79 protein-coding genes and 1 pseudogene (1 of these 80 cut by a window edge) are annotated in these 90,923 nt (G+C 75.5%); 55 read left to right on the forward strand and 25 right to left on the reverse strand.

The window, feature by feature from the left end:
* Positions 1–365, forward strand: partial view of a ChaB family protein gene (locus tag FHN55_RS09780; protein WP_139712104.1) — the 3' portion only. It extends 79 nt beyond the left edge of the window; only the last 365 of its 444 coding nucleotides appear in the window; the start codon falls outside the window, past its left edge; it ends in the stop codon at positions 363–365.
* A gap of 45 nt (positions 366–410) precedes the next feature.
* Here the strand turns inward: FHN55_RS09780 and FHN55_RS23710 are convergent, their stop codons facing one another.
* Entirely contained in the window at positions 411–536 is a 126-nt protein-coding gene (locus tag FHN55_RS23710) for a hypothetical protein (protein WP_255472122.1), read from the reverse strand.
* Between the two features lie 54 nt (positions 537–590).
* On the reverse strand, positions 591–1,568 hold the full coding sequence (locus FHN55_RS24120; RefSeq protein WP_139712105.1) for a hypothetical protein: 978 nt from the start codon (positions 1,566–1,568) through the stop codon (positions 591–593).
* Positions 1,569–1,772: 204 nt separating this feature from the next.
* Between FHN55_RS24120 and FHN55_RS09790 the strand changes: the two genes are divergently transcribed.
* The 6 genes from FHN55_RS09790 to holA all read left to right on the forward strand — a co-directional run bounded on the left by FHN55_RS09790 (position 1,773) and on the right by holA (position 10,522).
* On the forward strand, positions 1,773–2,705 hold the full coding sequence (locus FHN55_RS09790; protein ID WP_139712106.1) for a GGDEF domain-containing protein: 933 nt from the start codon (positions 1,773–1,775) through the stop codon (positions 2,703–2,705).
* 147 nt (positions 2,706–2,852) lie between these two features.
* On the forward strand, positions 2,853–3,728 hold the full coding sequence (locus FHN55_RS09795) for a UbiA family prenyltransferase (protein ID WP_139712107.1): 876 nt from the start codon (positions 2,853–2,855) through the stop codon (positions 3,726–3,728).
* Positions 3,729–3,826: 98 nt separating this feature from the next.
* Positions 3,827–6,748: a leucine--tRNA ligase gene (gene leuS, locus FHN55_RS09800; protein WP_218974516.1), complete on the forward strand. Its 2,922-nt coding sequence runs from the start codon at positions 3,827–3,829 to the stop codon at positions 6,746–6,748.
* Positions 6,749–6,885: 137 nt separating this feature from the next.
* Positions 6,886–7,764 carry a helix-hairpin-helix domain-containing protein gene (locus FHN55_RS22625; RefSeq protein WP_257570838.1) on the forward strand — a complete coding sequence of 293 codons (879 nt, stop codon included), beginning with the start codon at positions 6,886–6,888 and terminating at the stop codon, positions 7,762–7,764.
* 5 nt (positions 7,765–7,769) lie between these two features.
* Positions 7,770–9,422, forward strand: coding sequence for a ComEC/Rec2 family competence protein (locus FHN55_RS09805; protein ID WP_180357737.1), 1,653 nt, complete (start codon positions 7,770–7,772; stop codon positions 9,420–9,422).
* A gap of 32 nt (positions 9,423–9,454) precedes the next feature.
* Entirely contained in the window at positions 9,455–10,522 is a 1,068-nt protein-coding gene (gene holA / locus FHN55_RS09810) for a DNA polymerase III subunit delta (RefSeq protein ID WP_139712109.1), read from the forward strand.
* Between the two features lie 341 nt (positions 10,523–10,863).
* On the opposite strand, the gene rpsT is transcribed toward holA, so the two are convergent.
* Complete coding sequence (gene rpsT, locus FHN55_RS09815; RefSeq protein ID WP_139712110.1) at positions 10,864–11,127, reverse strand: 30S ribosomal protein S20; 264 nt, start codon at positions 11,125–11,127, stop codon at positions 10,864–10,866.
* Between the two features lie 365 nt (positions 11,128–11,492).
* Between rpsT and FHN55_RS09820 the strand changes: the two genes are divergently transcribed.
* From FHN55_RS09820 to FHN55_RS09830, 3 genes are read left to right on the forward strand one after another with little or no spacing between them, the layout of a single operon-like run.
* On the forward strand, positions 11,493–13,058 hold the full coding sequence (locus FHN55_RS09820) for a circularly permuted type 2 ATP-grasp protein (protein WP_139712196.1): 1,566 nt from the start codon (positions 11,493–11,495) through the stop codon (positions 13,056–13,058).
* Complete coding sequence (locus FHN55_RS09825) at positions 13,052–13,999, forward strand: alpha-E domain-containing protein (RefSeq protein ID WP_139712111.1); 948 nt, start codon at positions 13,052–13,054, stop codon at positions 13,997–13,999. The genes FHN55_RS09820 and FHN55_RS09825 overlap by 7 nt, the downstream gene beginning before the upstream one ends.
* Complete coding sequence (locus tag FHN55_RS09830) at positions 13,996–14,841, forward strand: transglutaminase family protein (RefSeq protein ID WP_139712112.1); 846 nt, start codon at positions 13,996–13,998, stop codon at positions 14,839–14,841. The genes FHN55_RS09825 and FHN55_RS09830 overlap by 4 nt, the downstream gene beginning before the upstream one ends.
* 63 nt (positions 14,842–14,904) lie before the next feature.
* Here FHN55_RS09830 and FHN55_RS09835 read toward each other — a convergent pair whose 3' ends face one another.
* Positions 14,905–16,719 (reverse strand): amidase family protein, encoded by a 1,815-nt coding sequence (locus FHN55_RS09835; RefSeq protein ID WP_257570839.1) that lies wholly within the window; start codon positions 16,717–16,719, stop codon positions 14,905–14,907.
* A gap of 188 nt (positions 16,720–16,907) precedes the next feature.
* On the opposite strand from FHN55_RS09835, the gene lepA reads away from it, so the two are divergent.
* Positions 16,908–18,803, forward strand: coding sequence for a translation elongation factor 4 (gene lepA / locus FHN55_RS09845; protein ID WP_373995717.1), 1,896 nt, complete (start codon positions 16,908–16,910; stop codon positions 18,801–18,803).
* A 1-nt stretch (position 18,804) separates the two neighbouring features.
* Here the strand turns inward: lepA and FHN55_RS09850 are convergent, their stop codons facing one another.
* Positions 18,805–19,353 (reverse strand): GNAT family N-acetyltransferase, encoded by a 549-nt coding sequence (locus tag FHN55_RS09850; protein WP_180357739.1) that lies wholly within the window; start codon positions 19,351–19,353, stop codon positions 18,805–18,807.
* Between the two features lie 67 nt (positions 19,354–19,420).
* On the opposite strand from FHN55_RS09850, the gene FHN55_RS09855 reads away from it, so the two are divergent.
* Entirely contained in the window at positions 19,421–20,068 is a 648-nt protein-coding gene (locus FHN55_RS09855; protein ID WP_139712114.1) for an MOSC domain-containing protein, read from the forward strand.
* 3 nt (positions 20,069–20,071) lie between these two features.
* On the opposite strand, the gene FHN55_RS24125 is transcribed toward FHN55_RS09855, so the two are convergent.
* Positions 20,072–20,638 carry a GNAT family N-acetyltransferase gene (locus FHN55_RS24125; protein WP_139712115.1) on the reverse strand — a complete coding sequence of 189 codons (567 nt, stop codon included), beginning with the start codon at positions 20,636–20,638 and terminating at the stop codon, positions 20,072–20,074.
* A gap of 132 nt (positions 20,639–20,770) precedes the next feature.
* Here FHN55_RS24125 and hemW point away from each other — a divergent pair, with 132 nt between their 5' ends.
* The gene (gene hemW / locus FHN55_RS09865; RefSeq protein ID WP_139712116.1) at positions 20,771–22,087 is read left to right on the forward strand and encodes a radical SAM family heme chaperone HemW; all 1,317 of its coding nucleotides are present in this window, start codon (positions 20,771–20,773) and stop codon (positions 22,085–22,087) included.
* On the opposite strand, the gene FHN55_RS09870 is transcribed toward hemW, so the two are convergent.
* Both FHN55_RS09870 and FHN55_RS09875 read right to left on the reverse strand, forming a co-directional pair.
* The gene (locus FHN55_RS09870) at positions 22,065–22,706 is read right to left on the reverse strand and encodes a DUF4870 domain-containing protein (RefSeq protein ID WP_139712117.1); all 642 of its coding nucleotides are present in this window, start codon (positions 22,704–22,706) and stop codon (positions 22,065–22,067) included. The genes hemW and FHN55_RS09870 overlap by 23 nt on opposite strands.
* 130 nt (positions 22,707–22,836) lie before the next feature.
* Positions 22,837–23,661, reverse strand: coding sequence for a DUF3097 domain-containing protein (locus FHN55_RS09875; protein ID WP_257570853.1), 825 nt, complete (start codon positions 23,659–23,661; stop codon positions 22,837–22,839).
* A gap of 311 nt (positions 23,662–23,972) precedes the next feature.
* On the opposite strand from FHN55_RS09875, the gene hrcA reads away from it, so the two are divergent.
* Positions 23,973–25,022, forward strand: a complete 1,050-nt coding sequence (gene hrcA / locus FHN55_RS09880) for a heat-inducible transcriptional repressor HrcA (protein WP_139712118.1) — start codon at positions 23,973–23,975, stop codon at positions 25,020–25,022.
* A gap of 74 nt (positions 25,023–25,096) precedes the next feature.
* Entirely contained in the window at positions 25,097–26,227 is a 1,131-nt protein-coding gene (gene dnaJ, locus FHN55_RS09885) for a molecular chaperone DnaJ (RefSeq protein ID WP_139712119.1), read from the forward strand.
* 91 nt (positions 26,228–26,318) lie between these two features.
* Here dnaJ and FHN55_RS09890 read toward each other — a convergent pair whose 3' ends face one another.
* Positions 26,319–26,915, reverse strand: a complete 597-nt coding sequence (locus FHN55_RS09890) for a Gmad2 immunoglobulin-like domain-containing protein (protein WP_139712120.1) — start codon at positions 26,913–26,915, stop codon at positions 26,319–26,321.
* Positions 26,916–27,016: 101 nt separating this feature from the next.
* Between FHN55_RS09890 and FHN55_RS09895 the strand changes: the two genes are divergently transcribed.
* Positions 27,017–27,364, forward strand: a complete 348-nt coding sequence (locus FHN55_RS09895; protein WP_139712121.1) for an HIT domain-containing protein — start codon at positions 27,017–27,019, stop codon at positions 27,362–27,364.
* 2 nt (positions 27,365–27,366) lie between these two features.
* Here FHN55_RS09895 and FHN55_RS09900 read toward each other — a convergent pair whose 3' ends face one another.
* Positions 27,367–29,436 carry a glycoside hydrolase family 15 protein gene (locus FHN55_RS09900; protein WP_218974518.1) on the reverse strand — a complete coding sequence of 690 codons (2,070 nt, stop codon included), beginning with the start codon at positions 29,434–29,436 and terminating at the stop codon, positions 27,367–27,369.
* A gap of 204 nt (positions 29,437–29,640) precedes the next feature.
* Here FHN55_RS09900 and FHN55_RS09905 point away from each other — a divergent pair, with 204 nt between their 5' ends.
* The 6 genes from FHN55_RS09905 to FHN55_RS09930 all read left to right on the forward strand — a co-directional run bounded on the left by FHN55_RS09905 (position 29,641) and on the right by FHN55_RS09930 (position 37,199).
* Positions 29,641–30,615 carry a PhoH family protein gene (locus FHN55_RS09905; RefSeq protein ID WP_257570854.1) on the forward strand — a complete coding sequence of 325 codons (975 nt, stop codon included), beginning with the start codon at positions 29,641–29,643 and terminating at the stop codon, positions 30,613–30,615.
* A gap of 7 nt (positions 30,616–30,622) precedes the next feature.
* Positions 30,623–31,114 (forward strand): rRNA maturation RNase YbeY, encoded by a 492-nt coding sequence (gene ybeY, locus FHN55_RS09910; protein WP_139712123.1) that lies wholly within the window; start codon positions 30,623–30,625, stop codon positions 31,112–31,114.
* Positions 31,115–31,121: 7 nt separating this feature from the next.
* Positions 31,122–32,585, forward strand: coding sequence for a hemolysin family protein (locus FHN55_RS09915; RefSeq protein ID WP_180357740.1), 1,464 nt, complete (start codon positions 31,122–31,124; stop codon positions 32,583–32,585).
* Positions 32,575–33,546 (forward strand): GTPase Era, encoded by a 972-nt coding sequence (era, locus tag FHN55_RS09920; protein ID WP_139712124.1) that lies wholly within the window; start codon positions 32,575–32,577, stop codon positions 33,544–33,546. Before FHN55_RS09915 ends, era begins: the two co-directional genes overlap by 11 nt.
* A 169-nt stretch (positions 33,547–33,715) precedes the next feature.
* Positions 33,716–35,479, forward strand: a complete 1,764-nt coding sequence (gene leuA, locus FHN55_RS09925; RefSeq protein WP_139712125.1) for a 2-isopropylmalate synthase — start codon at positions 33,716–33,718, stop codon at positions 35,477–35,479.
* 112 nt (positions 35,480–35,591) lie between these two features.
* A complete protein-coding gene (locus FHN55_RS09930) occupies positions 35,592–37,199 on the forward strand; it encodes a diguanylate cyclase (protein WP_139712126.1) in 1,608 nt (535 codons plus the stop codon).
* Positions 37,200–37,208: 9 nt separating this feature from the next.
* Here FHN55_RS09930 and FHN55_RS09935 read toward each other — a convergent pair whose 3' ends face one another.
* Positions 37,209–38,057, reverse strand: coding sequence for a tryptophan-rich sensory protein (locus FHN55_RS09935; protein ID WP_139712127.1), 849 nt, complete (start codon positions 38,055–38,057; stop codon positions 37,209–37,211).
* A 44-nt stretch (positions 38,058–38,101) separates the two neighbouring features.
* Here FHN55_RS09935 and recO point away from each other — a divergent pair, with 44 nt between their 5' ends.
* Positions 38,102–38,845, forward strand: coding sequence for a DNA repair protein RecO (recO, locus tag FHN55_RS09940; RefSeq protein WP_139712128.1), 744 nt, complete (start codon positions 38,102–38,104; stop codon positions 38,843–38,845).
* Between the two features lie 102 nt (positions 38,846–38,947).
* The gene (locus tag FHN55_RS09945) at positions 38,948–39,775 is read left to right on the forward strand and encodes an isoprenyl transferase (RefSeq protein WP_139712201.1); all 828 of its coding nucleotides are present in this window, start codon (positions 38,948–38,950) and stop codon (positions 39,773–39,775) included.
* A 77-nt stretch (positions 39,776–39,852) separates the two neighbouring features.
* Here the strand turns inward: FHN55_RS09945 and FHN55_RS09950 are convergent, their stop codons facing one another.
* Positions 39,853–41,685, reverse strand: coding sequence for a phosphoenolpyruvate carboxykinase (GTP) (locus FHN55_RS09950; protein ID WP_139712129.1), 1,833 nt, complete (start codon positions 41,683–41,685; stop codon positions 39,853–39,855).
* A 119-nt stretch (positions 41,686–41,804) separates the two neighbouring features.
* Here FHN55_RS09950 and FHN55_RS09955 point away from each other — a divergent pair, with 119 nt between their 5' ends.
* Entirely contained in the window at positions 41,805–43,253 is a 1,449-nt protein-coding gene (locus tag FHN55_RS09955) for a helix-turn-helix transcriptional regulator (RefSeq protein WP_257570841.1), read from the forward strand.
* Positions 43,254–43,304: 51 nt separating this feature from the next.
* On the forward strand, positions 43,305–44,117 hold the full coding sequence (locus FHN55_RS09960; protein ID WP_139712131.1) for an alpha/beta fold hydrolase: 813 nt from the start codon (positions 43,305–43,307) through the stop codon (positions 44,115–44,117).
* A gap of 19 nt (positions 44,118–44,136) precedes the next feature.
* On the opposite strand, the gene FHN55_RS23260 is transcribed toward FHN55_RS09960, so the two are convergent.
* A complete protein-coding gene (locus FHN55_RS23260) occupies positions 44,137–45,918 on the reverse strand; it encodes a type III PLP-dependent enzyme (RefSeq protein WP_218974519.1) in 1,782 nt (593 codons plus the stop codon).
* A gap of 191 nt (positions 45,919–46,109) precedes the next feature.
* Between FHN55_RS23260 and FHN55_RS09970 the strand changes: the two genes are divergently transcribed.
* Positions 46,110–47,540 (forward strand): glycine--tRNA ligase, encoded by a 1,431-nt coding sequence (locus tag FHN55_RS09970; RefSeq protein WP_139712132.1) that lies wholly within the window; start codon positions 46,110–46,112, stop codon positions 47,538–47,540.
* Positions 47,541–47,657: 117 nt separating this feature from the next.
* A complete protein-coding gene (locus FHN55_RS09975) occupies positions 47,658–48,311 on the forward strand; it encodes a PilZ domain-containing protein (protein WP_139712133.1) in 654 nt (217 codons plus the stop codon).
* Between the two features lie 159 nt (positions 48,312–48,470).
* On the opposite strand, the gene FHN55_RS09980 is transcribed toward FHN55_RS09975, so the two are convergent.
* Positions 48,471–49,424, reverse strand: a complete 954-nt coding sequence (locus FHN55_RS09980) for a hypothetical protein (RefSeq protein WP_139712134.1) — start codon at positions 49,422–49,424, stop codon at positions 48,471–48,473.
* Between the two features lie 303 nt (positions 49,425–49,727).
* Positions 49,728–51,170, reverse strand: coding sequence for a cation:dicarboxylate symporter family transporter (locus FHN55_RS09985; protein ID WP_139712135.1), 1,443 nt, complete (start codon positions 51,168–51,170; stop codon positions 49,728–49,730).
* Between the two features lie 163 nt (positions 51,171–51,333).
* Here FHN55_RS09985 and FHN55_RS09990 point away from each other — a divergent pair, with 163 nt between their 5' ends.
* The 5 genes from FHN55_RS09990 (at position 51,334) to FHN55_RS10010 (ending at position 56,908) form a co-directional block, all read left to right on the forward strand.
* Positions 51,334–53,028, forward strand: coding sequence for a sensor histidine kinase (locus tag FHN55_RS09990; RefSeq protein WP_180357741.1), 1,695 nt, complete (start codon positions 51,334–51,336; stop codon positions 53,026–53,028).
* Entirely contained in the window at positions 53,025–53,765 is a 741-nt protein-coding gene (locus FHN55_RS09995; RefSeq protein ID WP_139712137.1) for a response regulator, read from the forward strand. Before FHN55_RS09990 ends, FHN55_RS09995 begins: the two co-directional genes overlap by 4 nt.
* A gap of 66 nt (positions 53,766–53,831) precedes the next feature.
* A complete protein-coding gene (locus FHN55_RS10000; protein WP_218974521.1) occupies positions 53,832–55,304 on the forward strand; it encodes an MDR family MFS transporter in 1,473 nt (490 codons plus the stop codon).
* Positions 55,305–55,356: 52 nt separating this feature from the next.
* The gene (gene lepB / locus FHN55_RS10005; protein ID WP_139712138.1) at positions 55,357–56,148 is read left to right on the forward strand and encodes a signal peptidase I; all 792 of its coding nucleotides are present in this window, start codon (positions 55,357–55,359) and stop codon (positions 56,146–56,148) included.
* A gap of 19 nt (positions 56,149–56,167) precedes the next feature.
* Positions 56,168–56,908, forward strand: a complete 741-nt coding sequence (locus FHN55_RS10010) for a hypothetical protein (RefSeq protein WP_139712139.1) — start codon at positions 56,168–56,170, stop codon at positions 56,906–56,908.
* Here the strand turns inward: FHN55_RS10010 and FHN55_RS10015 are convergent.
* Positions 56,842–57,516, reverse strand: a complete 675-nt coding sequence (locus FHN55_RS10015) for an SDR family NAD(P)-dependent oxidoreductase (protein WP_257570842.1) — start codon at positions 57,514–57,516, stop codon at positions 56,842–56,844. The two genes, FHN55_RS10010 and FHN55_RS10015, sit on opposite strands and share 67 nt — an antisense overlap.
* Before the next feature lie 139 nt (positions 57,517–57,655).
* Here FHN55_RS10015 and FHN55_RS10020 point away from each other — a divergent pair, with 139 nt between their 5' ends.
* Genes FHN55_RS10020 through FHN55_RS10030 form a run of 3 tightly spaced genes read left to right on the forward strand, consistent with a single transcriptional unit; the run spans position 57,656 to position 60,653 of the window.
* Positions 57,656–58,045 (forward strand): STAS domain-containing protein, encoded by a 390-nt coding sequence (locus FHN55_RS10020; RefSeq protein ID WP_139712140.1) that lies wholly within the window; start codon positions 57,656–57,658, stop codon positions 58,043–58,045.
* Positions 58,046–58,092: 47 nt separating this feature from the next.
* The gene (dusB, locus tag FHN55_RS10025; protein ID WP_373995718.1) at positions 58,093–59,304 is read left to right on the forward strand and encodes a tRNA dihydrouridine synthase DusB; all 1,212 of its coding nucleotides are present in this window, start codon (positions 58,093–58,095) and stop codon (positions 59,302–59,304) included.
* 2 nt (positions 59,305–59,306) lie between these two features.
* Positions 59,307–60,653 (forward strand): deoxyguanosinetriphosphate triphosphohydrolase, encoded by a 1,347-nt coding sequence (locus FHN55_RS10030; protein ID WP_257570843.1) that lies wholly within the window; start codon positions 59,307–59,309, stop codon positions 60,651–60,653.
* Between the two features lie 291 nt (positions 60,654–60,944).
* On the opposite strand, the gene cls is transcribed toward FHN55_RS10030, so the two are convergent.
* Positions 60,945–62,489 (reverse strand): cardiolipin synthase, encoded by a 1,545-nt coding sequence (gene cls, locus FHN55_RS10035; protein ID WP_218974522.1) that lies wholly within the window; start codon positions 62,487–62,489, stop codon positions 60,945–60,947.
* Positions 62,490–62,585: 96 nt separating this feature from the next.
* On the opposite strand from cls, the gene dnaG reads away from it, so the two are divergent.
* The 4 genes from dnaG (at position 62,586) to FHN55_RS10055 (ending at position 65,916) form a co-directional block, all read left to right on the forward strand.
* Positions 62,586–64,496, forward strand: coding sequence for a DNA primase (dnaG, locus tag FHN55_RS10040; RefSeq protein ID WP_139712141.1), 1,911 nt, complete (start codon positions 62,586–62,588; stop codon positions 64,494–64,496).
* A gap of 162 nt (positions 64,497–64,658) precedes the next feature.
* On the forward strand, positions 64,659–64,997 hold the full coding sequence (locus FHN55_RS10045) for a hypothetical protein (RefSeq protein WP_139712142.1): 339 nt from the start codon (positions 64,659–64,661) through the stop codon (positions 64,995–64,997).
* Positions 64,998–65,057: 60 nt separating this feature from the next.
* On the forward strand, positions 65,058–65,333 hold the full coding sequence (locus tag FHN55_RS10050) for a hypothetical protein (RefSeq protein WP_139712143.1): 276 nt from the start codon (positions 65,058–65,060) through the stop codon (positions 65,331–65,333).
* A 55-nt stretch (positions 65,334–65,388) separates the two neighbouring features.
* Positions 65,389–65,916 carry a mycothiol transferase gene (locus FHN55_RS10055; protein ID WP_139712144.1) on the forward strand — a complete coding sequence of 176 codons (528 nt, stop codon included), beginning with the start codon at positions 65,389–65,391 and terminating at the stop codon, positions 65,914–65,916.
* A 122-nt stretch (positions 65,917–66,038) separates the two neighbouring features.
* Here FHN55_RS10055 and FHN55_RS10060 read toward each other — a convergent pair whose 3' ends face one another.
* The 3 genes from FHN55_RS10060 to FHN55_RS10070 are packed head-to-tail and all read right to left on the reverse strand — an operon-like array spanning position 66,039 to position 69,467.
* Positions 66,039–66,242: a hypothetical protein gene (locus FHN55_RS10060; protein WP_139712145.1), complete on the reverse strand. Its 204-nt coding sequence runs from the start codon at positions 66,240–66,242 to the stop codon at positions 66,039–66,041.
* A gap of 36 nt (positions 66,243–66,278) precedes the next feature.
* Positions 66,279–68,291, reverse strand: coding sequence for a primary-amine oxidase (locus FHN55_RS10065; protein WP_139712146.1), 2,013 nt, complete (start codon positions 68,289–68,291; stop codon positions 66,279–66,281).
* 9 nt (positions 68,292–68,300) lie between these two features.
* A complete protein-coding gene (locus FHN55_RS10070) occupies positions 68,301–69,467 on the reverse strand; it encodes a hypothetical protein (RefSeq protein ID WP_139712147.1) in 1,167 nt (388 codons plus the stop codon).
* Positions 69,468–69,618: 151 nt separating this feature from the next.
* Between FHN55_RS10070 and FHN55_RS10075 the strand changes: the two genes are divergently transcribed.
* Positions 69,619–70,284 (forward strand): restriction endonuclease, encoded by a 666-nt coding sequence (locus FHN55_RS10075; protein ID WP_139712148.1) that lies wholly within the window; start codon positions 69,619–69,621, stop codon positions 70,282–70,284.
* An 11-nt stretch (positions 70,285–70,295) separates the two neighbouring features.
* Positions 70,296–70,424: pseudogene (locus tag FHN55_RS24255) on the forward strand (hypothetical protein); the annotation flags it as partial.
* Positions 70,425–70,656: 232 nt separating this feature from the next.
* Here FHN55_RS24255 and FHN55_RS10085 read toward each other — a convergent pair.
* The gene (locus FHN55_RS10085; RefSeq protein ID WP_139712149.1) at positions 70,657–71,292 is read right to left on the reverse strand and encodes a bifunctional 2-polyprenyl-6-hydroxyphenol methylase/3-demethylubiquinol 3-O-methyltransferase UbiG; all 636 of its coding nucleotides are present in this window, start codon (positions 71,290–71,292) and stop codon (positions 70,657–70,659) included.
* Positions 71,289–71,729: a hypothetical protein gene (locus FHN55_RS10090; protein ID WP_139712150.1), complete on the reverse strand. Its 441-nt coding sequence runs from the start codon at positions 71,727–71,729 to the stop codon at positions 71,289–71,291. The genes FHN55_RS10085 and FHN55_RS10090 overlap by 4 nt, the downstream gene beginning before the upstream one ends.
* A gap of 75 nt (positions 71,730–71,804) precedes the next feature.
* Between FHN55_RS10090 and FHN55_RS10095 the strand changes: the two genes are divergently transcribed.
* Positions 71,805–72,017: a hypothetical protein gene (locus tag FHN55_RS10095; RefSeq protein ID WP_139712151.1), complete on the forward strand. Its 213-nt coding sequence runs from the start codon at positions 71,805–71,807 to the stop codon at positions 72,015–72,017.
* 291 nt (positions 72,018–72,308) lie between these two features.
* Entirely contained in the window at positions 72,309–73,649 is a 1,341-nt protein-coding gene (locus FHN55_RS10100; RefSeq protein WP_180357743.1) for an ANTAR domain-containing protein, read from the forward strand.
* A gap of 10 nt (positions 73,650–73,659) precedes the next feature.
* On the opposite strand, the gene FHN55_RS10105 is transcribed toward FHN55_RS10100, so the two are convergent.
* From FHN55_RS10105 to folE, 3 genes are all read right to left on the reverse strand, one after another.
* Positions 73,660–74,004: a hypothetical protein gene (locus tag FHN55_RS10105; protein WP_139712153.1), complete on the reverse strand. Its 345-nt coding sequence runs from the start codon at positions 74,002–74,004 to the stop codon at positions 73,660–73,662.
* A 150-nt stretch (positions 74,005–74,154) separates the two neighbouring features.
* Complete coding sequence (locus tag FHN55_RS10110; protein WP_257570845.1) at positions 74,155–74,820, reverse strand: GntR family transcriptional regulator; 666 nt, start codon at positions 74,818–74,820, stop codon at positions 74,155–74,157.
* An 86-nt stretch (positions 74,821–74,906) separates the two neighbouring features.
* The gene (gene folE, locus FHN55_RS10115; protein ID WP_139712154.1) at positions 74,907–75,533 is read right to left on the reverse strand and encodes a GTP cyclohydrolase I FolE; all 627 of its coding nucleotides are present in this window, start codon (positions 75,531–75,533) and stop codon (positions 74,907–74,909) included.
* Between the two features lie 185 nt (positions 75,534–75,718).
* Between folE and FHN55_RS10120 the strand changes: the two genes are divergently transcribed.
* The 11 genes from FHN55_RS10120 (at position 75,719) to FHN55_RS10170 (ending at position 90,879) form a co-directional block, all read left to right on the forward strand.
* Positions 75,719–77,038: a sarcosine oxidase subunit beta family protein gene (locus tag FHN55_RS10120; RefSeq protein WP_139712155.1), complete on the forward strand. Its 1,320-nt coding sequence runs from the start codon at positions 75,719–75,721 to the stop codon at positions 77,036–77,038.
* A gap of 59 nt (positions 77,039–77,097) precedes the next feature.
* Positions 77,098–77,370 (forward strand): sarcosine oxidase subunit delta, encoded by a 273-nt coding sequence (locus FHN55_RS10125; protein WP_257570855.1) that lies wholly within the window; start codon positions 77,098–77,100, stop codon positions 77,368–77,370.
* Positions 77,367–80,324 carry a glycine cleavage T C-terminal barrel domain-containing protein gene (locus FHN55_RS10130; protein WP_139712157.1) on the forward strand — a complete coding sequence of 986 codons (2,958 nt, stop codon included), beginning with the start codon at positions 77,367–77,369 and terminating at the stop codon, positions 80,322–80,324. The genes FHN55_RS10125 and FHN55_RS10130 overlap by 4 nt, the downstream gene beginning before the upstream one ends.
* Positions 80,317–80,940, forward strand: coding sequence for a sarcosine oxidase subunit gamma (locus FHN55_RS10135; RefSeq protein ID WP_218974523.1), 624 nt, complete (start codon positions 80,317–80,319; stop codon positions 80,938–80,940). Before FHN55_RS10130 ends, FHN55_RS10135 begins: the two co-directional genes overlap by 8 nt.
* Positions 80,941–81,009: 69 nt before the next feature.
* The gene (locus FHN55_RS10140; protein WP_139712158.1) at positions 81,010–83,490 is read left to right on the forward strand and encodes an FAD-dependent oxidoreductase; all 2,481 of its coding nucleotides are present in this window, start codon (positions 81,010–81,012) and stop codon (positions 83,488–83,490) included.
* Complete coding sequence (locus FHN55_RS10145) at positions 83,487–84,875, forward strand: L-serine ammonia-lyase (RefSeq protein WP_139712159.1); 1,389 nt, start codon at positions 83,487–83,489, stop codon at positions 84,873–84,875. Before FHN55_RS10140 ends, FHN55_RS10145 begins: the two co-directional genes overlap by 4 nt.
* A gap of 11 nt (positions 84,876–84,886) precedes the next feature.
* The gene (purU, locus tag FHN55_RS10150; protein ID WP_139712160.1) at positions 84,887–85,795 is read left to right on the forward strand and encodes a formyltetrahydrofolate deformylase; all 909 of its coding nucleotides are present in this window, start codon (positions 84,887–84,889) and stop codon (positions 85,793–85,795) included.
* 267 nt (positions 85,796–86,062) lie between these two features.
* On the forward strand, positions 86,063–86,794 hold the full coding sequence (locus tag FHN55_RS10155; protein ID WP_139712161.1) for a cache domain-containing protein: 732 nt from the start codon (positions 86,063–86,065) through the stop codon (positions 86,792–86,794).
* The gene (locus FHN55_RS10160; RefSeq protein ID WP_139712162.1) at positions 86,791–87,573 is read left to right on the forward strand and encodes a FadR/GntR family transcriptional regulator; all 783 of its coding nucleotides are present in this window, start codon (positions 86,791–86,793) and stop codon (positions 87,571–87,573) included. The genes FHN55_RS10155 and FHN55_RS10160 overlap by 4 nt, the downstream gene beginning before the upstream one ends.
* A gap of 102 nt (positions 87,574–87,675) precedes the next feature.
* Positions 87,676–89,406: a choline dehydrogenase gene (gene betA / locus FHN55_RS10165; RefSeq protein WP_139712163.1), complete on the forward strand. Its 1,731-nt coding sequence runs from the start codon at positions 87,676–87,678 to the stop codon at positions 89,404–89,406.
* A 3-nt stretch (positions 89,407–89,409) separates the two neighbouring features.
* A complete protein-coding gene (locus FHN55_RS10170; protein WP_139712164.1) occupies positions 89,410–90,879 on the forward strand; it encodes an aldehyde dehydrogenase family protein in 1,470 nt (489 codons plus the stop codon).
* The last annotated feature ends 44 nt before the right edge of the window (positions 90,880–90,923 follow it).

Genomic DNA, 90,923 nt, shown 5'->3' on the forward strand with positions numbered 1-90,923 from the left:
AGGCGACGTTCGCGAAGGCGCACGACTCCGCGGAGGAGACCTACGCGGACGCGCCGAACACGGAGGAGCGGGCGCGGCGCACGGCCTTCTCGGCGCTGAAGCACACCCACGAGAAGGTCGGCGACCACTGGGAGCCCAAGGAGGGCGGCCGCAAGGGCCCCTCCGACGCCCAGGCCGCCGGCGGTGCGGACACCGACCGGCCCACCGCCGGCGGCGTGGACGCGAACGCCACCAAGGAGCACCTGCTCGACCTGGCGCGTCGCCTCGACGTGCCCGGCCGGTCGTCGATGACCAAGGACGAGCTCGTCGCAGCTCTGCAGAAGGCCAACGACAGGAAGACCGCCAGGGCCCGCGAGGGCTCCTGACGGTCTTCGTGTCGCTGCCCGGGGGCAGCGCGGCTCAGCGAGCCGTCACTGGCACGCCTCGCAGTCCTCGCCGTTCTCGATGGAGCAGGCGGTGGCCCCGGTGAGCCAGTCGTCGTCCTCGGCGGCGGCCTGCGGCTCGGCGGGGGCGGTGGTGGCGGTGGTCTGCGTCATGGGGTCCTCCAGGTGATCGGCTGGTCTTCGGCGCGGGCGGGGCCTGCAGCAGGGTCAACGCCCGACGGGCGCCGGGTCGTCCAGGGTAGACGCGCGGGCAGCCCGCCGGCCGGTCAGGCACGCCAGCGCGGCGAGGCCCACGGCGACGCCGTCCTCCACCAGCGCCGCCTGCCAGTCCGGCACCCGCGCCGACGCCCAGCGCCGCCAGGCCAGACCGCCCCACGCCCCACCGGCGGCACCGGCGGCGGCGGCCACGGAGGGCACCACGGCGTTGGCGTGCTCGCGCGCCGCCAGCGCCGCCGCCCCACCGGTCGCGGAGACGAACCGGGCAGGCAGGCCCTGCGCTGACGTGCGGGCCGGGGTCCCGGGGGCCTTGTCCGCCACGAGCTCGCCGACCACCGGCAGCACCGCCAGCGCCTTGGCGCCCGCGGACGCCGACGAGGTCAGGGCCGGGGCCAGCAGGCCCAGGCTGCTGCGGCTGCCGGCGGCCACCCCGAGCAGCGCCGACCGCAGCACCAGGCCGGCTGGGGCGCGGCGCCGCTGCGGGCCGGTCGGCTCGAGGGCGCGCAGCGTGGCGTGCGCGGCCACCCCGAACGCCAGGTGGGGCACCGCGTCGGCCACCCAGTCCTGCCGGGACCAGGTCCGCGGGTCGGAGACCCCGAGCGCACCCATGGGCAGGTCGGTGGCGGCCATGGCCACCGCGCCGGTCACCGCGGCCCCCACGGGACCGGAGAAGCGCAGGCCGGCCGCCCGGGCAGCGCTCACCAGCACGCCCGTCGCCAGGCCGGCGGCGGTGCCCGACAGCGCACCGAGCGCGGTGAGGCGGTTGCCGCGCTCGCTGCCGGAGCCCGGCACGTCCCTGCCGGCCGCGCGGACCGCAGCCTCCACGGTGTCCTCGGGTGCGGTGCTGGCGGGCCGGCCGCGCCAGGCCATGTCGGCGTACGTCACGGCGTTGAGCACCGTGGTCCCGACGGCTCCGGCCGCCAGGCCGCGGGCGAGGGCTGAACCGCGCGGGCGTGAGGTGGTTGCCATGCCGGCCACCGTCCGGTGGCCGGGCGCGGTCGGCAACTCGGGGGTGCCTGCCGACCGGAGGACGCGGCCCCTGCGGGTACGGGCGGTTCGGGCGTTTCGTGTGGCACTCTCGTCCCGTGCGGAGCTGCACCGGTGCTCACCCTCACGGGTGGTCGTCGCTGCTGCGCGCTCACCCCGGGCGCCCTCCGCGCCGAGGGGACGTGTGTGGAGGTGGCTGAGACGGCGCAGCGGCGCACGAGCACGCGGGTGACCGCGGGGTTCGTGGTGGGCACGTGGGGAGGTTCGGCGGCTGCCGCCGGGACCGGCCTCGCGGTCTGCGCTGCCACCGGGTCCCCGTGGCCGGCGGCCGTGCTGCCCGTGCTGGGCGGTGCCCTGGCCGTCGTCCCGCTGAGCGGGGTCGCCACGGCCGTGGCCGCCGCCCCGCTCGCCGCCGCGACGATCGCCGTGGCCCTGGCCGCGGTCGGGCGCGGAGACCTGGAGTCCGCCGCGGGCCTGGGCGTCGCCCTGGTGGTCGGTGCGCTCGTCGCGCTCGCCGTCCTGGTCACCCGGCGCCGGGCCGCCGGTGAGCTGGAGGCTGCGCTGCAGCTGGCCGACGCGGTGTCCGTGGTGGACGAGTCCACCGGCTGCTACAACGCCAACGGCCTGGACCTGCTCGCCCGCCACGTGCTGGGCGCGGCCCGCCGCACCAGCGGGGCCATGCACGCCTCGCTCGTCCAGCTCGGAGACCTCGAGCCGGTGCGCGAGCTGGGCGGTCCCGAGGCGGTCGCGGAGGTGGTCGGCGGGGTCGCCGACGCGCTGCGCTCCAGCACGCGCGGCGCCGACGTGGTGGGCCGCTGGGGCGAGGACCTCTTCGTGGTGCTCGGCCCGGGCACCGGCACCACCCCCGCCGAGCTGGAGCGCCGCCTGCGCGTGCGCCTGCTCGGCAGCCCCGACGCACCCCTGGTCCGCTGGGCCTGCTCGCTGACGGTGGGCTCCGGGCTGCTCGAGCCGTGGGACTCCGGCGGTCTGGCCGAGCTGGTCGGCCGCGCCGAGCAGGACCTCGCGCTGCGCCGCGCCCTGCGCGCCCCCAGCGCCGCGGAGCCGGCGCGCTCGCGGCCCTCGCGCCGGTCCGAGGACCAGCCCGGCTCCATCGGCTGACGCCCCTCCCGCCTCCTCGCTGACGGCCACGGGGGCGCCCTGCGCCAGGGGGCGTGGCGCGGACCCCCCGTGGCTCCGGACGTCGCTCAGGACGACGGCGCCAGCGGCGGGGGGCGCCCGTGACGCCCGGCCCCTAGCCTCGACCGGGTGGGACGCGGCGTGCAGCAGGGGCCCGTGCGCGCCGTCGCCGTCGTCGTCGACCTGGTCCGCGCCTGCCACCCCGCGCCGACCGCTGCCGTCACCTCCTTCGCCGCCGCCCTGGCGGCCGCCGCCGCCGCGCCGGGGCACCGCGCCACCACCGCCGGGCGCGTCGCCGCCGCCGTGGGGCTGGGCCAGGTGGCGGTCGGCTGGGCCAACGACGCCCTGGACGCCCCGCTCGACGCCGCCGCCGGCCGCACCGAGAAGCCCGTGGCCGCCGGCCGCCTGCCGCGCGCGGGCCTGGGGGCCGGTGCCGTCCTGGCCGCCGCGGCGGCGGTGCCGGCCTCGCTGGCCCTGGACAGCGGCCTCAGGGGTACGGGCCGCCTGCACCTGGTGGGGCTGGCCGGCGCCCTGGGCTACGACCTCGGCCTCAAGGGCACCGCCGTCAGCCCGCTGCCCTACCTGCTGTTCTTCGGGTCCTTGCCGGCCGTGGCCGCCGGCGCCGCCGGTCGCCGCGCACCACGCCTCCTGTGCGCCGCCGCCGGCCTGCTCGGACTCGCGGCGCACCTGGCCAACACGGTGCCCGACGCCGAGGCGGACGCCGCCACCGGCGTCCGCGGCCTGCCGCAGCGGCTCGGGCCGCGCACCAGCCGCACCGGCGCCGCGCTCGGGGTGGCGGCCGCGGACGCGGTGCTGCTGGTCCGCCGCCGCCGGGAGCTCGGTCCCGCCGCGGTGGCGCTGCTGCTGTGCGCGGGAGCGGCGGGAGCGGTCGGCGCGGCCGCCGACGGGCGCACCGGGTTCCGCGCCGTGATGGGCGCGGCGGCGCTGAGCGTGGCCGGGGTGCTGGCCGACGTCGCGGGCGGCCGGGGCGCGCTCCTGCGCTGAGGCGGCGGCGCCGGGACGCCGGAAAGGGGGTGCGTCCCGCGACTACCCTGGTGGGGCCGCCCGGGACGACCGCCCGGGCACCGAGAGGAGCTCCCAGCGTGACCACCACGGACCAGCCGGCACCCGCGCACAGCGACGCACCGCCCCAGCGGTACACCGCTCAGCTCGCGGCGGAGCTGGAGCTCGCGTGGCAGCAGCGCTGGGCCGACGAGGGCACCTTCGAGGCGCCCAACCCCAGCGGCCCCTGGGGTGACGCCGAGGCGGTGGCCGGCCGCGAGCCGCTGTTCGTCATGGACATGTTCCCGTACCCCTCGGGCGCTGGGCTGCACGTCGGGCACCCGCTGGGCTACATCGCCACCGACGTGTGGGCCCGCTACCAGCGCATGAGCGGCCGCAACGTGCTGCACACGCTGGGCTACGACGCGTTCGGCCTGCCCGCCGAGCAGTACGCCGTGCAGACCGGCCAGCACCCGCGGGTCACCACCGAGGCGAACATCGCCACGATGCGCCGCCAGCTGCGCCGCCTGGGCCTGGCCCACGACGCGCGCCGCTCCGTCTCCACCATCGACCCGGACTACTACCGCTGGACCCAGTGGATCTTCCGCGAGGTCTTCGAGAGCTGGTACGACCCGCACGCCGTCCGCCCCGACGGCGGCCGCGGCGCGGCCCGCCCGATCAGCGAGCTGCGCGAGGCGTACGAGTCCGGCCGACGCCAGCCCGAGGACGGCTCGTCCTGGGCCGACCTCGACGACGTCGCCCGCCGGCGACTGGTGGACGACCAGCGCCTGGCGTACGTCTCCGAGGCGCCGGTGAACTGGTGCCCCGGCCTGGGCACGGTGCTGGCCAACGAGGAGGTCACCGCCGACGGGCGCAGCGAGCGCGGCAACTTCCCCGTGGTGAAGCGCCCGCTGCGGCAGTGGATGATGCGGATCACCGCCTACGCCGACCGCCTCGTCGACGACCTGGACCGCCTGGACTGGCCCGAGGCGGTCAAGGCGATGCAGCGGCACTGGATCGGCAGGTCCACCGGAGCGCAGGTCAGCTTCGCCCTGGCCGGCGACGGCGTCGAGGGCGGTCGGCTGGAGGTCTTCACCACGCGCCCGGACACGCTGTTCGGCGTCACCTTCATGGTGGTCGCGCCCGAGCACGCCGCCCTGGACGACCTGCCCGCCGCCTGGCCCGCCAGCACGCCCGAGAGCTGGACCGGTGGCGCGGCCACCCCGGCGCAGGCCGTGGAGGCCTACCGGACGCAGGCCGCCGCCCGCACCGAGGCCGAGCGCACCGACGAGGGCCGCACCAAGACCGGCGTCTTCACCGGCCTGCACGCGGTCAACCCCGTCACCGGCACGGCCGTGCCCGTCTTCACCGCGGACTACGTGCTGGCCGGCTACGGCACCGGAGCGATCATGGCGGTCCCCGGGCAGGACGAGCGCGACTTCGCCTTCGCCGAGCGCTTCGAGCTGCCGGTCGTCCGCACGGTCCAGCCGCCGGAGGGCTTCGAGGGCGGCGCGTACACCGGCGCCGGCCCGGCGATCAACTCCTCCAACGACGACGTCGACCTGGACGGCCTCGAGGTCGCCGAGGCCAAGGAGCGCATCACCGCGCACCTCGAGCGCACCGGCGCAGGCCGCCCCGTCACCACCTACCGCCTGCGCGACTGGCTGTTCAGCCGCCAGCGCTACTGGGGCGAGCCGTTCCCGGTGGTCTACGACGAGCACGGCCTGCCCGTCGCCGTCCCCGCCGACCAGCTGCCCGTGCTGCTGCCCGACGTGCCCGACTACTCCCCGCGCACCTTCGAGCCGGACGACGTCACCAGCGAGCCCTCCCCGCCGCTGTCGCGCGTGCCCGAGTGGGTCGACGTCACCCTGGACCTGGGCGACGGGCCGAAGCAGTACCGCCGCGAGACCAACACCATGCCCAACTGGGCGGGCTCGTGCTGGTACGAGCTGCGCTACCTGGACCCGCAGAACTCGCAAGCCCTGGTCGACCCGGAGGTCGAGGCGTACTGGATGGGGCCGCGCGCCGACCGTGCCGCGGGGGTCCCCGGCACCCGCGACACCGGCGGGGTGGACCTGTACGTCGGCGGCGTGGAGCACGCCGTGCTGCACCTGCTGTACGCCCGGTTCTGGCACAAGGTGCTCTTCGACCTGGGCCACGTCTCCTCCGAGGAGCCCTTCCGCCGCCTGTTCAACCAGGGCTACATCCAGGCCGACGCGTTCACCGACGTCCGCGGCAGCTACGTGCCCGCCGCCGAGGTCGTGGAGACGACGTCCGCCACCGGGGCGCGCGAGTTCACCTGGCACGACGAGCCCGTGACCCGCGAGTACGGGAAGATGGGCAAGTCGCTGAAGAACGTCGTCACGCCCGACGACATGTACGAGGCGTACGGCGCCGACACCTTCCGCGTGTACGAGATGTCGATGGGCCCGCTGGACGACTCCCGACCCTGGGAGACCCGCGCGGTGGTGGGCTCGCAGCGGTTCCTGCAGCGGCTGTGGCGCAACGTCGTCGACGAGGCGACCGGTGGGCTGACGGTGGTGGACACCCCCGCGGACCCCGCCACCCGCGCGCTGGTGCACCGCACCGCGGCGGGCGTCGCCGCGGACTACGAGGGCCTGCGCTTCAACACCGCCGTCTCCAAGCTCATCGAGCTGAACAACGAGCTGACCAAGCTGTCCTCCGTCCCGCGCGAGGCCGCGGAGGCGGTGGTGCTCATGGTGGCGCCGCTGGCGCCGCACATCGCCGAGGAGCTGTGGTCGCGGCTGGGTCACGAGGGCTCGCTGGCCTTCGAGACCTTCCCCCAGGCCGACCCGGCGCTGCTCGTGCAGCAGACGGTGACGTGCGTGGTGCAGGTGCAGGGCAAGGTGCGCGACCGCCTCGAGGTGCCGGCCGACATCACCGAGGACGCCCTGCGCGAGCAGGCGCTGGCGTCCCCGGCGCTGCAGCGGGCGCTGGACGGCCGCGGGGTGCGCACGGTCATCGTGCGCGCGCCGAAGCTCGTCAACGTGGTGCCCGCCTGACCCCGCGCTGACGACCGCCGCCGCACGGGGCCCGTCGTCCGCCCACAGGGCGGGCGGCGGGCCCCGCCCGTGGGGCTGCGTCCACAGGGCCCGGTGACGGCCGCCCCGCCGGTGGGGGCGCGGGGCAGCCTGGTGGGGTGCTGGAGGGGGCGCCCGGCTCGGGCTGGCAGGAGGACGCCGACGGCGGCCTCCCCGCGCGCAGCGCCGCTGCGCCGGGCCCCGGTCCCGTCCTGCGCGACCGGGCGTCCCTTCGCTCAGCCGCGCGCCGGGACGCTCGCGAGACCGAGCAGCTGTGGCGGCCCTCGCTGGCGGAGCGGCTGCGGGAGGCCCGCTGGTCCCTGGCACCGCCGGCGGCGGTGGGGGCCCTGCTGGTCGTGGCCGCGGTGGTGGTGCTGCTGGTGCTGTCGGCCGCCGCTCCGGGCGGGGCCTCGGTGCCCACGCCGACGCCCGGTGTGGCGGTGCCGGCGCGCACGCCGGCGGCGCTCGCGTCGTCCTCGTCGGCGAGCGAGAGCCCGCTCCCCGGCCCCTCCACCTCGGGGACCGGGGAGGTGGTGGTCGACGTGGTCGGCCAGGTGGAGGTGCCCGGCCTCGTCCGCCTGCCGGCCGGGTCGCGCGCCGACGACGCGGTCCGCGCGGCCGGAGGGGCGCGCCCGGGCGCGGACCTGCGGCGCGTGAACCTGGCCAGGCCGCTCGTGGACGGCGAGCAGCTGGTGGTCCCCGCACCGGGGGAGCAGCTGCCGAGCGCTCCGCCGGCTCCCCCGGCGGCGCGCTCCACCTCCACCGCGGGCGGCGCTGCCGCGGGCGGCGGGGCGGCGGCTGCCACCGGGCCGGTGGACCTCAACAGCGCCACCCTCGCCGAGCTCGACGCCCTGCCGGGAGTCGGTCCGGTGCTCGCCCAGCGGATCCTCGACTGGCGCGACGAGCACGGGCGCTTCACGTCCGTGGAGGAGCTCGGCGAGGTGCCCGGCTTCGGACCGGCGGCCCTGGGCCGGCTGACCCCGCTGCTGGTCGTGTGACGCCGGTGGACAGGCACCCCGCGCTGCGCCTGCTGCTGCCCGCGGCCCACGACCCGGCGCAGGGCGCGGACGGGCCGGCCGGTGCCCGGCCGCTGGACGCGCGCCTCGTCCCCGCCGCCGCGGTCGCCTGGGCGTGGGCCGCGGTCGCGCTCGTCCTCCCGGTCGGCGTGCTGGCAGCGGTGGCCCTGGCCGCCGTCGCGGCGGCCGCCGGGTGCGCGGTGCGACGCCGCGCCGGCGGTGCGGCCCTGGCGGCGGTCCTGGTCGCGGGGGTCGCGGTGTCGGTGGGGGCCGGGCAGGTGGAGCGGTCCTCCGGCCTCCTGCAGCCGCTCGCGGCCCAGCAGGCCACCGCGGCCGTGGACGGCGTGGCCACCTCGGACGCCGTGCGCGTCAGGGCCGACCCCGTCCGCTCCTGGGCGTCGGCCAGCCCCCGCTGGGTGGTCCGGCTCGACGCGCGCTCGGTCAGCGGCCGCGGCAGCACGTCGGCGGCGCACGCCGAGGTGCTCGTGGTCGGGGGAGCGGGCTGGGACGCCGTGCGGCGCGGCGACCGCGTGCACGCCGTCGGGCGCCTGCAGCCGACGGACCGCGCCGACCCGGCCGCCGCCGTCCTGCTCGCGGTCCGCGCGCCGCTGGCCCGGCCGGCGACCGGACTGCTCGCGGCCGCCGGACAGCGGCTGCGCGCGGGGCTGGTGGACGTCTGCGCACCGCTGCCCGCCGATGCCCGCGGCCTGCTGCCGGGCCTCGTGGTGGGTGACACCACCGCCGTCCCGGAGGACCTGTCGGCGGCCATGCGCAGCACGGGCCTGACGCACCTGACGTCGGTCTCCGGGGGCAACACGGCGCTCGTGGCGGGAGGGGCGCTCGTGCTGCTGACGGCCGTCGGGGTCCGCCGGCGGGTCCGCTTCGTGCTCGCCGGGCTCGCCCTGCTCGCCTACGCCGCACTGGCCGGTGGGGAGCCCAGCGTGCTGAGGGCTGCCGCCATGGGGCTGGTGGTGCTGCTCGGCAGCCTCCTGGCGCGCGGCGGTGGCGGCCTGCCGGCCCTGTGCCTGGCCGTGGTGGTGCTCGTGGTGGCCGACCCCTGGCTGGCGCGCCAGGCCGGCTTCGCCCTGTCGGTGCTGGCCACCGGTGCGCTCCTGCTCCTCGCCCCGGCGTGGGCGGCAGCGCTGGCGCGCCCGCTGCTGCGGGGGAGGGTCCCGGGGCGCCGCCCGGCGCCCGTGCGCGACGCGCTGGTCACCGCGACGGCCGCGACCGTGGCCGTACCGCTCGCGGCCCAGGTGGTGTGCGCCCCGGTGGTGCTGCTGCTCGCGCCCGGCGTGCCGCTGCTGGCGGTCCCCGCCAACGCCCTGGCCGGACCTGCGGTGGCACCGGCCACGCTGCTCGGGCTGCTCGCCGCCCTGCTGGAGCCCCTGGGGCCGGTGGGGAGCGCGGTGGCCGAGCTCGCGGCCCGCGGCGGTGGGCTGGCGGCCCAGTGGGTCGCGCAGGTGGCGCGGGCCGGGGCCGCCTCGCCCGTCGCCGTCCTCGCGTGGCCGCAGGGACCCGGACCCGCGGCGGCTCTCGCCGTGGTGTCCGCTGCGGTGCTCACCGCCGTGGAGCAGCTGGCCCGGGCGGCGGTGCGGGCCCGGGGACGCGCGGGAGGAACGAGCGCGCGGCGGCGTGCGTGATCACCGTCCCAGGGGCGTGGCAGGGTGTGGCCGTGCCAGCAGCCCGTCCCTCCGCCCGCGCCCGCACGACCGGGGCCCGCGGCCAGGGCGGGGCGCACGCGCTGCCCTGGCACCAGGCGGAGCCGGGACCCGTCGTGCTGGTCACCGGGCCCGAGCAGCTGCTCGCCGAGCGCGCCGTCGAGCGGGTGCGCGACGCCTGCCGCGAGCGCTCCCCGGACCTGGAGGTGGTGACCGTCGACGCCTCGGTCTACCGCTCGGGGGAGCTGTCGCAGTGGACCAGCCCCTCGCTGTTCGAGGAGGCCCGGCTGGTGGTGGTGTCGGGGCTGGAGTCCGCCGCTGACGCGCTCGTCACGGACGTGGGCGCCGCCCTGGGCACCCTCCCCGACGACGTCGTCCTGGTGCTGCGCCACGCCGGCGGCGCCCGCGCTGGCGCGCTGCTCAAGGCGGCCCGGGAGGTGCCGGGCGCGGTGCTCGTCGAGTGCCCGGCGGTGAAGACCCCGGCCGAGCAGCGCGCCTTCGCCCAGACCGAGCTGCGCTCGCACGGGCGCACCATCGACGACGACGCCCTCGACGCCCTGCTGCTGGCCATCGGCTCGGACCTGCGCTCGCTGGCGGCGGCGTGCTCGCAGCTGGCGGTGGACGTGCCCCGCGGCGCCGGGCAGGGCGGCCGGTCGGCGCGCCTCACCGCTGACGACGTGGAGCGCTACTACGGCGGGCGCGCCGAGGTGACGGGCTTCAAGGTGGCCGACGCCGCGGTGGCGGGCCAGCGCGCCGAGGCGCTGCGGCTGCTGCGGCAGGCCCTCGACTCCGGGCTCGACCCGGTGCCCCTCGTCGCCGCGCTCGCCCTCAAGCTGCGGGGCATGGCGAAGGTCGCCTCCGCCGGCCGCGGCTCTCCCGACGCCCTGGCCAAGGGCCTGGGCATGGCGCCCTGGCAGGTCCGCACCACCCGGGACGCGCTGCGCGGCTGGACCCCGGACGGCATCGCCGCGGGCATCACGGCGCTGGCCGAGGCGGACGAGGCGGTCAAGGGCGGTGGCCGCGACCCGCGCTACGCGGTGGAGCGGGCCGTCATCGCCATCACCGCCGCCCGCGCCGGCTGACTCCAGCCGACTCGCGACCACCCGCGGCCCCCCCCCCGCGACCCCGCCCCCGACCCGGGGCTCGGCCTCCCGCTCAGCCGTGCTTCCGTCCCGCACTCGCGCACCCGAGTGCTGCTTCGAGGGGCCCTGATGGCGGACTCGCGCACCCGAGTGCTGGTTCGAGGGGCCCTGATGGCGGACTCGCGCACCCGAGTGCTGCTGCGAGGAGTGTCGAAGGCGGACTCGCGTGCGCGAGTGCGCGCCTGGTGGGCGCACCGCGCGGGCGGGGACGACGGAGGGCGGGGACGGACCTGGTCCGTCCCCGCCCTCCGGGGTGCTGCGGTGCTGGTCGAGCCGTTGCCTCAGGAGGCGGCGGACACGGCCTTCGCCAGGGCCGACTTGCGGTTGGCGGCCTGGTTGGAGTGGATGACGCCCTTGGAGACGGCCTTGTCGAGCTTGCGGCCGGCCACGCGCAGCGCGGTGGTGGCCTTCTCGGCGTCACCGGCGGCGACGGCCTCGCGGACGTGGCGCACCGCGGTGCGCAGCTCGGACTTCACGGCCTTGTTGCGCAGGCGCGCAGCCTCGTTGGTGCGGATGCGCTTGATCTGGGACTTGATGTTGGCCACGGGCCGGTCTCTCCGTCGCGTCTGGGGTGTCTGATCGGTGCTGGTGGCGGGCGGTGGCAGCTGGTGCCCCGACCGCCGAAGCCTTCGTGCGGCCCCGTCCGCAGGTGGGCGGTGCGCGCGCAGCCACCCAGGTTACCAGCGCCCGGAAGCCTCCTGCGACGGCGCTGCCGCAGCGAGCGGCGCGCCCCGCGGCGCGACCACCGACTTCGCGGTCGGCGCGCCCGCGGAGCCCTCGCCTCGATACGGTCGCGACCATGGACCTGGGGTCGTCGGCCAGCAGCGCTGGTGGTGGTGTGGACGAGCTCTCCGGGGGCCTCTTCGACGGGTACGGAGCGGCCTCGACGGCGAGCGGTGCGTGGGACGAGATGTTCACCGCGGACGGCGCGGTGCGCGAGGCCAGCGCGCCCGTCCACGCCGCCCTGGCGAGCACGGCGGTGCGCGACCTGCGCGGCCGCGCCGACGCCCTGGCCACCTCCTACACCGACAAGGGCATCACCTTCGCCGTGGGCGGCGAGGAGCGCCCGTTCCCCCTCGACGTCGTCCCCCGCGTGGTCAGCGCGCAGGAGTGGGCGGTGGTGGAGGCCGGGGTCGCCCAGCGCGTCCGGGCCCTGGAGGCCTTCCTCGCCGACGCCTACGGCCCGATGCGGGCTGTGGAGGACGGCGTGGTGCCCCGCGGCGTCATCACCTCCTCCTCGCACTTCCACCGCGTGGTCGCCGGGATCGAGCCGCCCAACGGCGTGCGGGTGCACGTGGCGGGGGTGGACCTCGTCCGCGACGCCGAGGGCGTCTTCCGGGTCCTGGAGGACAACGTCCGCGTGCCCTCCGGCGTCAGCTACGTGCTCACCAACCGCACCGCCATGGCCGGGGCGATGCCCGAGGCGTTCAGCGACCAGCGGATCCGGCCGGTGTCCGCCTACCCCCGGCGCCTGCTGGCCGCGCTGCGCGCCGCGGCGCCGGTGGGCATCGAGGACCCGACCGTCGTCGTCCTGACCCCGGGGGTCTACAACAGCGCCTACTTCGAGCACGCCCTGCTCGCCCGCAGCATGGGCATCGAGCTGGTGGAGGGCCGCGACCTCGTCTGCCGCGGCGGCCGGCTGCACATGCGCACCACCGGCGGCCTGCGGCCGGTGCACGTGGTCTACCGGCGCGTGGACGACGAGTACCTCGACCCGGTGCACTTCCGCTCCGACTCGATGCTCGGCTGCCCCGGGCTGCTCAACGCCGCCCGCGCCGGCAACGTCACCATCGCCAACGGCATCGGCAACGGCGTCGCCGACGACAAGCTGCTCTACACCTACGTGCCCGACCTGGTCCGCTACTACCTCGACGAGGAGCCGAAGCTCCCCAACGTCCCCACGTGGCGCCTGGAGGAGCCCGAGGCCCGCGAGGAGGTCTTCGACAGGCTCGCCGAGCTCGTGGTGAAGCCGGTCGACGGCTCCGGGGGCAAGGGCATCGTCATCGGCCCGGCCGCCAGCCCTGCCGAGCTCGACCGGCTGAGGGCCCGCGTCAGCGCCGACCCGCGCGGGTGGATCGCCCAGCCGGTGGTGCGGCTGTCCACCGTGCCGACCCTGGTGGGGGACCGGGTGGCACCGCGCCACGTGGACCTGCGTCCCTTCGCCGTCAACGACGGCTCGAACGTCTGGGTGCTGCCCGGCGGCCTGACCCGCGTGGCGCTTCCCGAGGGCGAGCTGGTGGTCAACTCCTCCCAGGGCGGCGGCAGCAAGGACACCTGGGTGCTGGCCGACGACCGCCCCGAGGAGGCCGCCCCCTCCCGCTCCCGCTCGACGACCGTCCCGACGCTGCCCGGGGCTCCGCCGGACCGCGGCCCGGGCGTCGCCGGAGCGGCCGACGTCCGCGACCAGCAGCAGCAGCAGCAGCAGCAGGCGCGCGAGGCCCTGGTGGAGCGGACGGAGGGGGGACGGTCGTGCTGAGCCGCATCGCCGAGGCGCTGTTCTGGATCGGCCGCTACGTGGAGCGCGCCGAGGACACCGCCCGCCTGCTCGACGTGCAGCTGCAGCTGCTCGTGGAGGACCCCTGGCTGGACGAGCCCACCGCCTGCGCCAACCTCCTCGCGGTGATGGGAGCGCCGATGGAGGTCGCCGAGGACGGGAGCGCGCCCGCGGCGGACCGCCGCACCGTGCTCGACAGGCTCGGGTACGACCCGTTCTCGTCCGCCTCGATCGTCGCCTCCATCGGCGGGGCGCGGGAGAACGCCCGGCGCGCCCGCGAGACGGTCTCCACCGAGATGTGGGAGGTGCTGAACACCGCCTACAACGCCGTGCCCTCCGGGCGCTGGCGCGCGGTCAGCCCCCACACGTTCTTCGCGTGGGTGCGCGACCGCACCTCCACCGTGACCGGCATCGCCGACTCCACCATGAGCCGGGACGACGGCTGGCTGTTCCTCGTGCTCGGGCGGAGCATCGAGCGCGCCGACATGACCGCCCGGCTCATCACCTCCACCGCCAGCCTGGGCGGCCCGGCGAGCCGCTGGCCGTCGCTGCTGCGGGCGTGCGGTGCGCACGAGACCTTCCTGCGCACCTACCGGGGCCTGGAGGACGAGACCGAGGCCGCGGAGTTCCTCCTCCTCGACCGGCTCTTCCCGCGCTCGATCGTCCACGCCCTGGCGCAGGCCGAGCGGTGCCTGGCCGAGCTCGAGTCGAGCGGGCAGCGCGCCGGGGTCTTCGACGAGGCGCAGCGGCGCCTCGGACGGGCGCGCGCGGAGCTGGAGTACCGCCCGCTCACCGACGTCCTGGCGCACCTACCCGACGAGATGGAGCGGGTGCAGCGCACCTGCTCCGCCGCCTCCGACGCGGTGGCCCGTCGGTACTTCTCCAGCGCCGAGGCGCTGACCTGGGTGGGAGGGACGTCATGAGCGCGAGGCTGCGCATCGCGCACCACACCGGCTACCGGTACGGCGCGCCGGTCACCAGCTCCTACAACGAGGTGCGGGTCACGCCGATGACCACGCCGGAGCAGACGGCGCTGCGGACGAGGCTTGAGGTGCGCCCGGCCCCCTGGCAGCACGTCTACCACGACTACTGGGGGTCCCAGGTGACCGTCTTCGAGGTGCACGAGCCGCACTCGGAGCTGGCCGTCACCGCCACCTCCACGGTGGAGGTGGACCGTCCTGGGACGGCCGCTCCCGGCGGGGGCTGGGACGTGCTGCGCGACCCTCGCGCCGCCGACGAGATGGTCGAGCTGCTCGCCACCTCCCCGGCGACCGCGCCGCCGGCCGAGCTGAGCGAGCGGGTCCGCTCCCTGGCCGCCTCCGGCGCCAGCCCCGACGACCTCGCGGCCGAGGTCTGCTCGCTGCTGCACCGGGAGGTCCGCTACGTGCCCGGGGCCACGGGCGTGCACTCCCACGCCGCCGACGCCTGGGGCGAGCGCGCCGGCGTCTGCCAGGACATGGCCCACCTCGCCCTCGGCGCGCTGCGCACGGCGGGCATCCCCGCCCGGTACGTCTCCGGCTACCTGCACCCCGACCCCTCGGCGCCCGTGGGCACCACGGTGACGGGCGAGTCGCACGCCTGGGTGGAGTGGTGGACCGGCGAGTGGTTCGGCTGGGACCCCACCAACGACGTCCCCCCGGGCGACCGGCACGTCATCGTCACCCGCGGCCGTGAGTACTCCGACGTGCCGCCGCTCAAGGGCGTCTACGCGGGCAGCGCGCCCTCGGAGATGGTCGTGAAGGTGGACATCACCCGCCTCGCCTGACGGTCCCGGCGCCGTCGTCGTCCTCCCCGGTGCACCGAGGAGGACGACGACGGCGGAGCGCGGTCAGCCGGCGGTGGGGAGCAGGCGCGGAGCCCTCCGGGCGTCGACGGCGGCCTCGAAGGCGGCGGCGTAGCCGAGGACCTCGACGTCGTCCCACTGCGCGCCCGTGAAGGTGATGCCCACCGGCAGCACGTCGGCGGGGCCGGCGAAGCCCGCCGGCACGGTGACCGCCGGGTACCCGGCGACGGCGGCCGGGGTCGAGCTGGCGTAGACGAACGCCGGCGGCTCGCCGTCGGTGTTCTGGTAGCTGATCAGGTCCGGCGGCGTGCCCGTCAGCGAGACGACCGCCGCGAGGTCGTCGTCGTCCCCCGGACCCTGGGCGAGGGTGGTGTCGATGGAGGCGCGCGCCAGCCGCCGCGCGTCCGCACGGGCCGTGGCGATCTGGGGGGAGCCGGCGGCCGGCCCGGAGGCGGCGTCGGTGAAGGTCTCCTGGCCGAACAGCGACAGCTCGACGGGGTCCGCGGCGTTGAACGCGATGAGGTCGTCGAGGGTCTTCGGCAGCCCCGGGGCGAGCCCGCCGAGGTAGGCGTTGACGTCGCGCTCGAACTCTGGCCCCAGCGCCAGGCCCTCGCCGGCGCCGACGGCGTCCTGGTCGGGCAGCTGCACCGGCACGAGCACGGCGCCCGCCGCCTGCATCGCGGCCACGGCGGAGGCGTAGACGGCCTCGGTGCGGTCGTCGACGGCGGCGGACTGCTCCGCCGTGAGGGTCCAGTAGCCGAACCGGGCACCCGCCAGCGACGGGCCGTTGCCCTCCGCCACGCGGCCGAAGGAGGTGTCGACGTCGGCGGGGCGCTCCAGGGTGGCGGGGTCGGCAGCGTCCGTGCTGTCCAGGGCCTCCATGGCCAGCGCTGCGTCGACGGCGTGCCGCGCCAGCGGGCCTGCGGTGTCCTGCTCGAGCGAGAGCGGCACCACCCCGGTGCGGCTGACCATGCCCAGGGTCGGCTTGACGCCCACCACGCCGTTGGTGGCGGCCGGGCAGACGATCGACCCGTCCGTCTCGGTGCCGATGGCCAGCTGCGCCAGCGAGGCCGCCACCCCGGCTCCCGAGCCCGAGGAGGAGCCGCACGGGTCCCGGTCGAGCGCGTACGGGTTGCGGGTCTGCCCGCCGACGCCGCTCCACCCGCTGGTGGACGACGTCGAGCGGAAGTTGGCCCACTCCGACAGGTTCGCCTTGCCGATCACCACGGCGCCCGCCGCGCGCAGCTGCGCGACCAGCGAGGCGTCCGGGGCGAGGTTGCCGGCCAGCGCGCGCGAGCCCGCCGTCGTCGGGAGCCCCGCGGAGCCGATGTTGTCCTTGAGGAGCACCGGGACGCCCTCGAGCGGGCCGCGCGCGCCGTGCGCCGCGCGGTGGGCGTCGCTGGCCCTGGCCTGCTCCAGCGCCGTCGGGTCGAGGGCGAGGACGGCACCGACCTCCGGGTCGACGTCGCGGATGCGCTGCAGGTAGGCCGCCGTGAGGCCCTCGGCGGTGAGGTCACCGGCCTCGATGCGGTGCTGCAGCTCGGGGACGGTCAGCGGGTCGAGGTCGACGTCCGAGACCACCAGGCCCGCGGCCTGCGCCGCGGCGAGCAGCTCCCCGGCGCGCGCGGGCGCGGCGGCGCCGGTCTTCGCGGGCTCGGACGCCGTGGGGCCGCCCGCCGCGTCGGCCGCCCCGGCGCCGGGGGGACCGGCGGCCTCGACGTCGGCGGCGGGCGGGGCGGTCGGGTCGAGGTCGGCGGCGGAGGCGGACAGCGCCCCCGCGGGCAGGACCAGCGCGGCGGCGAGGACGGACGCGGCGGCGCGCGGCGACCGGCGCGGAGGACGGCGGGCAGGACGTGTCACGGGAGCCTCCCGGGGTGCTGTGCGCCGGCTCGTCGACGGATGGACCGGCTGGGCGTTCGGGTGGTTGGTCACCGTACGGGTGTTTCGTCCCGGTGGCGTCCCCGCACCCCCGGCTGCTGCCGCGCGCCGGCGGCCCGGGCGCCGGGCGTCGAGCCCGGCGGGGCTCCACTGCATGGGAGCATGGGCCGGTGCCAGCGTCCCCCACGTCGTCGTCCGCCGGGCTGGCGGGCATCCAGCCCGCGTCCACGGCGCCGGAGCGCCTCCGCAACTTCTGCATCATCGCCCACATCGACCACGGCAAGTCGACCCTGGCCGACCGCATGCTGCAGATCACCGGCATCGTCGACGACCGCGCGATGCGCGCCCAGTACCTCGACCGCATGGACATCGAGCGCGAGCGCGGCATCACCATCAAGAGCCAGGCCGTGCGCATGCCGTGGGCGCCCCGCACGGGCGCGCTCGAGGGGCAGGCCCACGCGCTCAACATGATCGACACCCCGGGCCACGTGGACTTCACCTACGAGGTGTCCCGCTCCCTGGCCGCCTGCGAGGGCGCGGTGCTGCTGGTCGACGCCGCCCAGGGGATCGAGGCCCAGACCCTGGCCAACCTCTACCTGGCGATGGAGAACGACCTCGCCATCGTCCCGGTCCTCAACAAGATCGACCTGCCCGCTGCGCAGCCCGAGCGCTACGCGGAGGAGCTGGCAGGTCTCGTGGGCGGCGACCCCGCCGACGTCCTGCGGGTCTCCGGCAAGACCGGCGTGGGCGTGGAGGCGCTGCTCGACAGGATCGTCGACGTCGTCCCCGCCCCCGTGGGGGACCCGGACGCCCCGGCCCGCGCGATGATCTTCGACTCCGTCTACGACACCTACCGCGGCGTGGTCACCTACGTGCGCGTGGTGGACGGGGTGCTGCGCCCCCGCGAGCGGATCGCCATGATGTCGACCCGCGCCCAGCACGACCTGCTCGAGATCGGCGTCTCCAGCCCCGAGCCGACCCCGTCCGAGGGCCTCGGCGTGGGCGAGGTGGGCTACCTCATCACCGGCGTGAAGGACGTGCGCCAGAGCCGCGTCGGTGACACCGTCACCTCCGCCGCCCGCCAGGCCGCCGAGCCGGTGGGCGCCTACGAGGACCCCAAGCCCATGGTGTTCTCGGGCCTGTTCCCCATCGACGGGTCCGACTACCCCCTGCTGCGCGACGCGCTCGACAAGCTCAAGCTCAACGACGCCGCCCTGGCGTACGAGCCGGAGACGTCGGTGGCGCTCGGGTTCGGGTTCCGCTGCGGCTTCCTCGGGCTGCTGCACCTGGAGATCACCCGCGACCGCCTGGAGCGGGAGTTCGGGCTGGACCTCATCTCCACCGCGCCGTCGGTGGTCTACGAGGTCACCCTCGACGACGGCCGCGAGGTCACCGTCACCAACCCCAGCGAGTACCCCGCGGGCAAGGTCTCCGGGGTCCGCGAGCCCGTGGTCAAGGCCACCGTGCTGACGCCGTCCGACTACATCGGCACGGTCATGGAGCTGTGCCAGCAGCGCCGCGGCGAGCTGCAGGGCATGGACTACCTCTCCGAGGACCGCGTGGAGATGCGCTACCGCCTGCCCATGGCGGAGATCGTCTTCGACTTCTTCGACGCCCTGAAGTCGCGCACCCGCGGCTACGCGTCCTTCGACTACGACGTCGACGGCGACCAGGCCGCCGACCTCGTCAAGGTCGACATCCTCTTGCAGGGCGAGCAGGTCGACGCCTTCAGCGCCATCGTCCACAAGGACAAGGCCTACTCCTACGGCGTGATGATGGCGAGCAAGCTGCGCGAGCTCATCCCGCGCCAGCAGTTCGAGGTGCCCGTGCAGGCCGCGATCGGCGCCCGGGTCATCGCCCGCGAGACCGTGCGCGCCATCCGCAAGGACGTCCTCGCCAAGTGCTACGGCGGTGACATCACCCGCAAGCGCAAGCTGCTGGAGAAGCAGAAGGAGGGCAAGAAGCGCATGAAGATGGTCGGCCGCGTGGAGGTCCCCCAGGAGGCGTTCATCGCCGCGCTCTCCACCGACGCGCCCACCGGCAAGGACGCCGCCGCCAAGAAGTGAGTCAGCGGGTGGCCGGACCGCAGCGGGCCGTCATCGCGCGCTGCGGTCCGGCGTCGCCCCCGAGGTACCGCCCGACGTCGGCGAACCCCGCTCGCCCGTAGGCCCGCAGGCCCGGGGCGTTCCGCTCGTTGACCGTCAGGACGACGACGCGCGCCGCCGGCGCGACCACCGGTGCGAGCGCCACCGCCGCGCGGGCGGCCGCGGTGCCGTGGCCCCGGCCCTGGTGGTCGGCGCCGACGACGAAGGAGCGCAGCAGCACCGCGGTGGCCGGGTCCTCGCCGGAGGCCGCGAGCAGCTCGGCCAGCTCGGGGTCCTGGTCGGAGGCTGCCGCGCCGGCGTGCAGGACGCCGGCGCCGACCACCCCGCCGTCGTCGTCGTCCTCGCCGCTGAGGACGACGAACGGCGTGCGCGCGGGGTCGGCGAGGGCGAGCGGGAAGGACTCCGCGGGAGCCTTGGCGAAGCGCTGCTGCTCCTCGCCGGTCCGCAGCTGCAGCGCCGCGGCGAGCAGCGCGTCGTCGTCGGGCCCGACCACGACGAGGCGCACCACCACGCCGCCATCCTGCTCGGTCCCGACGGGGCGTGCCCCGGGAGCCGTCGCCCCGGCATGATCGGGCGCCGTGGGAACCCTGATCGCCGTCTGCCGCGTCCACCAGCTGCTGCCCGACGCCGGGACGGTCGGCACCACGGCCATCGACAAGCGACCCGTCGAGGGGCCGGTGAGGGTGCGGGCGCTCGGTGCCTACGGCGACGTCCAGGCGGACCGGTACGACCACGGCGGCCGCGACAAGGCGCTGTACGCGTACGCGCAGGAGGCCGCCGACCGGTGGGTGGCCGAGCTGGAGCGCGAGGTCCCGCCGGGGCTGTTCGGGGAGAACCTGCGCACGGCCGGCGTCGACGTGGACGGCGCGGAGGTCGGGGAGCGCTGGCGCATCGGCACCGGTGACGACGCCCTCGAGGTGGAGGTCACGATGCCCCGCACGCCGTGCGCGACCTTCGCCCGGCGGATGGGGGAGGAGCGCTGGGTGAGGCGCTTCACCCGGTCCGGCGCACCGGGCGCCTACCTGCGGGTGCTGCGGCCGGGGACGGTCAGCGCCGGGGACCCCGTGGAGGTCCTGTCGCGGCCGGGACACGGCGTGGGGGTCGGGCGGTGGCTGGTGCACGCCGACCCCGTCGACGCGCGGACGCTGCTCGCGTGCGCCGTCGACGGCGGCGTGGACCTGGCACCCGACATGCGCGAGGTGGTGGAGGCGGTCGCCCGCCGCTGAGGCTCAGCGGGGCTGCAGCGCCGCCACCATGACCACCTGCGGGTCGGCGGCCTGCGCCATCCACCGCGCGCCGCTGTCGGCGAAGCCCGCCCGGGCGTACGCCGTCCGCGCGGCGGTGTTCGACTCGTGCACGCACAGCACCAGCAGCTGCGCCTCCGGCTCCAGCGCGTGGGCCAGCGCCCTCGCGCGGCGCGCAGCCGCCGTGCCGTAGCCGCGGCCCTGGTGGGGACGTCCGACGTAGAAGGCGCGCAGCAGCAGACCGCGCGCGGGCTCGTCGAGGAGGTGCTCGAGCTGCCCGTGCCGGTCGAGCGTGCCGAACCCGACCACCCGCTCACCCCCGCTGGCTCCCTCGGGGCCGTCGAGCGCGGCCATCACGGCGAACGGCACCCGCAGCGGGTCGGCGCTGGCCGGCGGGTACGTCATCGACGCCGGCAGGCAGTAGCGGTCCTGCCCGTGCCCGGGCTTGAGGGCGAGCACGGAGGCGAGCAGCCGCGGGTCGCTGGCCTCGGACAGGACCTCGAGCCGCACGGCAGGCAGGGGCCGCCTCGCGCCCGCAGCTGCTGCACCCACGCCCCCATCCCAGCACCCGCCCGCCGCGCGCACTCAGGCACCCGAGTGCGACACCGGGGGCTCCGGAGCAGCACTGGGGCGCCCGAGTGCGACGGGAGGAGCTGGTCCGGGCGGGTGCGACGATGGACGGCGATGAGCCCCGCCCTGCCCGACGGCGACCCCGCCCCGCCCGACGGGCTGCTCCCCGCCTCCGCCGCCGCCGGTGCGGCTGCCCGTGACCTCGGCGTCTACCTGCACGTGCCGTTCTGCCGGGTGCGCTGCGGCTACTGCGACTTCAACACCTACACCGCCGCCGAGCTCGGCCCGCCCGAGCTGCCCGGCGCGTCCCAGGCCGGCTACGCCGGCGCGCTGGTGGAGGAGGTGGCGCTCGCGGCCCGCGTGCTGGACGCCTCGGGCCTGCCCCGCCGCGAGGTCTCCACCGTCTTCGTCGGCGGCGGCACGCCCACGCTGCTGCCCGCCGCCGACCTCGCCCGCGGCCTGGACGCCGTGCGCGAGCACCTCGGGCTGGCCGCCGGCGCCGAGGTGACGACCGAGGCCAACCCCGACTCCGTCACGCCCGCCTCGCTCGCCGAGCTGGCAGCGGCCGGCTACACGCGCGTCAGCTTCGGCATGCAGTCGGCGGTGCCGCACGTCCTCGCCGTCCTCGAGCGCACCCACGACCCGGCCCGGGTCCCGCAGGCCGTCCGCTGGGCGCGCGAGGCGGGCCTGGCCGTCAGCCTCGACCTCATCTACGGCGCGCCGGGGGAGTCCCTCGACGACTGGCGCGCCAGCCTCGACGCCGCGCTCGCCTGCGAGCCCGACCACCTCTCCGCCTACGCCCTCGTGGTGGAGGACGGCACGGCCATGGCCGCCCGCGTGCGCCGCGGCGAGCTGCCCGCCCCCGACCCCGACGACGAGGCCGCCCAGTACGAGCTGGCCGACGCTGTCCTGCGCGACGCCGGCTACAGCTGGTACGAGGTGAGCAACTGGGCGCGCACCCCCGCCGACGCCTGCCGCCACAACGTCGCCTACTGGCGCGGCCAGGACTGGTGGGGCGCCGGCCCGGGCGCGCACAGCCACGTCGGCGGCGTGCGCTGGTGGAACGCCAAGCACCCCGCGGCGTGGGCCCGCCGGCTCGCGGCCGGGACCAGCCCCGCGGTCGGCCGGGAGGTCCTCGACGACGACGCGCGTGCCGTCGAGGCCGTGCTCCTCGGCGTCCGCCTGGCCGAGGGGCTGCCGACCTCGCTCGTGCCGGGCGCCGGGCTCGCGCAGGTGTCGCGCCTCGTGGCCGACGGCCTGCTGGAACCCCCCGCAGCCGACGCCGCACGCAGCGGCGCCCCCGACACCGACCAGCCGCGGCTGCGGCTGACGCTGCGGGGGCGCCTGCTGGCCGACGCCGTCGTCCGCGCCCTCCTGGGGTGGGAGGGGCAGGACGACGCCACCGGCGTCACCTCACGAGCCGCCAGTTGACCGGGTACCGGTAGTCGACGCCCTGGTTGGCCTTGACCGCGGCGATGATCACGAAGACCAGGGCGACGACGCCGAGGGGCAGGTAGAGCAGCGCCCCCAGGCCGAAGGTGATCAGCGTGACGACGCCGAGCGCGAGGGCGACGACGTTCACGAGGATCTGGAAGTCGAGGGCCTCGGCGGACTGGCTCCGGACGAACTGGCCGCGGTCCTTGAGCACCAGGTAGATGACCAGCGGGCCGACGAAGGTCAGCCCGATGAGCGAGCTCGCGATCGAGGAGACGTGCGCCAGGCACGCCCACAGGCGCTGGTCCTGCGGCGACATCTCGCCGCGGGGCTGGCCGTAGCTCTGCTGGTAGCCCTGCTGGTAGCCCTGCTGGTAGCCCTGCTGGTAGCCCTGCTGCCCGTACGGCTGCTGCTGGCCGTAGGGGGGCTGCTGCCCGTACGGCTGCTGGCCGTAGGAGGGCTGCTGGCCGTACGACGGCGCCTGCTGCCCGGGGCCGGGCTGCTCCCCCGAGGACTGCTGGCCGTAGCCGGCCCCGTACTGCCCGTACTGCGGCGGCTGGGCCCCTCCGGGCTGCTGGTCGGGCTGGTCGGACGGCCGGCCGTGCTGCTCGGACACTTCTCCTCCTCAGGGCCCGGGGCTGTCCGCGGTCCCGCCCCCAGCGTCTCGGAAACGCGGGCGCGGCACCAGCGCCACACGCCTGGACGGCGGTCCTCGTCGTCGTCCCCGGCAGAGGGCCGAGAGGACGTCAGCGGTCGAGCTGGTCCCCGGTGACGAAGTCGATGAGCTCCTCCACCCGCCCGGACAGCGTCGGCTCCAGGTCGGCGATGGTCCGCACGGTCCCCAGCACCCGCTGCCACCCGCGGGCGACGTCGGCGGGCGTGTCCCGCGGCCAGCCCAGGGCCTCGAGCACGCCCTCCTTCCACGGGCGCCCGCGCGGCACCACGGGCCACGCGTCCAGCCCGAGCCGCGCCGGGCGCACCGCCTGCCACACGTCCACGTAGGGGTGGCCCACCACCAGCACGTGGTCGGCGGCGCCCGGCGCTGCGCGCAGCGCGTCGGCCACCAGCCGGGTCTCCTTCGACCCGGTCACCAGGTGGTCGACGAGCACCCCGACGCGCCGGCCGGGACCGGGTCGGAACTCCGCCACGGCCGCCGCGAGGTGGTCCACGCCCTGCAGGCCCTCGACCACCACGCCCTCGACGCGCAGGTCGTCGCCCCAGACCTTCTCCACGAGCTCGGCGTCGTGCTTGCCCTCCACCCAGATGCGGGACCCGCGGGCCACGCGGGCGCGGGCGCCCTCCACGGCGAAGGAGCCGCTGGCGGTGCGGCCCGGCCGCAGCGGCGCGGCTCCCGACGCGGTGCGCGCGGCCGGCGGCGGGGCCACCGGCGGCACCAGCCTGACCGGCTGGCCCTCCTCGAGGAACCCGGGGCCGAGGGGGAAGCTGCGGGTGCGGCCCTTCCAGTCCTCCAGGACCACCACGTGCACGCCGCCGGCCTTCTCCACGCGCACCACGGCGCCGCTCCAGCCGGTCTCGACGTCCTCCACGACCAGACCGACGGCCGCGGGCACCTCGCGGCTGGCGGTGCGGGCGCGGCGGCGGCCGGTGGTGGGGTCGGTGACGGTGTCGCCGCGGCGCAGCGGCTCGCGGGCGCCCCAGCCGCCGTACAGCCCGGAGGAGGACGACGGCGCCGGCGGCGCGGACCGCGGTGCGGAGGAGGGCCGCCGCGGGGGTGTCGGGGGAGTCGGCACCCGATCGACGCTACCTGCGGCTCCGGCCGGACGGCGTAGGATTGGCACTCCGCGCTGCTGAGTGCCAGAGGCCGTGCCGGCCCCCGCAGCGCCCGGACCAGAGCGTCGTCGACAGCAGGGAGGGACGCACCGTGACCGAGCCCCGGCGCCTCGCCGTCCTGCGGGCCATCGTCGAGGACTACGTGGCCACCCAGGAGCCCGTCGGCTCGAAGGCGCTGGTGGAGCGGCACGCCCTCGGCGTCTCCCCGGCCACCATCCGCAACGACATGGCCGCGCTGGAGGAGGAGGGGCTCATCGCCCAGCCCCACACCAGCGCCGGGCGGGTCCCCACCGACAAGGGCTACCGCGCCTTCGTCGACGGGCTGCCGGCCGTCCGCCCGCTGTCCCCGGCGGAGCGGCGCGCCATCGACAGGCTGCTCGGCGAGGGCGGCCAGCCGGTCGACCTCGACGACGTGCTCGAGCGCACGGTCCGGGCGCTCGCGCAGCTGACGCACCAGGTCGCCGTCATCCAGTACCCGTCCCTGGCCCGCGCCCGGGTGCGGCACGTGGAGCTGGTGCAGCTGGCCCCGCGGCGCCTCGTGCTGGTGCTCATCACCGACAGCGGCCGCGTGGAGCAGCGCTCGGTGGAGGTGCCCCCGGAGGCCCCCGAGGTGGCCGCCGACCTCGTCACCGAGCTGCGGGGGCGCCTCAACGCCGCCACCGCCAGCCGCCGCTCCGACGAGGCCGTGACGGCGCTCGACGGCGTGGTCTCCACCGTCTCGGCGGCCCGCCCGGAGGACGCCGCCGCGGCGGTCGCCGTGGTCGCTGCGCTCCGCTCCGCGCTGGACGCCACCCGCGAGGAGCGGATGGTGCTGGCCGGCACCGCCAACCTCGTGCGCAGCGCGGGCGGGTTCTCCGCGTCCGTCGCCCCCGTCCTCGAGGCCATCGAGGAGCAGGTGGTGGTGCTGCGCCTGCTCGCGGAGATGGCGGACGACCCGGCCAGCGGCGTCTCGGTGCGCATCGGCCGGGAGATCGTGCACAGCGGCCTGTCCGACGCCGCCGTCGTCGCCTCCGGCTACGGCTCGGGCGGCGAGGTGGTGGCCCGCCTGGGCATCCTGGGTCCGACGCGCATGGACTACCCCACCTCGATCGCCGCGGTCCGCGCCGTGGCCCGCTACCTCAGCAAGGTCCTGGCGCGGTGACCCGCCCCGTCACGCCTGCCGCGCCCGCCCTGCTGCACCGACCCACCTGCCCACTCCCCAGGAGCGTCTGACCCGTGCCGACCGACCACTACGCCGCCCTGGGCGTGCCGCGCGACGCGAGCACCGAGGACGTCAAGAAGGCCTACCGCAAGCTGGCGCGCCAGCTGCACCCCGACGTCAACCCCGACGCCGGGGAGCGCTTCAAGGAGGTCTCGGCCGCCTACGAGGTGCTGAGCAACCCCGACAAGCGCCGCGTCTACGACGCGACCGGCAGCTCCGGCGGCGGGTTCGGCGGCGGCGGCTTCCCGGGCGGCGCGCAGGCCTTCGACCTGGGCGACCTGTTCGGCACCTTCTTCGGAGGAGGGGGCGGCGCCTCCCGCGGCCCGGTGCCCCGCGCGCAGCCGGGCCAGGACGCGCTGATCCGCCTGGAGGTGGACCTCGCCGAGGCCGTCTTCGGCGCCGAGCGCGAGATCACGGTCGACACCGCCGTGGTCTGCCCGACCTGCGGCGGCAACTGCGCCCAGCCGGGCACCCAGGTCCGCACCTGCGACGTCTGCCACGGCCAGGGGCAGGTGCAGCGCGCCGCCCGGTCGCTGCTGGGACAGGTGCTCACCACCTCCCCGTGCCCCGCCTGCGGCGGCTACGGCACCACCATCCCCGACCCCTGCAACGAGTGCGCCGGTGACGGCCGCGTGCGCCGCCGCCGCACGCTGACCATCCGCGTGCCCGCCGGCGTCGACACCGGCACGCGCATCCAGCTGTCCGGCCAGGGCGAGGTGGGCCCCGGAGGCGGCCCCGCCGGCGACCTCTACGTGGAGGTGGTCCAGCGCCCGCACGACCTGTTCACCCGCCGCGGCGAGGACCTCCACGCCACCCTGCCGGTCCCGATGACCGCCGCGGCGCTCGGCACGGTGCTCGAGATGGAGACCCTCGACGGCCTGCGCGAGGTGGAGGTCCGCCCCGGCACCCAGCCCGCCGAGGTGGTCACCCTGCGCGGCCTGGGCGCGGCGCGCCTGCGCTCCGGCGGCCGCGGCGACCTGCACGTCCACGTGGACGTGCAGGTGCCCAAGGGCCTCGACGACGAGCAGGCCGAGCTGCTGCGCCAGCTGGCGAAGCTGCGCGGCGAGGAGCGCCCCGAGGGGCGGCTCTCACCCGCCTCCGGCGGGGTGTTCTCCCGCCTCAAGCGCGGCTTCTCCGGCCGCTGAGCCGCCGGACGCTGTTGACGGCTGACCGCGGTCACCTCCGGAGGTGACCGCGGTCACCCGCGGGGGAGGGGGGACGGACCGGCAGCCGGCCTCAGCGGACGGTGAAGGTGACCTTCGCGGCGGTGGACGGGACGCCGCCCTCGCCGGCGGACTCGTCCGGGACCCAGACCTCTGCGGTGCACGGCGTGCACGTGCCCGCCTGCACCGTCTGCGGGATGGAGAAGTCGCCGACCTCGCCGTTGGCGCCGGCGTCCGCGTAGCCGTCCGACAGCACCGTGCCGTCGGCCTGCGTGATCCGGTACAGCAGGGTGCCCTCGGGGGCCGACCCCTGGCCGACGACCCCCATCGGTCCGGCCGGGAGGGTCTCGCCCTCGACGGGCGCGGTGATGACCACGGACTGCGACGCCCCCGTCCCGGTGGCCGCGGGGCCGGGGGCGGTGGCGGCGGTCCCGCTCGCCGTCGAGCTGGCGCTCGCGGTGGCGGAGGAGGACGACGACGAGGCGCCCGCGCTGGCCCCGCTGCTGCTGGTGCCGGCGCTGACCGGGTCCGTGGCCGGCTGGGGGCCTCCGCACCCGGACAGGAGCAGGACCACGAGGGCGGCGACCGGCGCGGCCGCGCCGACGGTCAGGCGGGCTGCCGCCCGGGCGGGCGTGCGGAGCGCGTGCTGGGGCCGGGGCTCGTCTGCCATGCCCCGTTCCTACCCCGCCGGGTGCCGCGCCCGGGCCCGAACGCGCCGACCGCCCTCACCGGGTGGCCCGGTCGTCGTCCACGGGTCGGTACGGTCGGCCGGTGGCCCAGGACCCCGACTGCATCTTCTGCCGGATCGCCTCCGGCGACGTGCCGGCCGACGTGGTGGCGCGCACCGAGCGCGTCGTCGCCTTCCGCGACCTCGACCCGCAGGCCCCGCTGCACGTCCTGGTGGTGCCGGTCGACCACCACCGCGACGTCCCGGCGCTCGCCGCCGCCGCCCCGGAGGTGCTCGCCGAGCTGACCGCGACCGCCGCGGGCGTCGCCGCCGAGCTCGGCGACGGCCAGTTCCGCTTCGTCTTCAACACCGGCGCCGGGGTCGGCCAGAGCGTCTTCCACGTCCACGGCCACGTCCTCGGCGGACGGCCCATGGGCTGGCCGCCCGGCTGAGGTCAGCGCCCCTGGTGCTCGTGGACGGTGATGGCGGCGTTGACGAGCGCGAGGTGGCTCAGCGCCTGCGGCAGGTTGCCCAGCCAGGCGCCGGTGGCCGGGTCGACCATCTCCGCCAGCACCCCCACGTCGTTGAGCACCGGCGTCGGCCCGTCGACCAGCTGCTCCATGAGCGCGCGGGCCTCCTCGCCCCGGCCGCACAGCTGCAGCGCGGAGACCATCCAGAACGAGCACGCGACGAAGGAGCCCTCCTCGGCCGCGGCGCCCGTGTACCGGTACAGGTGCGGCCCGTGGCCCAGCTCGCGGCGCAGAGCGTCCAGGGTGGAGCTCATGCGCTCCCCGCGGTCGAAGCCGCTGACCGCGTGCAGCAGCACCGAGGCGTCGAGCCTGTCCGTGCCGGGGTACCAGGTGTAGGCGCCCAGCTCCGGCGACCAGCAGTGCTCGGCCACCCACTCCCGGACCAGCTCGGCCTCCGACCGCCAGCGGGCGGGGTCGCCGGGCACCTGCCCCAGCTCGGCGAGGTGGACGGCGTGGGTCAGCGCCTGCCAGCACCCCATCTTGCTGCTCGTGTAGTGGCGGGCCGTGTGCAGCTCCCACATGCCGGCGTCGGGCTGGCGCCACCGGTCGCAGGCGACGTCGGCGGTGGAGGCGAGCAGCCGGCCGGTCTCCGCGTCGAGCGCCCCTCCGCCGTCCACGTAGAGCCGCAGGATGCTGAAGAGGTCGCCGTAGACGCCCAGCTGCAGCTGCGACGAGGCGGCGTTGCCGCGCACCACCGGACCCGCGCCGCGCCACCCGGGCGCCTGCACCTCCTCGACGTCCCCGCGGGGGACCTCGCCCGAGAGGGCGTAGAAGACGTCCGGGGCGGTGCCGCGCTCGCGGATGGTGCGCAGCAGCCAGCTCACGGCCGCGTGCGGCTCCTCGCGCAGCCCGAAGCGCATCATGGCCTCGAGGGCGTAGGTGGAGTCGCGCACCCAGGCGAACCGGTAGTCCCAGCACTTCCCGCCGGCCGGGTCCTCGGGCAGCGACGTGGTCGCCGCGGCGGCCATCGCCCCGCTGGGCGCGTGCAGCAGCAGCTTGAGCACCATGACGCTGCGCCGCACCGCGGCCTCCCAGGGCCCGTCCCAGGAGACGGTCCGCGAGTACGCGCGCCAGTTGTCCGCCGTCCTGTCGATCCCCGCGTCCACCGCCGCGCCCGAGGGCATCCACAGCGGCTCGGCGGCGGTCGCCACGAGCCCGAGCACCGACCGCGAGCCGGCGGTGACCTCCAGGTCGACGCGCACCTCCCGCTCGGTGTCGGTGCGGTGCAGCTCCGCCGGCCGCCGCGGGTCCGGGCCGGGGTCGAGCACCTCGGCCACCACGGCCATGGTCAGCCCGTCCACCCGCAGCAGCGCCCCGGCGGAGGACTGCTGGACCCACGGCCCGGCGGTCCCCAGGCACGTGCCGGGGCGCACCACGGCCCTCATCCGCACCCGCCCCTCGAGACCCTCGACCCGCCGGCCCAGCTCGGCCCACGGCAGCCGGCCCGCCACGCCCGTGCTGAGCGCGTCGGTCACCCGGACGCTCCCGCTGGCCGTGGTGTACGTCGAGGCCAGCACGTTGGTGTGCGGCACGTGCTCGCGCGAGGCCGTGAAGGGCTCCACGGGGCTCAGCTCCACGCAGCCGCCGTCGCCCGGGTCGAGCAGGGCGGCGAAGGGAGGGGTGGCGTCCAGGTCGGGCAGGGGCAGCCAGTCGACCTGCCCGTCGCGCGCCACGAGGGCCACGGTCCTGCCGTCGCCCACGGCCGCGTAGGTGCGCAGGTCGGCCCAGCCGTGGTCGTCCCGCTCCAGCACCGGGGAGGGGTCGGGCGCGCCGCCGCCGGTCCACACCACCGGAGGGACGCCCCGGTGCGAGCCGGGGACGGGAGCGCGCAGGGCCTCGTCGGCGCGCAGGCGGTCGGACGCGGCGCCGGCGGGGTGGTCCGCAGCGGAGCCGGTCGGGGAGGACGCGTCGGTGGTGGTGTCGGTGGTTTCGATGACGACGACGCTAGGTGGGTCGCACCCGACGCGCCTCGTGGAGCGCCCCGCCGCGCTCACGACCGGCCGGCTGTCGCCGCGCGGCGCTACCCTTGACCTCGATCGGCCCCGGTCAGGGGCCCGGCCAGCAGGAGACCGGGGCGGCCCGCCCCTCCCATGCCCGACTCCACACCGCCCGCCGGCCCCGCGTCCGCTCCGGGAGCGCGCCCCGCAGGCAGCCAGTCCGCCGTCGTCCACACCATCGTCGTGCCGCCCGAGGTGCCCATGGTGGCCCTGCTCGGCACCCGAGACGAGCTGCTGCGCACCGTCGAGCGGGCCTTCCCCCGCGCCGACGTCCACGTCCGCGGCAACGAGGTGACCGTCACCGGCAACCCGGCCGACGTCGCCCTCGTCGAGCGCCTCCTCGACGAGATGACCGCCGTCGTGCGCACCGGGCAGCAGCTCACCGCCGACGCCGTCGAGCGCTCGCTGGGGATGCTGCGCGCCCAGACCGCAGAGCGCCCCGCCGACGTGCTCACCATGAACATCCTGTCCGGCCGCGGGCGCTCCATCCGGCCCAAGACGCTCGGGCAGAAGCGCTACGTCGACGCCATCGACAGCCACACCATCGTCTTCGGCATCGGCCCGGCCGGCACCGGCAAGACCTACCTCGCCATGGCCAAGGCCGTGCAGGCGCTGCAGGCCAAGCAGGTCAACCGCATCATCCTCACCCGCCCCGCCGTCGAGGCGGGGGAGCGGCTGGGGTTCCTGCCCGGGTCGCTCACGGACAAGATCGACCCGTACCTGCGCCCCCTGTACGACGCCCTGCACGACATGCTCGACCCCGACTCCATCCCGCGGCTCATGGCCGCCGGGACCATCGAGGTGGCGCCGCTGGCCTTCATGCGCGGGCGGAGCCTGAACGACTCCTTCGTCGTCCTCGACGAGGCGCAGAACACCAGCCCCGAGCAGATGAAGATGTTCCTCACCCGCCTCGGGTTCGACTCCAAGATGGTCATCACCGGTGACTCCACCCAGGTCGACCTGCCCGCGGGCACCCAGTCGGGCCTGCGCGTGGTCGAGTCGATCCTGTCGGGCATCGAGGACATCCACTTCTCGCGGCTCACCAGCCTCGACGTGGTCAGGCACCGCCTCGTCGGGGAGATCGTCGACGCCTACGGGCGCTGGGACGAGGAGCACCAGCAGCCGGCGCCCGCGGCGCGCGGCCAGCAGGGCCGCCGCACCGGGGGACCCCGGTGACCGCCCGATGAGCGTCGAGGTGGTCGACGAGTCGGGGTTCACCGACCCGTCCGGCACCGGCGGTCCCGGCGTCTCGGTGGACGAGGTCTCCGAGCTCGCGCGCTTCGTGCTGTCCGAGATGCACGTGCACCCCGCCGCCGACCTGTCGGTGATCCTCGTGGACACCACGGCGATGACGGCCCTGCACGAGCAGTGGATGGACGAGCCCGGGCCCACCGACGTCCTCAGCTTCCCCATGGACGAGCTGCGCCCCGGCAGCGAGGACGAGCCCAGCCCGCCCGGGCTCCTCGGCGACGTGGTGGTCTGCCCCGAGGTGGCCGCGCGCCAGGCGCGCGAGTCCGGCCACTCCACCGCCGAGGAGGTGCTGCTGCTCGTCACCCACGGCTGCCTGCACCTGCTCGGGTTCGACCACGCCGAGCCCGACGAGGAGCGCGAGATGTTCGCGCTCCAGCGCCGGCTGCTGCTGACGTTCCTGTCACGCCGCACCCAGCCTTCGTGACGCCGTCGTGACACCCGTCCCCGACGCCTCGCTGCCGTGGCTGGCGGTCGCCGCGGTGCTCGGGCTGGTGCTGGCCGGCTACCTCGCCGCGGCCGAGGCGGCGCTGTCGCGCCTGACCCGCGCGGAGGCCCAGCGCCTGGCCGCCGACGGGCGCCGCGGCGCCCCCGCGGTGCTGGCGCTCGTGGCCGACCCGGTGCCGGCGCTGTCGGTGGCCACGCTCGTGCGCGTCACCTTCGAGGCCCTCGCCACCGTGTGCGCCGCGCTGGCCTCCGCCGCGCTGTTCTCGCAGTGGTGGGCCGGCCTGCTCACGGCCGTCGTCATGGGCGGGGTGGTCTTCACGCTGCTCGGCGTGAGCCCCCGCACGGTGGGGCGCCAGAACCCGGAGCGGATGGCGCTGCGCTCGGCGGGGCAGCTGCGCGCGCTCACCGCGGCCCTCGGCCCGCTGGCCCGCGGCCTGGTGGCGCTGGCCAACGCCGTCACCCCGGGGCGCGGCTACCGCGACGGCCCGTTCTCCACCGAGGGCGAGCTGCGCGAGCTGGTCGACCGGGCCAGCGAGTCGGCCATCATCGAGGCCGGCGAGCGCGAGATGATCCACTCCGTCTTCGAGCTGGGCGACACCATCGTGCGCGAGGTGATGAGCCCGCGCACCGACATGGTGACCGTCGGGGAGGACGCCGGGCCCGGTGAGGCGCTCGACCTCTTCCTGGCCTCGGGCCACTCCCGCCTGCCCGTGGTGGGGTCCACGGTCGACGACGTGCTCGGCGTGCTGCACCTCAAGGACGTGGTCCGGGTGCTGCACGACAGGCCCGTGCGCCGCCGGGGCGCCACGACCCGCGCCCGAGACCTGGCGCGCCGGCCGGTCTTCGTCCCCGAGACCAAGCAGGTCGACGCGCTGCTGCGGGAGATGCAGGGCGCCTCGCTGCACCTGGCGCTCGTCATCGACGAGTACGGGGGCGTGGCGGGGCTGGTGACCCTGGAGGACCTCCTGGAGGAGATCGTCGGGGAGATCACCGACGAGACCGACACCGAGACCCCCGACGTGGTGCCCCTGGGGGACGGCGGCTTCCGGGTCAGCGCCCGCCTCCACGTGGAGGACCTGGGCGACCTGTTCGGCCTCGAGATCGACGAGGACGAGGTCGACTCCACCGGCGGCCTGCTGGCCAAGGCCCTCGGCACCGTCCCGGCGGAGGGCGACCAGGCCGAGGTGGCGGGGCTGCACCTGCTCGCCGACGAGGTGGACGGGCACCGCATCACCACCGTGGTGGTCCACCGCGCCGAGGAGCCCGACCCGGGCGAGGACGACGACGACGGCGAGCGCGACCGGGAGCGCGAGCGCGAGCGCGACGAGAAGGCAGAGCGCAAGCGGGAGAAGCGCGAGCGCAAGGAGCGCGAGCGCCGCCAGGCCGAGGAGGAGCGCGAGCGCGCTCCGGAGCAGCAGCAGGAGCAGGAGCTGGTCAGCGGTGAGTCCTGAGAGCGGACCGACGGGCGCGGCGGAGGTCGGGGACGAGCACCGCTCGGGCTTCGCCTGCCTGGTGGGCCGGCCCAACGCCGGCAAGTCGACGCTGACCAACGCGCTGGTGGGCGAGAAGGTGGCCATCACCTCCTCGCGCCCGCAGACCACGCGGCACACCGTGCGCGGCGTGGTCCACCGGCCCGACGCCCAGCTGGTGCTGGTGGACACGCCGGGCCTGCACCGCCCCCGCACCCTCCTGGGGCAGCGCCTCAACGACCTCGTGCTCGGCACGCTGGCCGAGGTCGACGTCATCGCCCTCTGCCTGCCCGCTGACGAGCGCACCGGTCCCGGCGACCGCTGGATCGCCGCGCAGCTGGCCGAGGTGCGCCGCACACCCGTCGTCGCCGTCGTCACCAAGACCGACAAGGTCGACCGGGCGCGGCTGGCGGAGCGGCTGGTCGAGGTGGCCGCCCTCGGCGACGAGGTGAGCAGGGCGGGGAGCTCCCTGTTCGCCGACGTGGTGCCCGTCTCGGCCACCGGCGACTTCCAGGTGGACGCCGTGACCGGCGTCCTGTGCTCGCACCTGCCCCCTGGCCCGCCGCTGTACCCCGAGGGCGAGCTCACCGACGAGCCGGAGGCGGTCATGGTGGCCGAGCTGGTCCGCGAGGCCGCGCTGGAGGGCGTGCGCGACGAGCTGCCGCACAGCCTGGCCGTGGTGGTCGACGAGATGGCCCCGCGCCTGGACGAGGACGGGCAGCCGACCGGCCTGGTCGAGGTGCACGTCCTCCTCTACGTGGAGCGCGACAGCCAGAAGGGCATCGTCATCGGCCGGGGCGGGGCCCGCCTGAAGGAGGTCGGGACCAGCGCCCGCCAGGGCATCGAGGCGCTGCTCGGCACGCGGGTGCACCTCGACCTGCGGGTCAAGGTGGCCAAGGACTGGCAGCGCGACCCCCGCCAGCTGGCGCGCCTCGGGTTCTGAGCGAGGTCCCGGCCGCGCTAGGGTGGTCGCGATGTTCGCGGTGAGCCTCCTCCTCGGCTGCCGCGACGAGGTCTCGCAGCCCTAGGTCGGCTCCCTCGTCGCGGAGTCCCGTCCTGCCGGCCGCCCCCACGGGGCTGCTCGTCGCAGCCCGGACCCCAGGAGCACTGACATGCGCAACACCCAGCAGCCGTCGCCGATGGCCGCACACCGCTACCCGCCGTTCGCCTTCGGCGTGGACCTGCCCGACCGCACCTGGCCGGGCCGCCGCATCGAGACCGCGCCCCGCTGGTGCGCCGTGGACCTGCGCGACGGCAACCAGGCCCTCATCGACCCGATGGGCCACGACCGCAAGCTGCGGATGTGGGACCTGCTGGTCTCGATCGGCTACAAGGAGATCGAGGTCGGGTTCCCCTCGGCCTCCCAGACCGACTTCGACTTCGTGCGGTTCCTCATCGAGACCGGCCGCATCCCCGACGACGTCACCATCCAGGTGCTGACCCAGGCGCGCGAGCACCTCATCGAGCGCACCTACGAGGCCATCCGCGGCGCGAAGACCGCGATCGTCCACCTGTACAACTCCACCTCGGCGCTGCAGCGCGACGTGGTCTTCGGCATGGACCGCGACGGCATCGTCGACCTGGCGCTGCAGGGCGCCCGGCTGTGCAAGAAGTTCGAGGAGGGCCTGGGCGACGGGCCGGACGCCACGCGGGTGTTCTACGAGTACTCCCCGGAGAGCTACACCGGCACCGAGCTCGACTTCGCCGCGCGCATCTGCAACGAGGTCATCGACGTCTTCGACCCCACCCCCGAGCGCAAGGTGATCATCAACCTGCCCTCCACGGTGGAGATGAGCACGCCGGACCTGTACGCCGACTCGATCGAGTGGATGATCCGCAACATCCGCCGCCGCGACGAGGTCATCATCTCCCTGCACCCCCACAACGACCGCGGCACGGCCGTGGCCGCCGCGGAGCTGGGCCTCAAGGCCGGGGCGGACCGCGTGGAGGGCTGCCTGTTCGGCAACGGCGAGCGCACCGGCAACGTCGACCTGGTCACCCTGGCGCTGAACCTGGTCGTGCAGGGCGTGGACCCGCAGGTCGACTACCGCGACGTCGACGGCGTGCGCCGCGCCGCCGAGCACTGCAACCAGATCGCGGTGCACGAGCGCCACCCCTACGCGGGTGACCTCGTCTACACCGCCTTCTCCGGCTCCCACCAGGACGCCATCAAGAAGGGCTTCGACAAGATGGCCTCCCGCGCGGCAGCGGCCGGCCTCGCCGTCGACGAGGCCGAGTGGGCCGTGCCGTACCTGCCGATCGACCCCCGCGACGTGGGCCGCTCCTACGAGGCCGTCATCCGGGTCAACAGCCAGTCCGGCAAGGGCGGCGTGGCCTACCTCATGCGCACCGAGCACTCCCTGGACCTGCCGCGCCGCCTGCAGGTGGAGTTCTCCCAGGTGGTGCAGGCCCGCACCGACGCCGAGGGCGGCGAGGTGACCGCCGCCCAGCTGTGGGAGGCCTTCGCCGACGAGTACCTGCCGGCCGCCGAGAGCGGGGCGTCGAGCCCGGCGTGGGGCAGGTTCGCGCTGCGTGGCCTGCGCACCGACTCCTCCGCCTCCCGCGAGGGCGGCGCCGGCGGCGTCGACAGCATCGAGGTCGACCTCCTCGTCGACGGCGAGCAGCGCACCGCCACCGGCGCGGGCAACGGCCCGATCTCCGCCTTCGTCGCGGCGCTGGCCCAGCAGGGCACCGCGGTGGCCGTGCGCGACTACGTCGAGCACGCCCTGGGCGCCGGCGGTGACGCCACTGCCGCCGCGTACGTGGAGTGCGAGGTGGGCGGGCGCGTGCTGTGGGGCGTCGGCATCGACGCCAACACCACGGTCGCCTCGCTCAAGGCGGTCGTCTCCGCGGTCAACCGCGCCGCGCGGGGCTGACGCCGAGCACCGGGACGCAGGCGGGCGGCCGCCGGGGCTCAAGTCCCGGAGGCCGCCTGCCGAGACCCAGGGCACGGGGGAGTGCGGGGGCGCTCGGCCGGGGGAGGTCGACGTGGCTGCTGGAGCGCTCGTGGTGCACGGGCTGCCCGGTCCCTTCCACGCCGTGGTCGAGGACGCCGGAGACCTCCTGGACGCGTGCGACTTCGCCGCCTGCACGGCACGCTGCGAGGCGGCGCTCCCCTGGGTCGAGGCGCTGGGGGACCGCAGCACCGGTCGCTACCTGCGCTACGTCGCGGCGCTCGCGCTGGTCGAGCTCGCCGAGCTGGGACGCGCCGGCGACCTGCTCGAGGACCTGCTCGGGGTCCCCGCCGGCCAGGACCCGCTGTGGCGCGCCAAGGCGCTGGCCCTGGCTGCGGAGGTGGCCTTCACCGGCGGGCGCCCGGGGCGCGGCGTCGAGCACCTCGCCGAGGCCCTCGACCTGCTGGACGCCACCGGGTCGCGGCACGTCAACCGGCTCTCGGCCACCATGGCCTGCGGCCTGGCCCTGCAGGCGGCCGGTGCCCACCCCGAGGCCGAGGTGCTGCTGCGCCGGGTGCTGGCCGACGTCCCGGGCACCCCCGGCGTCAGCGAGCTCAACGTGCTGCCCGAGCTGGTGCTGCTCGTGGCCGAGCGGGCCGCCGGCGCCGAGCTGCGCGGGGAGCGGGCCGAGGCCGACCGCCAGTGGCGCGGGGTGCTGGAGCTGTCCCTGCGCTGGCGCCGCTGCGGCGCCGCGCAGGACGAGCCCTCGCACGTCCTGCGCTCGACGGCGGCAGAGGCGCTGGCCTGGCAGCGGCTGGGGGACCACGCCGCGGCGAGCGCCGCGGCCGCGGGCACCGGGCTGCTGGGTGAGGCCCGCTCCGGGGCGCTCACGGGTCGTGTGGAGGGCGTCATGGCGCGCCTGCACCTGGCCGGTGAGGCCAGGTACCGCGGTGACGCCGTGATCGCGCGCACCCACCTCGACGAGGCGCTCGCCGAGACCCGCCGCACCGAGCCGGGCGTGTGGGCCTTCACCGCCCTGGCGGCCCTGGCGGAGCTGGACGCCGAGGAGCGGCGCGGCCGCCACGGCGGTGGCGCGCGCCCTGACCGCTGGCAGGAGCTGGCGCAGGCGCTGCTGGTGCGCACGGCGGCGAGCAGCCGCGCCCTGGTCTCGGAGCTGGAGGCCCGCCGCCGCGCCCGTCGCGCCGCCGCCGCCCACGACGCCGCCGCCCTGGCCGTCCTCACCGACGCCCTGACCGGGGTGGCCAACCGGCGCGGCCTGGACGAGGCGCTGGCGGCGGCCGCCGCGGAGGGCGCGCAGGTCGCCGCGTGCTTCGTGGACGTGGACAGGTTCAAGGACGTCAACGACGGCTTCTCGCACGAGGTGGGTGACGAGGTGCTGCGCCGGGTCGCCGCGCTGCTGGTGGAGGTGACCCGGGGCCAGGACCTCGTGGCCCGCTACGGCGGGGACGAGTTCGTCGTGCTCAGCGCCCACCCCCGCGACCTGGCGGCGCTGGGGCAGCGGGTGGTCGACGAGGTGGGCTCCCTGCCGTGGGCGCAGGTCGCCCCGGGCCTGCGGGTGACCGTGTCGGTGGGCGTGACGGGCCCGATGCCCGCCCGCGCGGTCCTCTCGTCCGCCGACGCGGCGATGCTCGACGCCAAGCGGCGGGGCCGATCGCGCGCCGTGGTGCGCCGCGCCTCCTGACCCGGCCCGTCAGGCGGCGGTGGGCCGCACCCCGCGGGCGCGGACCACGAGCGGCGCGGCCAGCACGAGCACGGCGGCGACGACGGCGACCACCGACACCACGGGCGCCTCCGGCTGACCGGACCAGCGGCCCACGGCGATCCACGCCAGGCCCCACGCCAGCGACAGGGCGGGTGCCACCCGGCCCTGCCCGCCCGCGGCGAGCAGCCAGCCGACCCCCGCCGCCACCAGGAGGACGACGACGGCGAGCGAGGTCGCGAGCGCACCCGTGACCGGCAGGCCGTTCGCGGCCAGCGCGGCGGCGGCGTTGGCCACCGTGGCGATGCTGACCCACCCGAGGTAGAGCCCGACCACGCCGTCGAGGAGCACCAGCTGCAGCGGTGGCGCCGACCGGGCGTCGCCGCGGCGCGTCGAGGCCGTGGGGCGCAGCCGCACGAATGCCACGACCAGCACGGCCAGCAGGGCGAGGATCGCGACCAGCGAGCCGAGCACCGACCCCGCCTGGACCACGAGGACCCAGGCGGCGTTGAGCAGCAGCGACGCGACCACCCACCACCCGGTGGCCCGCTGGCGCGCGTCGTGGCGCTGGGAGGGCAGCAGCTGGTGCACGGCCAGCGCGAGGAGCCCGGCGTAGATGACCGACCAGATGCCGAACGCGGGGCCGGCGGGCGCCACCAGCGTGGCGCTGGCCGACAGCGCGCCGCCCGCGGCCTCGGCGATGGGGGTGCCCACGACGGCGCCCGAGCCGAGGAAGCCACCCACGAGGGCGACGACCGCGCTCAGGGCCACCGCGGTCGTCCGCGCGGTGTCGGAGGAGTGCTGGCGGTCGCTGACGAGGTGGCCCGCGCTGCTGGACATGCGATCACGCTAGGTCTGTCGGAGCCGTGCGGCACGATGAGCGCGTGCGCACGTACCGGGACGAGGCCGTGGTCCTGCGCACCCACAAGCTGGGCGAGGCGGACCGGATCGTCACGCTGCTGACGCGCCACCACGGGCGCGTGCGGGCCGTCGGCAAGGGCGTGCGCCGCACGTCGAGCCGCTTCGGGGCCCGCCTGGAGCCGTACATGCTGCTCGACGTGCAGCTGCACGTGGGCCGCTCCCTCGACGTCGTCACCCAGGTGGAGACGCTCGCGCCGTACGGCAGGTTCCTCGCGGAGGACTACGCCCGCTGGACCGCCGCGGCGGCCATCGCCGAGACCGCCGAGCGGATGACGAGCGAGGAGCGCGAGCCGGCCACGCAGCAGTTCCTGCTCGTGGTGGGGGCGCTGCGGACCCTCGCCGGCGGCCAGCACGACGCCTCGCTCGTCCTGGACGCCTACCTGCTGCGGGCCATGGCCGTGGCCGGCTGGGGCGCGAGCCTCGCCGCGTGTGCGGTGTGCGGAGACCCGAGCGCCGCCACCGTCGACCACCCCGCCTTCGCCGTGGCCTCCGGCGGCGTGGTGTGCCGCGAGTGCCGCCCCCCGGGCGCCGCTGCCCCCGACGTGCGGACCCTGGCGCTGCTGCAGCAGCTGCTCTCGGGAGACTGGGACCGTGCCGACGCCTCCGAGGTGCGCCAGCGCCGGGAGGGCAGCGGCCTGGTGGCCGCCTACCTGCAGTGGCACCTGGAGCGGGCGGTGCGGTCGCTGCCCCTGGTCGAGAGGGCGTGAGCGCGTGGCCCGGGCAGTGGTGTCCAGAGCACAGGCCGTGAGGGGCGTCGAGGGGAGCAGCCGGTGAGGGGCCGCCGTCCGTCGTCGCCCTCGTCGGCGGGGGTGCCCCGGCGCACCGCGCCCGTCGTCGCCCCGCCTCCGCACCCCTCGGGCGCACGGCCCCCGGCCGTGCCGGCGGAGCTCGTGCCGAAGCACGTGGCCATCGTCATGGACGGCAACGGCCGCTGGGCCAACGCCCGGGGGCTGCCGCGCGTCGAGGGCCACAAGATGGGCGAGGCGTCGCTGCTCGACGTGGTGGCCGGTGCCATCGAGGTCGGCGTGACGCACGTCTCGGCGTACGCGTTCTCCACGGAGAACTGGAAGCGCTCCCCGGAGGAGGTGCGCTTCCTCATGGGCTTCAACCGCGACGTCATCCGCCGCCGTCGCGACACCATGCACGAGTGGGGCGTGCGCGTGCGCTGGGCCGGACGGCGCCCCCGGCTGTGGCGCAGCGTCATCAAGGAGCTGGAGGAGGCCGAGCGGCTCACCGCCGGCAACTCCACCTGCACCCTGACCATGTGCGTCAACTACGGCGGCCGGGCGGAGATCGCCGACGCCGCGAGGGCGCTGGCCCGCGAGGTGGCGGCAGGGCGCCTCGACCCGGAGCGGATCGACGAGCGCGCCCTGGCCCGCCACCTCGACGAGCCGGACCTACCTGACGTCGACCTCTTCCTGCGCACCAGCGGGGAGCAGCGGACGTCCAACTTCATGCTCTGGCAGTCGGCCTACGCCGAGCTGATGTTCGTGGACACGCCCTGGCCGGACGTCGACCGCCGCGTCCTGTGGCGGGCCGTCGAGGACTACGCCCGCCGCGACCGCCGCTACGGCGGTGCTCTCGACAGGCCCGCCGAGGCCGCGGGTGCGGACCCGGCTGGCGGTCAGACCGGCTGAGCGCAGCTGCGCTGCAGCGGCGGAGCCGGCGGCCCGGGAGGTCCCGGGCCGCCGGCTGCCGCTCAGCGACCAGCGGTTCACGCGCCGCCCTGCGTGCGCTGGCGCAGCTCCTCGAGCTGCTCGCCCATCTGCGCCGGGAGGCGGTCGCCGAACTTCGCGAAGAGCTCCGCCACGCCGTCGGCCTCGCGGTCGTAGTCGGCGGCGTCAGCGGTGAGCAGCTCGGTGACGACGTCGGCGGGCAGGTCCAGCCCGGCGGTGTCGAGGTCCTCGGTCAGCGGCACGAGGCCGGCGGGGGTGTCGACGGCGTCGACGCGGCCCTCCAGGCGGGCCACGACCCACTCGAGCACGCGGCTGTTCTCGCCGAACCCGGGCCAGAGGAAGCTGCCGTCGGCCCCCTTGCGGAACCAGTTCACCGAGAACAGGGCGGGGGCCTGGTCGCCGAGCAGCTCGCCCTGCTCCAGCCAGTGGCTCCAGTGGTCGGCGGCGTTGTAGCCGGTGAAGGGGAGCATCGCGAACGGGTCGCGGCGGACCTCACCGACCACGCCCTCGGCCGCTGCCGTCTTCTCCGAGGCCATGGTGGCCCCGAGGAACACGCCGTGCGCCCAGTCGCGGGCCTGCGCCACCAGCGGCACCGTCGTGGCGCGCCGACCGCCGAAGAGAATCGCGTCGACGACCACGCCCTCCGGGTCGTCCCAGCTGTCCGCCAGGGTCGGGCACTGCTCGGCGGCCACGGTGAAGCGGGCGTTCGGGTGGGCGGCGGGCTTGCCGGACTCCGGCGACCACGGCTGGCCGGTCCAGTCCAGGAGGCCCTGCGGCGGGGTGGGGGTCAGACCCTCCCACCAGACGTCCCCGTCAGCGGTCTGGGCGCAGTTGGTGAAGATCGTGTTGCCCCACAGCATCTGGTGCGCGGCGGGGTTGGTGGCCTCGCTGGTGCCCGGGGCCACGCCGAAGAAGCCGGCCTCGGGGTTGATGGCGCGCAGGCGGCCCTGGGAGTCGCGGCGCATCCAGACGATGTCGTCGCCGAGGGTCTCGACCTTCCAGCCGGGCAGGCTGGGGGTCATCATCGCGAAGTTGGTCTTGCCGCACGCCGAGGGGAAGGCGCCGGCCACGTGGTACTGCTTCCCCTGCGGCGTGGTGACGCGCACGAGGAGCATGTGCTCGGCCAGCCAGCCCTCCTCGCGGCCCATCGCGGAGGCGATGCGCAGCGCGAAGCACTTCTTGCCCAGGAGGGCGTTGCCGCCGTAGCCGGAGCCGAAGCTCCAGATCTGCCGGCTCTCGGGGAAGTGGGCGATGAGCTTGGTCTCGTTGGAGGGCCAGGCCACGTCCTCGCGGACCTGCTGGCCGAACTCGTCGTTCAGCGGGTAGCCGACCGAGTGGACGGCGGGCACCCAGGGGGCACCGGCCTCGATGAGCTCGCGGGCGGCGGTGCCCACCCGGGTCATGGTGCCCATGGACAGCACCGCGTACAGCGAGTCGGTGACCTGCACGCCGAGCTGGGAGATGGGGCCGCCGACCGGGCCCATCGAGAAGGGCACCACCCACATCGTGCGGCCGCGCATGCTGCCCTCGAAGAGCTCGATGAGCTCGGCCTCGAGGTCCACCGGGTCGCGCCAGTTGTTGGTGGGGCCGGCGTCCTCGGGGTCGGTGGTGGCGATGACGGTGCGGTCCTCGACGCGGGCGACGTCGTCGGGGGCCGAGCGCACGAGGTAGCTGCCGTAGTGGGGCTCGGGCAGCGGCTCAAGGGTGCCCTTGCGCACGCCCATGGCGATGAGGCGGTGGCGCTCGGCGCCGGACCCGTCGCACCAGACCACGCGGGCCGGCTGGGTGAGCTCGGCGATGCGCGCGACCCAGGCGTGGACGTCGGGGACCTGCGAGCCGGTGGCGGTGGGGATGTCGTCGATCAGGGTCATGGCGGCGCTCCTCGCTCGGTGGGGCTGCGGTGCTCTGCCTCTAGGTTTCCCCGGCCGGAAGGGGTCTTAAAGGGTTGATGTGTGTCAAGAACCGCAGTTCTTGCGTTAACGTCAAGCCCGTGACCGCCGACGGCGCCGCTGCCGACCCGCTGACCCTCGGGCGACGGGTCCGCTACCTGCGGACCCAGCGCGGCCTCACCCTCGACCAGCTGGCCGCGGACACCGGTGTCTCCGCGAGCCAGCTGTCGCTGGTGGAGAACGGGCACCGCGAGCCCAAGCTGGGCCTGCTCTCGGCCCTCGCCACCGCGCTCGGCGTGCCGCCGGGGTCCCTGCTGGACCCAGAGCCGCCCACCCGCCGCGCCGCCCTCGAGATCGCCCTGGAGCGGGCCCAGTCGAGCCCGGCCTACGCCCGGCTCGGCCTCCCCTCCGTGCGGCCGTCCAAGACCCTGCCCACGGACGCCCTGGAGGTGCTGGTCGGGCTCCACGGCGAGCTGCGGCGCCGCGACGAGGCGGCCTCCGCCACCCCGGAGGAGGCCCGCCGCGCCAACACCGAGCTGCGGCAGACCATGCGGGCGGTCCACAACCACCTGCCCGAGATCGAGGAGCTGGCGGAGCGGCAGCTGCGCGCCGCCAGGCACGCGGGCGGCCCGCTGACGCACCGCACCGTGGCGCGCATGGCGGCCGACCTCGGCCTGACGATCATCCACGTCGACGACCTGCCGCACTCCACGCGGACCGTCACCGACCTGGAGAACGGCCGCATCTACCTGCCGCCGGTGTCGATCCCCGGCGGGCACGGGCTGCGCTCGCTGGCCCTGCAGGCCATGGCCCACCAGCTGCTCAAGCACTCCGCCCCGGTGGACTACGCCGACTTCCTCCGCCAGCGCATGGAGATCAACTACTACGCGTCGGCGTGCCTGGTGCCCCGCACGCCCGCCTTGGAGCTGCTGTCCGCCGCGAAGGCCGCCAAGGACCTGGCCGTGGAGGACCTGCGCGACGCCTTCGGCATCACCCACGAGACCGCGGCCTGGCGCCTCACCAACCTCGCCATGCACGACCTCGGCATCCCCGTGCACTTCCTGCGCGTCACCGAGGACGGCTCCCTCACCAAGGGCTACGAGGACGACGGGGTCGGCTTCCCCGCCGACGCCGGCGGCGCCGTGGAGGGCCAGTACGTGTGCCGCCGCTGGGCCGCGCGGGCCGTCTTCGGCCAGCGCGACCGCACCACGGAGTTCCACCAGTACACCGACACCCCGGCAGGCACCTTCTGGTGCAGCGCGCAGACCGGCCGCGACGCCTCCGGCAGGCGCTTCTCCATCACGGTGGGCGTGCCCTACGTCCACGCCAAGTGGTTCCGCGGCCGCGACACCCAGGTCCGGGCGCGCTCCACGTGCCCGGAGGAGGGCTGCTGCCGCCGGCCCCCCGCGGACCTGGCGGACCGCTGGTCCGGGCGCAGCTGGCCGTCGGCCACCATGCACGCCCACGTGCTGGCGCCGCTGCCCACCGGGTCCTTCCCCGGCGTCGACGACGCCGAGGTCTACGCCTTCCTCGAGCGCCACGCCACCTGACCGGCCGCCGCTCCGCCACCGACCCTGCGAGAGACCTGGGAAGATCCTCCGATGCCCACCGCCAGCCCGCTCGACCAGCAGCCGACGCCGCTCATGGTGATGACGGAGGACCGCCGTCGCATCGCGACCTACGACCTCGGCGCCTCCGACGGCCCGCCCGACGCGCCGGTGGTGCTCGCCGTCCACGGCTTCGCCTCCAGCTTCGTGGCCAACTACGTGCGCACCGGCTGGGCGCGCGACCTGCAGCGCGCCGGCGTGCGCGTGCTCGGCGTGGACCAGCGCGGCCACGGAGCCTCGGAGAAGCCGCACACCCGCGACGCCTACTCCCTGGACCACCTCGTCGAGGACCTGCGCGTGGTGCTGGACACCTACGGCGTGACCGAGGTGGCCTACGTCGGCTACTCGCTGGGCGCCCGCGTCGGCTGGCGCGCCGCCCTCGACATGCCCGAGCGCATCACCCGCGCCGTGCTCGGCGGCATCCCCGACGGCGCACCGCTGACCCGCTTCCGCGTGGAGGAGGCCCGCCACGCCCTCGCGACCGGCGAGACCCCGTCGGACCGGGTCACCGCCGGTTACCTGACCATGGCCAGCGCCGTGCCCGGCAACGACGTCAACGCGCTGGTCGCCCTCGTCGAGGGCCTGCGCCGCGGCGGGCCCGACGACGACCCCGACCCGCACGACCCGCCGCACATGCCGGTGCTCTTCGCCACCGGCAGCGAGGACGGCATCATCGAGGGCTCCAAGCGCCTGGCCGAGGCCACCCCCGGCGGCCGGTTCTACGAGATCCCCGGGCGCCACCACTTCAACGCCCCCACCTCCCGGCAGTTCCGGGAGACGGCCATCGACTTCGTGCTCGGGCGCTGACCCGGGGTCGCACCGGCGGTCAGGCGCACGGGACGGCGTCGAGCACCACGACCGCCGCGGGCGGGCGGCCGTTGAACCGGCTGGCCGTGACCGAGGTGTACGCGCCCATCGTGGGGCTCACCACGACGTCGCCCACCTGCAGCCGCGGCATGGGCCAGCCGCGGGCGATGACGTCCAGGCCGCAGCACGTGGGGCCGGCGATGGTGACCGGCCCGGCCAGCGGGGCTCCGGCGAGCTCGGCCGCACCCAGCACCAGCGGCTGGACGTGCTCGGTCAGGACGTTCGACCAGCTGCCGTAGAGGCCGTCGTCGAGGTAGGCCCAGAGACCGTCGGGGCGCTCGGCCGTGCTGACCACCCGCGTGACCGCCGTGCCCGCCTCGGCCACCACCGCGCGCCCCGGCTCGGCGATCACCGTCATCCGGCCGTCCAGCGCTGCGAGCACCGGGCGCAGCGCTGCGGTGATCCGGGCGAGCGGGGTGGCGGGGGAGCCGTAGGAGACGGGGAAGCCGCCGCCGACGTCGAGGACGTCCATCCGGATGCCGTGGCGCGCCTCCACCTCCTCGACCAGCGCCAGCGCCGAGGCCAGCGCCTCGACGAACGGCTCGACGGCGTCCATCTGGCTGCCCACGTGGTAGCTGACGCCGGCCACCCGCACGCCGCGGTCGACGGCGGTGGCGACGAGCCGCCGCGCCGTGGTCGCGTCGGCGCCGAACTTCCCCGACAGGTCCACGGCCGCCCGCCGGTCGCTGTGCGCCAGGCGCACGAGCGCCCGGCAGCCCTCGGGCAGGTCCAGCAGCTTGAGCAGCTCCACCTCGTTGTCGACGACGAAGAGCCGCACGCCCTGCGCCGCGGCCGCTGCCCGCTCGGCGCGGGTGGCGACCGGGTTGGTCCACACCAGCCGGTCACCGGCGACGCCCAGGCCCTCCAGCAGCTCGGCCTCGGCGGTGCTGGCCACGTCGAAGCGCGCCCCGGCGCCGGCCAGCGCCGCCAGCACCCGGGGGTGGTCGAGGGCCTTGACCGCGTAGTGGAGCTGCACGCCGGGCAGCTGGGCCTGGAGCTCTCGGTAGCTGGCGACGGCGACCGCCGGGTCCAGGACCAGCAGCGGGCTGCCGTGGCGGGCCACCAGCTCCTGCAGGCCGTCGGCTCCCCAGCGCGCCGCCAGCTCGCGGCACCGCACGGAGCGCAGCCCCCGGCCGCGCCCGCCGTCGTCGTCCTGCTCCGCCGCCGTGAGGTCCACGAGGCGTCCGACCGGTCCGGCCGCCTGCGGGGCCCGCTGCCGCCACCCGAGCGCCACCGTGGCCCGGTGGGCGAGCGCGGCGATGCCGTAGAAGGAGGCGTCGGAGACCACCTTGCCGACCAGGAGCGCCACGGCGGCCTGCGGGACGGCGAGCGCCGCCAGCCACAGGAGCGTCGGGCGCACGACGGCGTCGACCGCCTCGGCCGGCCCGTACTCGGCGGCCGCCAGCCGCAGCGACCTCCGCGCGAGCGCCCACCCGCGCACCCCGGCCCGGCGCTGCTCCGCCACCACCTGGCCGACGGCGACGCCGTAGAAGCCGACGTTCTCCGCCGCGGTCGCCGCCAGCGCCGCGCGCAGCGGAGAGCCGGTCGCGCGCAGGACCGCGGTGCCGGCCAGGAGGAGCAGCGCGGTGCCCGCCAGCTCGCTCGGCAGGTAGCGGCGCACCCAGAAGCCCAGCGGACCGAGGCGCGCGGCCAGGCGCGCGGCCAGGCGGGCGGCCAGGGGCTGGAGCGGCAGGACGGCCCACCGGGTGGCCGGGGGCGCTGGGGTCGCCGAGCGGTGCATGCGGGGCTCCTCGCGGGGGCGGCTGGAGCGCCCAACCTGGCCCGGGCGCGGCTCCCGGCGCATCCGTGTCAGCACCTACCCGCCCAGGAGGTCCTCCCGGGTCCGGTGGGGGCCGGCGTCGGCGTCCTCCTCCCGGCGGCGGTCCTAGGCTGGAGCGTCCACCGACACGCCAGCCGGAGAGGGTCCCCGCCGTGAGCGCCCCCAGCACCAGTGCGAGCAGCAAGCCCGCCAAGAAGAAGTCCAGCCTCGACGACGTCGTCAGCCTCGCCAAGCGGCGCGGCTTCGTCTTCCCCTCGGGGGAGATCTACGGCGGCACGCGCTCGGCGTGGGACTACGGGCCGCTGGGCGTGGAGCTGAAGGAGAACATCAAGCGCCAGTGGTGGCGCTCGGTGGTCACCAGCCGCGACGACGTCGTCGGCCTGGACTCCTCCGTCATCCTGCCGCGGCAGACGTGGGTGGCCTCCGGCCACGTCGGCGTCTTCACCGACCCGCTCACCGAGTGCCAGCAGTGCCACAAGCGCTACCGGGCCGACCACCTCGCCGAGGAGTTTGAGGAGAAGAAGGGCCGCGCTCCGCAGGGCGCGAACGGCGGCCTGGAGGAGATCACCTGCCCCAACTGCGGCACCCGCGGCCGCTGGACCGAGCCCCGCGACTTCAACATGATGCTGAAGACCCACCTCGGCCCCGTCGAGGACGAGTCCGGGCTGCACTACCTGCGCCCCGAGACCGCGCAGGGCATCTTCGTGAACTTCGCCAACGTCATGGGCTCGGCGCGCAAGAAGCCGCCGTTCGGCATCGGCCAGATCGGCAAGTCCTTCCGCAACGAGATCACGCCCGGCAACTTCATCTTCCGCACCCGCGAGTTCGAGCAGATGGAGATGGAGTTCTTCGTCGAGCCCGGCACCGACGAGACCTGGCACCAGTACTGGATCGACAACCGCACCGACTGGTACGTCGACCTCGGCATCGCCCGCGAGAACCTGCGCCACTACGAGCACCCGAAGGAGAAGCTGAGCCACTACTCGACGCGCACCGTCGACATCGAGTACCGCTTCGGCTTCTCCGGTTCAGAGTGGGGCGAGCTCGAGGGCATCGCCAACCGCACCGACTTCGACCTCAAGACGCACTCGGAGCACTCCGGCACGGACCTGTCCTACTTCGACCAGGGCAAGGGCGAGCGCTGGGTGCCCTACGTCATCGAGCCCGCCGCCGGCCTGACCCGCTCGCTCATGGCGTTCCTCGTGGAGGCGTACGCCGAGGACGAGGCGCCGAACGCCAAGGGCGGGGTCGACAAGCGCACGGTGCTGCGCCTGGACCACCGGCTCGCGCCGGTCAAGGCCGCGGTGCTGCCGCTGTCGCGCTCGGAGGACCTCTCGCCCAAGGCCCGCGACCTCGCGGCCCAGCTGCGGAAGGCCTGGAACGTCGACTTCGACGACGCCGGCGCCATCGGCCGCCGCTACCGCCGCCAGGACGAGATCGGCACGCCGTTCTGCCTCACCGTCGACTTCGACACCCTCGAGGACCAGGCCGTCACCGTCCGCTCGCGCGACACGATGACGCAGGAGCGGGTGGCGCTCGACAAGGTGCAGGGCTACCTCGCCAGCCACCTCGTCGGCTGCTGACCGCCCCTGCGGCAGTCCCCGCCCGAGCGGTCCGCAGGCCGTCTGCCCATGACGGCCTGCGGACCGCTCCTGCGGAAACGCTGACCGCGACACGCCGACAGCCCTAGTGTGGCCAGCGTGTTCGTGACCCCCGACCAGGTGCCGCCGGTGGGCGGCCCCGTGCGCCTCCTGCCGATCTCCGGGGGGCCCGAGCAGCGCGGCACGCTGTCCGACTGGAGCACGAGCCCCGCCGGGCTCGTCGCCACCGCCGTCGTCACCCTCGACGACGCCGCGGCCGCCTCCCTGGCCGACGAGCCGGTGTGGGCGCACCTGCAGGGTGCCGGCGGAGCCGCCGTGGTCCTGGAGGCCGTCGCCGAGGGCACCGCCGTCGACGGCGAGCTGCTGCTGACCGGCGTCCTGGCGCTGGCCACCGAGCAGCAGCGCGCCGAGCCGCGCGCCGACATCGCCCGCAGGGCGCAGCTGCGCGGCCGGGTGGCCGCCGCCGCCCGCACCATCGACCTGTCGCGCACCGGCGCCCGCGTGGTGCTCGCCACCGACGCCGCCATGGCCAACTTCGGCGCCTCCGCTGACGACCAGGTGGAGCTCGTGGTGGAGGTCGACGCCGAGGAGACCGTGGTCGCCTCCGCCCGCGTGGTCCGCGTCGACGCCCAGCGCTCCGAGGTGGCGCTCACCTTCATCGACCTGTCCGATGCCGACGCCACGCGCATCGAGCGCGCCGTGCTCGGGCAGATCAGCAGCGAGCGCGAGCAGGCCGGAGCCTCCGCCGGCTGACCCGCGCCCCCAAGTCCGCGCCGCCTGGGAGGCGCCCGGGCCGCCGCTCCTCGATGGCACGGGGTGGCCCCGTGCCAGTCCTACTGGCACGGGGCCACCCCGTGCCAGTCAGGGAGTGGTGCCGATCCACCCAGCCAGGGCTGGACGAGCGTCCTGTGCTCAGGACGCTGCGCGGCCCTGCTCGGCCGCGCACATCCGCAGGAACTGCAGCACCTCGCGGCAGACCGCCTCGAGGTCGTCCTCGACCTCGCTCGGCAGCACCGAGATGGTGCGCAGCCCCGACAGCACCACGCTGCGCTGGCGCCGCGTCGTCTCCCGGAAGTCACCGGGCGCGAGGTGCCACTCGACGGAGTTGATCTCCAGTTCCGCGTGGAGGTCTTCCCAGTAGGCGTCGTAGACCACCAGCAGCTGACCGCCCTCGTCTCGCACCTCGGCGTTCCACCGCGGCTGCGGCACGCCGTACCTGTCGAACCCTGCGCGCAGCCGTGCCTCGGCCACGGACCTGATCCCCGCGGCGACCTCGGCGAGCACCTCCCTGGACAGGGCCGTGCGCTGCCTCTGGGCCAGGCGCACCTCCGTCCAGACCTCGGCGGCGGTGCAGAACCGCTGCTGCACCACCGCTGCCACGAGCTCGCGCACCTCGTCCAGGTCGTCGAGGCGCCGACAGGCGTCGATGACAGCGCGTGCCGGTGGCACCACCCGCAGGCCGTCGCGCACCCGGTCCCCGACGTCGCGCCGGGTCCTGGTCACCAGCGCGAACCCGTGCGAGGTCTTCTGGCTCGCATGCGGGACGAGGACGTGGACGCGGTCGGAGCGGCGCAGCCCCCGTGCCCGGACGCCGAGCAGGTCCAGGGCGTCGAGCCCGGTCAGCGCGCTGCCTCCGCCCGCGTACTTGAGCGCGGCGAGCCGCCGTTCGTGCAGGGTCAGCACCCCTCGGTGACCGACGACGACTCCGGGCAGGGCGCGCTGCCACGGCCCCTCGCGCCTGATCCGCAGCGTGATCGTCGAGCTCGGCACGCCGACCTGGCGCAGCTCGGAGTGCGTGGCCACCGATGCCCCGGGGCGCAGGAGCTCTGACAGGGCGATCTGGTCGACGGGGACGCGGCGGGGCACGGGCGCCAGCGTGGCCGCGTGGGGTGCTCTCGGCCGTCGTCGTCCTGGTCCCTGTGGACGACGACGGTGGCGGCGGCCCCTGTGGGCACGCGGCCTGCGGCGGAGCTTGCGGGTCTGCGGCGCACGGACGCAGCCGGCCAGCGGGCGCTGGGGGGATCCGCGCCACTGCCTGACTGGCACGGGGTGGCCCTGTGCCAGTAGGACCGGCACAGGGCCACCCCGTGCCAGTCAGGACCGCGGGGTGGACGCACCGAGCGCCGGCCTCCTCGGGGGAGACCGGCGCTCGGGCGTCGGGGGGCGGCGTCAGCGCTGGGCGCTGCCCACCAGCGTGCGGTCGCCGCCACGGGCGGTCGCGTCCGCCTCGGACGGGGCGTCCGGGCCAGCGGTGGGGGTGCCGTGGCCGCCGTCAGCCGCGAGGGAGCTCTCGTCGAAGGGCAGGTCGCCCTTCAGGACGGAGCGGACGCGGTCCTTGTCGATCTGCTGGGTCCAGGTGCCCACCAGGACGGTGGCCACCGCGTTGCCGGCGAAGTTGGTGACGGCCCGGGCCTCGGACATGAACCGGTCGATGCCCACGATGAAGCCGACGCCGGGGACCAGGGCCGGGGCGTGAGCCTGCAGACCGCCGGCCAGGGTGGCCAGGCCAGCGCCGGTGACGCCGGCAGCACCCTTGGAGGCGAGGATCATGAACGCCAGCAGCCCGATCTGGGCGGGGATCGACAGCGGGGTGCCCATGGCGTCGGCGATGAAGATCGAGGCCATGGTCAGGTAGATCGCGGTGCCGTCGAGGTTGAAGGAGTAGCCGGTCGGGACGACGATCCCGACGACCGGGCGGTTGACACCGAGGTGCTCCATCTTGGCGATGAGGCGGGGGAGGGCGGTCTCGGAGGAGGACGTCGAGACGATGAGCAGGAACTCCCGGCCCAGGTACTTGAAGAGGCTGAAGATGTTCAGGCCGGTGACGACCCGCAGGATCGTGCCCAGGATGACGAAGACGAAGACCGCGCAGGTCAGGTAGAAGGCGCCCATGAGGATGGCGAGCGCCTTGAGGGCCTCGACGCCGGTCTCGCCGACCACGCCGGCGATCGCGCCGAACGCGCCGATCGGCGCCAGCCACATCACCCAGGCCAGGACCTTGAAGACGAGCTTCTGCAGGTTGCCGACGAAGTCGAGCAGCGGCTTGCCGGACTCGCCCATGGTCTGCAGCGCGAAGCCGACGACCAGCGCGATGACCAGCACCTGCAGCACCTGCTCCTGCACCAGGGCGGAGAAGAGGGTGGTCGGGATGAGGCTGGTGATGAAGCCGATGACCCCACCGCCCTCGGCGCTGGCCTCAGCGGCCTTGTCGGCGGCGGCCTGCGCGGCAGCGGCGTTCGACTCGGAGATGGTCAGCCCGTCACCCGGGTGGATGATGTTGCCCACCACCAGGCCGATGACGAGCGCGAAGGTCGACATCGCCAGGAAGTAGCCGAGGGCGATGCCACCGACCTTGCCGACGGTGGCGGCCTTCCGGATGGAGCCGATGCCCAGGACGATGGTGCAGAAGATCACCGGGCCGATCATCATCTTCACCAGGGAGATGAAGGCCGCGCCGATCGGCTTCATCTCCTTGGCGGTGTCCGGGGCCACCAGACCCAGGACGATGCCGGCCGTCACGGCGACGATCACGCCGATGTAGAGCCAGTGCGACTTGTCCTTGTGCTTGCGCGGCGTCTCGCCGCCAGCGACCGCTGCTGCAGAAGAGCTCATGGTCTCCGCACCTCCACGTCGTCGTGATCGGGGCCACCTCGCCCCTGGTGTGTGTGCCGCGGGTCACAGCCCGCCTGGTGGAAGAGGTTGCGCTGACGCCGCCCGGGTGTCGCGCTTGTGGTCGTTGTGTTCATGGACGCGTCGGACCTGCATGCTGTGCGACGTGCGCGTGACGGGGCCGTGGGGCCGTTCGACGTCCCTCGCCCGGCAGCTGCTCGTCCTGCAGGTGGTGCTGCTGGTCGTGGTGATGCTCGGCGTCGCCGTCGTCGACGCCGTCCTCGACGTCCGGCGCGACGAGGACGCCGCCGCCCAGCGCGTCCTCGGGGTCGCGGAGTCCTTGGCGCTGAGCCCCACGGTGGAGGAGGTCGCCACCAACGCCGGCACCGTGCAGAGCCGCTCGGCGGTGCTGCAGCCGTTCGCCGAGGCGGTCCGGGCCGAGACCCGCCTGTCCTTCATCACGATCATGGCGCCGGACGGCACCCGCTGGACCCACCCCGACCCGGCCCAGATCGGCCGCACCTTCCTGGGCTCGCGCCAGGTCGCGCTGGCGGGGCGGCCGTTCACCGAGACGTACACGGGCACCCTCGGCCCGTCCGTGCGCGCGGTGGTCCCGGTCTTCGCCCCGGGCCAGGGGGACGACGACGGCGACCGCGGCCGGGTGGTCGGGCTCGTGGCCGTGGGCGTGACCACGGCGCAGCTCAACGAGGAGTTCGTGCGCAGCCTCCCGCTGCCGATGGCGCTGCTGGCGGCGCTGCTGGGCGTGTCGCTGGCGGGCAGCGCCCTGGTGTCCCGGCGGCTGCGGCGCCAGACGCACGGCATGGGCAGCGACGACATCGAGAGGCTCCGCTCCTCCCACGAGGCGGTGCTGCACTCGGTGCGCGAGGGGCTGCTCGTGGTGGACCCCGACGGGCGCGTGGGCGTGGCCAACGACGAGGCGCGCCGCCTGCTGGGCCTGGACGCCGACCCGGTGGGGCTGCCCGTGGCCCAGCTGCCGATCGCCACGTCGGTGCGCGACGTCCTCGAGGAGGGCCGCGCGGCCACCGACGAGACCCACCTCACCGACGACCGGGTGCTCGTGGTGAGCCAGTCGCAGGTGGAGTGGACCGGCCGCCGCCACGGCGCGGTGGTCACGCTGCGCGACAGGACCGAGCTGGAGGCGCTCACCGGAGAGCTCGACTCCACGCGCGCCCTGTCGGAGGCGCTGCGCTCCCAGGCGCACGAGGCCGCCAACCGGCTGCACACCGTGGTGGTGCTCGTGGAGACCGGTCACCCCGAGCGGGCGGTGGAGTACGCGGTGGAGCAGCTGGAGCTGTCCCAGCGCCTCACCGACCGGGTGCTGGAGAGCGTGGAGGAGCCGGTGGTCGCCGCGCTGCTGCTGGGCAAGACCGCGCAGGCCGCGGAGCGCGCCGTGACGGTGCGGGTGGACGAGCGAACCCAGCTGCCGGCCGAGCTCACCCGGTCGCCGGGCACCTCGCGCGACCTCGTCACGGTGCTGGGCAACCTGCTCGACAACGCCGTCGACGCCAGCGCCGGCCCCGACCTCGTCTCCAGCCCTCGGGAGGTGGTGGTGCTGCTGCGGCCGGACGGCACCGACCTGCTGGTCCGCGTGGACGACACCGGTCCGGGCCTGCCCGCCGAGCTGGTGACCACGGCCTTCACCCGCGGCTGGTCCACCAAGGTCTCGACCTCGGTCGCGGGCCGCGGCCTCGGCCTGTCGCTGGTCGACCAGGTGGTCCGGCGCCGGGGAGGCACCGTGGAGGTGCTCTCGCGCAGGGACGCGGAGCCCGCTGCCGGCCACGACGACGCGGCCCCCGGCACCCGCTTCGAGGTCCGCCTCCCGCTGGCTGGCCTGCGGTGACCGCTCCGGCAGGGGGCGCGGGCCGCAGCCCCCGCGACGTGCGGGTGCTGGTGGTGGAGGACGAGCCGCTGGTGGCCTCGGCCCACGCGCAGTACGTGCGCGAGCTGGCCCGGTTCGAGCTGGCGGGTGCCGCCGGCACGGTCCGCGAGGCGGTCGCCCAGCTCAAGGCGGCAGCCGCGGCCGGGCGTCCCGTCGACCTGGTCCTGCTCGACCTCGACCTGCCCGACGGCCACGGCCTCGACCTCGTCCGCTCGCTGCGCGCCGCCCGGTGGACCGGTGACGTCATCGCCGTCACGTCCACGCGGGACCTGGCCGCGGTCCGGTCGGCGGTGTCGCTGGGCGTGGTCCAGTACCTGCTCAAGCCCTTCGCGCGGCGCTCCTTCGAGGACAAGCTGACCCGCTACCTCGACTACCGCGCGCAGCTCGCGGCCGACGGCGGGGGACCCCTGGGCCAGGACGACGTCGACAGGGCCTTCGCGGCGCTGCGCACCCCCGGGGAGGCGTCCACCGCGCTGCCCTCGGGCCTGGTCGCGGAGACGGTCGACGCGGTGCGGCGCGCGGTGGCCGCCGCGCCGTCGTCCGCCTCGGAGGTGGCCGCCTCCTGCGGCACCTCACGGGTCACCGCCCGCCGCTACCTGGAGCACCTCACCGAGGTCGGTGAGCTGGAGCGCCACCAGCGCTACGGCGGCACCGGCCGCCCCGAGGTGGAGTACCGCCCCGCGCGGCGCGGCCGCTGACCCTCCGACCGACGCCGCCGGCGGCTCCCCGGGTGGTGATTGCTGCCGGCACCTAGCCTGGAGGCCGTGAGCGTGACGAGCGGGGGCGTCGGGCTGCGGTCCGAGCGCGGGCCGGTGCTGCTGGGTGTGATGCTGTCGACGGCGCTGGTGGCCATCGACGCCACCGTCATCGCCACCGCCGTGCCGTCGGTGGTGGCCGAGCTGGGCGGCTTCTCGCAGTTCCCGTGGCTGTTCAGCGCCTACCTGCTGGCCCAGGCCGTGAGCGTGCCGGTGTTCGGCAAGCTCGCCGACGTCTTCGGGCGCAAGCCGGTGATGCTCGTGGGCATCGGCGTGTTCCTGCTCGGGTCGGTGCTGTGCGGGGCGGCGTGGAGCATGGAGTCGCTGATCGTCTTCCGGGCGGTGCAGGGACTCGGGGCCGGGGCCGTGCAGCCGATGTCCATGACGATCGTCGGCGACGTCTACTCGGTGGCGGAGCGCGCGAAGGTCCAGGGCTACATCGCCGGCGTCTGGGGCGTCTCGTCCGTGGTGGGCCCGACCCTCGGCGGCGTCTTCTCGGAGTACACCAGCTGGCGCTGGATCTTCTTCGTCAACGTCCCCCTGTGCCTGGTGGCGGCCGCCGCCATCGGCTGGCGCTTCCACGAGCGCCGCGAGCGCCGCCGCGCCCGGGTCGACGTGCTCGGCGCCTCCGTCCTGACCGCGGCGCTCACCCTGCTCGTGCTGGGCGTGCTCGAGGGCGGCCAGGCGTGGGCGTGGGCGTCGGTCCCGGGGGTGGGGGTGCTCGCTGCGGGGGGCGTCCTGCTGGGGCTCTTCGTGCTCGTCGAGCGGCGCGCGGCGGACCCGGTGGTGCCGCTGCACCTGCTGCGCCGCCGCCTGCTCGTCACCACCAGCGCCGCGTCGGCGTGCATCGGCGCGGTGCTGCTCGCCCTGACCTCCTACGTGCCGACCTTCGTGCAGGTGTCGCTGGGCACCGGCCCGCTGGTGGCCGGGTTCGCGCTGGCCGCGCTGACCCTGGGGTGGCCTGTCTCGGCGTCCCAGTCCGGGCGGGTCTACCTGCGGGTCGGGATGCGCACCACCGCCGTCGTCGGAGCCGTGGTGGTGCTGGGCGGGTGCCTGCTCCTGCTGCCGCTGGGCACCTCCTCGCCCGTGGCGGCGGTGGCGGGCGCCTCGTTCGTCATCGGACTGGGGATGGGCCTGACGGCCGCGCCCACGCTCATCGCGGCGCAGTCCGCCGTGGGGTGGGGCGAGCGCGGCGTGGTGACGGGACTGAACATGTTCGCGCGGTCCGCCGGCAGCGCTGTCGGCATCGCCGTCTTCGGTGCCGTGGTCAACGCCAGCCTCGGCGGTCGCTCGGTCGAGAGCGGGTCGGCCGGTGGGTCGGTGGCCCCGGGGGAGCTGTCCGACGCCGTCCACCTGGTCTTCCTCGGGGTGGTGGCGCTCGCCGCGGTGCTGCTGCTCGCCGTCGTCCTCATGCCGAAGGACCGCCCGCCGGCTCCCGCCCGGCAGGAGCCCGACCCCGACGAGGCGGCCGTCACCGCCTGAGCCCCGGCGCGCTTCCAGCGCCGGGGAGGGGGCCGCGGGTGAGACTGGTCGTGTGGACCAGGACGAGGACGGCGGCCGGACGGCCACCGAGGCGCCGCTGCTGCGCCCGCGGCGTCCGCACCGGCGGCGGCGGCGGACCCTGGCGGCGCTGGGCGAGGCCGGGGTGGTCGTCGTCTCGGCGCTCGTGCTGTCGCTGCTGGTCACCACCTTCCTGGCGCGCCCCTTCTCCATCCCCAGCGCGTCGATGGAGCCGGCTCTGCTCGAGGGCGACCGCGTCCTCGCCACCCCGCTCGTGCCCGGACCGCTGCCGCTGCAGCGCGGCGACGTGGTGGTCTTCGCCGACCGGCGCGGGTGGCTCGGTGACGACGGGGACGGGGCCGGACCGGCCGCGGGGGAGGTGGGGGCGGCGCAGCGGGGGCCTGCGGGGCGCGCCGCCGTCGTCGTCCTGACCTGGCTGCGGGTGCTGCCCGACCCGGCGCAGGGACACCTGGTGAAGCGGGTCATCGGGCTGCCGGGGGACCGCGTGGTCTGCTGCGACGCGCAGGGGCGGGTCTCGGTGGACGGTGCGTCGCTGGACGAGCGGCCCTACCTGCCCCCGGGCGCGGTGACCACCCAGGTGCCCTTCGACGTGTCGGTGCCCGCGGGGGAGCTGTGGGTCATGGGCGACAACCGCGGTGACTCCCGTGACTCCCGCTACCACCAGGACGTGGCTAGCGGCCTCGTCGCGCAGGACGCGGTGGTGGGCCGTGCGGTGCTGCGGGTCTGGCCCCTGGACCGGGTCGGGTGGCTACCACGGCACGGCGAGGTCTTCGCCGCCGTGCCCGACCCGCCGCCCGCGGGCTGAGGGGGCGATGATCGCCGTCGTGGACGACGACCCTCCGCAGCTTCCGCCCACTCCCCGGCCGCCTCTGGACGCGCTGGACTTCCCCGTCGCGGTGCCCGCTGACCTGCCGCTCGCGGCCGTCGCGGTGGTGGGGTGGGGGCGGTCGGGCGGGCAGGACGGCGCGGTGCTGTGGGGGGACGTCGAGGTGGCCCCGCAGCTCCGCACGGACCAGGCGGAGGACGGCGAGCCGCAGTGGCGGCTGCAGACCAGGCCGCGGCGCGGGGTCCGCCCCGCCGGCCCGCCGGGAGCGGGGCTGCTCGTGGACCCGGACATCGCCACGCTCGCCGCAGACGCCGTGCACCGCCTGCTGAGCAGCCGCATCCCGCCGGGACTCGAAGCCCCGGAGGCGCAGCGACGGGTCCGCGCCTGCTGGCAGCGCTCCCAGGAGCTGCGCGTGGCCTTCCACCCGCTGCCGGCGGCCGGGGCCGAGTGGCAGCGCCGCGACGTCCTCGTCGACGGGCAGCGGTACGCGATGTGGGTGCACGAGGACGAGACCGGCTGGGCGGGGGCCGCTGACCTCGGTGCCGTCTACGCGGTGGCGACCGGTCTCGGTGGGGCGCCGGTCAGCTGGTCCTCCGGCTGCTGCCCCACCCGGAGGCCGTGGAGCTGCTCTCCCGGACCTGAGCGCGCGCGCTGGTCGCGGGGCGGCCGGCCTCAGGAGCCGCGGACCACGACGTCGGTGCTCCACGCACCGGCGGGCTCGGTGTGCAGCGCCCAGTAGCGCTCGGCGAGCAGGTCGGGGTCGAGGTCGGTCCCGGGCGCGATGACGCCGACCACCGTGACGCTGGCCACGTGCACGCCCTCGGGCGCCAGCTGGTCGTGCAGCACGGTGACGGCGGAGCGCAGCGCCGACTTGCCCAGCGTCAGCGAGGCGTGCTCCGGGTCGGGCACCAGCCCCGGGCCGCCGCCGGTGACCAGCAGCGTGCCCGCGCCCGCCCCCCGCATGGCGGGGGTGAAGACCTGGGCGGCGCTCACCGCGCCGACCACGTCCACGGCGAGGGCGTCGAGCAGGTACCGCGGGCTGCTGGCGAGCAGCTGGTCGGCCGCCACCAGGCCGACGTTGTAGACCACGACTCCCGCCGGCGTCCGTCGGGCGACGGCCTCCAGCGCCGCGCGGAAGCCGTCCGCGTCGGCCGCGTCGGCGACGGCCACCTCGACCTCGGCACCGGCGCTGCGCAGCTGGGCGGCCAGCTCCTCCAGGGCCTCGGCGCGCCGGGCGACCAGCACCACCGAGAAGCCCTCCCGTGCGAAGCGCCGGGCCACTGCCGCGCCCAGGCCCGGTCCAGCCCCGATGACGACGACGCGGCGGGGGTCCGGCTCGGTGGTCACCGCAGCAGTCTCGCCGTGCTGCTGCGACCGGGCGAGGCGTGCGGCCCCGGGGTGCTGAGCGGCGCCGGCGCTGGGATGATCGCAGCGGTCGACGGCCTGACCCACCACCACGAGGGCGGTCGGCCGCCGGGGGGTTGCGATGAGCATCACGACGAGCACCGCGAGCGAGACGGGCGACCTGCCCGGCGCCGACGACGTCGTCGTGGTGCGGGTCGAGGGCGACCTCGACATCCGCACCGCTCCTGAGCTGCGCGAGGTCCTGCGGCGCCTGCTGCGGCCCACCGGCACCGCGGGAGCGCAGCACGTGGTGGTCGACCTGCGCGCCGCGACGTTCATGGACTCCTACGCCCTCGGCGTGCTGGTCCAGGGGTACAAGCTGTCCCGCGCGCACCGCCGCACCTTCGAGCTGGTCTCCACCGGGCCGGGGGTGGCCACCCTCTTCCGCGTCACCGGGATGCAGCACGTGATGCCCCTGCACCCCGACGTCGCGTCCGCGCTCCACGAGCGGCGCACCGCCCGCGTCGGCTGAGCCGCGGGTGGGCCCCGTCCCGCGTCCCGGTGCGGGAGGATGGGGGCGTGAGCACCGCACTCGACGCACCCCGGCTGGCCGGTGAGCCGGCCGCGTCCCTGCTGCCGCCGCTGCGCTTCGGGCAGCACGTCGTCGACGTCCCCGTGGTCCTCGCGCCGATGGCCGGGGTGACCAACGCCCCCTTCCGCAGCCTGTGCCGCGAGCACGGCGCGGGCGTCTACGTCTCGGAGATGGTGACCAGCCGGGCGCTGGTGGAGCGCACCCCCGAGAGCCTGCGGCTGGTGCAGCACGAGCCGGGCGCCTCGCCCCGCAGCGTGCAGCTGTACGGCGTCGACCCCACGACCGTGGGGGCTGCGGTGCGGATGCTCGTCGCCGAGGACCTCGCCGACCACGTCGACCTCAACTTCGGCTGCCCGGTGCCCAAGGTGACGCGGCGCGGCGGCGGCTCGGCGCTGCCGTGGAAGAGCGACCTGTTCCGCGACGTGGTGAGGGCCGCGGTGCGCGCCGCGCAGACCTCCGCCGGCCCGGACGTGCCGGTCACGGTCAAGATGCGCAAGGGCATCGACCACGACCACCTGACGTACCTCGACGCCGGCCGCACCGCCGAGGCCGAGGGGGCTGCGTGGGTGGCGCTGCACGGCCGCACCGCCGCCGACGGGTACGCCGGCACCGCGGACTGGGAGGCGATCGCCAGGCTCAAGGAGGCGGTGAGGACCGTCCCGGTGCTGGGCAACGGCGACGTCTGGTCCGCCGAGGACGCCGTGCGCATGGTCGAGCGCAGCGGCTGCGACGGCGTGGTGGTGGGCCGCGGCTGCCTGGGACGGCCCTGGCTCTTCGCCGACCTCGCCGCCGCGATGCGCGGAGAGCCCCAGCGGGTGCGCCCCGGCCTGCGCTTCGTGGCCGAGACGCTGCGCCGCCACGCCGAGCTGCTCGTGGAGCACTTCGGCGACGAGCTGCGCGGCTGCCGCGAGATCCGCAAGCACGTCGCGTGGTACCTCAAGGGGTACGTGGTGGGCGGCCACCTGCGGGCGCAGCTGGGCCTGGTCGACTCCCTCGCCGCGCTCGACGCGCTCATCGACACCCTCGACCTCGACCAGCCGCACCCCGGCGAGGCCGCCGAGGGCTCCCGTGGACGCACCTCCCCGGCCCCGCGGGTGGTGCTCCCCGAGGGCTGGCTGGACTCCCGCGAGCTGGACGGGGCCGCCCTCGACGTGGTGCGCGCCGGAGAGCTCGACCCCGCCGCGACGGCGGGCGGGTAGGCGTGAGCAGCTCCCGGGGCAGGGGTGCGGACCCGCGGCAGGTGCAGCGGGGGGCGCACTGCGAGGTCGACGGCGAGGCCAGCGGCTACGGGGAGCACGCCCGCGCCCGCTGGGCCCCCGAGGCGCCGAAGAGCTACAAGCGCAGCGCCTTCGCCCGCGACCGCGCCCGCGTGCTGCACTCCTCGGCGCTGCGCCGCCTGGGCGCGAAGACGCAGGTGGTGGGCCCGGGCTCGGACGACTTCGCCCGCACCCGCCTGACGCACTCCCTCGAGGTGGCGCAGGTCGGGCGCGAGCTGGGCGGGGCCCTGGGCTGCGACCCCGACGTCGTCGACACCGCCTGCCTGTCCCACGACCTGGGCCACCCGCCGTTCGGCCACAACGGGGAGTCGGCGCTGGCGCAGCTCACCGCGGCCATCGGCGGCTTCGAGGGCAACGCGCAGACGCTGAGGCTGCTGACCCGGCTGGAGCCCAAGACCCGCTTCCCGGACGCCGAGGGCGGCGGGCCCGCCGGGCTCAACCTCACCCGCGCCAGCCTCGACGCGACCACCAAGTACCCCTGGCACTCGGGGGACGACCCGCGCGGGGTGACCCGCAAGTTCGGCGTCTACGCCGGCAGCTCCGCCGCCGGTGGCGACGGCGACGACGACGTGTTCGCGTGGCTGCGCGAGGGCGCGCCCGACCGCCGCCGCTGCATCGAGGCGCAGGTCATGGACCTGTCCGACGACGTCGCCTACTGCGTGCACGACATGGAGGACGCGGTCGTCGCCGGCCGCCTCGACCTGCGCGCGCTGGCCTCCCGCGACGAGCGCGGCCACATCGCCGACGCCGTGCGCGCCTGGCACCTGCCCGACGCCGCCGACGTCGAGGTGGACGCCGCCCTCGACAGGCTGCTGGCCACGCCGTACTGGGTGGACGGCTACGACGGCTCGTGGGCGGCGCTCGCGGCGCTGAAGGACACCACGAGCCAGCTCATCGGCAGGTTCTGCGCGGCCGCCGAGCACGCCACCCGCGAGGTCGCGGGACCCGGCCCGCTGACCCGCTACGCCGCGGACCTCGTGGTGCCCCGCGCCACCGAGGTGGAGATCGCCGTCCTCAAGGGCGTCGCCGCGGCGTACGTCCTCACCAACCGCGACAAGGCCTCCACCTACGCCGAGGAGCGCCAGGTGGTCACCGACCTGGTCCGCGCGCTGCTCGAGACCCCGCACGTCATGGAGCCGCCGTTCGCCGCCTGGCACGCGCAGGCCGACGACGACGCCGGCCGCCTGCGCGCCGTCGTCGACCAGGTCGCCTCGCTGACCGACACGAGCGCCCTGGCCTGGCACGCCCGCCTGGTGATGACCTACCCCTGACCCGGGCACCGCGGGGGACGGTCCCGGCGGAGGAGGAGTCGCCCGGCGGAGCGGTGCGGCGTCGTCGACGATCAAGGACGCGAGCGCCGCGTCCCGGCTCCCGAACCAGGTCGACACGTCCTGCCGAGGACGCCGCCGGTGGAGCTCCCGGATCGGCGTTCGACCGGCCGGTGAGGCGTGCGGACCCGGCGGGCCGCCGAGCTGGGCCTCCTCGCCGATGACGCCTCGCCCCGGGCGCTCTCGGGTGCCGGGTGCCGGGTGCCCGGTGGACACCGCGCCGGTGCAAGACCGCTACTGCAGGGCGGAGGTCAGGCGGCAGACGTTGTCGAAGAGCTTGCTGCGCCACGGCCGCTGCAGCCAGTCGCTGAGCAGCAGCTCGCGGCTGACGGCGCGGTAGCCGTCCTCCACCTCGCGCAGGTCGTCCACGAAGGAGCGGCCGCGCACCATGACGGAGATCTCCAGGTTGAGGCTGAAGGACCGGATGTCCATGTTGGACGAGCCGACCACGGCGACGTCGTCGTCGATCGTGACGTGCTTGGCGTGGAGGATGTACGGCGCCGGGTACAGGAAGATGCGCACCCCGGCCCGCAGCAGCGCCTCGTAGTAGGAGCGCTGCGCGTGGAAGACCAGCCACTGGTCGCCCACCTCGGAGACGAACAGGTCCACCTGCAGGCCGCGCTCGGCGGCGGTGGTCACCGCGTACAGCAGCGAGTCGTCAGGGACGAAGTACGGGCTGGTGATGATGACGCGCTCCTGGGCGTAGTACATGAGCGCGTTGAAGAGCTTGAGGTTGTTCTCGCCGTCGAACCCGGGGCCGGAGGGCACCACCTGGCAGTCGAGCAGGCCCGGCCGCCCGGCCGCCACCACGGGGGCCGCGTCGGCGGTGCCGCCCTCCAGGGGGGCGGGGACCGCCGCCTCGGCCTCCGCCTCCAGCAGCTCGTCGGTCTCGGAGTACCAGTCGGTGATGAACAGGGCGTTGATCTCGGCGACCACGGGCCCCTCGAAGCGGACCATGACGTCCTGCCAGGCGAGGTTCCGGCGGCCGTAGCGCTTCTTGTGGTAGCCGCGGTCCACGGCGTTCTGGCTGCCGGTGAAGGCGACCAGGCCGTCGACCACGAGGATCTTGCGGTGGTTGCGCAGGTCGGGCCGCTGGAGCTTCCCCCGCAGCGGCTGCACCGGGAGCATCTCGTGCCACAGGGCGCCGAGGTCGTCGAGGGCGCGCAGCGTGCGGTGGTAGCCGGGCGTACGCAGCGAGGCGACGTGGTCGAGCAGCACCCGCACGGTGACCCCGCGCTGCACGGCCCGCTCCATGGCGTCGAAGAGCGGGCGCGTCGCGTCGTCGAGGTTGAGGATGTAGAACTCCACGTGCACGAAGCGCTGCGCGGCGTCGACCTCCTCGGCCAGCTGCAGCAGCACCTTGTCGTAGTCGGTGGAGACGGTCGCGGCGTTGCGGGTGACCAGCGGCATGGCGCCCGCGTGGCGGTTGAGGCGCACCAGGGAGGCCAGCCACGGGGGCCAGGGGTCGTCCTCGCGCATGAGGTCCATGCCCTCGGTGCGCGTCATGATCATCTTGTTGATGGTCCGCTGCTTCTGCCGCCGGGTCCGCGGCAGCTTGGGGGAGCCGATCAGCAGGAACGCCGCGATGCCCAGGTAGGGCAGGAAGAAGATCGCCAGCAGCCACGCCATCGCCGAGGAGGGGCGCCGGTTGGTGGGGACGACGGCGACGGCGACCACGCGGATGACGGCGTCGACGGCGATGAGGGCCACGCTGAGCCAGATCGGCAGGGTGGGGACGAGCGACGGCAGGTCGCCCAGCCACTCCAGCAGGTCCGTCACCTGCCGAGCGTAGGTCTCCGGGGTCCCGGGTGACCGCTGTGCACAGGGCGGCGTCGCCCGACCGGCGGCGCGGGCGGAGCCACCTAGACTCCTGGGGTGGCGGGGAAGATCCGGCGCGAGGACGTCGACGCCGTCCGCGAGCGGGTGCGGATCGATGAGGTGGTCGGCGAGCAGGTCGTGCTCAAGTCCGCCGGTGTCGGCTCCCTCAAGGGCCTGTGCCCCTTCCACGACGAGCGCACGCCGTCCTTCACCGTCCGCCTCTCGACCGGCAGGTACCGGTGCTTCGGGTGCCAGGAGAGCGGCGACGTCTTCGACTTCCTCGTCAAGACCACCGGTGTCACCTTCGTCGAGGCCGTCGAGACGATGGCCGGCCGCGCCGGGATCACCCTGCGCTACGAGGACGGCGGCGGCGCCCGTCCCATCCAGGACGTCGGCAAGCGCCAGCGCCTCCTCGACGCCCACCGGGTGGCGGCGGAGTTCTACGCCGAGCGCCTCTTCTCGCCCGAGGCGCAGGTGGGCCGGCAGTTCCTCTCCGAGCGCGGCTTCGACAGGGCCGCCGCCGAGCAGTTCGGCGTCGGCTACGCCCCCACCGGCTGGGGAGCCCTGACCGACCACCTGCGGGGGAAGGGCTTCACCACCGAGGAGCTCGTGACCGGCGGCCTGGCGGCCCAGGGCCAGCGCGGCCCGTACGACAGGTTCCGCGGCCGGCTGGTCTGGCCCATCCGCGACGTCACCGGCGCCCCCATCGGCTTCGGCGCCCGGCGCCTCACCGAGGACGACTCCGGCCCCAAGTACCTCAACACCCCCGAGACCCCGCTGTACCGCAAGTCGCACGTGCTCTACGGCCTCGACCTGGCCAAGAAGGAGATCGGCCGGCGCAAGCAGGTGGTGGTGGTCGAGGGGTACACCGACGTCATGGCCTGCCACCTCGCGGGGGTGCCGACGGCGGTGGCCACGTGCGGCACGGCCTTCGGCTCGGACCACGTGGGGATCGTCCGGCGCATGCTCGGAGACGACGACGGCGCCGGCCAGGTGGTCTTCACCTTCGACGGCGACGCCGCCGGCCAGAAGGCGGCGCTCAAGGCGTTCGAGCACGACCAGGAGTTCGTCGCCGCCACCTACGTGGCGGTGGAGCCGCGCGGCATGGACCCGTGCGACCTGCGCATCGCCGACGGTGACGAGGCGGTGGTGGCCCTCGTCGAGGCCAAGCGGCCGATGTTCGAGTTCGCCATCCGCTCGGTGCTCGCCGGGTGGGACCTCGAGACCGCCGAGGGACGCGTCAAGGCGCTCGCAGCTGCCGCCCCGGTGGTGGCCGGCATCAAGGACCGCCAGCTGCGCGACGAGCACACCCGCCAGCTGGCGCGGATGCTCGGCATGGACCTGGGGGCGGTGCAGCGGGCGGTGGGCAGCGAGGTGCCGCGCGTGGCCCGCGGCGCCTCGGGGCGACCGGGCCAGGGCGGCGGCACCCAGCACGGCCAGCGCGGCGGTCAGCGCGGCGCCGGCAGGCCGGGGGAGCGCGACGCCGTCGCCGACGCCGAGCGGCAGCTGCTGGCGCTCGTGGTGCAGGCGCCCTCGTCCGTGCCCGACGCCTTCGACGCCCTCCCCGACGACGCCTTCGTGCTCGCCCCCTCCCGCGCCGTCCACGAGGCCGTGCGCAAGGCCGGCGGGGTGGCGGCTGGCCGTGCCGCCGGGGTGTCCTGGGTCGACCACGTCATGGATGCCTGCGCGGACGGCACGGCCGACCAGGTCCGCCCGCTGCTGGGGGCGCTCGCCGTGGTGCCGCTCCCGGTGGACTCCGAGGAGGGCCTCGCGCGCCTGGCGGCGGGCCTGCTGGGCGGCGTGCGCCTGCGCGAGCTGGCCCGCCGCGAGGCCGACCTCAAGGGCCGGGCGCAGCGGCTGGAGTCGGCGGGGGAGCACGAGGCCGCGGCCGAGGCCTACGCCCAGCTCTTCGCCCTCGCCTCGGAGCGCCAGAGGATGCGGGCCGAGGCCTCCGAGGGCGGCGCCTGACACCGCCGCAGCGCGGTGACGCGCCCAGTGGCCACCCTGGGTCGTCTCCCCGTGACGCCGTGTGGTTGGATGATCTCGACTGGACGTCACGCTACGCACCTGACGAGTGGCGCAGCGTGTCGTTGCCCGGTTCGTCGGTGCCTCGCGCGTACCGTTCACGAGGTGATCGCAGCGCCGCGCCCCACACCCGGTCCCCTCCCCGGCGACCTGTACCTCGACCCTGCGGTCCCCGATTGCGAGCGGGTCACCATCAGCCGCAACGGCTGGTCGGCGCAGGCGTCGCACGTGTGGACCGGCGTGGGGTGGACCCGCCTGGTGCCGGGCGTCGTCCACGACGTGCCCGCGCACCCCGAGGTGACCCTGCCCGGTGCCCGCTCCGTGCCCGCGCCCAGGTCGGTGGCGGCCGCCGAGGGTCTCGACCGCTGGCGTCGCCGCCGCGCCTCCCTCCCGCAGGGCGCCCCCGCCCCGGCGGCGTCACGCAGCGTCGCCGACGCCAGCTGAGGCACCACCGGATCGAACACCCGTTCGCTGGCGAGCGGTCCGTGGTGCCATCCTGGTGGGGTGGCAGGCGGCAGCAACCGGGCGAGCACCGGCCTCCCCGCCTGGCTCGTCGCCGCCAACGAGAGCACCCGCCTGGCCGCTGAGGAGGCGCTCGCCCAGCGCCGCCCGCAGCGCCGCGTGCACTGCTGGGTCCACGCGACCGGGGCCGACCACCCTGGCCTGGTGCTGGAGTGGCGCCGCGAGGGCGCGGGGTGGATGGCCCGCGTCGTGTGGACCACCGGCGGCGGCGACCTCGTCTGCACCTGGCTCGACGCCGAGCAGATCGAGCCCGTCTGAGTCCCGCACCGCCGCAGCGGGCGTGGGGGACCGCCGCAGCGGGTACGGGCGGGCCGTGGACGCGACGCAGGTGCTGCAGGACGGGCTCGACCAGGTGCGCGACGTCGTCGCGGCGGCGCTGGACGGCCTCACCGACGAGGAGCTGGTGACGCCGCTGGAGCCGGGCACCAACACGGTCGCCTGGCTGGTCTGGCACCTGGCGCGGGTCCAGGACGACCACGTGGCCCACGTCGCCGGCACCGACCAGGTCTGGACGACGCCCGCGGGCGGTGACAGCGGCACCACCTGGGCCCGCCGCTTCGACCTGCCGCTGGACGACGCGGAGATCGGCTACGGCTTCGACGAGCAGCAGGTGCTCGCCGTCCGGGCACCGGCGCACCTGCTGCGCGGCTACCTCGACGCGGTGCACGAGCGCAGCACCGCCTACCTGTCGGGGCTGTCACCGGCCGACCTCGACCGCGTCGTCGACACCTCGTGGGACCCGCCGGTGACGCTCGGCGTCCGCCTGACCAGCGTCCTTGGGGACGACCTCATGCACGCCGGCCAGGCCGCCTACGCCGCTGGCGTGCTCAGCCGCCGGTAGGGACGACCCACTCCCTGCCGTGATCATGGACTTCCCGAACAGTGCTCGAGGCACTGTTCGGCAGGTCCGTGATCACGACCGGAAGGCGCTTCGGAAGTCCATGACCACGGTGGGGTGGAGGATCAGCCCTTGGTGAAGACCCAGGTCTGGGGGTGTCCCTCGGAGTCGAACCCGACCGAGTGCAGGTGGTAGCCGGTGCGGCGGCAGAAGTGCGTCACCCCGGTGCCCTGCGGGTCGAGGGCGCCGGAGTGCGCAGCGTCGCGCAGGGCGTCCTCGGTCTCCGCCGCCATCTGCTGGCGGTTCTTCACCACGATCTGCTGGGCCATGGTCGGACATCGGCGCGACGCCGTGCCGGCTTGAGCTCAGGCGTGGCAGTGCCCCCCGTCTGCACCAGCGCCGTGCCCCCTCGGCGGTGCGACGTCGAGGGTGGGGTTCCTGTCGAAGAAGCCCGACGGCGTCAGGGAGAAGCCCACCGGGTCGCAGGGCATGACCGGCCAGTCCTCGGGGCGCGGCACGTGGTGGATCCCGAACACGTGCCACAGCACCACGTCGGTGGACTCCAGCGGCTCGTCGTCGGACACCCACCGGGACATGCCGGTGTCCTCGGCGGACTGCGTGGGGTTGTCGCCCGCGGGCCACAGCTCGTCGTCGTGGTGGCGGGTCACCCACACCGGGTTCCCGATGACGGGCGCTCGCCGGAACTGCGGCGCCTCGGGGTCGAAGAGGGCCGGGATCGCCGACGGCGTGTGGAGCGCGTACGCCACCGGGGCCCCGTGGGCGTTGCGGCGCTGGGGGTTGGTGACCTTCCACGTGCGGGCCGCGGCGGCGTTCGTGCTGCGGGCGGACTCGGCCTCGGAGCGCACCGGCGTCGTCCGGGTCGTCACGGCGAGTCCGTAGGGGTTGCCGGGGCCGACGGGCTCGGCCACCGAGTCGACCTCCACCACGGTGTTGGTGGGCGCAGCGCCGGGCGTCGACAGGTCCCTGTCGACGTCGAGGTCGAGCCTCGCCACGATGAAGTGCTGGTGGTTGGGCGCGTAGGTGCGCTCGTCCACGAGCACCCCGGTCGCCGGCGTCGCCTCACCGGGCGGAAGGGGGGTGGTGACCATGATGCCCGTGGCGCGCACCTCGCAGCTGACCGCGCCGTCCTGGTGGAGGCGCCAGTAGACGAGGTACTCGTAGTTGGCCACCGTCGCGTGGAACGAGATGACCATCACCCGCGCGCGGCGCACCGCGGCGCGGCCGCTGGCGTCGACGTGCTTCCACAGCACGCCGTCGTCCTCCTCGTGCAGGCAGATCGCGTTGGTCACCGTGTACGGCTCGCCGCGGGAGTCGGTGAGCACCGCGTCGAGGTAGCGGATCTCGCCCAGGCAGTCGCACCCCAGCTCCAGCGAGGTGGTCATGTAGCCCAGGCCCCACTCGCCGATGTCGTAGGCGGTGCGGCGGTAGTGGTCGAACGAGGGGTCGCGGTAGGGGACGACCATCTCGGCGAAGGAGAGCCGGTGGCCGACCGTGCGCCGCTGCTCGCCGTCCACCCAGTCGAGCTGGTGCAGGACGAGGCCCTCACGCGGGGTGAAGCCCAGGCGCACCTGCCAGCGGTCCCAGGTCAGCAGCCCGTCGACCACGGAGAAGCCGGGCCCGTCGGGCTGGGTGATGTCGAGCGGCGCCAGGGGCTCGCGGACGGTGAAGCCCGGCAGGACCGCCGGCAGCAGGTCCGCCTCGTACTCGCCGACGACGGCGGGTGAGGCGTCCACCGCACCGACCGCACGACGCGCCTCGTCGTCGTCCTCGTCGACCGCGAGCAGCTCGAAGGTGTTCATGTCGAGCACGAACTTCAGCCCGCTCACCGGGTGCGCGTAGGGCGAGCCGCTCGGCGTCTCGCGGCGCCACACGTCGGCCCACCCCAGGCGCCGGTCGCGCCACTGCTCGGGCATCACCTCGCGCCCGTAGGTCCAGGTGTCGAGGAGCACGAGGTCGAGGTCGGTGAGCCCGCGGGCCGCGAGCGCCTCGCGCACGCGGGGGTGGGCCTTGAGCGCCTCCTCGGCCTCGTGCCACTCGTCCACGGTGAAGTTGGGGACCTCGTCGGGCAGGTGCCGCCACTCGACCACGGCCTCGGCGCCGTCGCGGGCCAGGTCGGATACGGCCGTGTACGTGCGGTTGTCGGCGCGGTCCCACAGCACCGATCGGGTGCGGCGCGGCACCGGGTCGCCCTCGCGCCAGGCCAGCAGCTCCGCCTTGGGCGGCTCGGCGAGCGCGACCGACGCGAAGCGCATCGTCTCGGCCAGGTGGCCGCTGGCGGCGAGCAGCTCGCGGCTGCGGGTCAGCTCCGCAGCGCTCAGGGGCACCAGGGGGTGGCTCGGCGGCGGCGGAGTGCTCACGGGCGCACCCTAGGACGCCCCGGCAGCGGCTCCCAGCCCCGGGAGGTGGACGGGGAACACCCAGCGCCGTCCCGGGTGCTCGCTCGCGCCCCACAGCACCGAGCGGGGGTCGGTGGGATCGGCGGGGTCCAGGTCCTCGCAGCCCGGGGGCAGTGCGCCCCGGTGGGTGGCCCAGGCGCCGGGAGCGCCCACGTGCAGGTCGCCGCACCGGTCGTGGCCGGCGCTCGCGGACAGCACCCACGTCGGCCCGGGCTGCCCGGGCTGCCCGGGCTGCCCGGGCTGCCCGGGCACCAGCGCCACGCCCTGCATCCGCGGCGGCTGTCCCGGGTGCACGGCCAGGGGCTCGCCCAGGGGCAGTCCGGTGGCCTCGTCGAGGCGGTGCACCAGCAGGCGCGGCGCCCCGCCGGGGCCTCGCTGGCCGGCGCGCCGGTACTCCCCGCTGACCAGCACCGCGGTGCCGTCCGCCAGGGCGCCCGCGCCGGTGAAGGAGAAGCGGAAGCGCGCCGCCCCCAGGCCGGCCCCGAGCAGCGGCGTGCGCACCGCGCGCCGCTGGGGCAGCACCCACGGTGCCGCGGCCCGGGCGGGGGAGCGGTGGAGGTCGTCGAGGGCGAAGACCCGCAGCCCCAGCAGGGTGTCCGCCACCAGCAGGAGCCGGCCCTCGGACGGGGAGGTGACCACGGCCAGGCCCCCGGCGTGCACGGGCACCGCTCCGAGCGGTCGCCACCACGCCAGCGGCCGCCGGTGGCCGACCACCAGCTCGACGTGCGCGTAGCGGGGCGCTCCGGGGTCGGACCTGTCGACCACGCTCAGGCGCGACCGCGGCACACGACGGCGCCACCAGGGCCCGCTGGCCCGCTCGTACCAGCCGACCAGCAGCACCCGGCCCCCGTCGACCGCCGCGACGCCCTGGGGCCACCAGGCCGGGTCGTGCGCGTCGGCCTGCGTCCAGGTGAGGCCGTCGCCGGTGAGGTCGCCGGGCAGCTCGTCCCCCGGGACGGTGCGCGCGGCGGCGCCGCCGCCGGAGCGCAGGTGCCCCAGCAGGCCGTCCAGCCCCTCGGCGTCCGCGGGGGAGCGGGGGCGGCGGGGCCGGGTGGCGCGCAGCGCCGCGCGGGCGGCGTGCGCCGGGGTCGGGCCGGCGGCGCCGGTGTCGTCGGTGTCGTCGGCAGCGGGGACCACGGCCTCCAGCCTGCTCGCCGTGGACGAGGGTCGCCCGCCCGGACGCCCGGACGCCCGGGCCACCCGGCAGGGCGGTGGAGTCGTCTGCCGATCGGGGGCCACGACGGCGTGGCCGCCGTGGCGGCGGCGCGGGGACGGTCAGGCTCCTCCCGTGCCGACGGTCGAGCAGGGGTCTTCGGGGCGCGGTGACCGCGCCTGGTGGACCCTGCCCGCCGGGCTGGTGCTGCTCGCCGTGGCGGCCTTCCTGGGGCGCGACGCCGTGGCGCACGCGTGGCACTGGCTGGGCTGGTGGCACTGGGTGGTGCTCCCGATGCTCCTGGCGCTGGTGGGGGTCTGCGCCGCCCTCCTGCGGCCGCCGCCCACGCCCGCCGAGCTCGACGCCGAGGCCAGGCGGCAGCTGGAGGAGGCCCGGGCCGCCGTGCGGACCGAGGCCGAGGCGCTCCCGGACCTGACACCGCAGCAGTTCGTGCTCCTGGTCAGCCGCACGCTGCGCCGGGACGGGTGGACCGACGCGCACGTCGACCCGCGCGACCCGTCCGGGATGCTCGTGGTGGCCCGCCGCGGCGGGTCGAGCCTGCTGGTCCGGTGCCACCACGACCCGGTCAAGCGGGTGGTGCCCGTGGAGGTGGCCGAGCTGGTCGGTGCCCGGGCGTCCTACCCGGGCGCCATCACCGTCATCGCCACCAGCACGGACTTCGCCGTGAACGCGCTCGTCTCCGCCCGTGACTTCGGTGTGGTGCCCATGGACGGCGAGGACGTCAGCCGCTGGCTCGCGCTGGGCGCGTCCGCCTGGCCCGCGACGGCCTCGGCCGACTGACCCCTCGGAGTGTGACGCTGAGCGACGTCGCTCTGCGTCCTGCTCGCTTCCACCGGGTTTTCAACGGCACCAGCTGGACCGTCCGCACCGGGGTCGCCTCGGCCGACGGGGTCTCCTTCGAGTCCGTGGACTGGCCCGGCCACTACCTGTCGGCGCCGGCCGGCGGTGGCGCCGTGACCATGGCGCGGGACGACCGAGGTGCTCCGGCACGCCGGCTTCCAGTTCTACGCGCAGCAGGCCGACGCCAGCGACCTCGGCAAGGCCGACTCCACCTCCACGGTCAGCACGGGGCTCCCGCCCGCGCCGCGCCAGTGACCTCCCGGCGCTGACGCTCCACCGACGCCCGCCCCGATCTCCGGACCCGGGCGGGCGTCACTGGGTCCGGAGCACCAGCACCGCGTAGCCGTCGCCACCGGTCAGCGGGTCGCCGCCCCACGTCGACCACTGCTGCCGCGGCTCCAGCCCCGCCACCCCGAAGACCTCCAGGACGACGGCGAGGGGCACGGCGTCGCAGCCCTCGGGCAGGTGGTCGGCGTCCAGCCCGAAGCCGGCCACGAGCAGCCCGCCCGGCCGCAGCAGCTGCGCGCACCGCTGCGCGGCGCTGGCCAGCGAGCCCGCCAGGAACGGCACGACGTTCCCGGCCAGCAGCACCGCGTCGAAGCACCCACCGGTCTCCCGGGGCTCGAGCTCGGCCAGGTCCGCCACCAGCCACGGGAGGTCGGGGTGCTCGCGGCGCGCGACCTCCACCATCGCCGCGTCGGCGTCGCAGCCGACCACGTCGTAGCCAGCTTCCGACAGCCGCGCGGCCACGCGCCCGGTGCCGCAGCCGGCGTCGAGCACCCGCGCGGGGGGCAGCAGGAGGCGCTGCACGCACCGCGCCTCGCCGTCGACGTCCTGCCCGTCCGCCGCCAGCGCCCGGAAGCGCTCGGCGTAGGCGTCGGCGTAGCCCGGTCCGTGCTGCGCCGTGGCGACCCGCCGCCACAGCGCCGCGGCGTCCGCCGCTGTCATCGAGCTCCCTCCGGCCGCGGCGACGGCCGCCCGCGCTGGTGCGGGGCCAGGGCCAGCTGGCCGGTCTCTTCGCCGCACCGGTGCTGGGAGAGCAGCGCGAGCCTCACCGCGCCAGCCTCCCAGCCGAGGGGCTTGCTGCGGGAGCGGGACGAGCGGATGATCACGCTGGTGCGCTCGACGGGCTTCCACGGGACCGGCAGCGGCGACGAGCCGACCCGCGAGCAGCGCGAGCGCACCGAGCGCTGGGTCCGGCGACGCCAGGAGCCGGAGAACGAGGTGCCGGTGCCGGTGGCTCTGCCGCCCGCGGTGGTCCGGACCGACGAGGTCGCGGTGGTGCTCAGCGGCTTCCAGGCGTCCAGCAGCGGCTTCGCCTTCGTGCTGACGGTGCTCCTGCGCCACGACCCCGGCCACCGCAGCGACGTCTTCGGCCAGATCACCGGTCACGCACCGTGGGGCGAGGCGCTCCTGCTGGGCTTGGAGGTGGCGGGCGCCGCTACGACCAGCGCTACTGGGTGGCGCCGCTGCCGCCGCCGGGCCCGGTGCGCTTCGTGGTCCGGTGGGACGCGCAGGGCGTGCCCGAGGCCACCGCTGAGGTGGACGGTGCCGCCATCGCCCGTGCGGGCGCCGGGGCCGAGGAGCTCTGGCCGTGGGAGCCGGCGCCCGAGCAGCCCTGGGACCCGCCCGCGCCCGACCTCCCCGACGACGGGTGGTTCTCCCGGGGCTGACCTGGCGCGGCCATGACGCGACCCCCCCGGCCGCCTGGCTCCTGGAGAGCAGGTGCGCGGCACGGCGGCACGGGGCGAGGGTGCCGGGGTGCTGGCCGTGCACGACGCCGACGAGCGGGGGTGCCCAGCGGCGCCGCGGGGGCCGCCGGCTCCGCGGCGTCGTCGGGGCGCTGCTCGCCACCTGCGGGATGACGGCCCGCTGACGAACACCCGTCTCAAGCCTGGGAGCCACCTGGCACAATGGGCGAGCATCGAAACCAGGTGGCTCCGTCCGTCGGAGGGCGATCCCTGGTGTCCGCGCAGTCCTCATCCACCCCGTCGTCGTCCGCGTCGCCGGTCGAGCTCCTCGAGCTGCGCGTGCAGCGGCTCACCGAGGAGCTGGCGGCCGCCGACCGGGAGCTCGCCGCCCAGCAGCGCGACGTCGAGGTGATGGCCGCGCGGCGCGAGGCGGCTCGTGAGGCGGCCCGGCAGCTCGTGCACGCGCTGCCCGCTCCGGTCATCACCACCGACGCCGACGGCGGCATCGAGCACTCCAACCCCGCGGCCTCGGCGCTCCTCGCGGTGCCGTCCGCCGCTCTGGTGAGCACGCCCGTGCAGGCGTTCGTGGCCACCGAGGACCGGCCGCTGGTCCGCTCGCTGCTCTCGCGCGCCGGGCGGGAGGGCACGGTGACCGCGCGGCTGCGGCTGCAGCCGCGGGAGGGCCAGGTGCGCGAGGTGCACGCCGTCGTGTCCTCCTGCACCGAGGTCCTGCAGCGGCGGCTGGTGGTGCTCCTGCCGGTGGCCGGGCCCGTCCAGGCGGGTGTCCGGCCCGAGGGACCCGGCAGCGCCACCCCCGCGCCGGACGGCGCTCCGCCCGCGCCCGCGCGCCGAGGGGCGGCAGGGCCCGAGGTCCTGCGGTCCCTGGGGAACCTCGTCGAGCTCGCGGTCAGCGGTGCCCCGGGGCACCAGCTCCTCGCCGCGGTGGCGGCGGCGGCCGTGGCGGCGGTGCCGGGCGCGACCTCGGGCAGCGCCAGCACCGGCGACCCCGCCCAGCCCACCGACAGCGCGGCGGACTCCGCCGAGGCCCAGGCCGTGGACGGCGCGCAGTGGGCGGCCGACGAGGGGCCGGCCCTCCTGGCGCACAGCACCGGTGAGGCGGTGTGGACCTCCGACGTCTCCGCTGACGAGCGCTGGCCCCGGCTGGCGATGCGCACCGCCGGCGGAGGGGTGCGGTCTGCGGTGTCCGTGCCCCTGCGCGACGGCGACCGCGTCACGGGGGTGGTGAGCGCCTACAGCAGCTCCGGCGCCGAGCTGGACGCCCAGCGGGCCGAGGCCTACGCCGCCGCGGCGTCCGCCGTCCTGTCCGCGGCCCGGCGCACCGCCGACCTCGTGGCGGAGGTGGAGAACCTCAAGCTCGCCATGCAGTCCCGGGCGGCCATCGAGCAGGCCAAGGGGGCGGTGGCCAGCCGACTCGACTGCACGGTGGAGGAGGCGTTCGCGGCGATGGTCGTCATGAGCCAGGACCGGAACGTCAAGGTGCGCGACATCGGGCTGCTGGTCGCGGCGTCCCCGGGTGACAGGTCGCTGGACGAGCCGCTGCGCGTGGCGCTCGAGCGGGCGCGCCAGCGCTCCACCGGTCGCCCGAGGGCGTGAGGCGGGGGGCTCAGCCGACGCGGCGCGGTCGCAGCACCGCTGCGGCGGCGGCGGCCGCCACGTCGGTGGTCTCCAGGGCCAGGGTGAAGTCGAGGACGTCGTCCCAGCTGATGGTGGAGCCGGTGTGCTCCTCCAGGGCCTCGGCCGGCACCGACCAGTGCTCGGCGGGCACCCCGCCGGTGGTCAGCAGGCGGACGACGTCGTCGGTGGCGTGCTTGCGCACCTCGTCGGTGCAGTCCGGGCAGCCGAACGCGTAGAAGCTCCACGCCGAGACCGTGCAGACGACCAGTCGCACCTGGGGCGGGGTCAGCTCGACGTCGCCGCAGGTGGGGCAGGAGGCCTTGATGGTCGTCATGTGAGGGTGGGTCCTTCCGGCGCGGTGCACACCCCGTCTCCTCGGGGGTACTCACTGCGTCGGGACGTCCGCGACCGACCTTGAGCCCGCGGACCCGCCGTCCTCGCCGGGTTTGAGCGTCACCCTCCGTCCGGCCCGCGCCGGCCGCCCTCAGATGACCGAGCGGACCGCCACCTCGAAGCTCTTGACGTGCTCCGCCGCCCGCGACGCGGCATCCTCCCCGTGGCCCGCCGCGATCGCGCGCAGCAGGTCGACGTGCTCGTGCACGTGACCGTCCACGGCCGGCAGCCGGTCCAGGAAGAGGCAGAAGATCCTCGTGGCGAGGTTGTGGTGCCTGACGAGAGCGTCCTCGAGGTGGGGGTTGCCGCCGACGCGGTAGATCGTGCGGTGCACCTGGGCGTCGTAGTGCATCAGGTCGTGGTTGCTCGTGGTCGCCAGGTCGAGCTGCTCGAGCCGGTCGGCGAGGTGCAGCAGCTCCTGGCGCTCGGCGGCGCTGGCGCGCTCGGCGGCGCGCTGCGCGGCGAGCGGCTCCAGGAGCGAGCGGACCTCGGAGATGTGGGCGAGGTCGGTGATGTCCACACCGGTCGCGAACGTGCCGCGGCGGGGGTAGGTGACGATGAGCCGGTCGACCTCGAGCCGCTTGATGGCCTCGCGCACAGGCGTCTTGCCCATCTGGAGCTCCTCGGCGAGCGCGTCGTCGTCGAGGGGTTCGTTCGGGCGGATGTCGAGCATGATGAGCCGGTCCCGGATCTCGGCGTACGCGCGCTCGGCGAGTGACGAGTAGCGCTCCTCCTTGAGGCCGGTGACCTGCTGCACCCCCCAACTGTAGGGGCGGTGGAGCCTCGCACCCCCGGCGGCGCCCGGGCGCCGGTCGCGGTGGCGGGTCCGACCGGTGGCCGCGGTCACGCCCGGCTCCGGCGCGCGAGGTCCAGGAACTCGGCCCGCGTGCGGGCGTCGCTGCGGACGCGACCGCGCAGGGCGGACGTCCTGGTGAGCGCGCCGACGGCCCGGACCCCGCGCAGCGACATGCAGCTGTGCTCCGCCTCGAGCACCACCCCGACGCCGCCGGGGTCCAGCGCGCCCTGGAGGAGGTCGGCCACCTGGCAGGTCAGGCGCTCCTGGACCTGGGGGCGCCGGGAGAGCGCCTCCACGGCGCGGGCCAGCTTGGACAGCCCCACGACGCGCGCGCCCGGCAGGTACCCGACGTGCGCCACGCCCGCGAAGGGCAGGAGGTGGTGCTCGCACAGCGACGTGAACGGGATGTCGCTCACCACCACCAGCTCGTCGTACCCCTCCTCGTTCGGGAACGTCGTGAGGGTGAAGGGCTCGGGGGTCAGCAGGTCGGCGTAGGCCCGGGCCACCCGCCGGGGGGTCTCGCGCAGCCCGGGGGCACCGGCGTCCAGGCCGAGCGCCGCCAGGAGGTCCACCACGGCGCGCTCGGCGGCGGCGGGGTCGGGCGCACCCCCCGCGACGGGGACCACGCCGTCGTGCGCAGCCCCGGCCCGCTCCTGCAGCGCCGCTGTCCTCATGCCGTCCTCGCTCCACCGATCCGGATCCGACGCGCCCCCCTTGACCACCGGGGGCGCGGTGCCTACGTTACAGACAACTGATACATCAGTCTTCTGTCCACAGGGCTGCTCCGCCCGGCGGAGCCGTGCGACAGCAGGGCGCCAGCGACCGCACCGCCGACCCGACAGACCACGGAGACGAGCCGATGACCACCGTCGACGCCTTCTCGACCGATCCCGCCGACGCCGTCCCCCACACCCCGGCCGCTGCCGCCGCCGACCGGCTGAACGGCACCCCGCCGCGGACGCCGGGCGCGGAGCTGCCCGAGCACCCCGACCTCCTCTGGAAGAACCCGGAGCCGAGGAAGGCCTACGACGTCGTCATCGTCGGCGGTGGCGGCCACGGCCTGGCCACGGCGCACTACCTCGTGAAGAACCACGGCATCACGAACATCGCCGTGCTGGAGAAGGGGTGGCTCGCCGGCGGCAACACGGCCCGCAACACCACGCTGATCCGCTCCAACTACCTGTGGGACGAGTCCGCGGCCATCTACGAGCACTCCCTCAAGCTGTGGGAGGGCCTGGAGGAGGACCTCGGCTACCCGATCCTGTTCAGCCAGCGCGGCGTGCTCAACCTCGCCCACACCCTGCAGGACGTGCGCGACAGCGTGCGCCGCGTGGAGGCCAACGTCCTCAACGGCGTCGACGCCGAGTGGGTGGAGCCCGACGAGGTCCGCAAGATCTGCCCGATCGTCAACACCTCGACCGACATCCGCTACCCGGTGCTGGGCGCCACCTACCAGCCGCGCGCGGGCATCGCCAAGCACGACTACGTGGCCTGGGGCTTCGCACGGCGCCTCGACGAGGCCGGCGTCGACATCATCCAGGACTGCGAGGTCACCGGCTTCGTGCGCGACGGGGACCGCGTCACCGGTGTGCGCACCACCCGCGGCGACATCGCCTGCGGCAAGGTCGCCCTCGCGGCGGCGGGCAGCACCTCGGTGCTCACCGACATGCTGGGCCTGCGGGTGCCGATCCAGTCCCACCCGCTGCAGGCGCTGGTCTCCGAGCTGCTCGAGCCCGTGCACCCCACGATCGTCATGTCCAACGCCGTGCACGTGTACGTGTCCCAGGCGCACAAGGGCGAGCTGGTCATGGGCGCCGGCGTCGACGCCTACAACGGCTACGGCCAGCGCGGCGCGTTCCACATCATCGAGCGGCAGATGGCGGCTGCCGTCGAGCTCTTCCCCGTCTTCGCGCGCGCGCACCTGCTGCGCACCTGGGGAGGCATCGTCGACACCACCCCGGACGCCTCCCCGATCGTGGGCCGCACCCCGTACGAGAACGTCTTCCTCAACTGCGGCTGGGGCACCGGCGGCTTCAAGGCCACCCCGGGCGTGGGGTGGGTCTTCGCCGACACCGTCGCCAACGACGAGCCGCACCCCTACGCGGCGCCCTTCTCCCTGGACCGCTTCGTCACCGGCCGCCTCGTGGACGAGCACGGCGCCGCGGCCGTGGCCCACTGACGCGCTGACGGCGACCCCCCCGACACCAGACCCGCCAGACCAGGAGACCCGACGTGCAGATGATCCGGTGCCCGTGGTGCGGCCCCCGCGAGGAGGTCGAGTTCCACTACGGCGGCCAGGCCCACGTGCCCTACCCCGAGCAGCCCGCCGCCCTGTCGGACGAGGAGTGGGCGCACTACCTGTTCTTCCGCGACAACACCCGCGGCCTGTTCGCCGAGCGCTGGTCGCACAGCGCCGGCTGCCGGAAGTGGTTCAACGCCGTGCGCGACACCGTGACGTACCGCTTCCACGCCACCTACCGCCCCGACGAGCCCCGGCCGGTGACCGCATGAGCGAGACGACCTCCACCTCCACCGCCGTCACGGGCGAGCTCCGCGGGGCCTTCCGGACCCCCAGCGGCGGTCGCGTCGACCGCAGCGCCCCGGTGAGCTACACCTTCGCCGGCGTCGAGCGCACCGGCCTGCGCGGCGACACGCTCTCCTCGGCCCTCCTGGCCGACGGCGTGCACCAGGTCGGCACGAGCATCAAGCTGGGCCGGCCCCGGGGGATCGGCGCGGCGTGGGCGGAGGACCCCAGCAGCCTGGTCCAGGTGGAGGAGCCGTTCCCGGACCCGATGCTCCTCGCCAGCACCACCGAGGTCTTCGACGGCCTCGTGGCCGACGGCGTCCCCGGGCAGGGGCGCCTGGCCGACATCGCCGACTCCGCCCGCTACGACTCCCGCCACCTCCACGTCGACCTGCTCGTGGTCGGCGCCGGCCCGGCGGGGCTGCAGGCCGCGCTGACCGGCGCCCGCTCGGGCGCCCGCGTCGCGCTGCTCGACGAGCAGTCCGAGGCCGGGGGCTCCCTGCTCGGCTCGGACGACGTCGTGGACGGCCGCCCCGCGCTGGAGTGGGTGGCGGACGCCGTCGCCGAGCTCGACGCCGCCCCCGAGGTGGTGCACCTGCAGCGGACCACGGTCTTCGGGGTCTACGACGACGGGTTCGCCCTCGCCGTGGAGCGCCGCACCGACCACCTCGGCGGTGCCGCCCCCGAGGGGACCTCCCGGCAGCGCGTCTGGCGGGTCCGCGCCCGCCGCACGGTGGTCGCGGCCGGCGCCCACGAGCGCCCCGTGGTCTTCACCGACAACGACCGGCCCGGCACCATGCTCGCCGGCTCGGCCCGGACGTACCTGCACCGCTACGGGGTGCTCGCCGGCACTCGCGCCGTCGTGTTCACCACGAACGACAGCGCCTACCGGGTGGCCGCCGACCTCGCCGACGCCGGTGTGCAGGTGGCGGCGGTCGTGGACACCCGCGAGGCAGCGCCCGCGCACTGGGCGGCCGAGCTGGAGCGCCGCGGCGTGCCGGTGCGCACGGGCAGCGCCGTGGTCGGCACCCGCGGCGTCGAGCGGGTCTCGGCCGCCCTGGTGGCCCCGTTCGACCGCGCTGGCCTGGCGGCCGGCACCCGCTCCTCCTCCGGCCACGGGCCGGAGGAGCTCGCCTGCGACCTGCTGCTCGTCAGCGGCGGCTGGAACCCCGCGGTGCACCTGCACAGCCAGGCCCGCGGCAAGCTGGCCTTCGACGCCGCGCTGGGCGCCTTCCTGCCCGCCGAGCGGCTGGAGGACCTCCTGGTGGTGGGCTCGGCCGCGGGCACCTTCGAGCTGCAGGCCTGCCTGCGCCAGGGCGGCGCGGCGGCCGCGACCGCGCTGTCCGAGCTGGACCTGGCCGTCACCGCCGTCCCGGTCCCCTCCGCCGGCCAGCAGCCCCCGGGCGGCTCGTCGAGCGCCCCCGACCTCGTCTGGGTGGTCCCGGACCCCTCCGGTGACACCAGCCGCCAGTTCGTCGACGTGCAGCGCGACGCCACCGTCGCCGACGTCCAGCGCGCCCTCGGCGCCGGCCTGCGCTCCCCGGAGCACGTCAAGCGGTACACGACCATCGGCACCGCCCACGACCAGGGCAAGACCTCCGGCGTCGTCACCTCGGGGATCATCGCGGAGCTCCTGGGCGCCGGGCCGGACGCCGTCGGCACCACCACCTTCCGCCCCCCGTACACCCCGGTCGCCTTCGCCACCCTCGCCGGGCGCGACCGCGGCCAGCTCTTCGACCCGGTCCGCACCACCTCCGTGCACGACTGGCACGTCCAGGCCGGTGCGGTCTGGGAGGACGTCGGGCAGTGGAAGCGCCCCCGCTACTACCCGCTGGCGGGGGAGGACCTGGAGACCGCGGTGCTGCGCGAGTGCGCAGCGGCCCGGACCTCCGTGGGGATCCTCGACGGTTCCACCCTGGGCAAGATCGACGTCCAGGGCCCCGACGCCGGGGAGCTGCTGGACCGGCTCTACACCAACCTCATGAGCAGCCTCACCGTCGGCAGGGTCCGCTACGGGGTGATGTGCGCCGCCGACGGCATGGTCCTGGACGACGGCACCGTGCTGCGCGTCGCCGAGGACCGCTTCCTGGTCATGACGACGACGGGTGGTGCCGCCAAGGTCCTCGACTGGATGGAGGAGTGGCACCAGACCGAGTGGCCCGACCTGCGGGTGCACCTCGCCTCCGTGACCGAGCAGTGGGCCGCCTTCCCCGTGGTGGGCCCGCGCTCGCGCGACGTCATCGGCGCCGTCTTCGGCCCTGCCGCCGGTGGGGACGTGGACGTCAGCAACGACGCCTTCGGCTTCATGACCTGGCAGGACACCACCCTCGACGGCGTGCCCGTGCGCCTGGCGCGCATCAGCTTCTCCGGCGAGCTGGCCTGGGAGGTCCACGTCGACTCCCGCTACGGCCTGGCCGTCTGGGAGCGGCTGGTCGAGGCCGGTCGCCCGTACGGCATCACGCCGTACGGCACCGAGGCCATGCACGTGCTGCGCGCCGAGAAGGGCTACCCGATCATCGGGCAGGACACCGACGGCACGGTCACCCCGCAGGACCTCGGCATGGCCTGGGTGGTCTCCAAGAAGAAGCCCGACTTCGTGGGCAAGCGCTCCTTCGCGCGCGCCGACAACCAGCGCGAGGACCGCAAGCACCTCGTCGGCCTGCTCCCCGTCGACCGCACCACGGTGCTGCCGGAGGGTTCGCAGATCGTCGAGCACGCCGAGGACGGGGTGCTGCCGCCCCCGCCCGTGCCGATGCTCGGGCACGTCACGTCCAGCTACCGCAGCGCGCACCTCGAGCGGCCGTTCGCCCTCGCCCTGCTCAAGGGCGGCCGCGCCCGCGCCGGCCAGCTGGTGCACGTGCCCGTCGGGGGCCGCCTCGTCGCCGCCGAGGTGACCGGCCCCGTCCTGGTCGACCCCGAAGGAGCTCGCCGCGATGGCTGACCGGTCCGCTGCCACCCTGGTGCCGCTGCCCCGCACCCTCTCGAGCAGCCACCCCCTCGACGCCCGGCCGGACCTGGCCGAGGCCACCGCGGGCGCGGTGCGCGTCGAGCAGCTCTCCGCGATGGCCCAGGTCCGCGCCGCCCTGCCCGGGCCTGCCGCCGACGCCCTCGCCCAGGTGCTCGGTGTGCCGCTGCCCGCCCGTCCGGGCACCTGGGTGGCCACCCCCGCCGGGGGCCGCGTGGTGTGGCTCGGCCCCGACGAGTGGCTGGTGACGGTCCCCGCGGCGCCGTCGGAGGACCTGGAGGCGCGGCTGCGCGCGGCGGCGGCCCCGGCCGGCGGGGCGGCCGTCGACGTCTCCGCCCAGCGCGTGGCCCTGCGGCTGGAGGGCCCCCACGCCCGCGACCTGCTGGCCGCGGGCTGCGCGATCGACACGCACCCCTCGGTGTTCAGCACCGGGACCGCGGCCCAGACGCTGCTGGGGCAGGCCGGGGTCATCCTCCTCGCGCTGTCCGACGACGGCCGCTCCTACGAGGTGCTCGTCCGCTCGTCCTTCGCCCGGTACCTCGCGGACTGGCTGGCCGACGCGGCCACCGAGCACCGCGCTCACGGCGCCTGACACCGGGCGCCCGGCGCCACCACCCACCCGAAGACCACGCCCAGCAGCTCCCGACAGCAGGAGACGGACATGACCTCCTCACCCCGAGTGGTGATCATCGGCGCCGGCATCGTCGGGGCCAACCTCGCCGACGAGCTCACCGAGCGCGGCTGGACGGACATCACCGTGCTCGACCAGGGGCCGCTGCCCCTGGCGGGCGGGTCCACGTCGCACGCCCCCGGGCTGGTCTTCCAGACCAACTCCTCCCAGACCATGGCCCGCCTGGCGTCGTACACCGTCGAGAAGCTGAAGTCCCTGGACGTCGACGGCGCCTGGTGCTTCAACCAGGTCGGGGGCCTGGAGGTGGCCACCACCCCCGAGCGCCTGGCCGAGCTGGAGCGCCGCCGCGGCTGGACCCGCTCCTGGGGCATCCCGGACGCGCGGATCCTCAGCCCCGCGGAGTGCGCCGCGATCCACCCCCTGGTCGACCCCGAGCAGGTGCTCGGCGGCCTGCACGTCCCCAGCGACGGCCTGGCCAAGGCGCACCGCGCGGTCGTCGCGCTGATGGCCCGCGCCTCGGCGCGCGGCGCCGTCTTCCGCGGGCAGACCGAGGTCCTCGGCGTCGAGCAGTCCGGCGGCCGGGTCACCGGCGTCACCACGGCGGACGGCGTGGTGCCCGCGGACGTCGTCGTCTCCTGCGCCGGGTTCTGGGGCCCGAAGGTCGGCGCCATGGTCGGCATGGCGGTGCCGCTGCTGCCGCTGGCGCACCAGTACGCCAAGACCGGCCAGGTGCGCGAGCTCGTGGGCCGCAACACCGAGCTCGCCGAGGCGGGCCTGCCGATCCTGCGCCACCAGGACGCCGACCTGTACTTCCGCGAGCACGGCGACCGGATCGGCATCGGCTCCTACGCCCACCGCCCGATGCCGGTGCGCCTGGACTCCCTCGACTCCTCCGACGACGTCTCGGCGTCGTCCATGCCGTCCATGCTGCCCTTCACCGAGGAGGACTTCGCCCCGGCCTTCGAGGACGCGCAGCGGCTGCTGCCGGCGCTGGCCGAGGCCAAGGTCGAGGAGGGCTTCAACGGCGTCTTCTCCTTCACCCCCGACGGCGGCTCGCTGGTGGGGGAGAGCAAGGAGGTCGCCGGCTTCTTCGTGGCCGAGGCCGTGTGGGTCACCCACTCCGCGGGCGTGGCCAGGGCCGTGGCCCAGCTGCTCGTGGACGGGCACAGCGAGTACGACCTGCACGCGCTCGACGTCCACCGCTTCGAGGAGGTGCAGCTGGACGAGGCCTACGTCAGCGAGACCTCCCAGCAGAACTTCCGCGAGATCTACGATGTCCTCCACCCGCTGCAGCCCAAGGAGTCTCCGCGGAACCTGCGGGTCAGCCCCTTCCACACCCGCCAGGTGGAGCTGGGGGCGTTCTTCCTGGAGCACGGCGGGTGGGAGCGCCCGCACTGGTACGAGGCCAACGCCGCGCTCGTGGACGAGCTGCCCGCCGAGTGGACCCCGCCGGCGCGCGACGACTGGGCCGGCAGGTTCCACTCGCCGATCGCCGCCGCCGAGGCGTGGAAGACCCGCACCGCCGTGGCCATGTACGACATGACCGCGCTCAAGCGCATCGAGGTCTCCGGGCCCGGTGCCCTTGAGCTCCTCGAGCGCATGAGCACGGGGAAGATGGACAAGTCCGTCGGTGCGGTCACCTACACGTTGTGGCTCGACGAGGCGGGCGGGGTCCGCAGCGACGTCACCGTGGCGCGCCTGGGCGAGCAGCTCTTCCAGGTGGGCGCCAACGGCAACCAGGACGTCGCCCACCTGCTCGACGAGGTGCGCACGGCAGGCCTGGCCGACCGGGTCCAGGTCCGCGACACCACGGGGGAGACCTGCTGCATCGGCCTGTGGGGCCCGAACGCCCGCACGCTGGTGGAGCGCCTGTCCACGGACGACTTCAGCAACGAGGGCCTGAAGTACTTCCGCGGCACCCGCGCCCGCATCGCCGGCGTGCCGGTGACGGCGCTGCGCCTGTCGTACGTCGGCGAGCTCGGCTGGGAGCTCTACACCACGGCCGACAACGGCCAGCGCCTGTGGGACGCCCTGTTCGCCGCCGGTGAGGACCTCGGCGTCATCGCCGCGGGCCGCGCGGCCTTCAACAGCCTCCGGCTGGAGAAGGGCTACCGCTCCTGGGGCAGCGACATGACCACCGAGCACGACCCGTACGAGGCCGGCCTCGGCTTCGCGGTGCGCTCGGCCACGGGCACCTTCACCGGCAGCGAGGCGATCGCCGGGCGCAGCGAGGCCACGGCCGCGCGCAGGCTCGCGTGCCTGACCGTCGACGACGGCACCTCCGTGGTGCTGGGCCACGAGCCGGTGCTCGTCGACGGCGAGCCCGCCGGCTACGTCACCAGCGCCGCCTTCGGCCACACCGTGGGCAGGCCCATCGCGTACGCCTGGCTGCCCGCGGCGGCGGCGACCGTCGGCAGCAAGGTCGAGATCGAGTACTTCGGGAAGCCGGTCGCCGCGACCGTGGCGGCCGAGCCCCTGGTCGACCCCGAGATGGCGCGGATCCGGCGGTGAGCCTGTCGGTCTTCGACCTCTTCAAGATCGGCATCGGACCCTCCAGCTCCCACACGGTGGGCCCGATGAAGGCTGCCTGGACCTTCGTCGAGCGGCTGCGCGCCGAGGACCTGCTGCCGCGCACCGCCAGGGTCCGCTGCGAGCTGTTCGGCTCGCTCGGCGCCACCGGCCACGGCCACGGCAGCGTGGGCGCGGTGGTGCTGGGCCTGTCGGGGGAGCAGCCCCACCTCGTCGACCCGGTGGCCGCCGCCCCCCTCGTGGCGCGCGCCCGCGGAGCCCGCCTCCTGCACCTGGGGGGAGGCCCCGAGGCGGGCGGCACGGTCATCGGCTTCTCCGTGGACGACGACGTGGTGCTGCACCGCCGCCGGCGGCTGGACTTCCACAGCAACGGGATGGTCTTCCAGGCGCTCGACCTCGAGGGCGAACTGCTGGCCGAGCGCCACTACTACTCCGTGGGCGGCGGCTTCGTGCTCGACGAGGACGAAGCCGGCCAGCCGCAGCTGGTCCCGGACACCACTCCGGTGGCCCACCCCTTCAGCACCGGGGCCGAGCTGCTCGCGATCACCGAGCGGACCGGGCTGCGCATCAGCGACGTGATGATGGCCAACGAGCTCTCGTGGCGCACCGAGGACGAGGTCCGCGAGGGCCTGCTGCACATCTGGTCGGTGATGCAGGAGTGCGTGGCGCACGGCACCAAGACCACCGGCGTGCTGCCGGGCGGCCTGAAGGTGCGCCGGCGCGCAGCAGCGCTCAAGCAGCGCCTGGAGACCGACGCCGACGAGCGCGACCCGCTGCGCGCCATGGAGTGGGTCACGCTCTACGCGCTCGCGGTCAACGAGGAGAACGCCGCCGGTGGCCGCGTGGTCACGGCCCCGACCAACGGCGCCGCCGGGATCATCCCGTCGGTCCTGCACTACTACGAGCGGTTCGTCGAGGGCGCCGACGACGACGGCGTGGTGCGCTTCCTGCTCACCGCCGGCGCCATCGGCATGCTCTTCAAGCTCAACGCGTCCATCTCCGGTGCCGAGGTCGGCTGCCAGGGCGAGGTCGGCTCGGCGTGCTCGATGGCCGCCGCGGGCCTGGCGGAGGTGATCGGCGGCAACCCGCTGCAGGTGGAGAACGCCGCCGAGATCGGCATCGAGCACAACCTCGGGCTGACCTGCGACCCCGTGGGCGGGCTGGTGCAGATCCCCTGCATCGAGCGCAACGCCGTCGGGTCGGTCAAGGCCATCACCGCGGCGCGCATGGCCGTGCGCGGTGACGGAGCGCACCACGTGCCGCTCGACAAGGCCATCAAGACGATGCGCGAGACCGGCGCGGACATGAAGGACAAGTACAAGGAGACCGCCCGCGGCGGTCTCGCGCTCAACATCGTCGAGTGCTGAGGAGGCACCCCATGACCACGACGGCCAGCCCGGTCACCAGTCCCGCCCCCGCCGCGCCCGCGCCGAGCACGGCGGCTCCCGCCGTCCTGTCGCTGAGCTGCCCCCAGCAGCCCGGCATCGTCAACGCGGTGACGTCGTTCCTGTACCAGCAGGGCCACGACATCGTGGAGCACCAGCAGTTCGACGACGCCCTCTCGGGCCGGCTGTTCTCGCGCACGGCCTTCACCAGCCTCGGCGGCGCCACCGACGTGGCGCAGCTGCAGGCGGCCTTCGCGCCCATCGCGGCGAAGTACGGGATGGACGTGCGCTTCAGCGGGGGTGAGCGCCCGCGGGTGCTCGTGATGGTCTCGAAGATGGGCCACTGCCTCAACGACCTCGTCTTCCGGTGGCGCTCGGACACCCTCGGCGCCGAGCTGGTGGCCGTCGTCTCCAACCACGAGGACCTGCGGCCCATGGCCGAGGCGGCCGGCCTGCCGTTCCACCACGTGCCGATCACCGCGGCCACCAAGCCCGAGGCGGAGGCCAGGCTGCTGGAGCTGGTGGAGGAGACCGAGTCCGAGCTGGTGGTGCTGGCCCGCTACATGCAGGTGCTCTCCGACGAGACCTGCCGCAGGCTCCGGGGCCGCGCCATCAACATCCACCACTCCTTCCTGCCGGGGTTCAAGGGCGCCCGGCCCTACCACCAGGCCTTCGACCGCGGCGTGAAGCAGGTCGGCGCCACGGCGCACTACGTCACCCCCGACCTCGACGAGGGGCCGATCATCGAGCAGGAGGTGATCCGGATCGACCACACCCACGACCCGGCCTCCCTCGCCACGGTGGGTCGCGACGCCGAGGCCCTGGCCCTGTCCCGTGCCGTGAGGTGGCACTGCCAGCAGCGCGTGATGCTCAACGGCCACCGCACCGTCGTCTTCCGCTGACGGCGGGGAGGCCCAGCCGCGCAGCAGCCGCGCCGCCACCGACGAGCACCCGGCCCGGGGGGCCGGGTGCTCGTCGTCGTGACGGGGCCGGGGAGACGGGTCTCGCGGGGTGGTGGCGAGGGACGGTGAGAGGACCGTCATGAGCCCTTGACCGCGACGAGACGCCCGTGAAACATTCGGATTCGAAACTTCGAGGAAGAAGTTATCGACGTGGGCCCGCGCTCGGCGCGGTGCGCCGCGACCCGAAGGCCCCGACCGGAGGTGCCCATGGACCGCGAGGAGGTCACCGACCTGCTGCGGCGCACAGGCGAGCAGCTGGGGCGTGCTGTCGACGACGCGTTCGGCTCCGTCGAGCTGGTCAGGCAGCGGGCCGCCGTGGTGCTCTCCGCCGACGGGGGAGCGTCGCCGGCGTCGTCCCTGGCAGCGCTGCACCCGCTCTTCCGGCGGCTCCTCGCCGCCGAGCCCAACCCCCTGGAGGGCATCGGCGTCGCCGTGTGCGCGGGGGTGCTCGCCGACACCGACCGGTGGATGGAGTGGTGGCGCCGCGGACCGTCCGGCGAGGTCGCCTTCGCCAAGCACGTGCTGGACCCGAGCGCCCTGGGCTTCTACGACTACCAGTCGCGCCCGTGGTTCCGCTCCCCCCTCGAGGCGGGAGGACAGGTCGTCGTGGGTCCCTACCTGGACGCCGGGGGCTGCGACGTCTACACCACCACCCTGGCCGCGCCCCTGGCCCTGCCCGGGGGCAGGGAGGTCGTGGTCGGAGGCGACCTCGACATGGCGTGGCTGGAGGCGGCCTTCCTGCGCGGCGTGGGGCGGCGCACCCCGGCCATGGCGCTCGTGGCCGGCAACGACCGCGTGGTGGTGTCCAACACCGCCCTGCTCACCTCGGGCTCCCGCATGCCCCAGCGGCTCAAGGACGACCTCCAGGTGGACGTGCCGGTGCCGTCCGGTGTGCCGGGCCTGTCGTCCTGGCGCCTGGTGGCCCTGGAGCGGCGATGAGCAGCGACACGCTCGTGCCGGCGCCGCTGGCGCTCGTCACGGGCCTGGCCGACGCGGCGCCCAGCTCCGGTGGGCGCGCCGAGCAGGTGGCGGCGCAGCTGGAGACCGCCGTCTGCGTGGGCCTCGTCAGCGCGGGCACGCGCCTGCCGCCCGAGCGGGAGCTCGCCGAGCAGCTCGGGGTCACCGTGCTCCAGCTCCGCCAGGCGCTGGCGCTGCTGCGCGAGCGCGGCATCGTCACCACCCGTCGGGGCAACGGAGGCGGCAGCTTCGTCACGGACGCCTCGGCCGTCCAGCCCCACGAGGTCGCTCAGCGCCTGCGGGGCCTGAGCACCGAGTGGCTGCGCGACCTCGGCGACCTGTCCGGCAGCATCAGCGCATCTGCCTGCCGGCTGGCCGCAGAGCGGGCCGACCCGAGCGACGTCGACCGCCTGCGGGAGCTCGCCGGCGCCTTCGCCGCGGCCACCGGCCTCGAGCAGCTGCGCCTCGCGGACAGCCGCCTGCACATCGCCGTGGCCGGGGCCGCCCAGTCCCGCCGCCTCACCGCGGCGAGCGTGCAGGTGCGCGGGGAGGTCGCCCCGCTGCTCTGGTACGCCGTCGACGGCGAGCTCCCCACCCGCGCCGCGGTCGAGCACCACGCGGCGATCGTCGACGCGATCGCCCGCGGTGACGCCGACGGGGCGCACCGCGCCGGCCTCCTCCACAGCGAGCAGGAGTGCCGGCACCTCATCGAGGCGCACCTCGCCGAGGTCCTCACCGAGGCGACCACCGCCCGGAGCTGACGCCCCGAGCACCACCCCCGAACCACCCGAGCGCCACCCGAGCACCACCCGAGCACGAGCGCCCCGCCACCCGGGGCGTCCCCACGCCACCCGGAGGCTGCTGTGAGCAAGCACTACGACTACGTCATCGTCGGCGGCGGGTCCGCCGGCTGCGCGCTGGCCAACCGCCTCAGCGCCGATCCCTCGACCTCGGTGCTGGTGCTCGAGGCGGGCCGCAGCGACTTCTCGCTGGACCCGCTGGTGCACATGCCGGCGGCGCTGCCCTTCCCCATCGGCAACCGCTTCTACGACTGGAAGTACTCCAGCGAGCCGGAGCCGTTCATGGGCGGCCGGCGGGTCTACCACGCCCGCGGCAAGGTGCTCGGCGGCTCCAGCAGCATCAACGGGATGATCTTCCAGCGGGGCAACCCGCTGGACTACGAGCGCTGGGGCGCCGACCCGGGCATGGAGACGTGGGACTACGCCCACGTGCTGCCCTACTTCAAGCGCATGGAGAACTGCCTCGCCGGAGCGGACGCCTGGCGCGGCGGCTCCGGTCCGCTCGAGCTGGAGCGCGGTCCCGCCAACACCCCGCTGTTCGGTGCCTTCTTCGAGGCCGTCCAGCAGGCCGGTCACCCGCTCACCGACGATGTCAACGGCTACCGCCAGGAGGGCTTCGCCCCCTTCGACAGGAACGTGCGCCACGGCAAGCGCCTCAGCGCCGCCCGCGCCTACCTGCACCCGGTCATGGACCGCAAGAACCTCACGGTGCACACGCTGTCCACGGTCACCGGCATCCGCATGCAGGGCACGCGCGCGGTGGGCGTCGACTACCTGCGCGGCGGCAAGCTCAGGCGCTCCGTCGGCGCCGGTGAGGTGGTCCTGTGCGGCGGGGCCTTCGGCTCGCCGCAGCTGCTGCAGCTCGCGGGCATCGGCAACGCCTCAGAGCTCGGCGCGCTCGGCATCCGCAGCGCCGTCGACCTGCCCGGCGTGGGCCAGAACCTCCAGGACCACCTCGAGGTCTACGTCCAGCACGCCTGCAAGCAGCCCGTGTCGCTCGGTCCGTGGCTGAACAAGGCGCGCGCGCCCCGCATCGGTGCGGAGTGGCTGTTCTTCAAGAGCGGCGTGGGCGCTTCCAACCACTTCGAGGCCGGTGGCTTCATCCGCAGCAACGACCGCGTCGACTACCCCAACCTCATGTTCCACTTCCTGCCGGTCGCGGTGCGCTACGACGGCTCCAAGCCCGCGTCGGTGCACGGCTACCAGGTGCACATCGGGCCGATGTACTCCGACGTCCGCGGCAGCCTGAAGATCAGGAGCACGGACCCGCTGGAGCACCCGGCGATCCAGTTCAACTACCTGAGCACCGAGAACGACCGCCGCGAGTGGATCGAGATGGTCCGCGCCGCCCGCACCATCCTCGAGCAGCCGGCCTTCGCGGCCTTCAGCGACGGCGAGATCTCCCCCGGACCGTCGGTGGAGACCGACCAGGAGATCCTCGACTGGGTCGCCGAGGACGCCGAGACGGCGCTGCACCCCTCGTGCACCGCCAAGATGGGCACCGGCCCCGACAGCGTGGTCGACCCGCTGACCATGAAGGTCCACGGCACCGAGGGCCTGCGGGTGGTCGACGCCTCGGCGATGCCCTACGTCACCAACGGCAACATCTACGCGCCGATCATGATGATGGCCGAGAAGGCCGCCGACCTCATCGCCGGCAACACGCCGCTGCCCGCGCTGCACGTGCCGTTCTACCGCCACCGCGACGGCATGCCGCTCTACCCCGAGGGCGACCCGCGCAACAGCACCCCCACCGCCCAGCACACCTCCCTGCAGACGTCGCTGGAGGTCTGAGCCGTGCCCGACCTCTTCATCGACGGCTCCTGGAGAGCCGCTGCGGACGGCGGGACGCGCCCCGTCGTCGACCCCTTCATGGGGCGGGCCTTCACCGAGGTCGACGAGGCGACCGCGGACGACGCCGCCGCGGCGGTCGCGGCGGCCAGGCGCGCCTTCGACGAGGGCTCCTGGCCCTCGACGCCCGTGGACGACCGCTCCAAGGTGCTGCGCCGCACCGCCGAGCTGCTCGAGCGCGACAGGGAGGAGATCGCACGCACCGAGACCCTCGACACCGGCAAGACGCTCGCGGAGAGCCGGATCGACGTCGACGACGTCGCCGCGGTGTTCCGCTACTACGCCGACGAGGTGCTCGTCGGCGTCGACAGGACGGTCGACGTCGGCCGGGACGACGTCGTCAGCCGCGTGGTGCACGCCCCCGTCGGCGTCTGCTCCCTCATCGCCCCGTGGAACTACCCGCTGCTGCAGATCGCCTGGAAGGTGGCCCCGGCGCTCGGAGCCGGCAACACCACCGTGCTCAAGCCGAGCGAGGTCACGCCGCTGACCACGGTCCACCTCGTGCGCCTGCTCACCGAGGCCGGCGTCCCGGACGGCGTGGTCAACCTCGTCCTCGGCGGCGGTCCGACCGTCGGGCCGGCGCTGACCGAGCACGAGGACGTCGACCTGGTCTCCTTCACCGGTGGCCTGGCCACCGGGCAGCGGATCCTGCGGGCCGGGGCGGAGTCGGTCAAGCGGGTCACGGTGGAGCTGGGGGGCAAGAACCCCCACGTCGTCTTCGCCGACGCCGACCTGGAGACCGCGGTCGACCTCGTGCTCACCGGCGCCTTCCTGCACTCCGGCCAGGTGTGCTCTGCCGGCACCCGGCTCATCGTCGAGGAGCCCATCGCCGACGCGCTCGTCGAGGGCGTCGTCGACCGGGCCCGGCGCATCCGGCAGGGGAGCGGCCTGGAGCCCGGCACCGAGTCGGGACCGCTGGTCTCGGCGGCCCACCGGGAGAAGGTCGAGGGGTACGTGGCGCTCGGCCTGAGCGAGGGGGCCCGCCTCCTGACGGGTGGGCGCCGACCGACCGCCGAGCACCTGCAGGCCGGCTTCTTCTACGAGCCGACCGTCTTCGACGGCTGCCGCAGGTCGATGCGCCTCGTCCAGGAGGAGACCTTCGGCCCCATCCTCACCGTGGAGCGCTTCCGCACCGAGGCCGAGGCGGTCGCGCTGGCCAACGACACCGCGTACGGCCTGGCCGGCGGTGTCCAGACGGCTGACGTCGAGCGCGGCGAGCGCGTGGCCGCCGCGATGCGGCACGGCACGGTCTGGGTCAACGACTTCGGCCCTTACGTCCCCCAGGCCGAGTGGGGCGGGTGGGGCAGGTCCGGCAACGGCCGCGAGCTCGGCCCCGAGGGCCTGGCCGAGTACCGCCAGAGCAAGCACGTCTGGCGGAGCACCGCACCGCGGCCGGCCCGCTGGTTCGCCGGCTGAGCCGCCCTCCCCGGCTCTTCCTCGCACCACACCACCCACCCACC

The sequence above is a fragment of the Streptomyces sp. NP160 genome, from assembly GCF_006335115.1.
GTDB lineage: Bacteria > Actinomycetota > Actinomycetes > Actinomycetales > Quadrisphaeraceae > Quadrisphaera.

Excerpts from the sequence above, each read along its gene's own strand:
- hemW (WP_139712116.1), top strand. The coding sequence starts at position 20,771 with ATGAGCCCCGCCCTGCCCGACGGCGACCCCGCCCCGCCCGACGGGCTG.
- FHN55_RS09890 (WP_139712120.1), bottom strand. The coding sequence starts at position 26,915 with ATGGCAGACGAGCCCCGGCCCCAGCACGCGCTCCGCACGCCCGCCCGG.
- FHN55_RS10160 (WP_139712162.1), top strand. The coding sequence starts at position 86,791 with ATGAGCAGCGACACGCTCGTGCCGGCGCCGCTGGCGCTCGTCACGGGC.
- FHN55_RS10140 (WP_139712158.1), top strand. The coding sequence starts at position 81,010 with ATGACCTCCTCACCCCGAGTGGTGATCATCGGCGCCGGCATCGTCGGG.
- FHN55_RS09830 (WP_139712112.1), top strand. The coding sequence starts at position 13,996 with ATGAGCGCGAGGCTGCGCATCGCGCACCACACCGGCTACCGGTACGGC.
- folE (WP_139712154.1), bottom strand. The coding sequence starts at position 75,533 with ATGAGGACAGCGGCGCTGCAGGAGCGGGCCGGGGCTGCGCACGACGGC.
- FHN55_RS10125 (WP_257570855.1), top strand. The coding sequence starts at position 77,098 with ATGATCCGGTGCCCGTGGTGCGGCCCCCGCGAGGAGGTCGAGTTCCAC.
- ybeY (WP_139712123.1), top strand. The coding sequence starts at position 30,623 with ATGAGCGTCGAGGTGGTCGACGAGTCGGGGTTCACCGACCCGTCCGGC.
- FHN55_RS09935 (WP_139712127.1), bottom strand. The coding sequence starts at position 38,057 with ATGTCCAGCAGCGCGGGCCACCTCGTCAGCGACCGCCAGCACTCCTCC.
- FHN55_RS10105 (WP_139712153.1), bottom strand. The coding sequence starts at position 74,004 with ATGACGACCATCAAGGCCTCCTGCCCCACCTGCGGCGACGTCGAGCTG.
- FHN55_RS10130 (WP_139712157.1), top strand. The coding sequence starts at position 77,367 with ATGAGCGAGACGACCTCCACCTCCACCGCCGTCACGGGCGAGCTCCGC.
- FHN55_RS10060 (WP_139712145.1), bottom strand. The coding sequence starts at position 66,242 with ATGGCCCAGCAGATCGTGGTGAAGAACCGCCAGCAGATGGCGGCGGAG.
- FHN55_RS10155 (WP_139712161.1), top strand. The coding sequence starts at position 86,063 with ATGGACCGCGAGGAGGTCACCGACCTGCTGCGGCGCACAGGCGAGCAG.
- FHN55_RS09820 (WP_139712196.1), top strand. The coding sequence starts at position 11,493 with ATGTTCACCGCGGACGGCGCGGTGCGCGAGGCCAGCGCGCCCGTCCAC.
- FHN55_RS10020 (WP_139712140.1), top strand. The coding sequence starts at position 57,656 with ATGAGCATCACGACGAGCACCGCGAGCGAGACGGGCGACCTGCCCGGC.
- leuA (WP_139712125.1), top strand. The coding sequence starts at position 33,716 with ATGCGCAACACCCAGCAGCCGTCGCCGATGGCCGCACACCGCTACCCG.
- FHN55_RS09950 (WP_139712129.1), bottom strand. The coding sequence starts at position 41,685 with ATGACCCTGATCGACGACATCCCCACCGCCACCGGCTCGCAGGTCCCC.
- purU (WP_139712160.1), top strand. The coding sequence starts at position 84,887 with ATGACCACGACGGCCAGCCCGGTCACCAGTCCCGCCCCCGCCGCGCCC.
- FHN55_RS09905 (WP_257570854.1), top strand. The coding sequence starts at position 29,641 with ATGGTGGCCCTGCTCGGCACCCGAGACGAGCTGCTGCGCACCGTCGAG.
- FHN55_RS23260 (WP_218974519.1), bottom strand. The coding sequence starts at position 45,918 with ATGCACCGCTCGGCGACCCCAGCGCCCCCGGCCACCCGGTGGGCCGTC.
- FHN55_RS23710 (WP_255472122.1), bottom strand. The coding sequence starts at position 536 with ATGACGCAGACCACCGCCACCACCGCCCCCGCCGAGCCGCAGGCCGCC.
- FHN55_RS09960 (WP_139712131.1), top strand. The coding sequence starts at position 43,305 with ATGCCCACCGCCAGCCCGCTCGACCAGCAGCCGACGCCGCTCATGGTG.
- FHN55_RS10135 (WP_218974523.1), top strand. The coding sequence starts at position 80,317 with ATGGCTGACCGGTCCGCTGCCACCCTGGTGCCGCTGCCCCGCACCCTC.
- FHN55_RS10120 (WP_139712155.1), top strand. The coding sequence starts at position 75,719 with ATGACCACCGTCGACGCCTTCTCGACCGATCCCGCCGACGCCGTCCCC.
- FHN55_RS09985 (WP_139712135.1), bottom strand. The coding sequence starts at position 51,170 with ATGAGCTCTTCTGCAGCAGCGGTCGCTGGCGGCGAGACGCCGCGCAAG.
- FHN55_RS10085 (WP_139712149.1), bottom strand. The coding sequence starts at position 71,292 with ATGACAGCGGCGGACGCCGCGGCGCTGTGGCGGCGGGTCGCCACGGCG.
- FHN55_RS24120 (WP_139712105.1), bottom strand. The coding sequence starts at position 1,568 with ATGGCAACCACCTCACGCCCGCGCGGTTCAGCCCTCGCCCGCGGCCTG.